The following is a 115343-nucleotide window of genomic DNA, read 5'->3' as shown; positions in this document are numbered from 1 at the left end:
TGATTGAAGGTGGCCCTTCGAAAAGTTATAACAAAACGAAAGCATTTATGGTTTCTGAATCTCAAGCATGGTTTGCTCTAATGGACAAGCTAGCTGATATGATCATTGTTTATATAAAAGCACAAGTCAAAGCCGGAGCTAAAATGATACAAATTTTTGACTCTTGGGTTGGAGCTTTAAACGTAGCAGATTATCGTATTTTCATTAAACCAGTAATGACACGTATTTTCAATGAGCTTCGTGAGACAGGTGTTCCTTTAATAACGTTTGGTGTTGGAGCTAGTCACTTAGCAATGGAATGGCATGATTTGTCGGTGGATGTAGTCGGAATCGACTGGCGTTTATCTATTGAGGAAGCGCGTGCTAAAGGATTAACAAAAACGCTTATGGGGAACCTAGATCCTTCTTATCTGATTGGTAATTGGGAAGAAATCGAAAAACGTGCAAAAGTTATTGTAGAACAAGGAGTAGCAAATCCAGGACATATCTTTAATCTTGGACATGGTGTATTTCCAGAGGTAGATCCGGACACGCTGAAGCGCTTAACGACTTTAGTACATGAATATAGTAAAGAATTGATTGCAGCAAAATCTAACTAAACTATCTTGAGGTGATACGAATGAAAAAAACAATGGGATTACTAGTAATGGCATATGGAACACCATATGAGGAAGCAGATATAGAACGCTACTATACACATATCCGTCATGGACGTAAACCAAGTGAAGAGCAATTGGCCGATTTAACTGGTCGCTACAAAGCAATCGGAGGAATTTCTCCACTTGCTAAAATTACAGAAAACCAAGCGAAAGGTCTTTGTAAACGTTTAAATGAAATTCAAGATGAAATTGAATTTAAATTATACATTGGATTAAAGCATATTGAACCTTACTTAGAAGATGCAGTGGCTGAAATGCACAAAGACGGTATTACAGAAGCAGTTTCCATGGTATTGGCTCCTCACTTCTCAACATTCTCGATTAAATCGTATAACGGTCGAATTAAAGAAGAGGCAGAAAAACTTGGCAACTTAAAAATTACATCCGTTGAAAGCTGGTATGACGAGCCTAAATTCATTCAATATTGGACCGAAAAAGTTGGCGAAGCATTTGCGGCGATGTCTGAAGAGCAACGTGAGAAAGCTTGCTTAATCGTTTCAGCGCATTCTCTACCAGAAAAAATTAAAGAGCTAGGCGATCCATACCCAGAACAATTGAAAGAAACTGCTGACTTAATCGCAAAAGCAGCTGGCGTGAAAAACTATGCTGTTGGCTGGCAAAGTGCGGGACAAACTCCAGAACCATGGATTGGTCCAGATGTACAAGACTTAACACGTGAATTACATGAAGAAAAAGGCTTCACAACATTCGTTTACACTCCAGTTGGATTTGTAGCAGAGCACTTAGAAGTGCTATACGATAATGACTACGAATGTAAAGTAGTTTGTGACGAAATCGGCGCAACCTATGTTCGTCCAGCTATGCCAAATGCACAACCTCTTTTCATCGATGCAATGGCAGACGTCGTATTAAAACACTTAAAAGCTTAATCATAGAAAGCAAACCTCTAGCATAGTTCTCGCTAGAGGTTTTTTTATTGTTCGAAAAAAAGTATCTCAGAAAATCTCTAGGAATCTCAGAAAATTCCTGGAGTATCTCAGAAAATCTTGGAGTATCTCAGAAAATCTCGGAGTATCTCAGAAAACCTCGAGTATCTCAGAAAATCTCTGGGAATCTCAGAAAATCCCGGGTGTATTTCAGAAAATCTCGAGGGATCTCAGAAAATCGCGTGAGTATCTCAGAAAATCTATGAGTATCTCAGAAAATCTTGGGGTATCTCAGAAAATCCCAATTTTCTTCCGATATACTGTTTTTCTTCCTTGATTGATGCTCTGTAAATTGCACTTCTTCAACATATAGTATGCTTCATGTGAAGAAGATAAACCGAAAAAGTCTTTGCATTCGGCAGTGGTGATAGAATCTTTGATTAATAAAAAATAATCATCCATATTATGTGCAATAGGATTACGATCAACAGCTTTACAATTGGTGCATTTCCATGTTTTATTAGTTATTTTACATAAGGATTTCCCACAGTTTTTGCATAGCAATCCTCTAATGAGAGTTCCAGGATGTATATTCCATCTTTCACAAAGAGGTTTTTGTTGAAAGGTACTACTGCGTCTCAATTGAATTGTCTTTATCATTTCCTCAAATCGAGAAGTGTTTATGTGGTCCTCTTTATTATTAAGATTTTGAATATAAAGAGGAAGATTTTTACGAAAGAAAATCGGCTCGTCTGGGGGTACATTTTCTAATATGACACGATTAGAAGAATAAACAATTGCTTTAAATATAGGGAGAGGCAATTGCATTTGCCCAATAGCGTGTATATGTCTATTGATTTGCGTGATTGGGCATTCGAAGGGTGTTCTTACTCCATCCAGGTTCCGTATAACCTGTCCTTTATGTGGTTGAAAAGTAATCGTTCCAACCATATTTTTCACTTCAATAATGAGTAAGTATTTTTTGGTAACAATAAGCGTATCTAACTGAATGTAAAGATAATCATGGATTTTCAACTGAAGGTCAGTAAAAATGTACAGGTCTTTTGGGAAACTTACTTCCAAAATACTGCGGTCTACTAGTTGTTCTCCAGCAAAACCTGCTTCTATTTTATTTAATTGTTCACATATTTCATTTGTCTTTGGATGTGAGGTGTGAAGTCTAATGAGAAGTCGATTTGATGCTATGTGGGATTGCGGAGGATTTCGAGAAATAATTGTTATCAGCCCCTTTTCATAATTCTAACAGAGGGATAAATTATCTCCTAATTGCGACTATTCCATTTTTGATTGATTTTTCGATGTATTTCAATCTTTTTTCACAGATTTCGGCTAGAATGGTTAAAAAGGAGGCGAATTCTTGAGAAAAATAATAGGTTTATTCTTTTTATGTGGAATGCTGTCAGCCTGTTCAGATAAAACATTTCCACCCATTGATTCGTCTACGGATTTTGTAGCAAGCTTAAACACATTGGAGCCATCCATTCAATTTATTTCAAAAAATCTAAAATTAATAGAAACTTGGGAGTTGGATAAGCCATATACGGGATTTACACATGTCTCAGATGATTACATATTTTTGTATGGTTACACATTAGAAGAAGCAGAACTTTTTCAAATTTCTACGGGAAAACTTATTGCAACTTACCCTGTCCATGAAGGAGCTACCTTTGCATATGCAGTTAAAGAAACTATATATGTTGCAAATGGGAAGGAAAATACGGTTACTTCATATGATGTAAAAGGGAGTGAAATTGCTAAAGCTGATACTGGTCGATATCCGATGTCGATGATTGCAGATCATAACAATTTGTACGTTATTAATTTCAAAGACACGATATTGTCTGTCTACAATATAAATGATTTAAAATTAGTTACTACTTGGGAAATACCTACATCCTCCCACGGTCTACATTTGGTTGATAACGAGCTTTGGGTTGGTGGACATGGTGCAGGAAGCCAGGCAAATAAAGTTATTAGCAAGTACAATATACAGAGCGGAGAACTGCAGGGAGAAATGGAAGCACCAATGATGCCTATAGATTTTGCGGATGCGTCTGATGGATTCGTTTATGCTGTTAGTCATGGTAATAATTATGTTTATAAATTCACTAAAGGAGGAGAACTGGTTTCTTCAATTAAAGTTGGAGCCAATCCTTTCTCCATTACATCTTTTGGCGAAAGCCTTGTAGTAGCAGGTTATGACGATCATCAAGTTTACTTCTTACAAAATGGAGAAGTAATAAAGAAGGTTTCAGTTGGTAAAGGGCCTTTTCAACTGATTAAGAGGGAGGCAAGTAAATGACGACTATATTAGTTGTAGATGACGAACAGGATATGCGAAAACTAGTTGAAATGCATTTACAAAAGGCTGGCCTCCAAGTAATCCAAGCTGAAAACGGGAATCAAGCAATCGAACTTCTACAAAGTACAGAAATCGATCTTATTCTCTTAGATGTTATGATGCCTGAAAAGGATGGGTTTGCTGTTTGTGAAGAGATTCGTCAGTTTTCTGAAGTTCCTATTATTTTCTTAACAGCGCTTGATGCAAAGAGCGATTTAGTAAAAGGACTACAGCTTGGTGGAGATGATTATGTTGTAAAGCCATTCACGGCAATGGAGTTAACTGCTAGAATCAATGCAATACTTAGAAGAACTGGATATTCCTCGAATAATGATATTATAACAAAGGGAATATTAGTAAATGACATTGTGGGGAGACAACTCAAGAGAGATGGTTTTAAAATTGTCCTTACTTTGAAAGAATATGAACTCATCTATTTATTCATGGAGAATGAAGGAAAAGTTTTCTCTAGGGAGCAGTTGCTAGAATTGCTTTGGGGTATACAGTATGAAGGTGGTACACGCACTGTTGATACGCATATAAAAACGCTTCGTCTGAAACTCGGTGAAGTTGCTGGGAAATACATTGATACAGTTTGGGGAATAGGATATCGTTTTGAGGTTAAAGAATGAAAAAGTTATCCTTTAAAATTTGGATGCTGTTGCTTGTCTTTATTGCTACTACCATTGTTTTCTTAGTCGTATTTACAAATTTTTTATATGAGGAGCTGTATGTGCAATATACGGAGAACTCTATGAAAGAGGTTGCAGAAAATTTACATCGTACATATGATGGTGGAGTTGTCTCAGACGAATTTATTAAACAAACAGAAGAGTATAATCGTTTTTCGAATATAGAAGCTTTTACTGTTCGAAATCCGAGGGAATTGAGTGCATGCGTTCCTTTCGATATCGATTATGAAAGTTTAATAGGAGCAGAGGAAAGAGCAGAACTGCTTGCCGGTAATTCAGTTACGAAAAGAGGGTTTGAAAGTAGATTTGATCGAGAAGTTGTATCGGTTATTTACCCTCTTGTCGATGAAAATCGGTTAGAAGGAATTATTTATTTATATGTACCATTAACAAAAATAACCGAAATGGCTTCTAAAGATGTTGTCTTTTTAATTGGGATTGTTTCTTTACTGTTAATAGGAATGGCTTATATTAGCCTAAAAAGTCTACAGAAAGTGTTAACACCATTGGCAAGGTTAAAAGAAGCAGCTCTTTCGATGGCAGGCGGAAATTATACTACTCGAGTGAATGTGGAGTCTCAAGATGAGATTGGTGAGCTCGCTCAAACCTTTAACCAAATGGCAGCTTCTATACAGGAGGAAGATGAAAAAAAACGAGATTTCCTTTCAATTGTTTCGCATGAATTAAGAACACCAATTAGTTATATAAAAGGTTATGGAGAGGCTTTTGAACAAAAGCTTATACCAGAAGAGAAACAAGAAGAAATTTATAAACTAATCGTTCGAGAGGCAGATCGCATGCAAAAGTTAACGAATGATTTGCTAACCGTTGCTAGAGCAGAAAACGATGAAGATGTCGAGACTGGACCGATTGTTTTAGCGGAAGCCATTCGTGAAGTAATTCAGCTCGTACAATCTAACGCTTATGAAAAAGAAATATCATTTATTGTAACGGTTGATGAAGATACCATATTAAATGTGGATGAACCGAAAACAAAGCAAATATTGATAAATGTTTTGGAAAATGCGATTCACTATTCGCCAAACCGGTCCAGTATAAGCATTAGCAATAAAACGACAAAAAAGGATACGACAATTGAAATAAAGGATGAAGGATGTGGTATGGAAAAAGAGCATTTAGCTCATATTACGGAGCGTTTTTACCGCGTGAATAAAGCAAGAAGTCGTTCAGACGGGGGCACAGGATTAGGACTTTCCATTGCCTCCCAATTAGTTGCTATTCAAAAAGGAAAGCTAGAATTTACTAGTGAAGTTGGAAAAGGAACGACTGTATACATTACATTACCTATTTGGGAGGATTCATTCGAATGAAAAATATTTTAGCTATACTTGCATTAGTAACTTTAACGTTAGTAGGTTGTTCTTCTAAAGATACAACACATGACGAAGGTTCACATAATGAAGGTACTTTAGAAGAGGTTGTAGTAGATATTCAAACAGAAGAGACATTACCTGTTGGAGAGGAAATCACACTTTCAGCAAAAGTTACTCAAGGCGAGGAAGCTGTTAACGATGCGGATAAAGTGGAGTTTGAAGTATGGGAGTCTGGGATGCGCGACCAAAGTGAAATGTTAGAAGGTACTTTCACGAAAGACGGTGTTTACGAAGCTAATTATACTTTTGATCATGATGGTGTCTATTATATGTTTGCCCATACAACAGCACGTGGCCTTCATGTTATGCCGAAACAAGAATTAAAGGTCGGAAATCCTGACATGAGTAAAGTGAAACCAGACGACAGTGATGATTCTATGCATCACGAATAAATACTTGCTAAAAAAACAAAATGAGTGTATTATATTGACTAGATGACCGATTTGGTTTTCTAGTCATTTTTTTCTTTAGGGGTGAAATCGATGGATCGGAAGCAGGAAATACTAACAGCAGCAACGAAATCTTTTTCGCTTTTCGGTTATAAAGCTACAACAATGGATCAAATCGCCAAAATTGCAAACGTTGGGAAAGGAACTATTTATACATTTTTCGAAAACAAAGAAGTCCTTTTTCAAGAAATTGTCCTTCAAATGATAGCTGAAATGAAACATGAGGCTACGAAAGCGATTAAAGAGGATGGTTCGTTTCAGAAAAATGCTCACGCGGCATTGATGAAGATGTTGGAGTTTAGAGAAACACATCAGCTATTTGTAAAAATAATAGATGAAGAAAAAGAATTACGAACACCTACCGTTCAACAAGTAGTCCAACAAGTGGAACAAGCAATAGTTTCGTTTGTGAAAGAAAAGATTGATAAATATATAGAAAGAGGAGAAATTCGACAAGTTAATAGTGAACTTGTAGCATATTTACTATTAAAAACGTATCTTGCTCTAGTGAATGATTGGAACATAACTCATGACCAATCTTTATCGGAAGATGAAATTTCAACTATTATTCAAGATACTTTCTTTCGTAGTCTCTTAAATTGAGACTCCTTTTTTTGAAGAAAAATGACTGAATGAACATTTTAGTCAATTAGTTTTGGAGGGAAAAAAATGATAAAAGCAGAATGGAAAGCAATCTTTAAAAACCGGAAAGTATTGGTTTCAATTATTGCGGTGTTATTTATACCAGTTTTGTATGCGGGCATGTTTTTATGGGCATTTTGGGATCCTTATGCAAAATTGAGCGATCTACCAGTGGCTATTATCAATAGCGATGAAGGGGTAGATTATAACGGGACGAAACTGGCTCTAGGAGAAACATTAACGGATAAACTGATAGATAGTGAACAATTTAATTTTGAATCTGTCTCCAAGAAGGAAGCAGAACAAGGATTATTAGATCAAGATTATTATTTACTAATTGAAATACCAAGTAATTTTTCACAGCATGCAACAACATTATTAGAGGAACAACCAGAAAAAATGGTTATTACGTATAAAGCGAATGAAGGATATAACTTTTTAGCATCACAAATTGGTAACTCTGCAATGGAACAAATTCGTGCACAAGTGAATGAAGAAGTTACGACTACTTATGCGGAGCAACTTTTTTCTTCTATTAACAAACTTGGTGATGGATTCGCTGAAGCATCAGACGGTGCAGGTCAAATAAAAGACGGTGCATCTGAACTTAACGATGGAGCAAGTGATTTAAAAGGTTATTTAGAGCAACTTGCAAGCAGTACAATAGAGCTTCGTGACGGAACTACTACAGTTAATTCAGGAATACAAACTGCTGCCGAAGGTTCTACCCAATTAAATACTGGTCTCTCTCAATTGTCTGATGGCTCAACACAACTTACAGATGGGGCAAGTCAAGCTGCAACAGGAGCTGGGTCATTACAAACAGGTATTCAGCAGTACACAGAAGGAGTAGCAAAGCTAAATGAAAGTTATCAATTATTAAGTGAGAAAGACAAAACTTTGTTAGCATCATTAGCCCAACTACAAAATAGTTCTGCAAATTTAAATGATAGTGCTACCCAATTAGCACAAGGGTCGACAAATGTAACAGCTGGGATACAAGCATTATCCAAACAACTGGAACAACTAAGTGCCGCATTACCAGAAGAACAGGCAACTGCATTAAAGGAATCACTGAAACAGCTGGAGACTGGTAGTTCAACTGTATCAGCAGGGTTAGAAAAATTAACTAGTGGTACAGCCGCTTTGGAGAGTGGAACAGCTAAAGTGCATGATGGAGCTGAACAACTAAGTGCTGGTTATTCACAGGCACAACAAGGTATATCAAAACTAAATGATTCTTCTTCTGCATTAGTAGAAGGCTCAACTAGTCTATCCACAGGTACAAGTACGTTAGCAGCAAAAATGAAAGAGCTTCAATCCGGAATACAACAAGCTTATACTGGTTCAAATAGTTTGGTTAGTGGCTTAAATCAATTAGCAGCTGGGTCCACACAACTACAAACTGGAACCGGAACACTTGCAGAAAAATCTGGTGAACTAGCAGCTGGCTCTACAAAACTAGCAGATGGAACAAAAGCTTTGGTAGATGGTACAAATACACTGCAATCTAGCCTTAAAGACGCTAGTAAAGAAGTGGGAGACGTAAGTGCCACAGATGATACATTCAATATGGTTGCCGCTCCTGTTGAAGTAAAAACAGAAGAAGTGAATGCAGTTCCAAACTATGGAACAGGATTTACACCATATTTCTTATCACTTGGTTTATTTGTTGGTGCGTTACTAATCTCCATTGTATTCCCATTCGTACAACCTGCTATTACGCCTTCTAGTGGAGCGAAATGGTTTACAAGTAAGGTTACCGTTCTTGCCGCTGTTGGAATTATCCAATCGCTTATTGTTGTTCTAATTGCATTATTTGCATTAAAACTAGAAACTCAAAGCATAGGGATGTTCATTTTAACTGCAATCATCACTAGCTTTACTTTCTTAGCGATGATTCAATTGTTCGTTTCTGTATTCAGTGATCCAGGAAGATTTTTAGCGATAATTGTGTTAATTCTTCAGTTAACAACAAGCGCTGGAACATTCCCATTAGAGTTACTTCCTGAGCCATTACAATTTTTCAACAAATTATTACCAATGACTTATTCAGTTCAAGCATTTAAAGCGTCTATTTCTTCAGGCGATGTTAGTCAAATTTGGTTTAATAATAGTGTGTTAATTGGTTTCATGGTTGCTTGCTTGGCATTAACATTTGGTTATTTCATGTTATTGTTTTCAAAACGACATTCCAAACAAACAGCTAAAGCATAATATTCAATGCCTATCCAACATAAGGATAGGTATTTTTTATATATGATAAATATCTGAAGCTTACCCCTCGCTTTTTGACCGAACCCCATTGATTTCCGTTCCAGACAGACGCTTTCCGCCGGCATGGCTTCAGCCGCTTCCCTCGCTAAGCTCAGTCCAGGGTCTTCAGCTCATGTTATTCCGGCTGGAGTAGCCGCCTTCCACTTCAATCAACTATTATCCGCTTTTCAATAAAAAAACATTATGCCATTAATTGAGTTTTTATCACTTAGATTTTTACAATTAGTATTTATAGAAAATCGTTGGAAAAGGCGACAATCTTGCGGGAATAGCGTTTGTCGAAGACCCCGCATTGAGGGGAAGGCAATCTAAGTTCGCCGCATCCTGCTCCTGCGCAAAGTTCGCCACATCCTGCTCCTGCGCAAAGCTCGTCGCAAAAGAACTTTTGCGGCAACGATTGCATGACCAACATCGTGTTGGCCTAGGAGGCTAAGACAACGCCCGCGGAAAGGAAGCCGTTTCAACGATTTTCTTATTTTTTGCACGAAAAAAAGCCAGCTAGAATGGGGAATAATCTAGCTGGCATTTCAAAAAAATTAAATGGAATTACAATTATCACATTGATTACCATAGCACTCATGCTGCTCTTCAATTGTTTCACCGCATGTAGCACATTTTTTCTCAGGCAGGTTACGGAAAAATTCAATTACGTTTTCTAACATAGTTGTTCCACCTCCATCTGTTATATAACTGTTTAAGTTAAATTGATTGTAATATAACACGGAATCATTTGTCAACACATTCTGCAGTTTTTTGTTAAAATAGGTCTAAAGGAGAGATGATCATGTATTTTATTGATAATAAAGGAATAACAGACCCACGAATTAACCTTGCAATTGAAGAGTATGCTTTAAAAACAATGGATGTTGAAAAGGATTCTTTTCTTCTGTTTTACATAAATCAGCCTTCCATTATCATTGGGAGAAATCAAAATACAGTGGAAGAAATTAATACAGACTTTGTAGAGAAAAATGGAATTATACCTGTTCGCAGACTTTCGGGTGGAGGTGCAGTGTATCATGACCTAGGGAATCTAAACTATAGTTTTTTAACAAAAGATGACGGGGATAGCTTCCGCAATTTTAAAAAATTTACACAACCAGTTATAGATGCACTTGGTAAAATGGGTGTGACTGCTGAGCTTTCTGGAAGAAATGATATTTTGGCAGAAGGAAAAAAAATATCTGGTAATGCACAATATTCTACGCGTGGAAGAATGTTCAGCCATGGTACTTTAATGTTCGATACAGAAATTGATGCAGTTGTATCTGCGTTAAAGGTAAGTAAAGAAAAAATTGAGTCTAAAGGAATCAAATCAATTCGTAGCCGCGTAACAAACATTTCTGATTTAATGGAAAACACGATGACAATTGAACAGTTTCGCTCAGAAATTCTTGCCTCTATTTTTGGTGGAGCAGAGAATGTACAATATTGGGAACTTACAGAAGAAGATTGGAAAAACATTCATAAGCTTTCAGAAGAACGCTATCAACAATGGGATTGGAATTACGGTAAATCACCTAAATTTAATATAAAACACTCCCACCGTTTCCCAACAGGAGGAGTCGACGTTCGATTAGAAGTAAATAAAGGTATTATGGAAGAAGTGAAAATCTATGGTGATTTCTTTGGTGTCGGTGATATGGAAGAAGTAGAAAAACTATTAGTCGGTAAACTATATAGTAAACAAGCTATAGAAGAGGCACTTGAACCAATCGACGTTCCAAAGTACTTTGGCGGTATTTCAAAAGAAGAATTAGTACAGCTTATCTATTAATAATATTTGAAGAGTCTAACATATTAAGTATGTTAGGCTTTTTTACATTTTAAAATTGGCTTACTTCATCATATGAAAGATAACTACACTAATCTATGGCATTCGCACTGGCAACGCAAACGCATTAATTTTTTTAATTAGTATTTATTGAAAGTCGTTGAAAAAGGCGACACTCCTGCGGGAATAGCGTTAGCCGAAGACCCCGCAATTGAGGGGAAGGCAATCTAAGTTCGCAGCATCCTGCTCCTGCGCAAAGCTCGTCGCAAAAGAACTTTTGCGGCAACGATTGCATGACCAACATCGTGTTGGCCAAGGAGGCTAAGGCAACGCCCGCGGAAAGGGAGCCGTTTCAATGATTTTCTTATTTATCGGACAACATTATTTAGTAAAGTCAAATTCTATAACTGTTAAAAACCATCATTTTTAGTTATCAGAGCATACATTTTAAATTGGAATTTATACAATTTAATTACAGTCTAGTCTTCAAGCTCGCTGTCGCTTTTCTTTATGATATGATAGAGGGAGATTGCTTGTTGAGGAGGATTCAAGTGACGGAACATCGTGTTTTAGTAGTAGAGGATGATCGTAAAATCGCTGCATTACTTGCAGATACTTTACGTAAATATCATTATGAGGTACATACCATTCAAGATTTCGACAACATTATCGAGGAGTTTCAAATTTTTGATCCTCATCTTATATTATTAGACGTAAATTTACCTTCATATGATGGGTATTATTGGTGCCGACAGCTTCGCCAATATACAACTTGCCCGATAATTTTTGTTTCCGCAAGATCAGGGGAAATGGATCAAGTGTTTGCACTTGAAAATGGAGGAGATGATTTTATAACGAAACCTTTTCATTATGAAATCGTCCTTGCGAAAATACGTAGTCATTTAAGAAGAACTTATGGTGAATATGCAGCGAAGCAGGAAGAGCGAATTGTAAAAGTAGGAAAGTTGCAGCTATTTTTAGAAAGAATGGAATTGCATACTCCTTCTGAAGAAATACCTTTGCAAAAGAAGGAATGTACGATATTAGATTTGCTTATGAGAAGTTATCCAAAACTTGTAACAAGAGAAAAATTGCTTGAGGATTTATGGGATGACCAATCGTTTGTTGATGAAAACACCTTAAATGTTAATATGACTCGAGTTCGGAAAAAGCTTGCTGATTACAAGGTAACATCGACAATTGAAACGGTTCGAGGAGCGGGCTATCGATTGATAGTTAGTCCGGAGGAATCTTAAGATGTTTCGTTTATTTATGCGTGAACATTTAATCTTTCTAATCTTTCAGTTTTTATTAGTATTATTTATTATGCTCTTATATTGGCTAGATGGCTTTCGTAACGTAGATACAGCAATCTATTCAATTGTTATTAGTAGTATATTGACGATTACCTTTTTAGGGACATTATTTGTTAAAAAATATTCTTTTTATAAAAAGATTCTTTCTGTACCAACAAAGATTGAGGTTGTACTCCAAAAAGAAGCCCAATCCCCAGAGATTAAACAGGTGGAATTGTATTTGCAGCATATTTACCGATTGTATCAAAAAGAAGTGCAACTATTATATGCAAGGCAAAATAGGCATTTGCAATTTATGAATAGTTGGGTTCATCAGATGAAAACTCCTATTTCTGTTTTAGAACTTATGATACAGGAAAAAGAAGTGATAGATTCATTAAGTGTGTCGGAAGAAACAGATCGACTAAAAAGAGGGTTAGAGGCTGTTTTGATGAATGCAAGGCTTGATACTTTCGAAGAGGATATGCAAATAGAACAAGTTGATTTAAAACAATTAGTTACGCAAGTTGTGACAGAGAATAAACGCTTATTCATTGGTAATCATGTGTTTCCTGTCATTTCAATTGAGGAAAATTGTATGATTACGACGGATAGAAAATGGATTCATTTTGTTATTGCTCAGTTTTTGACGAACGCAGTGAAGTATACATTTGAGAAAAATAAGAAGGTATATTTTGAAACGACCAAAAAAGACCATAAGATTATATTCTCCGTTCGGGATGAAGGGATTGGAATACCGGCTTCAGATATAAAAAGGGTGACAAAAGCATTTTTTACTGGAGAAAATGGGAGAAAAACAGGCGAATCTACTGGAATGGGCTTATACTTGGCCCAAGAAATTTGCAATCGTTTAGGGCATGAAATGATAATATCTACTGCAGTAGGAGAAGGAACGACTGTCTCTATCATGTTTAAACAGCAGGAACAAGAAGAACGGAGCGAGAATGATGTCGATATTATTACTGGAAGAAGTGACGAAAGTCTATGAAGGAAAGGTAGCCCATCTTGCTATCAATCAATTGAGTTTTGAAGTAGAAAAAGGAGAATTCCTTGCCGTAATGGGCCCTTCTGGTAGTGGGAAAACTACATTGCTGAATATTATCTCTACAATCGACCGTCCAACTTCAGGAAACATTTTAATCGATGGAACAGATCCTCTTCAACTTGCAAAGAATGATTTATCACTATTTAGAAGAAGACAGCTTGGTTTTGTATTTCAAGACTTTAATTTGCTTCCAGCATTAACAGTGGAAGAAAATATGGTTTTACCTTTAACGCTTGACGGACAACCTGTTGAAGTGATGAAACAGAGGGTAGAGGAAATTGCGAAGCATTTAGACTTATCAGCGATATTAGAAAAAAGACCAACCGAAATTTCAGGAGGACAAGCTCAGAGAACTGCTATTGGACGTGCTCTCATACATGAACCTGGCATCATCCTAGCAGATGAGCCGACTGGAAATTTAGATTCAAAATCAGCAAAGGACGTACTGGAAATACTCACACAAGTAAATAAAAAAAGTAAAACAACGATTATCATGGTAACACATGATCCAATAGCAGCAAGTTATTGTGATCGTGTTTTATTTATAAAAGACGGAGAATATTTTAACGAAATATATAAAGATGACCGAAGACAAACATTTTTCCAGCGCATACTAAATATTTTGTCTTTATTGGGTGGAAATGTAAATGACCTTTCAACAATTCGCTTATCATAATGTAATTCGAAATAGTCGTGTGTATGCTGCCTTCTTTATGGCAAGTATTTTCTCCGTAATGGTGTTTTTTATTTATTCCATGTTGATGTTTCATCCGAATATTGAGGATAAATTCTTAAGAGATATTGCATTTGGTGGAATGCTTATTGCAGAAATTATCCTCATTATTTTTACATTGTTCTTTTTGTTTTATTCGATGAGTGCCTTCCTACAGGCTAGATCTAAAGAGTTCGGGCTATTATTAAATTTAGGTATGGAAAAATCACAATTAAATCGTTTGGTTTTCTTAGAAACAATGATTCTAGGAGCTATATCTATAACGGTGGGGATTTTTTGGGGTTTTGCCTTTTCTAAGTTTTTCTTTATGGTTATTCGAGAATTGTTTCTTTTAGATAGTCTACCTCTTTATTTATCTTGGAAGCCATTTACGCTAACAATCGTTGTTTTTTTATCCTTATTTATCATTATTTCGATCAGCGGTGTTGTTTTCATTCGTAAAAAAGAAATTATTCAATTGCTTAAAGGATATTGGAAAGCTGATGAGCAAGTAGCGTATGCAAAGTGGAAAGCGATTTTGGGATTAGTTTTGCTGCTTACTGCCTATAGTCTAGTTCTACTTTCTCTCTTTAAGATGACCTTTTGGATTACGTTTGTCATCATTATCCTTGCAATTGTAGGTACTTACTTGTTTTTCACTGATAGTATGTTGTATATAATAAACCAAATTCGCAAAAGAAAATCCTTTTACTGGCGTCCTTTTCATTTAATTGTTTTTGCGGATGGATCGATTAAAATTCGAGAAAATGCACGTATGTTTTTTGTCGTAACAATCGTATCAACTATCGCTTTTTTGTCAGTGGGAGTTGTTACATCTTTTACTTCCTTTACTGCACAATATCGTGAATTAAATCCGATTAGTATTTTTTACTCCAGTGATTGGGATAATCCTTTTGAGAAAGAACATATTATGAAGCTATCCCAAGAGCTTCAAAGAGAAAATTTATCGTATGAGCTAGTGAAATTTAATGTAAAAGAGCAAACTTCTTCCAGTTCACAAGAAGTAGTGAATGTGATAAAAGAATCAGAAGTAAATAGCTTGGCGCTTTCATTAAAAATACCTTTAGTTGATTTGACTCAAGGGGAAGCGATATTAGTACCAAACACTCAGGAGGACATAGGAAATCTTAGCCCCCAAGAGGAACAAACTGTGTTAGAAGAGAGCAGTGTACCTATTCATATAATAGGGGAATTCGAACATTATATATTCCCTTCATTAGCAATCAATCAGCGAACAATAATTATCAGCGATGAAGATTTTCAGTTAGTGACAGAGCCTCTGTCCGGCTATGGACTGAAAGAATCTAGGACAACCTTTTATGCCTTTCATGTTCCAGAATGGCTAAGAACAAAGGAAGTAGGAGCAGATATTGATAGAATAATGGTGGAGTCAATGGGTACTTCAAAGGTAAATCCAAATCCATTTTATTTTGTTAATCCAGGTTTAAATTATTCCATCATTCGTGCAACATTTTCATTGTTACTGTTTACGGGATTACTTGTAGCAGCAGTATTGTTACTTGCAGCAGGAAGCTTTGTGTATTTTAAATTATATACCGATTTAGAGAGAGATAAGAAACAGTATGAAGTCCTTCGAAGAATGGGTGTAACCGATCATGAACTAGTAAAAATCGTTAATAGACAGTTGATTCCACAATTCTTTTTACCTTGGGGACTCGCCATGGTGCATAGTACATTTTCGTTTATTTACCTACAGGCAGTTTGGGTAGATTTAGCAGCAGTTTCTATCGCGAAAGAAATGCTTTTCGTTTTAGTCGCATTCACTGTGATCCAAGTAGCTTATTTTTACTTAATTCGATGGAGATATATTGCCCATATTCAAGCATATTGACCAGAAAGCATCATGCTACTATGATGCTTTTTTTATATTTGTTGTTCTTTAATTTTTATTGAATTATCAAAACTTTTTTTATATAATAAATTAAGGGATAATGAATGAATATTCATTCAAATTAATGAGGGGGACGAGAATATGAGTTTAGTTTCACGTGTTCAACAAATTGCTACACAGCATCCTGAAAAAATTGCGTATCATTTTATGGGGTCTGATACGACTTATGCGGAATTTGAACATTCGATAGAACGATTTGCTACTGCACTCCGCTCACTAGGAATTGAAAAAGGAGATCATGTTGGTTTTTTACTTGGAAACTCACCACATTTTCTCATTTCTCTTTATGCTACGATGCGGTTAGGGGCAACTGCGGTACCAATCAATCCTATTTATACGCCTGATGAAATCAGTTATATTGTCAAAAATAGTGATGCAAAAGCAATTATTGCATTAGATGCATTACTCCCTTTAGTTGAAAGAGCAGCAGGTATTTTTACTTCTGTTGAAAATTATGTTATTTGTGAGACTCAAGCGGACACAGTAGAGAAACTAGCTACATTACCGGATTCTTTAAAAGCAAAAGTGAAATCGTTTTCATTTTTAATTAAGTCTACTACACCTTATGTTACACCTGTAGAAGTTTCAGAAGAGGATACTGCTGTAATTTTATATACTTCAGGGACAACTGGTCATCCAAAAGGGGCAATGCTTACATATAAAAATATTTATTCTAATGCACGAGATGTAGCGGAGTATTTAAGTATTAATACGGATGACCGTGTCATTACAACTCTTCCTGTATTCCATGTATTTGCGCTTACAGTTGTCGTTAATGCTCCATTATTAGTTGGAGCAACATTATTATTAGTACCTAAATTTAGTCCACAAGATGTATTTAAAATTGCCAAAGAGCATAAGGCAACAATCTTTGCTGGAGTTCCGACAATGTTCAATTTCTTGTATCAATATCCAGAAGGAGATGTAGAAGATTTTTCAACGATTCGTTTAGCAATTTCTGGTGGTTCTTCATTACCAGTTGCATTACTACACAACTTCGAGGAAAAATTTAACGTACGTATTTCAGAAGGCTACGGATTATCGGAGGCTTCCCCAGTAACATGCTTCAATCCGATTGACCGTGAACGTAAACCAGGATCCATTGGAACAAATATTGTCAATGTGGAGAATAAAGTAGTAAACGAGCTTGGAGAAGAGGTACCTGTTGGAGAAGTAGGTGAACTAATCGTTAGAGGTCCAAACGTTATGAAGGGCTATTATAAAATGCCTGAAGAAACGGAAAACGCTATTCGAAATGGTTGGTTGTATACAGGAGACCTTGCAAGACAAGACGAGGAAGGTTACTTCTACATTGTCGATCGTAAGAAAGATATGATTATAGTAGGAGGATACAATGTTTACCCACGTGAAGTGGAGGAAGTTTTGTTTGGACATCCAGGTATTGTGGAAGCTGCTGTAGTTGGTATTCCTGACCTTAACTTTGGGGAAGAGGTATTGGCATTTGTTGTGAAAAAAGATACGTCTTTAACTGAAGAGCAGCTATATGAATATTGTACTGAAAAGCTTGCGAAGTACAAAATACCTAAGAAGTTTGAGTTTTTAGAGGAACTTCCAAAAAATACGACAGGTAAAATATTACGTCGTTCATTAAAAGAACAAACTGTTCAATAGAATAATTAACTGCTCCTTTTATAAGGTGCAGTTTTTTTATATGATTAAGAAGGGAAATGATTTCGAGTGTCGAAATAAATGAGAAGAGTAAGAAATTGAAAGTGGGGATATAGAGATGGCAAAAAGAAAGTTAGAAGCAAAGGATTTATTTAAACTTCATTCTATAACAAGTCCAGTACTATCACCTAGTGGGAAAGAAGCGGTATTTATACGGACACAAATGGATGAAAAGGACAATAAATATTATGCTCATTTATATCATTTAAATTTAAACACAGAAGAAATTACTCAGTGGACACATAAGAAAGAACGAGTATCCTCCCCTAAGTGGTCTAGGGACGGAAAGTATATTGCTTTCTTATCTAATCGGGAAGAAAAGAGTCAAATTTATATTCTACCTTCTTCTGGAGGAGAAGCGAAGCAACTTACAACTATGGAAAAAGGAATTTCTAGCTATCTATGGTCACCATGTGGAAAGAAAATATGGTTCACAGCTCCTTTAAAAGAAGGGAAATCATGGACAGATGAACCAGAAAAGGATGAAAAAAAGCTACCAGAGGCGTATGTAGTAGATAAAATGAAATACCATGCAGATGGTGCTGGACTATTGCCAGTAGATGTTTACAAACAAATTGGCTCAATCGACATAGAGACTGCTGAAATTACTCCATTCACGGAAGGCAACTATCAATATAATTTGCAGGCGCTTTCTCATGATGGGAAGAAGCTTGTTATAGGTGTGAATCGGGAGGAAAATCAAGATTTTTCATTTACCCAACCAATGTATCTTGTCGATATTGATACGAAGGAAGAAACAGAAATAATAAATGAGGATGGTTATTTTGGAGGTGCCTCATTTTCAAAGGATGACCAGTATATTGCATTTGTTGGTATGCCTCGTACTTACCAAAATGCAACCCATGCAGAAGTATATGTATATGAAGTAAATTCTGGCATACGACAAATAATAACTGAAGGCTTTGATGCACCAGTTGGCGACTATGCGGCTGCAGACTTCCAACAAGGGGCAAGTGCACCAGATGTAGTATGGACAGATGACAATCACTTGTACTTCCAAGTGTCCACAATGGGAGATATACGTCTTTATTTTGCATCTTTAGAAGGTGAATTGTATCCTGCTACAGGAGAAGATGAGCATGTGTATGGGTATGATGTAGATACAACAGGGACGTTTGCGCTAGTTACAGTTAGCAACCCAATATTTCCCGGGGAATTATTTAGACAGAATTTGGCGACTGGTGAAAGAAAAGTACTTACACAATTTAACAAGGATTATCTAAATGACGTGGAACTTGTCGAACCAGAGGCTATTGTCTTTAAGGGAGCAAAAGATTGGGATGTGCACGGATGGTTGATGAAGCCAGTAGGATATGAAGAAGGCAATAAGTATCCACTTATTGTAGAAATACATGGTGGACCTCATGCGATGTATGGCAACACGTTCTTTCACGAGCTGCAGTTGTTAGCAGCAGAAGGATATGGAGTGTTATATGTAAATCCTCGCGGAAGTCATAGTTATAGTCAAAACTTCGTAGACGCAGTTCGTGGTGACTATGGTGGTGGAGACTATGAGGATATCATGTCGGGACTTGATTATGTATTAAAGGAAAATGACTGGATAGATGATTCACGACTTGGCGTTACCGGAGGAAGCTATGGTGGATTTATGACGAATTGGATAGTAGGACATACGAATCGCTTTAAAGCTGCGGTTACTCAACGTTCCATTTCGAATTGGGTAAGCTTTTTTGGGGTATCAGATATCGGTTATTACTTTACTCCATGGCAAATAGGTGCAGATATGACAGATATCGATAAGCTATGGGATGCATCTCCATTGAAATATGCCGCTAATGTGGAAACTCCATTACTTATATTGCACAGTGAAAATGACTACCGTTGCCCAATTGAACAAGGACAGCAATTGTATATAACACTAAAGGCAATGGGAAAAGAAACGAGCTTTGTCCGCTTCCCAAAAGCGGATCATAATCTATCCAGAGTTGGCTTGCCTAATTTAAGATTGACTCGATTGGAACAAATTACAGGATGGTTCAAGAAATATATATAAGAATAGAGAAAAGCCCTTCATTTACTGTGTAGAAAAATGAAGGGCTTTTTGATAATCGGATAATAACTACTCAGAATCGGATAATAACTACTCAGAATCGGATAATCCATATTTATACCCTGACTGAAATTTGACCATTCTAGATAAGAACAATCAAATAAATTATCATTCAAGTTATCTCTTATCAAATCCATTTTTAAAATACATAAACACCAATCCTATAATCCATATAGGTCCAACAATTAATGCAATTCGTGTTTCTGGGAAGTATGCCATCAGTCCGAGCACTAACACTAAAAATGCAAGCGCTATATAAGAACCAAAAGGAAAGAATATTGCTTTATACGTTAATCTAGAAACCTCTCCTTTAGAAAGGGTTTTACGGAATTTTAATTGGGATAACAAAATAATTCCCCATGTCCAAACAGCTCCGAATGTTGAAATACTTGTGACCCAAATAAACACTTTCTCAGGCACAAGGTAGTTCAGTATGACACCTACTAATAGTAAGGTTGCGGAGAATATGATTGCCTTAGAAGGAACACCATTCCTACTAATCTTTTTAAATGAAGCTGACGCTTGCCTTTGTTCTGCTAAGTTAAACAACATGCGTCCTGTACTAAAGATTCCGCTATTACAACTAGAAAGTGCGGCAGTTAATACAACGAAATTTATAATGCCTGCTGCCGGTCCTATGCCGATTTGTTCAAACATTAACACAAATGGACTTCCATTACTGCCTATTTCATCCCATGGATAAATGGACATAATGACAAATAAAGCACCAACATAGAACAATAAAATACGCCAAAAAACCGTATCAATCGCTCGAGGAATGACTGTTTTCGGATTTTTTGCTTCTCCAGCAGTAACCCCAATCATTTCCACACCTAAGTATGCAAACATGACCATTTGTAAAGACATAAAGATACCAGTGATCCCATTCGGTGCAAATCCACCATGCGACCATAAGTTACTAATACCAACAGCAACTCCACCATTACCAATTCCAAAAATAATCACACCTAGTCCCACAAAAATCATAGCAAGGATTGCCACAATTTTTATAAGGGCGAACCAAAACTCGAATTCACCATAAGCTTTTACGGTGATTAAATTTACCATCGTCATGATAACGAGTGCTGCTAATGCCCAAATCCAGCTTGGTGTGTCCGGATACCACATTTGCATATAAACACCAACAGCAGTAATCTCTGCCATACATGTTACAACCCATAAAAACCAATAATTCCATCCGGTAATATAACCTGCAAGCGGTCCTAAATAATCCTTTGCATACCTACTAAAAGAGCCTGCAACCGGATTATGCACAGCCATCTCACCGAGGGCACGCATAATTATTAAGATAGCGATTCCACCAACTATGTATGAAATAAGAATTGCTGGTCCTGCCAATTTGATAGCAGTAGCCGAACCTAAAAATAATCCTACTCCAATTGCTGCACCTAACGACATTAAGGTGATATGACGTTGTTCTAATCCACGTTGTAATTTCTGATTGTCACCCAATGGTATGTCACTCCTTTGAATAGATTACTTATGTTATATAACACTAACCATAATAAAGCATTGAGAGAGAACAGTCTATATTATTTGAAATGTGGTAAAATTATGTATATGTATTGGATGAGGTGATGAAATTGAAACAGGTGACTATTCGACCTATAGTTGAGAATGAATTATCTAAATTATGGGAACTAAGTGCGAAAGAAGAGGCGCCAGAATGGAAAAAGTGGGATGCTCCTTACTTTCCATATGAACCAAAAACATTTGAACAGTTTTTAGAGAAAAAACATCATTATATAAATCAGGAAGACTTTTGGGGAATCTATGTAGATGATTTACTAGTAGGATCTTTATGCTACTATTGGGAGCATGAAGAATCTCTTTGGCTTGAAATGGGAATTGTTATCTATGACCCTATCTACTGGAATGGTGGTATTGGTACAGAAGCTTTGCGATTGTGGACCACCCATTTATTTCGTGAATTACCCCTCGTGCGCGTGGGCTATACGACTTGGTCGGGCAACGAGCGGATGATTAAAGTTGGAGAGAAGCTAGGAATGACAATGGAAGCACGTCTTCGTAAATGCCGTTTTTATAATGGAGTTTACTATGATTCTATTAGAATGGGAATATTAAGAGATGAATGGGAAAAAGAGTATGACAGCTTTGCTTGAAATTAAAAATATAACTAAAAATTATTGGGACATGAAAGAGACAAAGTGCCGCCTTCATTTATTTGAGAATATGACCGTAGTTCTTCAAAAGGCGGAGCGTATTGCTTTACTAGGTAAATCAGGAGAAGGGAAAAGTACACTACTACGGACACTTGCTTTATTTGAAACACTTGATAAAGGTGAAATTTATTTTAAAGGTGATTCAGCAAAAGAACTGGATACACGGCAATGGCGTATGAATATAGCATATGTTGCTCAGCAATCAATCATGCTCCCAGGAACAATCGAGGATAATTTGAAAACTGTTAGCAAGTTGCATAATATTCCATTTGATGAAGGACTAGCAAAAAAATACATGAAGGATATAGGACTTGAGCATTTAATGTGGAACAAAAAAGCAAAGGATTTATCTGGTGGAGAGAAACAAAGGGTAGCCTTGGTGCGAACATTATTATTAAATCCACCAATCCTTCTATTGGATGAAATCACTGCCTCACTTGATCAGCAAAGTAAAGAATACGTAGAGCTGCTTTTGGAACACATACATAAAGAAAAAGGAACATCATTTATTTGGATAACGCATGATCTTGAACAAGCTAAGAAAATCAGTGACCGAGTTTGGTATATGGAGAATGGTAGATTGGCAATTGACTCTCGTACAGAAGACTTTTTTGAAAGTCATCATACTCAAGTAATTCCTGATCAGGTGATGTTATGAGTTTTGTTGCACTCAGCTTCACGTTATTATTCGTTGTTATTACCATGCTCTTATCCGTTTGGCAAAAGCTCGATCTTGAAAAAGATATTGCAGTTGGTACTATTCGCGCGGCTATTCAGCTTCTAGCAGTAGGGTATGTACTGCAATTTGTGTTTCAATCAGAAAATATCCTCATTATTGTATTAATTATTTGCATCATGATTATAGTTGCAGCTAGTAATGCCGCCAAACGTGCTAAAGGTATGACAGGGGTCTTTTGGAGAATTATTATTTCCATAGCAACGATGGAAGTTTTAATGATGGGACTATTACTTGGATTGCAAATAATTGAAGCAACCCCTCAGTACATTATTCCTCTTAGTGGAATGACAATTGGAAATGCTATGGTTGCGTGTGGATTATTTTTAACGCAATTAAAACGAGAAACAGAAAGCTCCAAAGGTGAAATTGAAACTCTTCTCTCCTTAGGTGCCACAAGTCGACAGGCTGTACAGGAAGTACTAAAACGTTCCGTGAAATTTAGTATGATTCCTACAATTGATGCGATGAAAACTGTAGGGCTTGTGCAGCTACCTGGAATGATGACAGGAATGATTATAGCAGGTGCGGACCCAGTGGAGGCTGTACGATATCAGATATTGATAGTCTTTGTTTTTACAAGCTCCTCTGCAATTACGAGTATGATGTTAAGTATGCTTTGTTATAAACATTTATTTACAAAGGATTTGCAATTGAAGGATTGGAGAGAATAATGTGAAGCCGATAGTCATTGAACAAGCTCCTACTCGAGTAACAGTTAAATATGATCCGACGCCTTTTCATCTACCGAAAAGCATCCAAGAGCGACATCAGTTATTTTGGGAACAGCTAAAAAAGAATAACAAACAGTTTCGGAATGGAGAAGTATTCACCATTACTGATATAAATAAAACTAGTGATGAACTTCAAATAAAAGTTGTAAAAACAGACTACAAACATTTTTTATATACACTTCATCACGCAGATTGTACATACCCTTGTAGAGTCATTTTTACATGTATGGCGGTTATTACGAATGATCATCACATTGCTTTTGGTCGAATGAATCAACATACATCGACTCCGGGAAGATTACAATTTACAGGTGGAGGACTGGACGAGACTGACTTAGATGGCTTTGTATTTAATTTGGAGAGAAGTATAGCAAAAGAGTTAGAAGAAGAAATGGGATTACGTGTTGATTCTCCATTTTCCAAATCATTCAAACCTAAGTTTATTAAGAATAAGGGGACATATGATTTTTGGGCTATTATGTTCGAGTTGAAAGTGGATTATTCTATGAAGGAGCTTCAAGCCTTATTTCAACATCATAATGAAAGTCTTCTAGAAAAAGGCGAGCAACCAGAGTTTGATGAGTTTTTATTTATCAATTTAAATAAAGAGAGCGTGCAGTCCTTTATTCAGAACGATCCATCTTTAAAGGAAGATTATTTAGGGCCTATTTTGTTAAAGTACATTGAAGATTAGATTATCAGGAGAACCCGCAAAAACCCCAGAGAGATTAATTTCTCACTGGGGTTTTTTGTGGGATTTTTAGCAGCCATTGGACCGCTTCCAACAAATTTTGTGCAATATGATCTGGTTCTATATCTTTCCAGATCTCTCGATGTTGATGTAAGGAGCTTTTTCCCCAACCAGTTAGGACTAATATTTTCAACGCACCAACAGCATGAGCAGCTAGCATATCTGTTGATCCAACATCCCCGATTACGACACAATTTTTTAGCTCTAAATTATGTTTCCTAGCGGCTTCTATTAACATACCAGGTTTAGGTTTATGACACATACAAGCATCGTCTTCACTATGTGGACAAATAAATGCATCATGGAAGCCGAATGAAAGGAACTCCTCTTGAAACTCTGTGATTGATGCTTCTTTTCTGCTAATTCTATGTTGATTTGTGAATGCAAACATTCGAATGCCACGCTCTTTCAGTAGTTTAAATGCATCGTTACTGAATTCATAAGGCTTAAAATGCTTTGGATGAATAAAATGACCAGTGCCACCAATTGTTCCATCTCGATCAATGAATATTGCTTCTATGTTTTTTATTTGATCCATTGTTCGATAATGGTTACTTTTTTATTAGTTGCATCTAATTTTATATTTCTTCCAATGGGCATCGTGAGCATGGGATGAGTATGGCAACAATCAAATTCAGTAAGAATAGGGATGGACGGTTGTCCAATTGTTTCTAGTAAGATATCAGATGGTGTTCTTCCCGTTCCTTGATTATCAAACAGCTCGTGTTTTCCTAAAATGATTCCACCTACACGATCAAATACACCGTTCAGTTTTAACAGGTTAAAATTCTTTTCCACAACGGAAGCTGTTTTCATCGTGTCCTCTATTAAGAGAATATCTCCTTCTTTAATCTCAGGCATATAGGGGCTTCCCCAAAAACCATACATAGCATTTAAATTACCACCAATTAATCTTCCTTGTGCAGAACCTCCATTTAAGCAAACCCACTCATTGCTTCTGTTTTCTTTTTCTTCTGTTTTCTCCTCCCAATTAAGTGGCTCATCTGTCCAATAAGGAGGAGTTGGAATAGTAAACGGAGTTTGCTGTTGTTCGATTAACATTTCATTGAAATAATCGAATGTATAGTGCACAAAAGGCTCAAATTCTCCAAAAGAAGGGACCAAAGCTGGACCGTAAAAAGTTGGAACTCCAGTTTGTGCATAAATTCCTAACAAAATAGCAGTTGCATCGGAGTAGCCAATCATTATTTTAGGATTCTTCTTAAATGCTTCATAGTCGATATAAGGCAAAATTGCATTCGAATTAGTTCCACCAATTGTTGACATAATACATTTGACGTTCGGGTCGCGAATGAGTTCATTCAATTCATTTGCCCGTTCCAGTATACTTCCAGAACGATAATAATCACGCTTGCCAGTTAGATTCCCTTCAACAATCTGTAACCCTTTGGATTCTAAAAAAGACTTTGCTCTTTTATATCTCTTAGGGGATGAATAAGTGATAGGAGAAGATGGTGAATAGATCCCAATCTTGTCTCCTTGCTTTAGTCGGTTTAATAGTGTCATAAAATATATTCTCCTCGATTAATTTATGTAATAGTTAAGAAAAATGTAAAGAGGTAAGTATTTACAATTATAGCTTAATTAAGATAAAGTGAAAATATAATATTCTGAAAGATTATATTTATGATGAAGAGTATTATAGAAAAAAGTTGGGGGCAAGAAAATGTTGATAAAAGAACAGACAGAGTTGTTATGTAAAGATGGATATTATATTAGTACCAATAAAACTTTGTTGGATGTGGAAGTCATCTATAATTTTCTTAGTAAAGAATCTTATTGGCTTGAAGGTACGTCAAAAGCATTGGTTATAGCATCTATCGAAAATTCAACTATCTGTTATGGTATTTATGATGGAGATCCTACTAAGGGGACACCAAAGCAAATTGGTTTCGCTCGTGTCTTAACTGACCTTGTTAGATACTCTTGGCTAGCAGATGTATTTATTCTTCCTGAATTTAGAGGAAAGGGTCTAAGTAAATGGTTGATGACCGTGATCACGGAGAATACAAAATTAAAAGGAACGAATTTTCACTTAGGCACTAGAGATGCTCATTCCCTGTATGCACAATTTGGTTTTAAGCCTTTAGAGCGAACTGAAAACAGTATGGCAAGACCACTTGATTGGGATGCTATAAATTCAATATATAAGGTAGATATATAAAAAAGAAAGAAGTAACTGCACCGCATGCTGTTTATTAAGAGCGGAGGGGTTACTTCTTTTTATGTGCTAATTCATATTTTATGCGCATTTTCCAAGTGCTGAAGTTTGAAACTAAATAATAAATACTTAAGTAAATCAAACTAAAACTAGTTACTTCTACTAAAAAACGAAGTAAGGTGAGCATACTGAAATTGTCCATTAATTTATACTGAAAAAAATTCATTTTAAAAATTGTATTATCTGCAATTATCTTAGTAAGAATGTAAGAAAAAAATGCTTTCCAAAATGTCATCTATCCACCTCCGTAGTAGGTATTTATTATCTCACATTTCCAAATATTATGCGATAATAATAGTTAAGCATAGATGCAAGACATTTTAACGGCTTCTTATATAATGAAGGTAGATTTTCTAATGGAAAGGAATCCGAATAAGATGCAGCTTGTTATAACTTTTAGTATTTTAACGATTAGTATCGTTTTATTTATTAGTAATCGAGTACGTGCAGATTTAGTAGCACTGCTGGCATTATTAGCATTTGTCATAACCGGCGTTTTGGAACCAACAGAAGCCCTTGCCGGTTTTTCTAATTCGGTTGTTATTATGATTGCTGGATTGTTTGTAGTTGGGGCAGGGCTGCTAAGTACAGGTCTTGCGAATACAGCTGGAAACTTGCTACTAAGATTGTCGGGAAAAAGTGAAAAAAAGTTATTCGTATTATTACTAATCATTACAGGTAGCGTTGGGGCGTTCATGAGTAATACAGGAACGGTTGCTTTAATGCTTCCGATTGTTATTAGTATAGCAATTAGTATTAATAGCAGCCCTTCCAAGTATTTAATTCCACTTTCTTATATTAGTAGTCTGTCTGGTCTGTTAACTCTTATTGCGACACCTGCTAATTTGCTTATTAGTCAAGTACTTGTTGACAATGGCTATGAGAAGCTAGGATTCTTTGAAATTACTCCTGTAGGCATTATTGCTATTATAGTTGGGATTCTATATTTCGTCGTTGCACGAAATATTGTACTTCCAAATGGTAAAAATAAAAAAGCGATAAAAGATGAGCATAAGCTTTCACCAAAGCAATTGGCGATTGATTATGAACTCGGTGGTAATTTGCATCGCCTTAAAGTACCAGATGATTCACCAATGATAGGGAAGCAACTTGCACAATTAAAGATTCCGGCTAAGTATCATCTAGTTATTTTGAAAATTGATCGTAAATCGACGGAAGGTATTCATATTTTACCTATTACATATCAAGAAATGGCTGGACCGACGAGCATAATACAGGCAAAGGATATTTTATATATTCAAGGCTCTTTTGATAGCATAGAGAAACTCGCCGAAGATTATTTGTTAATAATTGATGCAGAGGAATCTGAAGCAGATGTACTTGTAACAAAACAATTAGGAATTGCTGAGGTGCTCTTAACTCCTCATTCTAGTTTAATAAATGAGACTGTAGGCAGCATTGGCTTCCGTGAAAAATATAATTTAAATATTTTAGGTATTAATCGAAAAGGAGAGTATGTACTAAGTAATATGGCGGGCGTTCGCCTTCGTTTCGGAGATGCTCTTTTAGTACAAGGAGCATGGGAAGAAATTGAATTACTCTCAAGAGCGATGCAGGATGTTGTAGTTGTTGGACAACCGAAAGAACATGCTAGTACGGCTGCTGCAAGTGGTAAAGCTCCAATTGCAGGGGCAATTATGTTGTTCATGATCGTATTAATGATTTTAGAAGTTTTTCCAGCTGTTATTTCTGTATTGATTGGTGCTGTACTTATGATTATTACAGGTTGTCTTCGAAATATGGATGATGCTTATGGAAAAATGAACTGGGAAAGTATTGTTTTGATTGCAGCAATGCTTCCAATGGCAACAGCTCTTGAAAAAACAGGTGGAATGGTTATACTTTCAAAAGGAATTATCGATCTTCTAGGTGGATTTGGAGCAATGGGAGTTTTGGCAGGCATTTATTTTATTACGATGTTATTTGGTCAATTTATTAGTAACACCGCAACGGCCGTTTTATTTGCGCCGATTGCAATGAGTGCAGCTATTACGATGGATGCAAATCCATATACGTTCTTAATCGCAATTGCAGTTTCTTCCAGCATGGCTTTTGCGACACCTGTTGCATCTCCGACAAATGCTTTAGTAATGACAGCGGGGGGATATAAGTTTATGAACTTTGTGAAAGCTGGTATTCCTCTACAAATTGTTATGTTTATTGTAATGATGATTGTCATTCCAATTTTCTTCCCGTTGTGATAAATAATGAAGGGTCTTTCGTTTTAGGGGAGGCTCTTTTTTATTTGACATTTTTACTCAATATGATATAACTATAAATGTTAGGCCTAAAGCAAAGTAATCAACTAGGAATAATATATTTTATAAAGGGGCTAGATGATGGGAAGAGAATTTGTCGATATCTTTGATGGATGGGCACACTCTTATGACGCTTCGGTTTCTGGTGAAGATCCAGAATATCGTGATGTATTTGAAGGATATGAAACTATTTTAAGAGAAGTTGCAAATCGTGTTTCTGGGACAGTGGTCGAATTTGGAACCGGTACTGGTAATTTAACAGCAAAGCTAATAGAGGAAGGAATTTCGGTTATTGGTATCGAACCTAATACGAAGATGCGAGAATTAACTGCAAAACGATTTCCCTCTATTAAGGTCATAGATGGAGATTTACTTCAATTTAATAGTGAAAGTGAACGTATAGATGCAATTGTCAGCACGTATGTATTTCATCATTTAACGGATGAGGAAAAGGGAGTAGCTTTAAAGAAATATGCAGAGCTTCTTTCAAAAGAGGGAAAGATTGTTTTTGCTGATACTGTTTTTATTACTGAAGAAGCTAAACAAGACCAAATTGAAAAGGAAAGAAACCGTGGTTTTAATAATGTGGCAGACGATTTAGAACGAGAATATTATACTACGATTCCAATACTAACAAAATTGTTTGAAGAAGCTGGATTTCAAGTTAGTTTCACAAAAATGAATGATTATGTTTGGTTGATGGATGCGACTAAAAGATAAGGAGCTAGTTCATATGAAAAAAATGAATGTAGAAAGTTTTAATTTAGATCACACAAAAGTAGCAGCACCATTTGTACGTTTAGCAGGTACTAAAACGGGAGTTCATGGTGATGAAATTTTAAAATACGATATTCGTTTTAAACAACCAAATAAAGAACATATGAAGATGCCAGGATTGCATTCCTTAGAGCATTTAATGGCAGAAAATATCCGAAATCATACAGAACAAGTAGTAGATATTAGTCCAATGGGATGTCAAACTGGGTTTTATTTATCTGTTATTAATCATGATAACTATGATGAAATTTTAGAAATTATTGAAAAGACGTTGAAGGATGTATTGGAAGCGACTGAAGTCCCAGCATGTAATGAAGTTCAATGTGGTTGGGCAGCAAGCCATAGTTTAGAAGGGGCAAAAGAAATTGCTTCTGAGATGCTTGCTAAAAAAGATGAATGGCGACAAATTTATAAAGAGGAAGCGTAATGAAAGTATTTAGTAGTGTTCATGAATTGATAGGCAATACACCGGTTGTAGAAATAAAACATATTCCTATTCCAAATAATTGCCGGATTTTTGCAAAGCTTGAATATTTAAATCCAGGAGGAAGTGTAAAGGATCGTCTCGGTGTTTCGTTGATTGAAGATGCGGAGCAATCAGGAAAACTTTTGCCAGGGGGAACTATTATTGAGCCAACTGCAGGAAATACGGGAATTGGAATTGCACTTGCTGCAGTAGGAAAAGGGTACAAAGTTATCTTTGTTGTCCCTGAAAAATTTAGTGTTGAAAAACAAACACTGATGCGTGCGCTTGGTGCAGAGATTATAAATACAGATACTGCGCTTGGAATGAAAGGTGCTATTGATAAAGCAAGCGAATTAGTAAATAAGATTCCGAATGCTTTTTCACCATCTCAATTTTCAAACCCAGCTAATCCTGCTACGTATACAAAAACACTTGGTCCTGAAATATGGCGTGATTTAGATGGTCAAATTGATGTATTTGTCGCTGGTGCAGGTTCAGGTGGAACGTTTATGGGAACATCAAATTTTTTAAAGTCGCAAAAAGCTGACATTAAAACAGTAATTGTGGAGCCGGAGGGTTCCATATTAAACGGTGGAGAAGCAGGAACCCATTTGACCGAAGGAATCGGAATGGAATTTTTACCGAACTTTATGGACCGTTCGTTTTTTGATGCAATACACACGGTTAGTGACCAAAATGCATTTAACCAATTGCAGGCGTTGTCCAAAGAAGAGGGACTTTTAGTAGGGAGCTCTTCAGGAGCAGCTTTTTATGCTGCACTTAAGGAAGCAGAAGTTACGAAACAAGGAAGTCATATTGTCACGATTTTTCCTGATTCTAGTGAACGCTATTTAAGTCAGAGAGTATACGAATTGTTCAAGGAGGAGAAATAATAGATGCGCGCAAAAACGAAGCTTATTCATGCTGGAATTGTTGGGGACGAAGCAACTGGAGCAGTGTCCACACCAATTTACCAAGTGAGTACCTACAAACAAGAGGCAGTTGGAAAATTTAAAGGGTATGAATATTCACGTACAGGTAACCCTACTCGACATGCTCTAGAGGTCTTAATCAGTGATTTAGAGAGTGGCGTTGCAGGATTCGCTTTTGCTTCTGGTATGGCTGCTACAAGCTCTGTTATGATGCTTTTCAGTAAAGGTGATCACGTTATTTTAACAGATGATGTATACGGTGGTACATACCGTGTCATTTCTAAAGTATTGAACCGTTTCGGAATCGAGGCAACTTTTGTAGATACAAGTGATATATCCAAAGTGGAAGCAGCAATTTTAGAAAATACAAAAGCTATTTTCCTAGAAACACCAACTAATCCTTTATTGAAAATTACAGATATTGAAGCAATTGCTAAGCTTGCAAAGGACAAAGGATTGCTCACTATTGTGGATAACACATTTATGACACCTTATTTCCAACAACCAATTGAGCTTGGTGCAGACATTGTTGTGCATAGTGCAACGAAATATATTTGTGGACATAGTGATGTTGTAGCTGGGCTAGTTGTAGTAAATTCTGAGCAGCTTGCTACTGATTTGCACTTTGTACAAAATTCAGTAGGGGCAGTACTAGGGCCACAAGACTCCTGGTTATTAATGCGTGGTATTAAAACGCTTGGTCTTCGGATGGAAGAACATCACTTGAATGCTCAGCGAATTGCAGAGTTTTTAAATAATCACGATGGTGTTAAAAAGGTATATTATCCTGGTTTAGTGAACCATACTGGGCACGAACTGATGAAGAAGCAAACAACTGGCTTCGGAGGGATGATTTCTTTTGATGTGGGTAGTGGAGAAAAAGCAGATGAGTTATTAGCGAAGCTTCGTTACTTTACATTAGCAGAAAGCTTAGGAGCAGTAGAAAGCCTGATTTCTGTTCCAGCAAGAATGACCCATGCATCGATTCCATCTGAACGACGTCAAGAATTAGGCATTACGGACGGCCTCGTTAGAATTTCTGTAGGGATTGAAGATGTAGAAGACTTGTTAGAAGATTTAACACAAGCATTAGCGTAATGATTATATTGTATTGGTACACCACTTAATAGTGGTGTACTTTTTTTATGTCCTGGTAATGAGATAGTTGGAAAAACAACAACTTAGTTGGAAAATTTAAAGGGTTAGTTGGAAAAAACAACAATTTAGTTGGAATATAGAGAGTTCAAGTTGGAAAAACATATATTTTAGCATCGTATTGTAACTAATTTATTTCTGAAAACGACTTATAGATAAACGGTGGCAAGGAGAATCAGATGAAAAAAATATGCATATTGCTTATCTGCAGTCTTATTATGGTATCTTGTAATTCTATTTCACAGCCTTTTTCGCATACTATTATTGACTGGGTTGATTTTGTAAAGATTAATGGCAAGGAATATGAAGCACTTTATAGTGTAATTATTGCCGATCCAAAAAATATAGGGGAAAAAATAGGAGAAGTAAAATTTAAAGTTTCCGATAATATTTCGAACCCTAGTTATCGTACGAAAGATGGAGATGCTGCATTTTGGAATAAGGGAACTGAAATATTTAGTGTGATAGACAGAGAGGACCTTATCGCTATTCAGGATAAAAATAGTATAAATGGTTACAGGATTTATTATTCACGTTCAGAGGATAGTAATTTTAATTATCATTACAAAGATATAAATTTAGAATCCATCAATAAAATTGAATTATACGAAGGTAATAATCCAATACTCATTAATAGTTTAGAAGATGAGACAGAAATAAATGATTTATTATCTATTCTAAATGAAGGTACAGTAAGTGCCTCATTTTCACCAAACACAACTCACGGAGATCCAGCAACCTATCAAATAGTTCTTTACGGTGAGGAAGAAATTGGATATTACTATTCATTATTTTTTGACGGCAATGTTTGGTTTTGGCATCCTTGGGATACATCTATAGTTTCCAATGAGATAGAGCTTTATTTTAAATGAGTACCGATTTAGGTGCTCTCTTTTTATTGAAATAGAAAAGGAAAAAATACTATTTTAGAGAATAAATTATAGTTAGAGGAGTGGAAATCATGAGCAAGCATTTATTATCAGTATCAATTGTTTTATTGAGTATAGCCATTTGTTTCTTAGCATATCAAATTGGAAATACCCACACTCCTAACGAGGTGAGTGAACCAGTACATAATATTGAAATTTCTGAGAGGGGATTACTTACATCAGAAGAAGTAGCAGTATATTTAAGTATGGATGTAGAGCAGTTTAAGAAATTAATAAAGCAGCAAAACTTGAAAAGAGCGCAACTTTCGAGCTACGATACGTATACTTTTATTCCTTATATTCAAATGAATGGAGAACAGTATTTCACTAAACAACAAGTAGATGAATGGATAAATTACAACATAATGAATGGAGAAAATATTCATTTTTGAGAGAAATATTGGCTTTTCGTTGCTATCGGACTTTCATGAGTTTAACTCAGGAAATAGAAATAACGAAAAAAAGGGAAATAAGGTATCTATGATGACCTATTCCCTTTTACTATCAAAAACTTTTATGGATATTCAGCAATTAAACATGTTTTACCAAAAAAATGCTGAAGCAAGTACGACTCCGGTAATAGCACCTAGAGCGATACCAAATCCAAACCCAAATCCTTCTCCAAAAAATCCTAATCCATAGCCACCCAAATTGTCATCAGGTCGTATCCAGACCGTATTTCTACTTACTCTCGTTACTTCTCCCACATGAACACTACCATCTCGGCAAGTAATTCGCACCCTTTTTCCATAATATCTACAACAAAGATTGAAAACATCAGAATTGTTCATTTTTCTCCTCCTCTCATAACAAAATTTACATACAAGTATGTTCTATAATTTATGCCATTGATAATGTTACATAATAGACAAGTGTCTATAGAAGGAAGAGAGATCGCTTAGTAATTTCATGTTCTATAAAACAATAAGAGAACTCAAAACATATGATATAAGACAAATAAATAAAAAGGATGAGATAATATACATGCCGGTTATTCAAACACAGAATTGGCTTAATAAATTTGTGGATGTATGTGAGGAGCGGTCTGGAAAAGGTTCATCATACATCCAACAAGAGATAATTTGTAATCCTATCATGAAATTACTTCCTACAATAAGTCCAGAAGTATGGCAATATGAACTCTTAAGACATGGATTGTTTGAGCCTAATGAGTGGATGAACATTGAAAACACAGTAAAAGAATTGGAAGCACAGAACGTATGGGAAATTGTAAAGCAAGAATATCAATTTCTAAAAAAATTATGGAATGGTCCAAAGGTTTCCATCTATATTTTTCCTATAAAAAGAGCAAGTCTAAAATCAGGAGAACAAATACCTAAAAAAAATGGTGTAGCATATAAAGGATTATTGTTTTTATTTATGTCTACTGAGCTTTCAAAAGAAGAAATAAAAGCATTATTTGCGCATGAGTATAACCATGCTTGTAGACTAAACTTTTTAGATTTGACTCCTGATAAAATTCCTTTGAAGGATTCTCTGATCATTGAGGGATTAGGGGAGTATGCAGTTAAAGATCTATATGGTGAGCAGTGGCTAGCTCCTTGGACTAATCTGTATTCACCTGAAGAGGTTATGGATTTATGGAAAAGCCAGTTTGTACCTTCGTTAAATGTTAGAGGGCTAAAAAATCATCAGCTTTTCTTATACGGTAAAGCAAGAAGCCGATTTCCTAAATGGATTGGATATTATTTAGGTTATCAAATTGTCGATACATTTCAAAAGATGCAAGGTCCTTTTCAAAAAAACGAGTTATATACAAAGTCATCCAAAGAAATAATAGCTGGTTCAAAATTTCCGATTTAACAGGGTGTTATAGGAAGTTATGTTTCTAATCTAATTAAACAAGAAATTACGAAAGCTGACATATAAATGCACGAAAGCCGAGAATATGAGGGTTTTGAAGTAAAAACTGGTTATGTTCATCCCATAAATCAAAGAAATCTGTATTTATGTTAGCTGATTGATTAATGTCATCTATTTCACTTTGAATCAGACCCGAGGGGGTATTGATAATATTAATTTGAGTGAATCCAGCTTGCTGCAAATGAGCGATCCACTCAGCTTCATTTAAAATTGTATAGATGCCATATAGGCTGCATATTCTTTCTTGCAATTCTTCTGATAAACACTGCTCAGCTGTCATTTCAATCAAAATCAACTTCCCCTCACTTTTTAAAACTCTTGAAATTTCATTTAACGTCTTTGTTATGTCAGTAAAAACGATAACAGATTCGGCTATAATTAAATCAAAGGAGTCATCCACAAAATCCAAGTTTTGTGCGTCTCCTTTCCTTACTTTTAATTTGTTTTCGTTTGAAATGAATCGCTCCCTAGCTTTTTCTATCATAATGGGGTGATTATCTATCGCAGTCACGTTACAATCAAATTTTTTTGCTATATAAGCTGCAGTTTGTCCCGTTCCACAACCTATATCAAGAACAGATCCAGTTGGAAGAATATTCTCATCTTCCAATATAGATTGGGTTAAAGCAAAACCTCCTGGATGCGCACCACCAATTCCAAAATAAGCTAATAAATCTAAATAAGCATTAGACATAAGACATCCTCCTATTTATTAATATATCTAGTGTATGCTTTCAATCTATTAAGTACCTGTATAGCTGGTACTGATGTGCTTTTAATGAACTTAACAACTTTGCTTCTATCTTCTCTACTTTTTATTGGATTTTAAAAGGGAAAAATACTAGTTTTGTAGAATATTTGTTGAAAGGGTTTGGATACAAGGGAGAAAATGCTAAATAAAAAATATTTTTTTGGAAGGGAAGTTATATGAGACAATTAAATGAGAAAATTGATTTTCGAGCATATGTAGAAGATGATTTTGAAAGTATTCATCTATTAAATATACAGGAAGAATGGAATAATCTTGTTGCTAAAAAGGAAGATACAAAAAATGCATGGAGTCATTCAAATGTAGCATTTGTTGCATCTGCCAATGGTCGTATAATTGGCTATATAAGAGGAATAACAGATGGTTATATTTCACTTTTAGTTTGTGAATTAGTAATTGATCAAAATTACCGTGGATTAGGAATTGGAACAGATTTATTAAAATATGTACATAATCTTTTTCCAAAAACACGAATGGAGTTACTTGCTTCTAGTTCCTCCCGCACATTTTATGAGGGTCAAGATTTTAGGAATTTCTACGGGTATCGAAAAACGTTCGAAGAATGGTGATATTTTTATATGAGAGAAAAGAGAAAAAAGAGTGAGGTTGGTTTATTTAAAAGCATTATGATTGAGATTAGAGATTCCATATTATTTGAAGTAATTTGGAACATAATCGCCTTCTTACCTAGAGTGATGTTTAGATTATGGAAGAATTTTTATTAGTAGTATTCGATTTCTTAAATATATAATTTAAAGGAGAAAACATATGAAAAAATTAATAGAAAAAAATGAGTATGCACCATATTATTCACCTTATGTGGATTTAGTTTCAGAAGGGAATATTATTGAAATTTTAGAGAAACAAATAGAAGAAACTAGTACCTTTTTAAAAAATATTTCTGATCAACAAGCTCTATTCCGATATGCTCCTGAGAAATGGAGTATAAAAGAAGTGATTGGACATATGGCAGATACAGAGCGAATAATGGCATATAGACTTCTTTCCTTTGCACGAGGTGAAACCAACTCTCTACCTGGTTTTAGTGAAATGGAATATGTTCAACATGCATTTTTTGATAAGCAGTCAATCGATGATCTTATCGAAAATTTGATAGTAGTCCGCCAATCAACTATCCAACTTGTTAAGAGTCTATCTAATGCAGAGTTACAACGTCGTGGGATAGCAAATAATCATGAAATAACAGTTCGGGCTCTTATTGTCATTATCGCAGGGCACGAACTTCATCATGGAAACATATTAAATGAACGATACATTAGTTCCGATTCCTATCCAAGAAAATAGTAACTATTGGGTTGGTAGTAAATGAAAGGTTGTTTTTGTATAAATGGATATATTAATTGAGTTATTAAAAGAGAAAGATGCTGAAGATTTATTAAAATTTGAACTTGAAAACAGAGCTTTTTTCGAAGAGATGGTACCTTCTCGTGGCGATGATTATTATAATCCTCAGATATTTAAAGAAAGACATAAAGATTTATTAGAAGAACAGGAACAAGGGGTTTCTTATTTTTATTTAATAAAGAATCTGGAGGGTTCTATTCTTGGTAGGATAAATTTAGTGGATATCGATAAATCACTCAAAGAGGCTTATCTCGGTTATCGAGTGGGACGAGTAAACACTGGAAAAGGTATTGCCAACAAAGCATTGAAATTATTAATAGATAGTTTGAAGGAAAAAAACATCAAAACAATTATAGCTAAGACTACTACTAATAACATAGCATCCCAAAGAGTTTTAGAGAAAAATGGATTTCTGGAATTTGTGAATGAAGAGCATGAAAAACAAGATGACAAATTAAAATTTCTCTATTATTCTTGGACAATTAATAAAGAGCGTTCATACTAAAGGAACGATTTTTTTTACTAATCTATTTTCAACTGAATTTAAAAATAAAAAGTGTCTTTTTCTACAAATAGTGTAGAAAGAGACACTTTTTATTTTGGTAATTTAAGTTTCTTGAACTATTTAATTATATGCAAACAGAAGTCTAAATCTGCTTGTAAGTGTGTTTCCATCAGTTTTTTAGCTTTTTCTCCATCTCTTGATTTGATAGCTTCATAAATTTCCTCGTGTTCATCGATAAGATGTGGTCTTTTATAAAGAACTACCGTTTTTCGAAACAGATAAATAATTGATTTCATTCGGTCGATTGTTTCTATCATAAGTGAGTTACCACTTGCTCTTACAATTATCTCGTGAAAAAGCTCATTTGCCTCCATAATCTCTTCTGTTTTTCCTTCTCTTCCAATTTTAATGCAGCTTGAAAGAGCTTGTAGATCATCTTCTGGTAAATACATTGCTGCTGATTTTGCAGAGAATCCTTCGAGCAGTATTCTTACTTGAAATAAGTTGCGTAAGTCTTTCTCCGTCGGTTGTACGACTTTTTTATTCACGATAAGGCCTTCATTGCTTAGTTGACGAAGAGACTCTCGAATTGGTGTACGGCTAATTCCTAATTCTGCTGCAAGTTTTTCTTCTACAACTTTTGTTCCACCTGGTAAATCACCATTTAAGATTCGGTCCCGAATAACTTCGTATGCTTGTTGATAGGCAGAGCGAGAATTTGTATTGTGTTGGTTCATATTTTTCACTCCTAATTGTTTCAACCTAATACTATAAACTTATCAAAAAGTGATTAATAAAGAAAGGTTAGTTATTAGTATCACCTAATTTGTATACAAGTATGATTAAAATGTATACAAAAATTAAATTATGGTATACAATAACTTTTGTGCAGTTCTTTTGCAAACGGTTTCATTTTACAACAATTGATAGCATTGATAGAGCAATAAAGGGAATATTAATCGAATTAGGAGGAATTTACATGGGTAAAAAAGTTGGTTTTATTGGTTTAGGAATAATGGGTAAACCTATGGCGTTAAACTTGTTAGCAAAAGGATACGAGTTAATCGTAAACGACTTAAATAAAGAAGCGGTACAGACATTAGTAAATGCTGGGGCGACATTTGGAGAATCAGCGAAAGTAATCGGAGAAAATAGTGATGTAATTATTACTATGCTACCTGCTTCACATCATGTGAAACAAGTAGTTTTAGGTGAAAATGGAGTGCTTAGTGGAGCGAAAAAAGGTTCGGTCATAATGGATATGAGTTCTATTTCACCAGTTGTATCTAAAGAAATTGCTGCTGAAGCAGAACAAAAAGGAGTAGAAATGATTGACGCTCCTGTTAGTGGTGGGGAACCAAAAGCAATTGACGGAACGCTTGCAATTATGGTCGGTGGTAAAGAAGAAGTGTTTGAACAAGTAAAAGATATTTTACATGCTATGGGTGCAGAAGTGACTTTAGTTGGAAGTAATGGTAGTGGGACAACTGCTAAATTGGCTAACCAAGTAATCGTTAACTTAAATATTGCTGCTATGTCAGAAGCTTTAGTTTTAGCTTCAAAAGCAGGAATAGATGTTGAAAAAATGTACCAAGCGATTCGTGGAGGTCTTGCAGGAAGTTCGGTACTAGATGCTAAAGTTCCATTAATCTTAGATCGCAATTTTGTTGCAGGTGGAAGAATAGACATTAACATGAAGGATATAACGAATGTTATGGAAACAGCGCATAATTTGGATGTTCCAATGCCATTATCTAGCCAGTTGCTTGAAATTTTCCATGCGTTAAAAGCAGATGGAAAAGCTGCGGATGATCACGGTGGAATCGTTCAATATTATGAAAAACTTGCAAATATCCAAGTAGGGAGAGTTTAAGAAATGACCACAATCGATAGCACTCAAAAGCGATTGGCTCAAGAGGTCCTAGGTAACATAAAGGAAGTAAATGCATCAGCAGTTAAAGAAATGCTTATAAATGGACTTCGTGATTTAAATAAAAAAATTATTGTGTTAGATGATGATCCAACAGGAGTTCAAACCGTACATGGTATTTCAGTATATACCGATTGGTCAGTTGAAAGTATTGAAAAAGGTTTTCTAGAAGAAAATTCGATGTTTTTCTTATTAACTAATTCTAGAGGTTTTACTGCAGCTGAATCAGATAAAGCACATACAGAAATTGCTAACAATATTGTGCAAGTAGCAAAGAAAGTGGACAAGGAGTTTATCGTAATCAGCCGTGGAGATTCCACACTGAGAGGTCATTACCCGCTAGAAACGGAAGTCTTAAAATCGACAATCGAGGCATCATCAGACATTCACTATGATGGGGAAGTGATTCTACCGTTTTTTAAAGAAGGCGGACGTTTCACAGTAGACAATATACATTACGTACAGTATGAAGAGAGCTTAGTGCCCGCTGGAGAAACTGAGTTTGCAAAAGACAGAACATTCGGCTATACCAAATCTCATCTAGGAGAATGGGTGGAAGAAAAAACAGAAGGTCGGTTTAAGTCTGTTAATGCAACCTATATATCATTAAATAGCCTACGTGCCCTTGATATAGATGGAATTACAGAGCAATTGCTTCAAGTGAGTGATTTCAATAAAGTTGTCGTCAATGCAGTAGATTACGTGGATGTAGAAATTTTTGTTGTTGCACTTGTGAAAGCGATGAAAGCAGGAAAACAATTCTTGTTCCGAAGCGCTGCTGCACTTACAAAAGTAATTGGCGGAGTGAGCGATAAAGCACTTTTAACGAGAAAAGAATTGATTCGTGAAGAAACAAATCACGGTGGGTTGATCTTAGTAGGTTCACACGTTAAGAAAACAACAGAACAACTAGAACAATTAAAATTAAAAACAAGTGATTTTATTGAATTTATTGAATTCGATAGTCATCTCGTTTTACAACCGGACCAGTTCCAAACGGAAATTGACCGTGTAATTGAAACGGCAGAAAGTCTGATCCGTGAAGGTAAAACAGTTGCTATTTATACTAGACGTGAAAGATTAGATCTTGGTGAAGGCAAAAAAGAAGAAGAGTTAAAACTATCTGTCAGAATATCAGATGCTGTAACAAGCTTTGTTCAAAGACTTAGTGTTCGTCCAAACTACATTGTTGCCAAAGGTGGAATTACTTCTAGTGATATTGGAACAAAAGGTCTTGAAGTAAAAAGAGCAACTGTAGCAGGGCAAATTCAACCAGGAATTCCTGTATGGATCACTGGAGAAGAAAGTAAATTCCCGGGTATCGCATACATTATTTTCCCAGGTAATGTAGGAGCAGTTACAACTCTAAAAGATACAGTTGACATCTTAAACAAATAAGTAGTGTTCATCTATAAAAAGGGGATATCTAATAATGTTGGTAAATACAAAAAAGATATTAAAAGACGCGCAGCGTGGAAAATACGCTGTCGCTGCCTTTAATGTATACAACCTAGAGACGGTTCAAGCTGCAATACATGTAGCAGAACAAGAAAATCAACCAGTTATTATTGCACTAGGAGAACGTTATTTTTCGACTGTAGATGTAGAAGGATTTTCTGCACTTGTCAGAGCAATAGCTGAAAAATCTTCTATTCCAGTTGCGCTACATCTGGATCATGCCTATGAAAAAGAATCCATTATACGTGCAATACGTTGTGGCTTTACTTCTGTCATGTTTGACGGTTCAGCATATGAGATAGATGAAAATGTACGCCGCACAAAAGAAATTGTAGAAATAGCCCATATGGCAGGTGTATCAGTAGAGGCAGAAATAGGTTCGTTGGCAAAAGGTGATTTCTCCGATGAAGAAGAAGGAGACGGAACGTTAACTGACCCTAAAGCTGCAAAAGAATTTGTAGATGCAACCGGAGTTGACTTTTTGGCTGCTGCTATTGGAACCGTACATGGTATGTATAAAGGAGAGCCGAAAATCGATCTTCCCCTTTTAGAGAGAATTCAACAGGCAGTAGAAGTTCCTCTAGTATTACATGGTGGCTCAGGAACTCCAAATGAAGTTATTAAGCAAGCAATCCAACTTGGTATTTGCAAAGTCAACGTGAATACAGAAGTTTCCATGGCTGCTGTTTCATTACTTAAAGACTATTTTGAAACGCAACATATTGCTCACCTTTCCACTGTTATGGCAGATATGCAACAAGCGATGGAATCTGTCATGACTAAATTCGTTCAAGTATTTGCAAATAAAGAAATTAGTTAAAACAGACACAAAATTCCTAAACGAAAAGAGGATTAAAAATGCCGATAGTATCTATATGTATAGGGGTAGCCTTATTACTTCTATTAATGATTGTTTTTAAATTAAATGCTTTTATCTCGTTAATTCTAGTAGCTCTTGTAGTAGGTATTTTAGAAGGAATGTCGCCACTTGATGCAATGACATCTGTTCAAGGTGGATTAGGTGGTACGCTTGGTAGTTTGACGATGATCATCATTTTTGGAGCAATCCTTGGTAAATTGATGACAGATTCAGGTGGAGCGCAACGTATTGCAACAACACTTATAAAATCATTTGGGAAAAAGAGAGTTCAATTAGCAGCTGTTCTAACAGCTTCTGTAGTTGGGATTGCCTTGTTTTTCGAAACAGGGGTAGTAGTATTAATTCCTTTAGTATTTACCATTGCAACTGCAGCAGGAGTTCCAGTGTTATACATTGGTATGCCTGTAATAGCTGCCCTCATCACGATGCATGGATTTGTACCTCCTCATCCTGGACCAACAGCTGTTGCTAGTGTATTCGATGCAAATATCGGGAAAACCTTATTGTATGGTATCGTAATTGCTATTCCTGCAATTATTATTGCTGGACCACTATATACGAAACTGTTTAAGAAAGATTTCTTAGAAGTAGACATACCAAAAGGATTATTTAATCCAAAGGAATTTACGGAAGATGAAATGCCTGGTTTTGTAACAAGTCTTTTAACATCACTTATGCCGGTAATTTTAATCGCTTCTCAAGTAATTGTTGAAATTGTAGCTCCAGATTCAGCAGTTATGCCGTTCTTTGATTTCATTGGTAACGCAAATGTAGCTTTATTGCTTTCTGTCATTCTTGCATTCTTTACTTTCGGTCTAAACCGAGGTAAAACAATGAAAGATGTCATGAATTCTGTTGGAGAAGCAGTAAACGGAATTGCAATGATTCTATTAATTATCGCTGCTGGTGGTGCTTTTAAACAAGTACTGATTGATAGTCATATCGACCAATACATTGCAGATATCATGGCGGATTCAACTCTTTCTCCATTACTTTTAACTTGGTTAATAGCAGCAATATTACGTGTAGCAGTTGGTTCCGCTACAGTGGCTGGTATGACAGCAGCAGGTATCGCAGCACCTTTAGTAGGAATGACTGGTGTAAGCCCTGAGTTAATGGTATTAGCTGCCGGTGCAGGAAGTGTTACATTCTCTCATGTTAATGATGCTGGATTCTGGATATACAAAGAATACTTTAATTTATCAATCGGTAAAACAATTAAAACATGGTCTATCATGGTTACAATTATTTCATTAGTTGGCCTTGCCGGTGTTTTAGTTATTAATGCGATTATTTCATAAGAAATTGAAAAGCGTATCTTTTTACAAATGGAAATTTTGTAGAAAGATACGCTTTTTTTTGTATAAATATACGATATACTATCAATATTGACAAAAAAGGTAGGCGAATTTATATGCAAAGGTATTTAGGTGAAATATTGCTAGTGATTACAGCAATTATTTGGGGAAGTGGATTTGTTGCAAGTGCTGTTTCATTAGAATATTACACACCTTATCAAATTTTAGCAGGAAGGTTTATGATTGGCGCTATTTTATTAATTATTCTCTTTCACAAAAAGTTAAAGAAACTAAATAAAAGTTCACTTATTAAGGGAGCAATATTGGGGGTATTTCTGTACCTGGCATTTGCTCTTCAAACGGTAGGACTTCAATATACAACCCCATCTAAAAATGCATTTTTAACTGCAGTAAATGTTGTATTTGTACCCTTCATAGGATTTCTCTTTTATAAGAGAAAAATCGATATGTTTGAATTGATTGGTGCAGTTATGGCCGTAATTGGAGTGGCGGTACTGTCTCTTAAAATATCAACGGAGATTAACATAGGAGATTTGCTCACTTTATGCTGTGCAGTCGGATTTGCATTTCATATCTTTTATACTGCTCGATTTGTAAAAACAGAAGATCCAGTTGTTATCACGATTGTACAAATGATGGTAGCTGCACTCATTGGATGGATTGTTGTAATCTTTAGAGGAGAAACTTCATTTTCTTTGGAAACTGAAGGAGTTATGAATCTTCTTTACCTTGGTGTTTTTTCTACAACAATCGCTTACTTAATGCAAACAGTTGCACAGAAATACATATCAGAAACAAAGGCTGCCATAATACTATCTACAGAGTCTTTTTGGGGCATGGTATTTTCAGTAATTATTTTAAGTGAAGTAATGACCCTAAAAATGATAATTGGAGCTATTCTCATTCTTCTAGCTATTATCATATCTGAAACAAAATTTAGCTTTCTAAAAAAGAAAGTGGAAGAATTGACTTAAAATAAACAAAAGCGTTTTTATAATATAGAGACGCTCATAATTGTAGATTTTTATTTTTGACCCGATAATTTTCGTTCCAGGCGGACGCGTTCCGCCGGCATGGCTTCAGCCGCTTCCCTTGCTCCTGCGCAAGCTCGTCGCAAAAAAAACGTTGCTCCTGCGCAAGCTCGTCGCAAAAATTAATTTCGCTACGCTCAGTCTAGGGTCTTCAGCTCATGCATCTGCCGCTTCGCTTTCGATGCAGAAAACATTTGCTATTCCGGCTGGAGTCGCCGCCATCCACTCTAATCAACTATTATCCGCTTTTCAATCAAAAAACATGCCATTTAATAGAGCAAGCTTTTATAACTGAAGTTTTTTCAATTAGTATTTATAGAAAATCGTTGAAAAAGGCGACACTCCTGCGGGAATAGCGTTAGCCGAAGACCCCGCAGCGCAGCGAGGAGGCTAAGGCAACGCCAGCGGAAAGGGAGCCGTTTCAACGATTTTCTTATTTATCGGAAGACATTATTTAGTAGTCCAAGCTCCTCGGCGCTCACCCACAGAAAACGAGCGGTAAGCTTTGGAAAACCTGATCGATTCTATATAAAAATAACTCGAGTTTGACTACAGTCTGAAGCGTTTCTAATTAATATAGAGCACTTTTATTCTTTCTTATTTAACTGGAACCCAAATTTCATTGTATGTTTCTGTTTTATAGATATTTGTATCCAAATAAACTTCAAATGGTTTTATGGAAGACAGTTCATATGGATTGGATGGAAACCATTCCGAAAATATTCGTTCCCATGTATTTGCGATTGCAGATGGAAAAGGTCCTTGAACTTCAAAAACAACCCATTTTGAGGCAGGGAAGTCAATGCGCTGAAAGTCAGTTGAATTAGTACCATCATATTCTGCTGCAACATAATAATTCATCCTATTTTTCTCTCTACTTACCTCTGCCCAAATGCCTAATAACCCATTTATGTCTCCACTTTTTAAATCTAATAATTGATTTAGGGTTCCATCCTGTTGAATCTCATTCCAAAATGTTTGAAACGCTTCTATTCCACCGTTTTCTACATCGTACGGAAATTCTCTATTAACTCCAATAACTTGGAAAGCCTCTCTCTCCACAAGACGATATTGCATTGGTTTAGCTCCTCCTTTAATTTAATTTCTCCCGTTAAATCTTCTTCATACAAATTATATTTCAACATTGCTACTCATTCAATGAATAAAAGGGGAATGAACAACAATTGAAGAATTAACATGAAGAGAGAGACATAATTAGACTCTAAAAGCTAAGAAAGGCGAATGTGCATGATTCACATTGTAAATGGGGATGTAGTAGGAAATAAGATTAAAGATATAGAAGGAGAAATTATCGTTTGGAGAGAAATGTATGATTTCGGTCCATTAAGTTTAGAATGGACAAAAGAGGAGCAATTAAAGAGACGTGCTGCTTTTTTTGAACAAAGACTGGAGATTCCAGCAAAACTGTTTATTTCCAATTGTATTAAACAAAATAATTTATTGAATAATATATCAACGAAGGATGAGGTTGTACTGTGGTTCGAGCATGATAGATATGATCAAACCATGCTTATGTATTTATTAACAGAACTATCTTCCTTAGGTATTAAAAATCTATCTATGGTTAGTATTAATCAGTATACTGGAATTCATCCTTTCCATGGATTAGGTCAGTTGTCTTCGGAGCAATTAATAGCTTTAGTAGATGATAAAAAGGAACTTTCAAACGATGAAATTCATGAAGCTATATCTGGATGGATTGCATATAATTCTAAAGATGAAGACGATTATAAAAAATGGATACAAAACACATCTCATTTTCTTCCTTTTCTACTTCCATTTTTTCAAGGGCATAAAAGCTATTTTCCTTCGTTAAAAACAGGTTTAAATGAAGTTGAGTACTTATCACTAAGTTTAATTAATAATGGAATTTGCCAATTCTTCGAGTTGTTTAATGAGGTAACGAAGAAAAGAGTAAATGATGGGTTAAGTGATTTGCATTTATCAGCCATTTTAATGGAATTAATGAAAGGAAAGAAACCCTTAATTACGTCTAATCGACCTTTACCAAATTATTCTGATCCTATTTCAAATGCTAAGATTGACATAACGTGGGAAAACAAAATCGAATCGATCTTGTAGGAATTGATTGGTGGATTGGCGGTGTTCATTTTTATAAGATAGTTAAATAAAAAGAAACATTAAATCGATTTCTAACATGTTGGAAATCGTTTTTTTTTCTTTTTTTTTTAAACAAATTTATATTGTTTTGTATTAATGCTTGTTAATAGTGAAAGATAAGAAAGAATCTTAGCTATAAACGATCATTTATCGTGGCTAACATTCATTTAAATTTTGAGGAGGTGTGAATCTGTGAAAACAATTCATCGAATTGCTTTAGTGCTCGTAATAATTGGTGCAATTAACTGGGGATTGATCGGATTTTTTGAATACGATTTAGTTGCTTCCATTTTTGGTGGACAAACGGAAGCCATGTCTCGAGTAATTTATGCTCTTGTAGGTATAAGTGGACTAATTTGTATCCCGCTTTTATTTGAAGCACACAAAGAAGTAGGAGCAGAACGAAGTAGGACTTCAGGCTATAATAATTTAAAGTACGAGACAGAATTTAGTGATGAGACAGACTTTACAGATATTCGAGAATACAATAAGAATAATTCGGATAACAATAACAGTAACAACAAACAAGTTTAGCTTGTTTCGTTGGAGGCATTTCATCATTATTTTGTCTGCTAAAAAACTGACGGCCTATATTGGCTCGTCAGTTTTTTTTCGCAATGTCAGTACTCCGCATTAATGGACAATTATCGAGTGACAGTTTTAATTCCGCAGTTTATACCAAAAAAAGGCTGGCATAATATACTTCATAACCAGTCCAGCTTGCTGATTAGATCAATTTTGCTTTATCGCAAAGATGTTATAATTACTACTGTTCCTTATCATTTTAAAAAGTAATAGAGTTAGAGCCCATCCTTTTTAAGATGGGCTCCTTTTATTTATATTATATTGTATTGTTAAAAAAGGTATGGAACAAATTCGCATATGATGTTTAGCAGTTAGCTGATGATCTTTTTTTTCTTCTATTATAAATTGCTCTTGTAAAGGAAGTCTAAAAACGTTTTGGCGAAACGCTAAGTAAATTCCTGCATCTGAACCGTTTGCTCCTTTACTCGTTAATACTAGTTTTTCTCCATTTTGGTTCAATTCTAGTATTCCAATCATCGATGACCAAGGAAGAGGAAGGGCAATATTCATATAATATTTATCATTACGTTGATGAGAAGAGTAGAGTGCGACAAAGATTACTTCTTTACCTATTTTTCGAAGCCATGCTCTCGTATTTTTCCTACCATCTTCTACAGCTATAATTTCGCCAGTCATTTCCATTTGTGTATTAGTATATGGAAGATTTAGCTGTTGAACGTTTCTACTAAAAAATCTATATATAGCGGCAAAGGGCTTAAACCAATTGTGCCAGTTTACTTCTGAATATAGTCGAAATTGGTTTGTATTTTCATAGAAATCGATTATTGTTGCGGATAGAAAACTCTTTTCTAAGTATATTCCCATATCATCCACAAGACCTTTATAGGATTCCTTACCTAAATGCTTATATAAAATCTTTTCTCCAATTACATATTTCCCCCGAATACTACTGATAGGGAATTTCGACTTAATCTCTTTGGTTTTTGGGGTAAGTATTGACCAGCCAACAACCCCACATAATGCGAACAAAATTGAATTGAAAAATCCATGAAACTTCAACATAAAATCGATACTTAGAGCAAAAACTCCAAATACATTACCGATAGCATATAATAAGGAAAAAATAATTGTAATGCCTAATGCTCCGAATGATGTTAGCACCAATGTTTTTTGCAGTTTATTAGGAAAATCTGATTTAATGACTAAAACTATAAGCCCATATATTCCAAAAATATATAGGAGTACTGAAGCTAGTTCTAACCAAGGGGAGAAAGTGATTCCAAGTGCAACGACAATCGGAGAAATTAAAATAACGCTACAAATAATATTGTAAGTTTTTCTTTTAGATAAACGACCAAGAAAACCTACGAAAATAGGTAGCAAGAAGGAAGAATAGTGAAAGTGAATTGCTGTCAGCCACGTTAAAATAGGAGAGAATCCCGTATCAATTTCTGCGACAGAAGCAAAAAACCACATCCCACCAATGAATAAATACATCATTCCTGCATCGATTGAAAATTCTTCTAAATGGTCAAATCCACGTTGAATAAATCGGTGGAGCCCATATATAGCAACGACTAAAGTAAATAATAAATAGATACCTGCAAGAAGTATGTCCCATTCAGTAGTAGTCGTTGTTTGTAGGATGAAAATAGATGCAAAGGCTGGTATTGCAAAAAAATAATACAGTCTATTTTCTTTTTTCAATATTAATTGTAGAGTGATTGGTACAAATATTAGTTGTGCAACGGTTAACATTAAAAAATACCAAGGAGTTACATTGAAAATGACGACTACTAAAAATCCAATGGTATGTAAAAGAGCAATTCGCTTAAAAGTCATTTGTTTGAAATTCTCCTTCATATTCAAATAAAGTGCCGATTAACGGGTTTTTTATTAGGACATGTATAGAATAAACGTCTCTTTCTTCTATATAATATTCAGTTACATGGACCACACCTTGAAAAATTCTTGGCAGTGGTACTTCTATATTCCCTATAACAATTCGCTGTTCTCGTGATTCAATTAGCATCCGTCCCTCTTCAGTAACAAAGAAAACCAGATCGGAGTAAAATATGCTTGGTTCTCCTAAGTAATCTTTTACGCTATTACTGGCAGGATCTAGGCTCATAAGCGCATTAAAATATCTTTTTTTATTTTTGAAATAAAAAATTCTCTCCCAGTGCACCTGATTCTCTTTGTTCGGTCCGATTAAACTTGTATTTACAATAGTAAAAGGAATATCCGATCCATGTTCGGGGAATAAAAACTTCCATCTTGTCGCTAATAAGAAAAATGGGTACATCCATTTTGGTCCACGGCTGATTTTTTTCATAACACCAGTTGCTTTAAACTTACTATCAACGGGTAGCTTATATCGTTTTTGAAGCATTGGATGAAGTTTATTAAATTGATCGCCAAGTATGTGTTTATAGATAGTCATTCAAATGCTCCTTATCTAACTCGTTTGCAATTTTTAGCTGACGGTATATCTTTGCTTATGAAAAATCCAACTAAGGAAAGAATAAATAATGACATGTTAAAAGTTAACGGGTTGAATGGATGATATAAAGTAGTTGGATCTGCGAGAATTGCTGAGAACGTTAACAGAGGAAATAAGACTAACTGTAACCCTAGTAATTTTCTTTTATTTTTGTAGAGTAACCAAGTAAGACCGAAAACAACTTCCAAAAACCCCACTGATGAGACGATAAAAGAGGCAGAGATTGTTGTAAAAGAAAGTAGGCTACTTGTCATCAAGATTTCATCCGGGTGCTTGTATATTAACTTTGGTACTAAACCTTGATATAGCCATATAAAGGAGAACAAAAATGTAATCATCCAATGGCTAAAAAAATGTTTGTATTGTGAGGATGGAGACTCTCCTTTTTCAAGCCATCTTTTTAATACATCGAAACTTAGTGCAGTTGCCCATCCGATTAGGGGCCGGAAAATTAGAAAATCAAAATAGCGGCCGAAGATGCCAAAATTCGTTTTATAATCGTATTGTGTAAGAAATCGAATAGAATCTTGTTCCGGAGCATACTTCCAGTAACCTTTTCCCTCTCGAATAATAGAAATAGCTTGATCCGTTCCAAAGTGTAAGGAGGATGTACGTGATTCATCTCTTGCATGAAAAGTGCCAACACTTTTTCCCCATCCAGCAATGTTCAAACCAAATCCAATATTTGTTTTATAGTGGAAATGTTGAGGCTCACTTTCTTCTTTTGGTAAATAGGTGATAGAGGTAAATCGCAAATCCCATTGCTCGTGTAGCTCAGGTTTCTGTGTAGCATTCCATAACTTTTCCATCTCTGAATTAATAGGTATTTCAACATAAATTGGTTTACTCTTCATTTCATTCACCTCCCATAAAGCTTATCATAAGATAAAGGACTTTTCGCTAGTATTGCAGAATAGATATGAAAGTTGGAGGGATAATTTTGAAACGTGTAGATGTAGCTTCAGCCTTAATCCATGATGAGAATGGGTACATATTATTAGTGAAGAATAGGAAAGGTGACTCGTTTTATTGGGGGCTTCCAGGAGGGGCAGTAGAAGAAAATTAAACACTCGAGAAAGCGGTTATCCGTGAAGTAAGGGAGGAAACGGGTTATAAGATAAAAATTACTGGTTTAAATTCCATCCGAGAAGTGTTGTTTTCGGATAGAGGTCATCACGCGTTAATCATTACTTTTAATGCAAAAATTATCGATGGTCAAATAAATATCAACGACCCGGATAATGACATTGTTGAAGCTAGATGGGTAGATTATGGAACTGCAAAAGAACTAATGCCATTTTTATTTGAAAGCTTAAGAATTGAATCAAATGATAATAAGTCACTTGCATTTTATGAATTTGAAGGAGTTCGATAATAACAAAACGAAGAGCAAAAGGGATTAATGGGGGTAAAAATGAATCAAACTATTAACTATAAATTTTGGACTGTTTGTATGATACAAGATAACGATAAAGTGCTCCTATAGGCAACATGATCATTTTAAAGGTTTTATTCCTCCTGGTGGTAAAGTAGATTTTCCAGAGAGTTTTGTGGAATCAGCAATTAGAGAGGTAAAAGAAGAAACCGGCCTAGAGGTTAGCAATCTTATTTTTAAAGGTATCTATGAATATGTAAATCCAGAAAAAAACGATCGATATATTATTTTTAATTACTTAACGAAAGAATTTAAAGGAGATTTATTAAATGAATCGCCTGAAGGAAAACCGATTTGGGTACCTATCAAAGAAATAGATTCACTTCCAATACAGAAATCGATTCGCAGAAGGATTCCTCTGTTTTTTAAAGAAGGGACATTTGAAATTCAGGTGACTTGGGATAATGAAAAGAATGTTGAAGGAGAAGTAGTGATTAGAGAAACTTGATCTTTTTTTAAAAATAGAATCTTGGAGGCGAATGGATGGAGCAAAAAATAGTTAGTCACAAAAATCAGGTGGGGTGGAACCAATCTGCTTATCAAGCATGGACGAATCGCCACGGATCACCTAAAGAATTTGCAAAGAAGCTAAGGGAAAATCCCACTAGTGCTGTTTCCCACTATTTAAATTTCATGGGGAATGTAAAAGGTAAAAGGATTGCCAATTTTTTAGGATCAAAAGGAAATAAAGCAGTTTCTTTTGCGTTGTTAGGAGCCGAGGTTTTAGTAGTAGATATTTCAGAAGATAATAAGAAATATGCGATCGAATTAGCAGAAGAGGCAAAAGTAAAGATAAAGTACATAGTTTCGGATATTCTAGAAGTTCCCGATGAGGCGGAACTAAATGAGTTTGACTTTGTTCTGTTAGAATTAGGGGTACTTCATTACTTTGTGGATTTATCCCCATTATTTAAAGTGGTTTTCGATTCACTTAAGCAAGGTGGACAATTTATTTTAAGGGATTATCATCCTTTCGTTTCTAAGCTAGTGCATGTAGAAGAAGGAGAGATGCTTGCAAGTGGCGATTATTTTAGTAAGGGAGTAGTGGAAGAAGATGTAGCCTATAGTATTTTACTACCGGAAGAAGAACGATTTTCTTTAAAGAAAGTTAATATTCGAAGATGGACTTTAGGGGAAATTGTCACTTCTATTTCGAAAGCAGGTCTTAACATCAGCTATCTAGAGGAAGAACCTGGAGTTAGTTGGGCATTTCCATCTGGTTCACCAGAAGGAATAGAAAACAAAATGCCCGGATTATATACGTTAATAGCTAAGAAAGGATGAAAGTATTTTTTCATCCTTCTTTTATTTTTAGATTATCTATTTTCATTATATAAAACCCACTCCACGCAAATACTATAGATGCGAGGTAAAAAATACTTCCAATAGTAAGAAAGTCAACTAAATATCCTGTAACAATAACCGCAAAAGCTGCACCAACCGAAGTCCAAATGTGGTAGAGACCAATTTCCTTACCAGCAGTCTCCTTCTTAACCGTACGTGCTAGTACTGTTTTTTCACTGTTTTTCTGTATCGCACCTAATAAACCCATTACAATTTGAAGTATATATACATGCCAAATTTCATAAGCAAGCGGAATAATGAGTAATAGGAGTGCCATTCCCCATGAATAAATGACTAAGAGAGATTGGTCTCCTGTCCTATCTGCAAATTTACCAATAACTGAATAGCTCAATGCAGCCGTAAGAGCAAATAACCCGTATGCCCAACCAAACTGTGAATAACTATTTCCAACATTTTTTAATAGCAGCACGTAAAATGGAAATATCATACTGGCAGACATACCTATTACGCCTTGATAGATTATAAATCTTCTGTATTTCATTTATAATACTCCTCATAGAAAAGATTCAGAAATCGTTTTTCAGGATCATATTTTTCTTTCAGTTCAAAAAATTCTTCCGCTCTCGGGTAGGCTATTTCTAATTGTGATTTTGTAGGGAAGTTATAGTATGGAAGATAATAGGTTCCGTCGTGTTCTAATGTAATATCAATCATTTTCTGTATGACCTGATCCACTTCTTCGATACTTTCTTCGTTCGTCTCTTGATTGATAAGTAATACAAGTGCAAACATATCTTCTTTTGCATAAGACATGATTGCCTCATCATTTTGCTTCACATATCGTATAGTGATATTCAGTAAGTTGATATTCTTTTCCTTTTGAAGCATTTCTCTTAAGTCATCAATATAGGAAGTGAATTCATCTACCGGTACAAAATATTCTTGTAGTAATTCCGTTTTGCTAGCACTGTCATATTCCATAAAAGTCGATTCCGAACGCATGACATTATTTCTTGAAATATAGGAACCATCAATTCGATTATTATATTCTTTTTGAGTCTTCCAAAACATATTTTTTCCATGCGTATTTATCCGAGAGAGACCAAGAAGTAACTTTGGAATAGCAATGATTCTCTCGCGTTTTAAGGTAGTATGATTGCTTAATAGTGATTGGTCTTCGGCTAAGTAATAATTAGTTACATACATTTCTGATAAAAAGCTATCAGGTGCAACTGAAATTCTCGCCAAATGCATTTTTACTGAATCACCTTTAACATGGGTTGTGAAATAAGTACTGTATTCATCATAGGTTAGTGATTTTGATTGAACTTTATAGAGTTTATCATCCGTCAATTGCAAAGTTACATCGAGAATTACACCGAATAATCCATATCCACCATTCACTAACTGGAACAGTTCTGTATTTTCTTCTCGACTTACTTGTATGATTTTTCCTTGTGAAGTGAGTAATCTAAATGATTCTACTGTTTCAATTAAAGAAGTATATTGAATGTCACGACCGTGGACATTTACACTTAATGAACCGCCGACAGTGAAAATATTTTGAGATTGGCTTACCTTTAATGCAAGCCCATAAGGGTTAATATAGGATTGGATATCGGCCCATGTTACCCCGCTTTGTACAGTGATGAGTTTATTCTTTGTATCTAAGTCAAGAATTTTATTATAGCTTTTCATATCGAGTAGGATACCATCGGGATAAAGCGTTTGCCCGCCTTGACTATGTTGCATTCCTGCTATGGATATTGGAATATCTTTTTCATTTGCTTCTTCTATAATATTAACAATATTTTCTTCCCTATCACTTGATTTTATTGCCTTCATTTTGACAGGTAATAGACGTCCGTGATCTTTCACGACTGGTTCGGCAAGCTTTGCTTGAAAGAGTATGAGGGAACAAACAAGTAACAAAATATAAAAAATTACGAAATATTGTCTCTTATAAATTTTTCTCTCCTCCTATATCAAGTGAAACCGAGCTATACATTTTATAATGGTTTGGAATTGCCACATAAAAAGGAGAGAAAAACCAAGATGATTGGCATTTCTCTCAATCGTATTACTTTCCTTTAAAAATAGGTTTTCGTTTTTCACTGAATGCGTTTAATGCTTCTATTCTATCTTCTGTTGGAATGGTAATTTCGTAAGCTTTGCGTTCGATACTTAATCCAGTATGTAAATCGACATTCATGCCGTGTTTGATAGCAAATTTGGCTTGTTGTAGCGCAATTGGGCCATTTACTAGCATTAGTGTTGCGAAGCTTTCGGTTTCTGCGATTAATGTTTCACGTGAAGTAACTTTAGTTACTAAGCCGTATGCTAATGCTTCTTCTGCTTTTACTCTTTTTGCTGTAAGGATAAGTTCCAACGCTTTCGCTTCTCCAATAAGACGTGGTAGACGTTGTGTACCACCAGCGCCAGGAATAATGGCTAAGCTTGTTTCCGTTAATCCTAGTTGAATGTCATTCGCTGCTATCCGGAAATCACATGCAAGAGCAAGCTCTGTTCCACCCCCAAAAGCATAGCCGTTTAGCATTGCGATGGTAGGTTGTGGAAGATTTTCAATTGCTGAAAAAACTTCTCCAATTTTTAATATATTTCGTTTTACTTGTTGGTCAGTCAATGTTTTTCGTTCTTTTAAATCCGCCCCAACACTAAAAGATTTCTCCCCAGCACCTGTAAAAATCACTACACGCACATCTGGATTTATACGAATAGTTTCAGTGATTTCTCCAAGCTCTTGAAGCATATCGTAATTAAATGCATTCAGAGCATCTGGTCTATTAAGTGTCACATAAGCAATATTTCCATGTTCTTCATAATGAATAGATTCCATTTTCTCTCCCCCAAAAATATTTTTTTCTCCCATACAAAACATATCATTTTACTATTGGTCTGTCATCTTTAGTAGATAGTTTCAAATATAGGTCGATTTTCCTTTTTTGATTTGATACAATTATGTTATTGAAATTCGAAAGATTAGAGGAATTTACATGGACATTTTTGTTGCAAGACAACCGATTTTTAATAAAAATGAACATATTTTCGCATATGAATTGTTGTATCGTAATGGACATGATAATTCCTTTCCACTAATAGATGGAGAAACAGCTACTTTAGAAGTACTCGTGCACTCCTTTTTGACGATTGGTATTAATGAACTAGCTGGAGAAAAACTATGTTTTATTAATTTCACTGAAAACCTACTAGTAAAGGATATTTTCGCAAAATTTCCAGGGAATAGAATAGTAGTAGAAATTCTAGAGGATATACCAATAACCTCTGCTTTAATTCAAAAAATTAAAGAGATTAAGTCTTTGGGCTTTTTAATTGCATTAGATGATTTTGTTCTCCAAAAAAATATAACGGTATATGATGAGTTATTTTCACTCGTTAACTTCATTAAAGTTGATTTTCTTTCAAGCACCGTGGCGGAAAGACAAGCAATCGAACGAATTGTAAAAAAGAATTATCCACATATTGTTCTACTTGCCGAAAAAGTTGAGACCCGCGAACAGTTTTATGAGGCAAAAGCTGCTGGTTATGGGTTATTTCAAGGTTATTTCTTTGCTAAGCCTGAAATTATTAAAGGTACGGAAATTCCAGCCAATTTAGTACAGTACTTTCGGATTATTAGTCTTCTACGTGACAAATCTTCTTCTATTGAAGAGGTAGCAGAAGAAATTGAACGAGATGTCTCACTTTCGTTTAAAGTATTGAAGTTGATCAATTCCCCTGCAGTACGATTAAAATCTAAGATTCGCTCGATAAAGCAAGGTGTAGTTATGCTTGGCTTGGAGGAATTAAATCATTGGTTATATGTTCTTTTACTTCATGAATCTAAAGCGAATTATTCGGGTGACGGAATGGCTCTAATCGAGGCTTCCTTATTCCGTGCGAAGTTTTGTGAGTTACTTGCAAAAACTAAAGTCAAAAAAAATGCGTCAGAGTATTTTTTAGTTGGCATGTTCTCTTTAATCGATACTTTACTTCATCAATCGATGAACCAATTGCTTCAGGATTTACCACTTTCTGATGAAGTAGCGGCAACACTTTCAGGTAACCTCACTGAAATGACTCCATATTTAGAGGTGGCAATTGCCTGTGATGAGGTTCGATGGGACGATATGTTAGAGGGTGTAACGATTCTAAATATCGATCACGATACTTTGAATGACATCTATATAGAAGCTCGTCGTTGGGCTGCTGAAATATTAAATTAACTACCATTCTTAGAGAATGGTAGTTTTTTTGAGCGAATGTATTTTATTCATTAAATTGGAAAAAATATTTTTTATAGATTATTGCATTTTATATTAAAAGTTGTACAATAATATAGGAACAAACGTTCTTATTAGAAGGAGGATATGATATGCCACTAATACCGGATGAATCGTTGCCATACTTAGAAAACATGATCTATCTTCCGATGGTTTTAACCATTTTGGAAAAGGATCGAACCATTTTTGAAAAAGGCCCTTTTAAGCTAAAACGACCTTATATATCTATGGTGGAGAAAGCCGTAAAGCAAGCCCAAAAAGAATTAAAAGAGACACATATTTATATGAAACGACATAGTATGAAAGTTCTTCGTGGTGAAGGTGATGATATGTTCACGGAGTATGTATTTTTTCATGGTGGTTATGAAGAACATCGTAGGTACTTAAACGTTCGCCTTCGAAATAGAGTAGAAGAACTCATTTCTATTTATTTTGAGCTTGTAGAAAAATCTTGTTGAACTTTAAAATTTATTAGAAGAAGATTGGTTTCTGGTCGATAAAAATCCCTCATATGAGAGGTGACTCATTCTTTTTAAAAAATGTGTATTTAGCAAATTGGCGAAACCGAATTGTTTGCTTAAAGTATTTGCCGACGTTTCAACAGTAATTGTTTGCCCATTTGTTAATAAAACCTTACACACCCCTTCACTTGCATGGAAACCATCAATCGCTTTAAGTGAAAACCAAACATTTAAATCTGATTTTGGTGAAAGTAAAGGTATTAATATACATGGATTTCCATAGTCATGTGCGATAATTATAGGAAGTTTAAGGTAATTTCCGAGTGTTTCTCTGGAAAGGTTTTTTGCTTGTTGAAATGAGGAGCCATAGTAGGCACATGATTGCCTTACTATATCGTAAGGCTTTTTACCTACTAACATAGTTTCCCCTGAAATATTAGTAACTTTTGTATAAACTTTGTTGTTTATTCGGACTGGCTGTAGAACTGCAGTTTCAAATGAAACGAGGAAGGATTTATCTTTTATTATTTTCATCGTATTTTCCACTCCTTAGTAGTTTATACATCAATTATAGTTAAATATGGAAATAAAGCAATCAAATATAACGAATTTTCTAAAATTTTGAATTAATCTTAAAATCATAATTTTCGCAAAATGATTGCATCTCTTCTTTTACTTTTATATAATGGAAAAAAGACATCGGGGTGATCAGAGATGGACAAACAATATTCATACGCAGATTTCTTAAAAGCAATGGGGCAAACAGGAAAAGAAAGTTCTGCAGAAAAATTGTTAAACGAAATTTATCTTGATATGTTTTTGAACATAATTCACCGGGAACAAAGTAGTTATAGATTATTGCAGTTAATTGATGATGCCTTAGACCAAAAAGATAAGCATGCATTCATAGAGTATACGAATGCATTACAACAATTACAAAGTATAAAGTAGACTGAAAGCCGCTTATGCAGAGCGGCTTTCTTTATGTTTAAAATTGTTTTAAAATTCGATTTATTTCTACAAAAAGTTCTTGTAAACTTATTTAGTAAGTAAGTGATGCCTCCACAATATTTACCGGGATCAGGATCTTCTGCTGATTGGTTTATTCAACAAACCAAAATGCCTGGAATCACATTAGAAATATCACCGTATATAGGAGAGAAGCCAGTGCCGCTTGAAAAATGGGAAGCTATCTGGAGACAAAATAATAAAGTAGGTTTGTATCTAGCCTTAGAGGCATCAAAAAGATGACAGCACAAACCTAGTGAGACCGCTTGTTTTAAGCGGTTTTTCTTATTTGTGAAAAAACATACGTTCGTTTTATTCGTTTTCAAAAAGATAGTATGTTAAACTGAAAATATTCAAGTTATGGGAGGCTATCATATGGATCAAATATTCGATTTGCAAGCTCCGTATAAGCCAGCGGGGGATCAAATAGAAGCAATAAAAAAATTAGTAGAAGGGGTTCAGGAAGGAGATAAACATCAAACGTTACTTGGTGCAACAGGGACAGGAAAGACGTTTACTATTTCAAATGTAATTCAACAGATTAATAAACCAACTTTGGTAATGGCACATAATAAAACCCTTGCCGGACAGCTTTATAGTGAGTTTAAAGAGTTCTTTCCTAACAATGCAGTGGAATACTTCGTTAGTTATTATGATTATTTTCAACCTGAGGCGTATGTGCCCCAAACAGATACGTATATTGAAAAAGATTCGAGCATAAACGAAGAAATTGACAAGCTTCGTCACTCGGCAACATCTTCCTTATTCGAAAGAAAAGATGTCATCATTATTGCATCTGTTTCATGTATTTATGGTCTCGGTAATCCTGAAGAATATAAAGAAATGGTCGTATCACTGCGATCAGGAATGGAAATTGAGCGAAATCAGTTGCTTCGAAAGTTAGTGGACATTCAATATGAAAGAAACGATATTAATTTCACGCGAGGTACATTCCGTGTTCGTGGAGATGTAGTAGAAATCTTCCCAGCTTCAAGAGATGAAAGATGTCTAAGAGTAGAGTTTTTTGGAGATGAAATAGACCGAATTCGAGAAGTAGATGCATTAACGGGAGAAATTTTAGCAGAACGAGATCACGTAGCTATATTTCCAGCATCTCACTTCGTTACACGTGAGGAAAAAATGCGTCTTGCCATTGAAAATATTGAAAAAGAATTAGAAGAACAACTTAAACTATTACGTAGTGAAGATAAATTATTGGAGGCACAAAGATTAGAGCAACGCACTAATTACGATTTGGAAATGATGAGAGAAATGGGATTTTGCTCTGGAATTGAAAACTATTCACGACATCTTACATTACGTGAAGCAGGAGCTACCCCATACACGCTATTAGATTATTTTCCAAAAGATTTTTTACTCGTTGTGGATGAAAGTCATGTTTCATTACCTCAAGTAAGAGGAATGTTTAATGGTGACCAAGCAAGAAAATCGGTGCTTGTTAATTATGGTTTCCGATTACCTTCTGCTTTAGACAACCGTCCTCTTACTTTTAAAGAATTCGAAGATCATGTAAATCAAGCTATATATGTATCTGCAACACCTGGACCATATGAAATTGAACATACCCCTGAAATGGTTGAACAAATTATTCGACCAACCGGACTACTAGATCCAGTCATAACCGTTAAACCAATAGAAGGTCAAATAGATGACTTAATCAATGAGATCCATGAGCGTTCCGCGAAAAATGAACGGGTGTTAATTACTACATTAACAAAGAAAATGTCAGAGGATTTAACAGATTATTTGAAAGAGATAGGGATAAAAGTACAATACCTACACTCAGAAGTGAAAACATTGGAGCGAATTGAAATTATACGTGAGCTTCGTTTAGGGACATATGATGTTTTAATAGGAATAAACTTGCTTCGAGAAGGTCTTGATATTCCCGAAGTATCTCTTGTGGCAATTTTAGATGCTGATAAGGAAGGATTTTTGCGATCCGAACGTTCTTTAATTCAAACGATTGGAAGAGCTGCCCGAAATTCAAATGGTGAAGTAATTATGTACGCGGATAAAATGACAGATTCTATGAAAAAAGCAATCGATGAAACAAAACGCCGTAGAACAATTCAAATGGAATACAATGAAAAACACGGCATTACACCGAAAACGATTGAGAAAAAAGTTCGCGAAGTTATTCGAGCATCTCAAGTTGCCGAAGAAGAGGGAACTTATGCGCAAAAGTTAACAAGTGGAAAAGCGTTAACAAAAGAAGAGAAAGAAAAACTATTGGCAAATCTCGAAAAAGAAATGAAGGATGCAGCCAAAGCGCTTAACTTCGAACGTGCCGCAGAATTACGTGATGCAATCCTCGAACTAAAGCTGGAAGGATGAAGAGTGTGAGAAACCAAGAAATTATTATACAAGGTGCCAGAGCAAATAACTTAAAAAATATAAGTCTAAAAATTCCGAGAGATAAGCTTGTTGTAATGACAGGCTTGTCTGGCTCCGGAAAGTCCTCTTTAGCATTCGATACGATTTATGCGGAAGGTCAAAGACGTTATGTAGAGTCACTATCTGCATATGCACGCCAGTTTTTAGGCCAAATGGATAAACCAGATGTAGACGTGATAGAGGGACTATCACCAGCTATTTCAATAGATCAGAAGACAACAAGTAAAAACCCACGATCTACCGTTGCTACTGTTACAGAAATATATGATTATATGCGACTATTGTATGCTCGTGTGGGAAAGCCAATCTGTCCTAACCATGGAATAGAAATTAGTTCCCAAACGATTGAACAAATGGTCGATCGTCTGAGCGAATACCCGGAAAAAACACGTATGCAAGTATTGGCTCCAATTGTATCTGGCAGAAAAGGTACGCATGTAAAACTGTTGGAGGATATGAAAAAACAAGGTTATGTACGGGTGAGAATAGATGGAGAGTTAATCGATTTAGATGATGACATTAATTTAGATAAAAATAAAAAGCATAATATTGAAGTTGTAATCGACCGTATCGTAATGAAAGAAGGCGTTGCTGCTCGCTTGAGTGATTCGCTTGAATCAGCCCTTCGATTGGCTGACGGTAGAGTACTGATTGATGTGATGGAGCACGAGGAAGTATTATTTAGTGAGCACCATGCATGTCCAATCTGTGGATTTTCAATTGGCGAGTTAGAGCCTCGTATGTTTTCATTCAACAATCCTTTTGGGGCATGTCCTGACTGTGATGGTTTAGGGACAAAATTGGAAGTGGATCCTGATTTAGTAGTACCCGATAAAAGTCTCACATTAAGCGAGGGGGCTATCGTTGCTTGGCAGCCGACGAGTTCACAGTACTACCCAAAATTATTGGAAGCGGTATGTAAACATTACAAAATTAAAATGAATGTACCGGTAGAAAAATTACCGATAGACCAGTGGAATAAAATAATGTACGGCTCTGGTACAGATAAAATTCGTTTTCGATATGAAAATGAATTTGGACAAGTGAGAGACAGTTCGATTCAATTTGAAGGTGTCTTGGCTAATATTGAAAGACGTTACAAGGATACATCTTCTGACTATATTCGAGAGCAAATGGAAAAGTACATGGGACAACATGATTGTCCTACATGTAAGGGATATCGTTTAAAGGAAGAAACGCTTGCTGTAAAAGTGAATTCCTTACATATCGGTCAACTAACAGAGTTTTCTATTGAAGAAGCAAACAAATTTTTCAACGAGTTAACTTTATCTGAAAAGGATATGCAAATTGCGAAATTAGTCTTAAGAGAAATTAATGAGCGTCTAGGATTTCTAGAAAATGTAGGACTCGATTATTTAACATTAAATCGCGCATCAGGTACATTATCTGGTGGAGAAGCACAACGAATTCGTCTTGCAACACAAATAGGATCTAGACTAACAGGAGTTTTATATATATTGGATGAGCCTTCTATTGGTTTGCATCAGCGAGATAACGACCGCTTAATAGAGACATTAAAAAATATGCGTGATATTGGTAATACGCTTATTGTAGTTGAGCATGACGAAGATACTATGATGGCTGCTGATTATTTAATCGATGTTGGTCCTGGCGCTGGAATCCATGGTGGAGAAATAGTAGCCGCAGGAACACCAGAACAAGTAATGAAAAACAATAAATCACTAACAGGTCAATATTTAAGTGGGAAGAAATTTATCCCTTTACCAACAGAAAGAAGAAAGCCAGATGGACGATACATCAAAATTAAAGGCGCTTCTGAAAATAACTTAAAAAATGTAAATGTGGATATTCCATTAGGCGTATTTGTAGCTGTAACAGGCGTATCAGGTTCAGGAAAAAGTACGCTAGTGAATGAAATTCTTTATAAATCATTAGCGCAAAAGATTAATCGCTCCAAAGTGAAGCCAGGGGCTAATAAGAGTATAGAAGGAATTGAACAATTGGAGAAAGTGATTGATATTGATCAGTCGCCAATCGGACGTACACCAAGGTCAAATCCTGCTACTTATACTGGGGTATTTGATGATATGCGAGATTTATATGCAGCTACTAATGAAGCGAAAGTTAGAGGATATAAAAAAGGTAGATTTAGTTTTAACGTAAAAGGTGGACGTTGTGAAGCCTGTCGTGGAGACGGAATTATCAAGATTGAAATGCACTTTTTACCTGATGTATATGTACCTTGTGAGGTATGTCATGGAAAACGCTATAACCGTGAAACATTAGAAGTACATTACAAAGGGAAAAATATAGCAGATGTATTGGAAATGACAGTAGAAGATGCTTTAGCATTTTTTGAAAATCATCCAAAGATTAGCCGTAAGCTACGTACCATTGTAGACGTAGGCCTTGGTTATATGAAATTAGGTCAACCAGCAACAACATTATCCGGTGGAGAAGCACAACGAGTAAAGCTTGCTTCCGAATTGCATAAACGGTCCAACGGAAAGTCGTTTTATATATTGGATGAACCTACGACTGGGTTACATATCGATGATATCGCCCATCTTCTAGAGGTCCTTCAACGTTTAGTAGAAAATGGTGATACTGTACTTCTTATTGAACATAATTTGGATGTTATTAAAACTGCAGACTATATGATTGATATAGGACCAGAAGGTGGAGATAAAGGAGGGACTATAATAGGTGTTGGTACTCCAGAAAAAATTGCGGAAACTAAAGGATCCTACACAGGTAAATATTTAAAGACAATCTTGGAACGTGATCGAAAAAGAATGGATGAAGTAGTATCCAAGGCATCTAAAAAGAAAAAAGAGACTGTTAAATCCAATTGAAACCTTTTTTTCCCTGAATCGTATTAGGTAGAGTACAGACTTTTAACTTAAAAGGAGGCCATTCACAATGCAAGAAGAACGTAAACGTATTTTAGATATGGTTGAAAATGGTACTATCACTGCCCAGGAAGCTTTAGGGCTTTTAGAGGTACTTGGCAAACAATCAGCTCCAGAAGTAAAAGCAGAATCTCAACATCAGGGTTATGAACATAGTAGATCGCAGCAAAAACAACAAAATACCGATTTCTTTGAAGATTTAAAGAGAGATTTTAACTTAATGGGAGAACGTTTCATGCAGTTCATGCAAGGAACAGTTGAAAAAATTAAAGATATTGATTTTGAAATGCCTTTCGGTGAACCTGTTGTATTTCAAGAAAAATTAGTGCTTGAACAAGCTCAGTTCGATGATATATCCATTGATATTGCGAATGGTAAAATCGATATTTACCCAACAGAAGAAGAAACTACACATGCGGACGTGACCGTTAAGTCTTATAAGAACTCTTCAGAGGAAGAAGCCAAAAATCGTTTTCAGAACGATTTTCTGTTTAAGACAGAAGGAAATAAATTACGTATATATAGTGATATGAAAACGACTTCTGTTCAAATTTCCTTATTTGTACCTAAAAAAACTTACAATGATATTTCGGCACGTTTATTTAATGGAGAATTTAGTGCGAAGAGTCTTGAAGTAAAAACACTTAAAGTGAAAACGACTAACGGAAAAGTAAATCTTGACGCTATACAGATTGGTAAAGCAGATATTGAAACAGTAAATGGTTCCGTACAAGTTCAAAACATCGAGGGTGAATCAGTAGAGGTCGAAACAATAAATGGCCGTATTTATGTAGACGGAAAATTGAAGGAGCTCGAAGGTTCTTCTGTCAGTGGACATGTTATTTTAACAACGAAGGATAAGGATGCACGTAAAATCGAAGGTTCTGCAGTTGCAGGTACTGTCGAATTATATGTTAGAAAAGATGTGTCTTTAAAAGGAGAAGTTACTTCTCAATTAGGAAAAATAGATGTCCAACTTTTAGATGTGACGCAATTGAACCAATCAGAGCAATTGTTAAATAAGAAAGTTGGTTTTACGAAAATAGTAGACTCCGAAGCAGATCCGCTCAGAGTATATGGAGATGCAAAAACAGGAACAATCCTTGTACGCTATACAGTAGAAGGTGAATAAAAGAAAAAGCTGACAGAAGAATTCATTTCTTCCGTCAGCTTTTTTTTGCTTATAATCTGTCTTGTTTTAGTACCGTGATATAAGTAGACAAAAGGTAGTTGGTTAATTGGTATAGTTTAGTATTTTGATTTTTTGTCCATTTTATTGGTTTGGAGAAGCATCCGCTCAACTCCTACGGGAAAAGCGAGTCAATCGAGACCATGAAGTAGCGTAGCGATGGCACTGAAAAAGTCTATAGAATTTGACGTTACTAGTCGTCCGATAAATAAGAATATAGTTGAAACGGCTCCCTTTCCGCGGGAGTTACCTTAGCCTCCAAGGCCAACACGATGTTGGTCATGCAATCGTTGCCGCAGGAGTGTCGCCTTTTTCAACGATTTTCTATAAATACTAATTGAAAGAACATAAGTGATAAAAACTTGCTCTATTAATGGCATGATGGTTTTCTAATTGAAGTGCGGATAATAGATAATTGGAGTGGAAGGCGGCGACTCCAGCCGGAATAGCAAATGTATTCTGCACCGAAAGCAAAGCGTCAGGTGCATGAGCTGAAGACCCTGGACTGAGCGTAGCGAAATTAATTTTTGCGACGAGCTTGCGCAGGAGCAAGGGAAGCGGCTGAAGCCATGCCGGCGGAACGCGTCCACCTGGAACGGATATGAACGGGTCCAAAATAAGAATCGAATATGTGAACAACTTGTCGTTTACATACTTTTATGAAATCACATTGAGGAACTTTATTTCCAACGAAGAATTGCATAGGCGATTGCTTTTGCGCAAAGTATTCTATATGTCCTAGATTGAAGTAAGGCTGCTTCTATTTTATTTGTCATAAAACCACATTCGATTAATACTGCTGGCATTTTTGTATCGCGTAGTACTGCAAAATCAGCTTGTTTTACTCCACGGTTTTTACCTTTTGTAATAGAACATAAAGCCTCCTGAATAGACTTTGCGAGTAACTTAGATTGTGCGGAAGCTTTTGAATACGTAAATGTTTCAATGCCGCTTGTGTTATTCCATGTAGATCCAAACGCATTAGCATGTATAGAAATAAATGCGTCCACTCCCAGTTTATTGGCAAGTGTTGTCCTTTCATAAAGGGGAATATCTAAATTACCAGGATGACTTACTAAAACAATCACCCCACAATTCTTTAATTCATCCTTTAAGAACCCTACAACTGCATTATTAAATTCGAATTCCTTCATTTTCCCATCTGGTGTGCGTTTTCCGAGTGTTTCTGGCCCATGTCCTGCATCTAGCATGATTTTTAACATTAAAATGTCTCCCTTCTTTTAATAAATAGAAGATGAAAAGATAAATGGATACTATTAAATAGAGTAATCATGCTAAAATAAGAACTATGTGAGAAATAGTAGCGAGAAAGGGGACTCAATATATGCCACATGTGACGACAAAGGACGTAAAAGAAAAGTTTAACCTCACATTAATTAGTGGAGAAGAAGGTATGGGGCGGCATATTGCATTAAGTGATATATCAAGACCTGGAATTGAAATAGCAGGTTATTTTACACATTACCCATCTAATCGCGTTCAACTATTAGGAAAAACAGAAGTTTCCTTTTTTCAGTTATTAGAACCAAATGAAAAAGAAGAGCGTATGAGGAAACTTTGTGCTCCTGATACACCTGCAATCATCGTTTCACATGGTATGGAAGTTCCCGAAGAATTAATAGTAGCTTCCAATAAAAATTCTGTTCCTGTACTAACGACTAGTATGGCGACAACTCGATTTTCGAGTATACTTACTAACTTCTTAGAAAGCATGCTTGCACCAACTACAGCAGTTCACGGCGTATTAGTTGATATATACGGAGTCGGCGTGTTGATCACTGGTAAAAGTGGTGTTGGGAAAAGTGAGACAGCACTTGAGCTTGTGAAGAGAGGGCACCGATTAGTTGCGGATGATTGTGTGGAAATTAGACAAGAAAGTGAAGATACGCTAGTTGGTAGTGCACCAAAATTAATTGAGCATCTTCTAGAAATACGAGGTATAGGCATTATTGATATTATGACTATGTTCGGGGCTAGTGCAATTCGTACATATAAACGTATTACATTAGTAATTGAATTAGATTTATGGGATGCTGAAAAAACGTATGAGCGACTTGGACTTGAAGAAGACAAAATGGAAATATTTGATACAGCTATTACAAAGCTGACCGTACCAGTTCGACCAGGTCGAAACTTGGCAGTAATAATTGAAGTAGCGGCGATGAACCACCGTTTAAAACGAATGGGTGTCAATGCTGCAGAAGATTTTGCGAAACGATTAGATGATGTAATTAGCCAAAATGGAGAAAATGAATATTAATTAAACGATTGAAAGGAGTTTCATATGAATTTATTACAAGCTATTGATCCAGTAGCTTTTTCACTCGGACCGTTGGAAGTAAGATGGTACGGAGTGATTATTGCATTGGGAATTATACTAGCGTTTATAGTAGCACAGCGTGAAATGGTGAAGCGTGGTTTTCATCCAGAGTACTTAACGGATTTATTGATTTGGGCTGTACCTTTAGCAATTGTGGGGGCAAGAATATACTATGTAATATTTAAATGGGATTTTTATAGTCAAAATCCAGAAAAAATCATTCAAATTTGGAATGGTGGTATAGCAATTCATGGCGCTTTAATTGCTTCTTTTTTAACTGCTTATTTTTTTACGAAAAAAAGAGGCACCTCTTTTTGGAAGCTTACAGACGTTGTAGCTCCTAGTTTATTAATAGGTCAAGCAGTTGGACGTTGGGGTAACTTTATGAATCAAGAGGCACATGGAGGAGAAGTAACAAGAACATTTTTAGAAAACTTGATGCTACCTAACTGGATAATAGAGCAAATGTACATAGATGGTAAATATTATCATCCGACATTTTTATATGAATCCGTCTGGAACATTATAGGAGTTATTATATTAATTTCACTTCGCAAAGTAAATTTACGTCGTGGAGAAATATTCTTATTATATATCATCTGGTATTCTGTAGGTCGTTTCTTTATTGAGGGTATGAGAACGGATAGCCTTTATTTAATTGGAGATTTGAGAACTGCTCAAGTCGTTTCACTACTAGGTATTATCATAGCATTAATTTTACTTGTTTATAGAAGAATTACTGTTAAGCCTGTGGTGCATTATTTAGATAAGTAAGGAAAGAAGGAAGAGGATTGGAAACTTTAAAAAGGGGTTTTTTAGCTGGGCTTAAAACTACTTGGACTTTGAGTAAAATAATATTTCCTATCACATTATTTGTAGTCATATTGCAATACACACCTATTTTCCCTTGGATTATCCAGGTTATTTCTCCATTTATGGAGCTTATTGGTTTACGAGGAGAGGCAGCAATCCCTTTAGTTTTGGGAAATGGTCTTAATCTATATGCTGCAATTGGTGGGATTCTTTCATTAGAACTTACTGTAAAAGAAGTATTTATATTAGCCACAATGCTTTCTTTCTCCCACAATATTTTTATCGAAACGGGTGTAGCTCTTCGGGTGGGAGTAAAGCTGTGGATTGTATTAGTTGTTCGATTTGGATTAGCGATTCTCTCTGCTGTCATTATTAATTTGGTATGGCAGGGAGGCGGAGAAATCGCTAAATATGGCATAACAACTGCTACTCAGCAAATACCAGATGGCTGGTTAGAAATAGTGATTTTAGGTATACAAAAAGCGACTTTTGGTGTCTTACAATTGGCGATAATTGTCATACCGTTAATGGTTATTATTCAGTTTTTAAAGGAAAAGGGTTATTTACAAAAATTCTCAGAAGTGATAGGTCCTTTCACAAAAATAATTGGCTTAAAACCAAATGCCTCACTAACTTTAGTTATTGGATTAGTTATGGGATTAGCAATTGGAGCAGGTGTAATGATTCAAGCTGTAAAAGAAGATGGTGTAAGTAAAAAAGATGCAACAATTGCATTTATCTTCTTAGTTGCTTGTCATGCTGTGATTGAGGATACATTAATCTTTATTCCTTTAGGAATTCCGATACTACCATTATTTTTGTTTCGAATTATGACAGCATTTGTCTTGACGATCATTGTTGCATACTTATGGAATAAGGCGGAGCAGACAAAACAAAAGGAAGTGGCAACACCATCATGAGAAGTCCTTATAAAGCCTTACTATTCGATTTTGATGGAACACTACTAAATACAAATGAACTTATCATAGAAACTTTTTTACATGTTTTAGGAGATAAATTTCCTGGGAAATATAATAGAGATAGTGTTTTGCCTTTTTTAGGGCCACCTTTAGCAGAAACTTTTAATACAATTGACCCTAATTTAACGGAAGCACTTGTTGAAGCGTACAGATCATGGAATATACAAATGCATGATCAAATGGCTGTTCCTTTTGATGGAGTTGTAGATACACTATATAAGTTGAAAGAGAAAGGTTACAAATTAGCTGTCGTGTCGACAAAAAGACGAGTTATGATAGATAAAGGCATTAAGCTGATGCAATGTGAAAATCTATTCGACACAATTGTAGGTATAGATGATGTTAAACAGCCAAAACCAGATCCTGAACCAATTGAACTGGCCCTTAAGAGACTAAATGTAAAAAAAGAGGATGCACTGATGATTGGTGACAATTTACATGACATAGTTGGAGGACAGAGGGCTGGAGTTGATACTGCAGCAGTTGCATGGTCCTTAAAAGGAGAAGCCTTTTTAGCTACTTTTCTACCTACCTATATGTTACATCATATAAATGATTTGCTTATAATTGCAAAGGGGCAAACAGTATGAGAAAGACTGAAAGGTATCCTGTGAGTGGAGCAAATTCCTTGTGGCATGTGTACGATACTGTCCCATTTTGGAAAGTTGTTAAAAATTTTATTTTTATCCAAGCAGCTAGGTATTCACCATTTTTAAGTTGGAAAAACTTCTTTTATCGCACTTTTTTAAAGATGAAAGTTGGTAATGAAACATCTTTTGCATTAATGGTTATGGTAGATGTAATGTTTCCGGAGCGAATTAAAGTTGGTGATAACTCTATCATTGGGTATAATACGACGATTTTAGCACATGAATATTTAATAGACGAATATCGTATTGGTGATGTTAATATTGGCAATCGAGTGTTGATTGGTGCCAATTCGACGATTTTGCCTGGTGTGACAATTGGTGATGATGCCATCGTATCGGCTGCGACGCTTGTAAATAGTGATGTGCCAGAAGGTTGCTTTGTTGGAGGAAATCCTATGCGGATTATTTATACAAAAGAAGAAATGTTGGAACGCAATAGATGATATAGAAAAGCTATTCTAATTAGACAGTAAGCTCTAGTTGAATGGCTTTTTTTTATATATAAAAAGGCTCTCGTATGTTGACGAAAGGATAAAAATAAGATAAAATTTAAAATAATTTATCGTATTAGTACTCTAGTGTATTAAAGTGAATTTAGGAGTGAACTACATGAGTAAGATTCAAATGTTTGAGAAACCTTTAGGGATGAGAGATTCATTTCCTGAAGTGAATGAACAAAAAGAATATATACGGTCAACTGCGAGAGATTTTATACGAAACAAAGGATATGACTTTATAAAAACGCCATCAGTGGAGTATTTTGAGACGATAGGAAGAGCATCTGCCATTGATGAATCCTCTCTTTTTAAATTAGTAGACAATCAAGGGGAAATGCTTGTATTACGGCCAGATATGACGACTCCGATTGCGAGAATCGCGGCTGCTAAACTATTAAAGGAAAAAAATCCACTACGATTGGCTTACTATGCTAATGTATTTCGCGCTCAACAAAGAGAAGGTGGTAGACCTGCAGAATTTGAACAATTAGGGCTTGAGTTAATCGGTGATTTTAGTGCATATGGAGATAGCGAAATCATACATACAGCAGTTGAACTTGTGAAAGAACTTGGTGTGGAGAGCTTTCGTATTACTATTGGACACGCAGGATTGTTAACTGCAATTTTAAGGAATAATACTCATACAGACAAACAAGTAGATTCCTTGCGACAACTATTAGTTGAAAAGAATTTTGTAGGCTTTGAACAAAAGTTAGAGGAGCTAGAGTTACAACAAATACAAAAAGTGAATCTTACGAACTTGATTGAGTATACGGTCGAATCTAAAGCATTAGAGGAGTTTCGACAATTTTTAACAAATGATCAACAGTACTTGATGGATCAAGTAGATCAACTTCGAGATTTACTAGAATTACAATTATGCGACACTTCCATTGCATCCTTTGATTTTACACTAGCAAGTCACATGAGTTATTACACGGGTATGCTTTTTGAGATTCATGCTGCAGGAAGTGGCTTTCCTATTGGTAATGGTGGAAGATACGATGCATTATTTAATCTTTTTAATGAAAAAGTTGGTGCTACTGGGTTTGGGATTAGAGTAGATAGACTTTTAGAGGTACTGCCTAGAAATGAGCTTAAAGAAAAGCATACGTTGATCTTATTTCAAGAGGGACTTTATAGAAAAGCTAGTGAACTTGCAGAAGAAAGAAGAAAAAAAGCAGAAAGAGTAACGCTTCAATATATGGCAAGTGTAAATGATATAGATGCCTATAAAAAGACATTTGATGATGTTATTACTGTCTCAGAAGGTGGTTCTTTACGTGAATGATTTAACAATTGCAATGCCAAAAGGACGCATATTTGAAGAAGCATATAAATTATTTGTAGAAGCAGGATTCAATTTACCGAAAGAAATAAATGATTCTAGAAAGTTGATCGTAGAAGCGCCTAAGGAAAATATAAAATTTATATTAGCAAAACCAATGGATGTCCCGGTTTATGTGGAGCATGGGGTTGCAGACATCGGAATTGCTGGAAAAGATGTACTATTAGAACAACAACGAGATGTCCACGAATTGCTTGATTTATATATAAGTAATTGCTATATAGCAACTGCAGGACTTCCTAGCACTCATATGAACGAGATTGCTCCGAGAGTAGCCACGAAATACCCAACAATAGCAACGAACTTTTATAAAGAAAAAGGGGAGCAAGTGGAAATTATTGAGCTTAATGGTTCTATTGAGTTAGCTCCAATGATAGGTTTAGCAGATCGAATTGTGGATATAGTATCTACTGGTCAAACGTTAAAAGAAAATGGGCTCGTAGAATATGAAAAAATTGTCGACATCTCTTCTCGATTAATTGTTAATCCCGTTAGCTATCGAGTAAAACGGGAAAGAATTAAAGAGTTCGTTGCACAATTAAAAAATGAATTAAATAAAAGGTAGGGAATGTTATGCAAATAGCAAAGCTTTCGAATACAATTTCGCTACAACGATCAGTGGAACAGGCGAATGCAGATCATGTAACTACAGTTCGTGAAGTAATTGAACAGGTCCGGAAGAATGGAGACAAAGCTCTATTTAACTATACCGAGAAATGGGACGGGGCAAAGCTTACGAACCTAAGAGTAACTGAAGAAGAGGTTGAGGAAGCGTTTGCTAGTTTTGATTCTCAGTTAATAACAGATTTAGAGGAAGCAGCAGTAAATATTCGTGCCTTCCATTTGCAACAAGTCCGTCAAAATATTGACTTTCCGTTAGAGAAGAAATCTTATATACAATATAAAATTACACCATTAGATGCAGTTGGATTATATGTACCTGGTGGAACTGCTGCTTATCCATCATCTGTTTTAATGAATGCGATACCAGCGATTGTTGCAGGAGTCAAACGAGTGGTAATCGTTTCACCGCCATCAAAAGAAGGGAAGCTTCCTGCTTCTGTACTAGTTGCTGCAAAGATAGCTGGGATAAAGGAAATATATAAGGTCGGTGGAGCTCAAGCAATTGCTGCTCTTGCATATGGAACGGAAAGCATCCAAGCGGTAGATAAAATTACTGGCCCAGGGAACAGTTATGTTGCACTTGCAAAAAGAGAAGTATTCGGAAAAGTAGCGATTGATATGATTGCAGGACCGAGTGAAATAGCGATTATTGCCGATGAGACAGCTTTTGCAGATGAAGTAGCTTCTGATTTGTTAGCACAAGCGGAGCATGACCGATTTGCCAGTGCGGTTTTAGTTACAACTAGTGAAAAACTTGCAAGAGAAGTGGCGGATGAAGTAGAAATACAGTTAAAACAATTACCTCGAGAAGAAATTGCAAGAGCGTCTATCGAAAATTTTGGTCGTATATATATTGCAGAATCATTGGCTCAGGCGGTAGATGCTGTTAACGAGCTTGCTCCGGAGCATTTAGAAATAATGACGCAACATCCAGAAGCTATAAGTGACCAAATTAAGCATGCTGGTGCAATATTTGTTGGAAGATTTAGTAGTGAGCCCGTTGGTGATTATTTTGTCGGAACGAACCATGTACTTCCTACTAATAGTACTGCGAGATTCTCTAGTGGGCTATGCGTAGATGATTTTATTAAGAAAACAAGCGTTGTATATTATTCAGAGGAAATGTGGCAGGAGCAATACCCTAAAATTGCTCGTTTAGCAAGACTGGAGCAATTGGAAGGTCATGCACGATCGGTAGAATCAAGAAGTTGGAAAAAGGGGGATTCAAATTGACGAATAATAGAATTGCTAAAATTGAGCGAATGACGAATGAAACAAAAGTTTTTGTTGAAATAGATTTAGATGGAGAAGGAAAAGCAGTAATTGATACTGGTGTTCCTTTTATGGATCATATGCTTGATTTGTTTACAAAACACGGGCTATTCAATACAACTATAAAAGCGATTGGCGATACACATATTGATGATCACCATACGACAGAGGATATTGGAATTGTACTGGGCCAGGCGGTAAAAGAAGCATTAGGTGATAAAAAAAGTATTAAACGATACGGAAATGCTTTTGTTCCAATGGATGATGCTTTGGCACAAGTAGTAATTGATATCTCCAACCGTCCGCATTTAGAATTCCGTGCACAATTCCCAACACAAAAAGTCGGAAATTTTGATACAGAGCTTGTGCATGAGTTCTTATGGAAGTTTGCATTGGAAGCACGTATGAATGTCCATGTCATTGTCCACTATGGTGCAAATACTCATCATATAATTGAAGCAATCTTTAAAGCACTAGCTCGTGCCATTGACGACGCAATCACAAAGGATGAGCGTGTAAAAGGCGTTCCTTCCACAAAAGGATTACTTACATAAGAATAGCGCAAGGCGCCTAAAAAGGAGATATGAGCATGACATCCATTCAAGTGTACCCAGCGATTGATATGAAAGGCGGAAAATGTGTCCGCTTATATCAAGGGGATTATGAGCAAGAAACTATATATGGAGATTCTCCATTCGATATGGCTAAAAATTTTGCAGACGAAGGAGCAAGCTGGATTCATCTGGTAGATTTAGATGGTGCGAAGGATGGCGAAAAGATACATGCTAATGAAGTCATTCGGATTGCAAAAGAACTCCCTGTGAGTGTTCAAATTGGCGGAGGGATTCGATCGAAAGAGGATGTTCAATTTTATTTAGAAAAAGGGGTTAACCGTGTCATTATTGGTAGTCTAGCGATTGCACAACCTGAACTAGTAGCGGAATTACTGGAAGAATTCGGTGGAGACAGAATTGTAATAGGCTTAGATGCAAAAGATGGAATGGTAGCAACACACGGATGGCTAGAAACCTCTTCTAAATCTGCTGTGGAAGTAGGACAGTATTTTGCTTCTAAAGGGGCTAAACATGTGATTTTCACTGATATTGCAACAGATGGAACACTTCTAGGACCAAATTTAGCTGCAAACAAAGAGCTTGCACAGGCAACAGGTCTTTCAGTAATTGTTTCGGGAGGTATAAGTTCGCTTAAAGATCTTGGAGAAGTCGCAATGCTTGCAAAAGATACAACCGTGAGCGGGGTCATTACAGGTAAAGCGTTATACAATAATCGCTTTACTCTAACGGAAGCATTGCAGGAGGTTACAAAGTGGTAAAGAAAATTATTCCTTGTCTAGATGTGAAAGATGGACGAGTTGTCAAAGGCATTCAATTTGTTCAATTAAGAGATGCAGGAGATCCTGTAGAGCTAGCAGCTTTTTATGATAAGGAAGGGGCAGATGAGCTAGTATTTCTAGATATTTCTGCTTCTGTTGAAGGACGCGAAACAATGATTGATGTCGTGAAAAAAACGGCTTCTCAAATTTCTATTCCCTTAATTGTTGGAGGGGGAATAAGAACGGTAGAAAATATGAAGCAATTAGTAGAGGCTGGAGCAAGTAAAATTTCCATTAACTCTGCCGCAATTAGCAATCCATCTGTAATTACAGAGGGGGCAAAAACATTTGGTTCCAATAAAATCATTGTAGCGATCGATGTAAAATGGTCTGATGCCGATCAAGAGTGGTTTGTATACACTCACGGGGGTCAACAGAAAACAGATTGGAACGCAGTAGACTGGGCCAAAGAAGTAGAACAACGTGGAGCAGGAGAAATTTTACTTACGAGTATGGATCGTGATGGAGAAAAGGATGGATATGATATTGCCATCACAAAGCTTGTGAAGGATGCTGTATCGATTCCTGTCATTGCTAGCGGTGGAGCTGGGAATGTGGAACATATATTAGCAGCGTTTAAAGAAGCAAATGCTGATGCTGCACTAGCAGCTTCCATCTTTCATTTTAAAGAAACTAGTGTACGAGAAGTAAAAAACTACGTTCGTGAAAGAGGAGTAGATGTAAAATGACAAACTTAACATTTGATGAAAAGGGTCTTATTCCAGTTATTGTTCAACATGCTATTACAAGAGAAGTTTTAACCCTTGCTTATATGAATGAAGAGGCATATTCAAAAACAGTGGAAACAAAGGAAACTTGGTTCTTTAGTAGAAGTAGACAAGAATTATGGCATAAAGGGGAAACTTCCGGTAATACGCAACAAGTTGTTTCTATTCGTTCGGATTGCGATTCAGATGCTTTAGTAGTAGAAGTGTTGCCTAATGGTCCTGCTTGTCATACTGGAGAAAATACTTGCTTCCATAATACTTTAGAAAAACCGGACGATACGGTTGGATACAATGTCATTACATCCTTAATTGATATCATTGCGGAAAGAGAACAAACGATGCCAGAGGGTGCATACACTACTTATTTATTTGAAAAAGGCGTAGATAAAATTTGTAAAAAGGTTGGAGAAGAATCTTCGGAAGTCATCATTGCGTCCAAAAACAATGATGCAGAGGAATTAAAGTGGGAAGCTGCAGATCTTCTTTATCACTTACTTGTTTTATTACAAAATCAAAAAGTGAGCTTCTACGATTTACTACAAGTGCTACAAAAGAGACATGAGAGTAAGAAACAAAAGTAACCAGATGTTTACAAACGCTCACATTCTTCGTTACGTTCACATACATGTTAGCTCATTTAACTAAACATTCCATTCGCTTCTAGTGCAGGTTCTGGTTCACACGAGGTAAATCATGACCGGGATGACGCTTATGATAATATCTACGAAATTCATCAAGTAGTAGTTTTTGTAATTAATATAAAACACATAAATAATAGATGTTTATGATATACTGAGGGATATACTAATAAGGGACGTTATATACGTTCCTTATTATTTTTCGGAGGATTATCTTGAATAAAAAACGTAAAAAGGATTTAAAAGAAAATATTATTTCGTTTTTGCCAACTGGCGATTACTACTATAAAAAAGCATTAGGTGAACTTCAAAAAGAACAATATAATAAAGCACATAAATATTTGAAAAGAGCAGTTGAGTTAAGTCCAAATGACGCATCTATATTATTGCAATACGCAATACTACAAATGGAATTAGACAATTTCGATAAGGCACATGAACTTTTAAGAGAAGCTAATGTGCTTAACCCAACAGAGCCAGAAATTGTCTTTCTCCTTGCAGAAGTAAATGCCCATTTAGGAAACTTTGTGGATGCAAATCGTTTTGCTAGAGAATATTTAGAAATGGATATTCAAGGTGAATATACAGAAGAAGCAATGGAGATTGTGGATTTTACGGAACAAGATAACTTAGAGCTACTAGATGTCGACAGTCCTTCTAGTGAAGCACTTTTTCAACAAGAAAAATCCCGCCGATTGATGGAAGAAGGAAAGTTTAATGAAGCGGTAGAATTACTTGAATCGATTATTACCGATAATCCAGAGTTTTGGGCAGCGTATAATAATTTAGCATTAGCTTATTTTTATATTGGGGAAGAGGAACAAGCAAAAGCTTTGCTCCATCAGGTATTAACTGAAAATAGAGGGAATATTCATGCGCTTTGTAACTTGGCAGTTATCCATTATTATGAAAAAAATACGGAGGAATTAGAAGGAATTACAAGTATTCTTTCGAAAATAAATCCTTATTTTGTGGAGCATCGATATAAGCTAGGGGCTACTTTTGCGTTAATCGGAAAGTATGACGAAGCTTATAAATGGTTAAGAAGTTTACAGCGTAAGGGTTTCGAAGGAGATCCAGGGTTTTATTTTTGGCTTTCGCATTCTGCATATTTTGCTGGACATGAGGAAGTTGCCCGAAATGCATGGAAAGCCTTACTAAAGTTAGATCCAGAAAAAGCAGGATTTGAACCTTGGTTGCCTCAGATGAAGGATATAAATAGTGATGGTTCAGAACATCAAAGAGAATTTATTTTGGAAAAACTTCAAAATAAACATGTAAGTGAACGCATTTTTGGTTTTTATCTACTGGGAAAATCAAAGCATCGCCAAGAAATAATATCTCATCCCCAATGGATTAAAGTAGAAGAATTGACGACGATGGAAAAATTGTTCTTGGCACAATCATTAGGACATTCTTTTGATGAAAAATCGGTTGCTGAAAAAGCATTTATGCGAGCGATTGCTGCAACTGATTTATTGTATGAAAAATATAAACCTCTTACTCAGACTGCTACGTACATATTTCAAATGTGGTTCGTGTTAGTTGAACGAGCTCTTGAAAAAGGTTATGGGTTTAAAAACCCTAAAGCGTTGGCAGCTGCAACGGAATATATGTTTGAATCTTCACGTTCTAAAAATGTGACAAAAAAGTATTATGCTGATCAGTATGGAATAACAACTAACACACTAACAAAGTATGTGAATGAATTAATGCAATTTCTACCGCTTTTTGATGCTTAAGCAAAAAAGTTGAAGTAAGTTGAGAATTCCTTTAGATTGAGTGTTAGTAGAATTGTAGGGGGAATTAGCAATGACGGAAGAAAAAATTTATGACGTAATAATAATCGGAGCTGGACCTGCCGGAATGACTGCTGCAGTTTATACATCACGCGCAAATCTGTCGACATTAATGATTGAACGTGGAATACCAGGTGGACAAATGGCGAATACAGAAGAAGTCGAAAACTATCCAGGTTTTGAAACTATTTTGGGACCAGAGCTTTCGACAAAAATGTTTGAGCATGCAAAAAAATTCGGAGCAGAGTATGCATACGGTGATGTTGCAGAAATAATCGATGGTAATGAATACAAAACTGTTAAAGTTAGTGGAAAAGAATATAAAGCATTAGCAGTAATTATTTCTTCTGGTGCTGAATATAAGAAAATGGGTATTCCAGGAGAAACTGAACTTGGTGGACGTGGAGTAAGTTATTGTGCAGTATGTGATGGCGCATTCTTTAAAGGGAAAAACCTAGTTGTTGTAGGCGGTGGAGATTCTGCTGTTGAAGAAGGGGCATTTTTAACTAAATTTGCCGAAAAAGTAACAATAGTTCACCGTCGCGATGAGCTACGTGCACAAAAAATCTTACAGGATCGTGCTTTTGCAAATGAGAAGATTGATTTTATTTGGAATACGACTCTAAAAGAGATTCATGGAAAAGATGGCAAAGTAGCAAGTGTAACTTTAGTTTCGACTGTTGATGGTTCTGAAAGAGAATTTGAAACCGATGGGGTTTTTGTTTATGTAGGAATGTTACCATTAACGAAACCATTTAATAATCTAGGGGTTTTAAATGAAAATGGTTATATCGTGACAAATGAAAAGATGGAAACATCTATTCCAGGTATTTTCGGAGCAGGGGATGTACGTGAAAAAATGCTTCGCCAAATTGTCACGGCAACAGGAGATGGAAGTATCGCTGCTCAGTCCGCACAACATTATATCGAGAATCTAAAAGATAAGAATGTTACAAATGCTTAATTTAAATTAATCTTATTTTAATTCGTTTGTAACCTTCTTGAAACACATCAAGTGTATAGTAAGAAATATAAATTGACCCCCTTTTTATATAGAAATTATTGGACAGGCTGTTTCTCGATTTTAATCGATGAAGCAGCCTCTTTTTTTGTTTTTCATGTATAATATAAAGTAATTAAGTATTTATTGGTTTGGAGTGATTAATACGTGCAACGAATCGCAAATCTACTCGTATATAAAAATGGGCAAGTTCTTTTATTAAAAAAGCCTAGAAGGAACTGGTATGTTGCTCCGGGAGGTAAAATGGAGTCAGGTGAATCCATTCTTAGTGCCGCCGTCCGAGAGTATACAGAAGAAACGAATACTACTCCAATCCATCCGCATTTAAAAGGTATTTATACAATGGTGATTGAAGAGGATGGAGAACAAATCGATGAATGGATGCTCTTCACCTTTATTGCAAGAGACTTAGAAGGAACACCTTATAAAGAAACAAAAGAAGGTGTTCTCGAATGGCATCCAGTAGAAGATTTACAAGTATTGCCTATGGCGGAAGGAGATCGTACAAATCTACTTTTTGCTGTTAAAGAACACGGAGTTCAATATGGAACATTTGTGTACACGCCAGAATTTACCCTACTAAAAGAAACGATTCAGCAATCATCGGAGGGAGAAGTAAATAATGGATAGTCAACAAAAGCTTGAAACAGAAGTAGTTATTATTACCGGTATGTCTGGAGCGGGGAAGACAGTAGCAATTCAAAGCTTTGAGGATCTTGGCTATTATTGTATCGATAATTTACCTCCTGAACTTTTAGGCACATTCATTAATCTAATGATGGATTCGAATAAACAGCCTCGCAATATTGCTGCCGTGATGGATTTGCGTGGGGGAGAAATGTTTAATACTTTAGCTGATTCGATTAACAGCTTACAAGAAGCAACGTCTGTAACTCCTAAAGTATTATTTTTAGATGCGCAAGATGAAGTATTAGTTAGAAGATATAAAGAAACGAGAAGATCTCATCCTCTAGCGAACTCTGGGCTTCCTTTAGATGGTATTAAAAAAGAAAGAGAATTACTTTCTGATTTAAAAGGAAGAGCACAATTCATTTATAATACTTCAAAAATGAAACCACGAGAGCTACGTGAAAAAATACAAGATGAATTCTCACCAAAAGGAAGCAATGTTTTTACAGTCAATGTTATGTCATTTGGCTTTAAACATGGGCTTCCTATCGATGCGGATTTAGTATTTGATGTACGTTTTTTACCAAATCCATACTATATTGAAGAGTTGCGTTTAAAATCGGGACTGGATGAAGAAGTATCTGGTTACGTACTAAAGTGGGTAGATACAAAAACGTTAATTGAAAAGTTAACAGATTTGTTTCAATTCATGATTCCCCAATATAAACGAGAAGGCAAAACTCAGCTTGTAATTGCTTTCGGATGTACTGGAGGCCAGCATCGCTCCGTAACACTTGCTGAATATTTTGGGAAACTTTTAAAAGCAGATGACAAAACAATCATAACGCATAGAGATGTTACAATAAGAAAGGAATGAAGTAATGGATCGTACGAAACACCATAAAAAGAAAATAGTAATTATTGGTGGTGGTACGGGATTATCTACTTTACTTCGTGGTTTGAAGAAATTCCCGCTCGATATTACTGCAATTGTCACTGTGGCAGATGATGGAGGAAGTTCTGGGCGCTTACGGGATAATTATGATATTCCACCACCCGGTGATGTTCGAAATGTATTAGCTGCACTTTCAGATGTAGAGCCATTAGTAGAGGAAATGTTTCAGTATCGTTTTTCCGACTCAAGCGAATTAGAAGGTCATTCGTTAGGGAACTTAATGCTTGCGGCCTTAACTTCCATTACAGGAGACTTTGCAAATGCTATTCGAGAAATGAGTCATGTTTTAAAAGTACACGGCAAGGTTCTTCCAGCTGCCAATCAAATTGTTACACTTCATGCAGAATTTGAAGATAAAACCATCATTAGTGGGGAATCTAAAATTCCACATTATGGACATAAGATTGAGAGAGTATTTATTACACCTTCCGAGGTGAAACCGTTACCGGAAACAATTAAAACTATTTTAGAGGCAGATATCATTGCTATAGGACCCGGTAGTTTATATACAAGTATTCTTCCTAATTTATTAGTAAAGGATATAAAGAATGCAATTATTCAATCTAAAGCAAAGAAAGTATACATTTGTAATTTGATGACGCAGGCAGGGGAAACGAGTAATTATTCGGCTTCTGATCACGTGCAAGCACTTATTGATCATGTAGGAGAAAATTTTTTAGATACTGTATTAATTAGCAAGGAAGAAATTCCTGAAAATGTACAGTTTTTATATAAGCAAGAAAAAGCATCACCCGTGAAAATAGATGTAGAAAAGTTAGAAACATTAGACATAGACATCGTAAAAAAAGATATTTCAGTTGTGTATGATGGAGCAGTTCGTCATGATGCGATGGAAGTAGCAAAATGGCTAGTAGAATATGCTGGTTAATCTAAAATCACCACCAATAAGTCACTAGCAAGAAAGGGGGAAACGGTTATGTCGTTTGCTTCTGAAACAAAAAAAGAGATGACCCAGGAAGAGTCAAAGCCTTGTTGTTCAAAGGCTGAACTTTCTGCGCTTATTCGAATGAACGGTTCTTTATCGTTTAGCAATAAAATGCTAAGTTTGGACGTCCAAACTGAAAACGCAGCAATTGCTAGAAGACTATATACATTGATAAAATCATTATATCCCTATCAAGTAGAATTACTTGTTCGTAAAAAAATGAGATTGAAAAAGAACAATGTATATATATGTCGTGTCCGTGAAGGGGCAAAGAACTTACTAGAGGACTTAAAAATTTTGAAAGAGAATTTTCAATTTGAGTATTCTATTTCAAAGGAACTGGTTAAAAAGAATTGCTGTAAGCGAGCTTATCTTAGAGGAGCTTTCTTAGCGGGTGGTTCTGTTAACAATCCAGAAACGTCTTCTTATCATTTGGAGATTTATTCATTATATAAAACACATAGTGATGCGTTAGTCGAACTAATGAATGAATTTGAGCTAAATGCAAAAACAATTGAACGGAAAAAAGGCTATATTGCTTATTTAAAGGAAGCAGAAAAAATTTCTGATTTCTTTAGCATTGCTGGCGCACATAATGCATTGTTAAAATTTGAGGATGTACGCATCATCCGAGATATGCGAAACAGTGTAAATCGTTTAGTTAACTGCGAAACAGCTAACCTCAATAAAACAATCAGTGCTGCAATTAGACAAGTTGAAAACATCCGATTTATTGAAAATACAATTGGATTAGATCAATTACCTGATAAATTAAGAGAGATTGCAAGGTTGCGTGTTGAATACCAAGATGTTACATTGAAAGAATTAGGTGAAATGGTTTCCACTGGAAATGTGAGTAAATCAGGAATAAATCATCGTTTGCGTAAAATAGATGAAATTGCAGACGCACTTCGTAGAGGCGAGACAATTTAGGGAAATGGAGCGTAGAAAAATGACAGAAAAACAAGTCGAAGTCAAATTACCAGCCGGACTACAAGCGAGACAGGCAGCTTTATTTGTCCAAGAGGCTAATCGTTATATTGCAGATGTTTATTTAGAAAAAGATGCGAAGAAAGTAAATGCAAAAAGTATCATGGGAATTATGAGCCTAGCTATCAGTAAAGGAATCACCGTAACATTGAGTGCAGATGGTTCGGACGAGGAAGAAGCAGTAGAAGCATTAGCAAAATTTATTTCTCATGAAAATTAAAAAAAAGAGCGCCCAACTAGTCAGCTAAGACGAAAAGGCGGTCTTTTTATTTAGGCTCTTTATTATAGTGGATATGCTAAGAGACCTTTACATGGGCTCACTGTGTTTGTGACCGGATAAAGTTATTTCTGACCGGATAGTTATAAATGTGTCTGGATAAAAGAATTACTGACCGTATAAAATATTTTCTGTCCACATAAAAAGTTTTCTGACCAATGAGATGTTTCACACATCGTAATCTAAAAAAAGAGCGGAGGGGTTGACCAAAGTCATTTCCCTCCACTCTTTAAAGATTCTTAATCACTTAAGAATTTCTGATTATGCTTTTTTCATTTCGCTACGGTCGATAATATGGTCGATTAAACCATATTCTTTTGCACGTTCAGCAGTCATGAAATTATCACGATCTGTGTCTCTAGCGATTACTTCAATAGGTTGACCAGTGCGTTCAGAAATAATATTGTTTAATTTATCACGTAAAAATAAAATACGTTTTGCAGCAATTTCAATTTCCGTTGCTTGCCCTTGAGCGCCACCAAGTGGTTGGTGAATCATTACTTCTGCGTTAGGAAGTGCATAGCGTTTTCCTTTTGCTCCAGCTGTAAGAAGGAAAGCACCCATGGAAGCAGCCATACCGATGCAGATTGTTTGTACATCTGGTTTGATGAACTGCATTGTATCATAGATGGCCATACCAGCAGTAATACTTCCGCCTGGGCTATTAATATAGATGGAAATATCTTTATCTGGATCTTCTGCTTCTAAGAATAATAGTTGGGCAACAATGGAGTTAGCCACGTTATCATCGATACCGCTTCCAAGCATAATAATACGGTCTTTTAATAATCGGGAGTAGATGTCATATGCACGTTCTCCACGATTTGTTTGTTCAATAACTGTAGGAATTAAATTCATCCTGATTGCCTCCTTCAAAGGTGGTTTGATTATTTGATTACTGAGAAAAGTTCCCTCAGCTGTAACTTTATCATACACATTAAGGTCAAGGAAGGTCAAATATTAAGCATTGAAATGATAGCTTGAATTATTTGCGTTCCATTTGTATAATAGAAAAGTCGCTTGCCCTCGTAGTTTAATGGATATGACACAAGATTCCGGTTCTTGGGATGGGGGTTCGATTCCCTCCGAGGGCGTATTTTAGTTTTTTCAAAACACTCTAAGACGTTGGTAACACAACATTTTAGAGTGTTTTTTTATTATAATTGCATCATCGGTGTTCCACTTTTCCTGCTAGAGCCACCGCCTTCCGCTCCTATTCCACAGTAGTACTCTTTAAAGATATGCTAACCTCAGAAGCTAAATACTTTTTCCTCACTTTTAGTACAACTCACTATTTGTATTACGTACAAAGTCTATCCAAATAATTCCTGCTTCAATCGGAATTCATGCTAACTCTTAAGTAAACATTAACCGTTCGGAAGGTGGGAACAATCTATTTATTTTTATTTGGAACCTATTTACAATTCAACCGTATTAGTTATTAGTAGAAGATTTGTAAATTTCGACCTTTGGGTTTTAATAAAGAGTTCTTGCAGTTTTTTTATAGCATACAAGAATATAAATGGCGTAAAGGAGGTGTCGGAGAAATGTTATGGCTACTTGTTTTAGGGATCGCTGGATTGTTTATTCTAATCGGTTTCGGATACGACTATTTCATTCGGAAAGACTTTAGTGAATTCAATACACCAGAAGTAAACCAAAATGTAGAAAATGCGAAAAGAGATGCAAAAACGGTGGAAAGTGCAAGTTTTAACGGATTCGGTGGTTAGCAACTTCTGATAGAAGTTACTCTGGATAACATTGTATTGTTCAATAGGCTTTTTAAAGGATACCATTTAAAACACTCTACACATAGCTTTATATGTGTAGAGTGTCTTATTATTCATTGTTCCGTCTATTATAAGAAACGCTGTAAGCTTCATGACGGAAGTGTAAGATTGGATCATTGGTTAGTTCAATGCCTTTTCCAACAATCGTCGGATCGAATAATAATTCTTCCTTCGGTTGAAGGGCTTTTAATAATGTAAGTTTTCCAACTACAATTTTTTCTCTATCATCTGGCCATGGATCGGTAGGATCATCGGTAGGGTCGCTATCTAATCCTAATCGAATAACTAAATTAAATGAAACTGGGCCATTTGCCAATCGAGCGTTGAGATCCTCGCTAAGATAGTTTGGTGAAGATTTACTCACATCCAAATTAGAGGAGCTTTCTGCTAGTTTTACAGGTTGCCACTCGTATTTGATTGCTTGCTTTTTACCATCTTTATTAACAAAGTAAAAGGCATGTATAGGGTAATAGTTCAAGAGTGCATAACTTGTTGGTGGTTGCTTCATTTGTTCTTTAAGCGCGGCGAAAATGTTTTTTCTATCGGGATATTTTTTTAAGATATTTACTATACCTAATCCTAAATCTACCTTATCTAGACCTGTTTTGTCGGCAGTTAGTGTTTTTAGCATGTCTAAAAATGTTTCAGGACTCTTTGTTACAAACATGGGGACTGTCGTGCTGACTAAATGACTTTTTTTACCATCTGGTAAGTGGAAGTGGACAGACATACCTTTAGCAGGTGAAAGGAAATCAGCTGCTGATGGATTTGGAGGACTATTTGAGAACCGAACAGTCACAGGGATTTCTTCGTTTTGAAGATGCTCAGCAATCGTAAAAGGTTTTGCGTTTCCTGTTGGTTTAAAAATGGCCTCGTAATATATTCCTTTTGCATGGGCACGACGAGATCCGGGAAACCTACCTTCTATGTTTTCTAGTGCATCGACTGCTTCAGTTGGCAAAGTGCTATGTTGCTCATTAGATGTATTCATCTGAATCACCCCATTAAATAAACTTTATTTATCATTACCACTCATGGATAAAATTAAACAAAAGCAGTACTAACATTCTTGTTTCTAGCGAATAGCATGGGATGTTTTAGATTTTAGAATTTAAGGTAGATTAAGACTATACGCAAATTAGAGGTGAATGAATATGAAAAAATTATTAGGTCCAATTGTTATAATTGTGGTGATTATTGCACTTTTTGCAGCCATTTTAATACCAAGTTATAACGGTTTTGTTAACGGAGAAGAAGATGTGAATAAAGCATACGCGCAAATTGAGAATCAATTACAACGACGTATGGATTTGATACCAAACTTAGTGAACACAGTTAAAGGTTTTGCTGCACATGAAGAAGAAGTGCTTGGCAATATAGCAGATGCACGTTCTAGATTGGCTGGAGCGAATACTCCAGAAGAACAAGCGGAAGCGAATAATGAGTTATCAGGTGCTTTGAGTAGATTATTAGTTGTTGTAGAAAATTACCCGGAACTAAAAGCGGATGCTAATTTCCGTCAACTAATGGATGAGCTTGCAGGAACTGAAAATCGTTTATCTGTAGCACGTGAAGATTATAATGCAGTAGTTTCGGATTACAATAAAAAAGTAAAGAGAATGCCAGGAAGTATCGTTGCTTCAATATTTGGATTTGATGAGAAAGAGTACTTTGAAGCAGACGCAGCAGCTCAGGACGCTCCGAACGTTGACTTTGAAGGAGATGGCGAGTAATGGTAAAAGTTGCGCGAATGCTCATCGTTGCGCTACTTTTATGTCTTAGTTTACCAATAGTAACTGTAGCGGCATCTAATATTCCTGAACCAATTCCAGGTGAATTGTATGTTCAGGACTACGAAAATTATTTATCTGATACGACAGAGCAACAGATTGAAGAGTTAGGAGTTAATTTAGAAAATGCTACAGGCTCACAAATTGTTGTGATGATTATCAACTCCTTAAATGGTCAAGATGTGAACCAATTTAGTGTAGATGTGATTCGAGAATTCGGTATTGGTGATAAAGAAAAGAACAATGGTGTTCTACTTGTAATTGAAACAGATCCCGATAAGGTTGGAGATAGAGAAGTATATATTGCAGTTGGTCAAGGACTTGAAGGTGCACTACCCGATGGAAAAATAGGACGGATTATTGATGAATATACAATGCCTTATTTAAATCAAGGTTCTGTAGATGATGCGGTACTTTCAACTTATCAAGTTCTCTACAATGAGGTTGCAACTGAATATGGTTGGGACGGAGAATTGGTAGAACCTAAGAACCCGGCTAATACAGATGAAGGGTTTTCCTTTACAACGATTATTGCAATAATAATTGTAATTTATATTATCTTCTCTATTATGAATGGAGGCGGTAGAGGTGGTCCTGGTGGACGTCGTCGTTCTCGATCCATAATGTTCGGACCTGGAAGCTTCGGAGGTGGCTTTGGCGGTGGTAGAAGCTCTGGTGGAGGTTTCGGTGGATTCGGAGGAGGAAGCGCTGGAGGCGGCGGTGCAGGACGTAAATGGTGATGGTCTAGTTGATAAATGCTAATTATGTAAGTAATATTATAATTAATCGAACGCTCAATTATATTTGAGCGTTCTCTTTTTTCAAGGAGGCAATGTAAGTGAAAGTTTATTTATATACAAGACCAGGATGCCATTTGTGCGATGATGCCAGATTAATGTTAAAGCTTGTACAAGAGGACGTTTCTTTTGAAATGAGTGAAGTGAATATAGAAGAAGACGATGAGTTACATGAAAAATATATGCTTATGATCCCAGTAGTTGTATTTGAGGATGAAATTATTCAATATGGAAAGGTAGATTACGCTACGATACTGGAAGCATTACTATAAGTATGCTTCCGTACTTTTGCTTCCCACAGTAAATAATAGTTATTAGCTATATTTTCTCTTTAATCGCAACATTCCTATGACTATTCGCTACATTTATATGATTACCCGCTACTTACTTTGATTTGTCGCACGTAAGAAGGGAAGCTACACATTAATATGCAGAATCTCATCTATTTCTTTGAATCTCCCTTTGTCTTCCGAAATAATGCACAAATAATTGCCAAGTTGAATATTATATTGTAAGATTAATTTATTGAATCACTTTTTTTTTAAGTAACTGGGACATTTTTTGTGGTAGTGGGACAAAAATGTCACATTAGGTTAGGAAGTGAAATATGGACCCTTTGCTCACAGCTCAATTAAAGCTAATTCCTGAAATGAGTGATTTGTTACAAAAGAGATATCAAATACTGCAAATGATTCAAATCTCTAAAGGGATTGGACGTCGTGTTTTAGGAGAACAACTAGGTTTATCAGAAAGAGATACACGAAAAGAACTAGATGCTTTAAGGATGCAAAACTTAATTGAGGTTTCACGAGAAGGAGCAGCAATTACTCCAACCGGAACCCAAGTACTACTAGATTTAAAAGAAGTTGTTCGAGAATGGTCAGGTAGATTAACGCTTGAACAAACACTTTTAAAATATTTACACATTAAAGAAGTGATAATTGTACCTGGAAATGTAGATACTAACAAAAATGCAGAAATGCTATTGTCACAAGAAGCAGCAAAGTATTTGGAGAGTATTTTAAACGATGACAAAATAATCGCTGTTACTGGCGGTTCTACCATTGCATCAATTTCCAACTTCGTACATGAAACATCCCGATGGAAAAACTTGATGTTTATAGCTGCAAGAGGCGGTGTTGGAAAAGATGTCTCATTACAAGCTAATACGATTGCCTCTCTTTTCTCCGATAAAATGAAAGGAAATTATCGTACATTGTATATGCCGGATAGTTTAAGTGAAGAGGCATACACTACGATGAAGAAAGAACCATTTATACAAGAAATGATGGACCTATATGAAAGAACAAATATTATTATTCATGGTATAGGTGATGCAGCTGAAATGGCTCGAAGAAGAAATTCTACTGAAGCTGAGATAGAGCGTTTAAAAGAGATTGGTTCTGTCAGTGAAGCATTTGGATATTATTTTAATGAACAAGGCGAAGCTGTACATCGAATTAGAACGATTGGAATCCAATTAAAACAATTAATAAATATAGAGTATTTGCTTGCAGTTGCAGGTGGTGCCAAAAAAGCAAAAGCACTTTTATCTTATTTTAAACAAGCACCGTCACAAACTGTGTTAGTGACGGATGAGGGTGCAGCAAACGAAATGATGAAAATAATCTCACAAACAAACTAGGAGGAAAATAAAATGACAGTAAAAATAGCTATTAACGGGTTTGGACGAATTGGACGTAAAGTTTTTAGAGAAGCGTTAGAAGAGAAAGATCTTGAAGTGGTTGCAATCAATGATTTAACAGATGCTGCAATGCTTGCACATTTGTTAAAATATGATTCTGTACATGGAATTTTTGATGCGGAAGTTACTTCTGAAGGCGATTACTTAATCGTTAATGGAAAAAACATTCGTGTATTCGCAGAAAAAGATCCTTCTGCACTTCCTTGGAAAGAGCAACAAGTGGACATTGTTATTGAATGTACAGGTATTTTTAGTACTACTGAAAAAGCTGGGAAGCATATTGAAGCTGGAGCTAAAAAAGTTATTTTATCTGCACCAGCAAAAGATAATATGCCTACATTCGTTATGGGTGTTAACGCGGATAAATATAACCCAGAAACAGATCATGTCGTATCAAATGCTTCTTGTACGACAAACTGTCTAGCTCCTGTAGCAAAAGTGTTACAAGATCAATTTGGTATTAAACGTGGAATGATGACGACAGTTCACTCATACACAAATGATCAACGTATTTTGGATTTACCACATAGTGATTATCGTCGTGCTCGTGCAGCAGCAGAATCGATGATTCCTACAACTACTGGGGCAGCATCAGCAGTTGCAAAAGTACTTCCTGAACTAAAAGGTAAATTAGATGGTATGGCTGTTCGTGTGCCTACTCCAAATGTTTCCTTAGTAGACTTTGTAGCAGAATTAGAAAAAGATGTAACAGTAGAACAAATTAATACTGCATTAAAAGAAGCTTCGGAAAATGAGTTAAAAGGAATACTAGCTTACAACGAGCTACCTCTTGTTTCTATCGACTATAATGGAAATACTTCTTCCTCTACAGTTGATGGACTCTCAACGATGGTACTTGGAGACAATCTTATTAAAGTAATCTCTTGGTATGACAATGAATCAGGATACTCAGCACGTTGTATCGATCTAGCTCTTCTTATGATGAAAAAAGGACTATAATACGCCGAATTGTATTGAATTTGTAAATAGCGTTTATGTTTAATAACCTCTATAATGGAAGAGGGTAAAAGGAGCAAGGGTTACCCTTCGCTCCTTATTTTTTTATAAAAGATTGACAGTAATAAGTTCTATAAAGTACTGTCCAGACTTCAGGCGCCAGCCGCTTGTCGCGGCTAAGCGGGCGACTTACTCATTTCTCATTATATTAGGGGGCTTTTCTCATGAATGAAAAACAAACAATGAAAGACGTTTCTTTACAAGGTAAGAGAGTATTTTGCCGAGTAGACTTTAACGTACCTATGGAAGATGGAAAGATTACGGACGATACACGTATTCGAGCAGCACTACCAACGATAAACTATTTAATCGAGCAAGGTGCGAAAGTAATTTTGGCGAGCCATATGGGACGCCCAAAAGGGGAAGTAAAAGAAGAACTTCGTTTGACAAAAGTGGGAGAGCACTTATCTAAAGTATTAAATAAGCAAGTTAAAAAATTGGATGAATCGATCGGGTCTTCCGTAGAACAAGCTGTTTCCCAAATGAATAATGGAGATGTACTATTACTTGAAAATGTGCGTTTCCATTCAGGGGAAGAAAAAAATGATGCTGAACTTGCTAAAGCATTTGCATCTTTAGCAGACGTATATGTTAATGATGCATTTGGTGCAGCTCATCGTGCTCATGCTACAACAGAAGGTATTGCTAAGCTTTTACCAGCTGTTTCTGGATTATTAATGGAAAAAGAACTAGATGTTTTAGGTAAAGCTTTATCGAATCCAGAAAGACCATTTACAGCAATCATTGGTGGAGCAAAAGTAAAAGATAAAATTGGTGTTATCGACCATTTATTAGACAAAGTAGATAATATTTTAATCGGTGGTGGATTATCGTATACTTTCTCAAAAGCTCAAGGGCATGATATCGGGAAGTCTCTTGTAGAGGAAGATAAAATCGAACTTGCACAGTCTTTTATTGAGAAAGCGAAAGAAAAAGGTGTAGCTTTCTATTTACCAATTGATGCAGTTGTGGCAGATGAGTTTTCAAAGGATGCGAACACGAAAGTGGTAGATATTGATCAAATCCCTTCTGATTGGATGGGGCTTGATATTGGACCGAAAACTGCAGCACTTTATTCCGATGTCATTAAGGATAGCAAGCTGATTATTTGGAACGGACCAATGGGTGTATTTGAAATGGATGCTTTTGCAGAAGGAACAAAGGGTGTTGCTAATGCTATGGCTGACACTACTGGGTACACAATAATCGGTGGTGGAGATTCTGCAGCAGCAGTAGAAAAATTCGAAGTTGCGGATAAAATGGATCATATTTCGACTGGTGGCGGAGCTTCCTTAGAGTTTATGGAAGGTAAGGATTTGCCAGGAGTTTCTGCTTTAAACGATAAGTAATGGAGGAGAAGTCATATGCGTAAACCTGTAATAGCAGGGAATTGGAAAATGTATAAAACCCTCACGGAGGCAAAAGATTTCGTAGAACTGTTAAAAGTAAGACAAGTAGATAGTAGCAAAGTCGAAACAATTATTTGCGCTCCTGCTTTGTTTTTAGACCAACTTGTCTATGATGCAAAAGATTCTTTTATTTCCATAGGAGCACAAAATATGCACGAGGAAAAAGAAGGAGCTTTTACAGGGGAAGTAAGTGGTCCTCAGCTAAAAGATTTAGGCGTGAGCTATGTGGTCATTGGACATTCTGAAAGACGCCAATATTTTAATGAAACAGATGACTCTGTTAATAAAAAAGTAAAAGCCGCATTTGAAAATGATTTAACTCCTATTATTTGTGTAGGAGAAACGTTAGAACAACGTGAACAAAATGAGACGGAAACTATTGTTTCCAATCAAGTAATGGCAGCATTAGAAGGTCTTTCAGAAGAAAATGTGAAAAATTCGATCATTGCATATGAACCAATTTGGGCTATTGGGACTGGTAAAACTGCTACTGCTGATGATGCAAATGATGTATGCCAAGCAATTCGTGAAACGGTGCTTGATAGTTTTGGTGAGGAAGTTGCCAGCAGCTTGCGTATTCAATATGGTGGAAGTGTGAAGCCAGAAAATATAGAAGAATTGCTATCCAAAGAACATATCGACGGAGCATTAGTTGGCGGAGCGAGCTTACAAGTAGACTCATTCGTTAAACTTTTGGAGGCTGGAGAAAATGTCTAAGAGTCCAGTTGCTTTATTTATTTTAGATGGATTTGGATTGCGCCATGAATCATACGGAAACGCAGTAGCGCAAGCAAGTAAACCAAACTTTGACCGTTATTGGGCTGATTATCCTAATGCTACTTTAACTGCGTCTGGTGAAGCTGTTGGATTACCAGATGGGCAAATGGGAAACTCAGAAGTAGGGCATCTAAATATAGGTGCAGGAAGAATTGTATACCAAAATTTGACTCGAATTCATAAATCGATTCGTGATGGTGAGTTCTTTGTTGAACCAAAACTTCTTGGTGCTATTGAACATGTTAAACAAACTGGTGGGAAGCTACACTTGATGGGTTTACTTTCAGATGGTGGTGTTCATAGTCATTACTCTCATTTATTTGCTTTATTGAAATTAGCTAAATCTCAAGGATTACAAGACGTATTTGTCCATGGGTTCTTAGATGGACGAGATGTTGGTCCTCGAACAGCGATTGGTTATGTAGAGGAAGCCGAAAAACAAATGAAAGAAATAGGTGTAGGTAAGTTTGCTTCAATAAGTGGTCGTTATTATGCAATGGATAGAGATCGACGCTGGGAACGAGTGGACTTGGCTTATAGAGTGCTTGTAGATGGTGTCGGAAGAACTGCTGAATCAGCAACGGAAGGCATATTAAAATCTTATGAAGAAGATATCGTAGATGAATTTGTCGTACCATTTGTTATTGAAGCGGATGCCAAGCCTGCTACTACGATCGACTCTGGGGATGCGGTAATCTTCTTTAATTTCCGTCCAGACAGAGCAATTCAACTTTCTATGGCATTAAATACGCCATCATTTGATAGTTTACAATTAAGTGAAAAACATCCGACGAACTTAAAGTTTGTGACATTCACACATTATAGTGATGATGTTGTTTCAGATGTAGTATTTGAAAAAGAAAACTTATTTAATACTGTTGGAGAGGTACTTTCCAATTATGATAAAACACAGCTGCGAATTGCAGAGACAGAAAAGTATCCTCATGTAACATTCTTTATGAGTGGTGGACGTGAAGATACGTTTCCAGGAGAAAAAAGAATTTTAATAAGTTCTCCAAAGGTCGCTACATACGATTTAAAGCCGGAAATGAGTGCGTATGAAGTTACGGATGCACTGTTAGCTGAAATTGCAGATGATAACTTTGATGCAATCATTTTAAACTTCGCTAATCCAGACATGGTAGGACATAGTGGTATGTTAGAGCCAACGATCAAAGCGATTGAAGCAGTAGATACTTGTCTTGGTAAAGTAGTGGATGCCATTTTAGCAAAAGGTGGCCAAGCAATCATTACTGCAGACCATGGAAATTCGGATGAAGTCACTACTCTTGAAGGTCAGCCGATGACTGCACATACAACAAATCCTGTGCCTGTCATTGTGACGAAAAAAGATATTACGCTCCGAAGTAACGGAATTTTAGCCGATTTGGCACCAACCATGTTACACTTATTAGGGATAGAAGCACCGCCTGAAATGACAGGTAAAACACTAATCGAAACGGAGAGTTAAAAATGCCAATTATTACACAAATTCAAGCTCGTGAAGTATTAGATTCACGTGGGAACCCAACAGTAGAAGTAGAGGTTTTTACAGAAAGCGGTGCATATGGTCGTGCCATCGTTCCATCTGGTGCATCTACTGGTGAATATGAAGCAGTAGAACTTCGTGATGGTGACAAAGCAAGATACCTAGGTAAAGGTGTTTTAAAAGCAGTAGAAAATGTTAATAACATTATCGCAGCTGAATTGGAAGAAAACTTCACAGTTTTAGACCAAGTATCCATTGACCAAGCAATGATCGAATTAGATGGTACAGAAAACAAAGCAAATCTAGGTGCAAACGCAATTCTAGGAGTTTCCATCGCAGTTGCACACGCAGCAGCAGATTATTTAGATATTCCTCTTTATCAATATTTAGGAGGATTTAATGCAAAACAACTACCAGTTCCAATGATGAACATTTTAAATGGTGGGGAACATGCTGATAACAACGTAGATATTCAAGAGTTTATGGTAATGCCAGTTGGAGCAGAAACTTTCCGTCACGCACTTCGTATGGGTACTGAAATTTTCCACAGCTTGAAAGCAGTGTTAAAAGAAGCTGGTTTAAACACAGCTGTTGGAGATGAAGGTGGATTTGCACCGAACTTAAAATCAAATGAAGAAGCTCTTTCTACGATTATGACTGCAATCGAAAAAGCAGGTTACAAACCAGGCGAAGAAGTACTTCTAGCTATGGACGTAGCATCTTCAGAGTTATTCAATAAAGAAGATGGTAAATACCATTTATCAGGTGAAGGTGTTGTAAAAACTTCAGAAGAAATGGTTGCTTGGTATGAAGAGCTTTGTGAAAAATACCCAATTATCTCTATTGAAGACGGATTAGATGAAAACGACTGGGCTGGACATAAATTGCTTACAGATCTTTTAGGTAAAAAAGTTCAATTAGTTGGAGACGATCTATTCGTAACAAATACGAAGAAATTGGCTGAAGGAATTGAGCAAGGAGTAGGTAACTCTATTCTTGTAAAAGTGAACCAAATCGGTACGCTAACAGAAACATTTGAAGCAATCGAAATGGCAAAACGTGCTGGATATACAGCAGTTATCTCTCACCGTTCTGGTGAATCAGAAGACGTGACAATTGCGGACATCGCAGTTGCAACAAACGCTGGTCAAATCAAAACAGGTGCACCTTCTCGTTCGGATCGTGTAGCAAAATACAACCAATTACTACGTATTGAGGATTCATTGTATGAAACAGCTCAATACTTAGGTAAAAAAACATTCTATAACTTAAAATAATTAGTTTTAGCATCACTTTTTACAACTGAAATTATTTAGTTGGAATCTAGAAGTTTTTAGTTGGAAAAAAGACTATTTTAGTTGGAATTTAAGAGCATTTAGTTAGAAAATTCACTACTTTAGTTGGAATATTAGAGGAGCGGGAAGTGACACAGTCACTTTTCGCTTCTTTTTTGTAGACAAATTTATTATTAAATAATATAAAATCAGGTTTTCCGAAGCTTACCGCTCGCTTTCCGCGGGCGAGCGCCGAGCCGCTTCGTCGCTACGCTCCTGCAGGGTCTCGTCTGTCTCGCTTTCCCGCAGGAGTCGAGCGGACGCTTCTCCAAAAATCGTCATGATATTTGTACTGGCAGTGGACTGAACTATAATTATATAAAACTAATCTAAAAAGCTCCTTAACGATTGTTAAGGAGCTTTTACTTTAAAAGAGATATGGTCCAATCAAAAGAAATAATATTGCGAGATTCATAAATGTCGTATATAAAACAAATAGATTGAACGTTTCTTCGGACACTTTGTAACGAACAAGGAACAAAGGAATGGTTGATAGAATCATAACAAGCAACAAGAGTACTATAAAATGCCAACCTTCCGTTATGAAAGGAATGTTATGAAGGATGGATTGAATAGTTGTAAATTTAAATAAGGAAATCGATTGCATACTAAAAAGTGCGATAAGATGAATGGTAAAAGCAATTTTATATGATTGCTCCGGTTTAAATTTACCTAGTAAAAATAAACTACCATACGTTATGATAAATGTTAGAAAAATCCATACAAACGAAAACATTGCAAGTAAAAATCCATGAAATAGATTACTTAACAACGTATAAAAAGCGGCTTTATAATCTCCTTCCATGATATTATTAGTTTCTAGTTTTTTGGTTTCATCTGAGGATGAATATTCTAGAATGCGACTGGCACCTTTCATTTTTAAATAGGCAACCGTTTCCTCGTTTAATAGAAAAGAACGTTCATAACGGTTTCCTACTTTAGTAACAGCATTTGCTTGGATGGTAGTATCTACTAAATCACCAACAAATATTTTGTTGACCTTCCCGAGAGAGGGGTCATACAATGAAGCAGAAAATGTAATAATCGGTGCTTGTTCACCTTGATATATCATAGGAGACTGAATATCGCTTAATGAGCTATTTGTTTCATTTTCCACAAAGGACAGTTTATCGAAGATCGGTGATTGATGATTACTTAGATCAAATTGTGCTAATTCAATATTTTTTGTACTAGAGCCACCAGCTAATACTTTTTTATCAAGCGCAATAGCATAACTCTTATCTATTAATTGAAAAATTTGCATAGATAAAAGGTTTTCTTGTCCACTAATAGTAAAAGTAAAGAGTTCAGAAAGCTCGTTGGAGAGACTATACAAAGTATAAAGTTTATCTTGCTTATTTTCAGTTACAACAAAGATTTGATCTTCTAGAATTTTAACAAAATTCACAGGCTCATCAGCTCTAAAACGTTGCTCTTCTTTAGTAAAAGGACTTTCTAAAATTACTATATCTTTATTCTCCGTCCAATACACGAGTGAATCTACTGTCTTTGTGAAGTTAGCAACGTCTGAAGCGATAACTTTTTCTCCTGAAGTTGTATTAGTATGAATAAGCGAATTTTCTTTTATATAGTAGGAGTCTGTTCCATCACTCCAACTATTTTTGTATGTATTAAGCGAATCAATCGTACGATTTCTTTTACACTCTAACTCCTTGTCACACGACAAAACCTCTAGTTTTTTGAAGTCAAGCATGCTAATGGTGTATCCGTTCTCTTCTTGAACACTTTGAAGTTTAGCAAAGTTACCTTCTATCGTTTCTAACTGAAATGATCTACTCCATTGTTCGGAGGGAGGATGAGTTTGTTCTTGTAGAGTTTCCCAATAAAGTAACCCTGTTATGCATACTATAATAAGTATACTAAGTCCTATTAATTTGTATTTCACGATGTACCTTCCTTTTGCTATTATTTTATGAGTTTACTAATTTACTTAATTCTCTATAGGTTGTGAATTTCCTTTTTTTACTTTTTTTATGAATTGTAATCGATTGACTGTCATTGCTAAATTTTTAGATATATAATGAACCAGTTTATACTATACTGTTTTGTCGATAGACTGTTGTAAGTTCTAGTTTTTTTTGGTAAAATTAATATTGTTGTGAACGTTCTTATCAGGAGGTGGAATAAATGCATGCGTTTTTAATGATTTTACTAGTCATCGTATCGCTCGCATTAATCGTTGTTGTGTTGTTACAATCAGGGAAAAGTGCTGGTCTATCAGGAGCCATCTCTGGTGGGGCTGAACAACTATTTGGAAAACAAAAAGCTCGAGGCATGGACCTTGTATTACATAGAGTGACGATTGTACTTGCAGTATTATTTTTTATTTTAACTATTGCTGTTACTAAATTTTAAAACAGATCGCCTGACCGACTTCTGATTGGTTAGGCGTTTTCTTTTAAAAATTTTTACATACATATTAAGCTTATATATAGTAATGTCTGGCTGCCGGACTTTTCCGTTATGAATGAAAGCAGTTAGAGGCATACTGTATTTTATATTGGAGGTATTTTTTTATGCGAATCACAACGCCTAAACCTTTTTTCTTTGAAGCTGGTAAACGAGCAGTGCTTCTACTACATGGATTTACAGGAAACTCATCGGATGTACGAATGCTTGGACGATTTCTAGAGAAAAATGGATATACATCATTAGCGCCACATTATAAAGGACATGGTGTACCACCTGAAGAACTCTTGGAAACAGGTCCTACTGATTGGTGGAAAGACGTCATGATGGCTTATGATCGTTTAAAAGCAGCAGGCTATGAGGAAATTGCAGTTGCAGGTCTATCTCTTGGAGGCGTATTTTCATTGAAATTGGGGTATACAGTTCCTGTGAAAGGAATTGTAACGATGTGTTCCCCAATGTCCATGAAAACAACCGACATTATGTTCGAGGGTGTATTGAAATACGCAAGAGAATATAAAAAGTATGAAGGAAAAACCGAGGAAGAAATCGAAAAAGAAGTAGAAGCAATACGCGAAACACCAATGGAAACATTATCAGAGTTGAGAGAATTTGTTTACAATGTACGTGATCACGTTGATCATATTTATGCTCCGCTCCTTGTTACACAAGGTAAAAAGGATACGGTCATTGATGTGAATTCGGCTACAATCATTTATGAAGAAGCAGAATCAATCGAAAAAAATCTAAATTGGTATGAAAATTCTGGTCATGTCATTACACTTGGTCCAGAAAAGGAACAATTACATGAAGATATATTAAACTTTTTAGAGTCACTTGATTGGAATGTGTAAAACGAACCAAAAGTGCACACGCTGAAAAAGGAGGGATGTAACATGGAAAATTTAAAAGATACGCTACTTGAATTAATGAGAGCAGATGAATATAAACCACTAACAATTAAAGAAATTGAGGAGCATTTCGGTTATAGCCATTCGGAGGAATTTAAAGAACTGGTTAAAACACTTGTTCAAATGGAAGAAAAGGGCTTAGTTGTCCGTTCAAGATCAAACCGATATGGTGTACCTGCACGTATGAACTTAGTAGTTGGAAAATTCATAGGGCACGCGAAAGGCTTTGGTTTTGTTGCACCAGAAGAGGATGGCATGGATGATATTTTCATTCCACCAACTGAAGTAAATGGGGCAGTGAATGGGGATACAGTACTTGTTCGTGTATCCCGTGAAACTTCTGGAGATCGAAGAGAAGGCTCGATTATTAAAATTACGCAAAGAGGAATTTCTAAGATCGTTGGTACTTTCCAAGACAATAAAGGCTTTGGATTTGTTATTGCAGACGATAAAAAAGTTCCAATGGATGTCTTTGTTGCAAAAGGTGATACACTCGGAGCAATTGAAGGGCATAAGGTTGTTGTAGAAATTACGGATTGGCCTAGCGATAGAAAATCGGCAACTGGTATTGTCACGCAAATTTTAGGGCACAAAAACGATCCAGGAGTAGATATTTTATCTATTATTTATAAACATGGAATTACGATTGATTTTCCTCAGGAAGTAATCGATCAAGCGGAAGCAGTTCCTTCCGAAATCGATGAAAAAGATTTAGAAAATCGTAGAGACCTACGAAATGAAGTGATTGTTACAATTGATGGTGCTGATGCGAAAGATTTAGATGATGCTGTGACGGTTACAAAATTACCAGACGGCACTTATAAACTAGGGGTTCATATAGCGGATGTTAGTCATTATGTGACAGAAGGTTCACCTCTTGACCGTGAAGCATATGATCGTGGAACAAGTGTTTACTTAACAGATCGCGTTATACCTATGATTCCACATCGCCTATCGAATGGTATATGTTCGTTAAATCCACAAGTGGACCGGCTAACATTATCATGTGAAATGATGATTGATGGATCAGGAATGGTCACATCACATGAGATATTCCAAAGCGTTATTCGTACAACAGAAAGAATGACGTACTCGGATGTATATAAAATCTTGGAAGAAAAAGATGCGGCTTTAATCGAAAGATACGAGCCGCTTGTACCGATGTTCGAAACGATGGCAGAGTTAGCAGCTGTCCTTAGACAGAAGCGTGAAGATCGTGGAGCAATTGACTTCGATTTTCCAGAAGCAAAAATTTTGGTGGATGAAGATGGTTGGCCAACGAATGTGGCTATTCGCGAAAGAACAGTTGCAGAGCGTCTGATCGAAGAATTCATGCTTGCTGCCAATGAGACAATCGCAGAACATTTTAAATGGATGGATGTACCGTTCATTTACCGAATCCACGAAGATCCAAAACCAGAAAAGCTTCAACGCTTTTTCGAGTTTTTAACGAACTTTGGACTTGTAGTAAAAGGAACAGGAAACAATATTCATCCGAAGGCATTACAGGAAATTATCGAGTCCATTGAAGGAATGCCGGAAGAACCAGTTATTTCGACAATGCTTTTAAGATCGTTACAACAAGCAAAATATTATGCAGAATGTCTAGGACATTTTGGTTTATCAACGGAGTATTATACACACTTTACATCACCAATCCGTCGTTATCCCGATTTAATCGTTCACCGATTAATCCGTACTTATTTAGTAGAAGGAGATGTATCTCAACCTACAATCAACCATTGGGGAGCAATAATGGATGATATCGCTGAACATACTTCTAAGCGTGAAAGACGTGCAGTTGATGCAGAACGCGATACCGATTCATTGAAGAAAGCTCAATATATGGCGGACAAAATCGGTGAAGAATTTGAAGGTATCGTAAGTTCTATTACAAACTTTGGTATGTTCATCGAGCTTCCTAATACAATAGAAGGTCTTGTGCATGTGACGAACATGACAGACGACTATTACCGATTCGACGATCGTCAAATGATGATGATTGGGGAACGTGCAGGGAAGCAATTCCGCATCGGGGATGAAGTTACTGTACGAGTTGCCGATGTAAAAGTGGAAGAATCATCCGTAGACTTTGAAATCGTCGGAATGAAAAAAGCATTCCACCGAACTCGAAAAGAAACACCAAAAGTTATACACGCAAAGAAAAAAGAAGGTTCTGGCAATCAAAGAAAAGGGTCTTCTCAACCAGGTCCGAAAAAAGAAGTAAAACAGAAAAAGAAATTCTACGAATCCGTAGCTAAAAATTCTCAAAAACGTAAACGATCAAAGAAAAAATAAGGAGCGAGAAATCGCTCCTTCAGACTGTAGAAATAGGATAGAGCAGGTTTTCCGAAGCTTATCGCTCGCTTTCCGCGGGCGAGCGCCGAGCCTCCTCCTTCGTGCGGGGTCTCGTCTGTCTCGCTTTCCCGCAGGAGTCTCATGCGTCGCGCTAAATTCTCTTAAATGAAATAAAGTAAATAGTTTGTACAAAAATTTCGAGTTTTTCCACTCAAGAGGATTAATCTTTAGTTAATAGATAAAAGTTAAAAATAATGAATGAGAACTATTAGCTAACTTCCTTTTGTCTACAACTGAAGGAGAGAAATCGCTTTTGTCCTACTTTTAAAGAGGTGAATGAGATGGCAAAAAAGAATGACGATAAAGTCCTTGCACAAAACAAAAAAGCCGGCCATGATTATTTTATAGAAGAAACAATCGAAGCAGGCATTGTATTGCAAGGTACAGAGATTAAATCGATTCGTAACGGTAAAGTACAATTAAAGGATTCCTTTGTACGTATTCGAAATAACGAAGCATGGATTTCCAATATGCATATTAGTCCTTATGAACAAGGAAATCGATTCAATCATGATCCTTTACGTTCCAGAAAACTACTTTTACATAAAAAACAGATTAGCAGCTTAATTGGTGAAACGAAAAGAGAAGGGTTCACGATTGTTCCGCTAAAAATGTATATCAAAAATGGTTATGCAAAAGTATTAATCGGAATCGGTAAAGGAAAGAAAGATTACGATAAACGTGATGTGCTGAAGAAGAAGGAAGCAAAACGAGAGATTGAAAGAGCATTCAAGGCTCGTAACCAGTAAGCGATTATCCAATACTGGTAAGATGTCTCACTTGAATTTTGACCTAATTTGATGTATAGTAGGCTATGTAACGAAGCTTACATTATTCCATAAACGGGGACGTTATGGATTCGACAGGGATAGTCTGAGCTTGAGTTGCGCGTCGGAGGCTCGGCTCCGTAAAAACGGACCTTATAATAACAGGCAAAACAAACAACAACTTAGCATTCGCAGCGTAAGCTCGGATCTGCTCTATTTATCCATCGCCCATGTGGCTAGGTAGAGCTCAACTTTAGTGGGATACGGTTGGCAGTGCCACTTGAGCTGTCAGCAAGAGATTTCCAAGTTAGCGTACAGGACGCCCGCTTATCGGCATAATGCTACGCGAAACTTTAAATAGGTAAGATACACGCGTAGAAGCTTAAGTGTTAGAGTTTCTGGACGCGGGTTCAAATCCCGCCGTCTCCATATTACAATTTCATTGAGTTTCATTGAACGTCAAAATCCTTGTTATATAAGGGTTTTGGCGTTTTTGCTAATTCATATAATTTCATTGAGTATCAAACATCCATGGTCAAAACCATGGTCAAAAACTTTTACAGTCTCATAAAGTTTTCTAACTTATTAATTGCTTCATCTTTTGCATTTTCGGATACGTGAGCATAGATGTTCAAGGTGGTCTGTACATCAGAATGACCAAGACGATCTTGGATTTGCTTAATACTAATTCCGCCCACCTCAAAGAGAAGTGACGTGTGCGTGTGACGAAATCCATGGGTTGTTATTTTTGGAAGATTATATTTCGTTAAGACATGTTCAAGCCATTTTCTTGTTTTAGTTGGTTGTAAAAACTCATTAGCTTCGTTGCTGAAAACAAGTTGAATTGGTTTTGATGTATTAAAGCCAAGAGTAAGGTAGTCTTCTCGCTGTTGTTTTTTCCACTTCTTTAAAATTGCCATTGTTCTTTGATCCATCTTTATTGTTCGAGCAATACTTGTCTTCGTGGTTTTAACGTACAATGCATTGTTTTTACCCCTTGCAATCGCCTTATTAATACGAATCTCATTTGTTGAGAAGTTTATGTCTCGCCAAGTTAAAGCAAGTGCTTCACCTTTTCTCATGCCAGAGTAAGCCAGAAGTTGGAATAATACAAAGGCTTTAAAGTTACTTTCTTGCTCCATACATCTAAGGAATTCGTTGAGTTGTTCTTTAGTGTAAAAGTTTTCATGTTCTTCTTCATCTTCAATGTTAATCTTTTTCAATATCTTTGGCATTTCTACTAATTTGAAAGGATTTGTATTAATATACCCACGCTTAATTGCAAAATCGATTACCTTTGAAGCGTAGGATTTGACAGTACGAAACTTTTTTAACTTATCCGCCCATTGATCCACATGTTTTTGACATACTTCCACGTTCATTTTATCTATCTTATAATCTCCAAGGACAGGCAAAATGTGGTTTCGAAAAATACCAGATGTTTTAACAAATGTACTTTCTTCGACGGTTTTCTCGTATTGAATTATCCATAAGTTGTATATATCTGAATACTTTTCTACATGTTGTTTTCTAAATTCACGCTTGCTAATTTGAAGTTTGAGTTCAGATAATGCCAGATTTGCTTCTTTTTTCGTTTTAAAGCCACGGCGAGTAGTATATGTTTCTTTAGCTGTTAATGGATCAGTACCCACGTATACTTTAAACATGTAGCATTTTTCACCGTTCTTTTTTGTGTACGCTTTAATAGCGGTATTCCTCGTTTTAGTCATTTTTTCCTTTTCCTCCTGATTTCTTACGGAGACAAGAATTAGAGGATAGTTGTTGCATATTTTATGTAAGCAACATATTTATCATATATGATTAAAGCGACGATAAACAAGTATTACAGTTTTATTACGAGGATTTTAATACATATACTACAGAGCAACATAAAAGTGAATTTTATGATGTTAAGCCATTTTCGCCGACGTCTAATAGAAGATGAAAAAAATAGGACTGCACTTGTGCAGTCCTATTTCTTTGGATTATATTTAACGCAACTTTCCACAATACTCTATATACCACATTGAGTACTATTCATGCATGCTCAATCACTTATTTACATTGCCATAAACATTTCAAATTTATTAACCGTATCGCTTTTTGCTTGTTCTGATACGTGAGCGTAGACGTTTAAAGTCGTATGTGCATCACGATGACCGAGGCGGTCTGAAACTTCTTTCAGTCTTACGTTTGCCTCTAAGAGAAGTGAGCAATGTGTGTGTCTAAATCCATGGGTTGTTATATCAGAAAGTTTATATTTAGTTAGAACACTTTTTAGCCATTTATTTGTCACGGTTGGCTGTAAGAATTCATTTTTCATATTACTAAAAACAAGTTGGTTCGATTGCATCGTATTGTACCCTAAGATTAGATGATTTTGTCTTTGTTGCTTCTTCCATTCCTTCAAAATTGATGTTGTGGTTGAGTCTATTTTAATAGTTCGGGGATTTCCTGTCTTTGTGGGTTTAATATACAGTTTATTTTCTTTACCTCTTCCAAGGGCTTTATTTATACGAATTTCATTTATATTAAAATCTATATCCTTCCAAGTTAAGGCAAGAGCTTCGCTTTTACGCATACCACTGTATGCTAATAAATGAAATAATGTGTATGCTTTAGTATTCGATTCCTGTTTCATACACTGTAAAAAAGTAATCAACTGTTCTTTAGTGTAAGATTTTTTAGATTCATCACCATATTGAGTCGATTTTGAACTACTGGGAACCTCCACTAATGCAAATGGATTTGTTTGTATATAGCCAATCTTAATTGCAAAATCAAGAACTTTTGAAGCGTATGACTTTACAATACGGGCCTTCTTTAGCTTATTAGCCCATTCATTTACGTGTTTTTGACATACACTAAAATTCATTTTTGTAATTCTATAATTACCAACTGCAGGTAATATATGATTGCGGAAAATGCCAGTAGTTTTAACAAATGTACTTTCCTCTACGTTTCTTTCATATTGTTTAATCCATAGATCGTAAACTTCTTGATAAGTTTCAACTTGTTGTCTATGATATGTGCCATTTTGAATTTCAAATTTCATTTGAGTTAATGCACGTTTAGCTTCAGGTAGTGTCTTAAAGCGACGAGTAGTAGATTTTGGATTCCCTGTTAATGGATCAATGCCAAGATAAATTTTGAACATATATTGTTTCTTACCATTTTTTGTGTAATATTCTTTAATTGTTGTTGTTTTAGATTTACTCATATCATTGTCCTCCTAATTTGTTTGTGTAGAAGAAGAGGTTAAAGTTGCTAAGTCAACCTCTTACTCTTTCACCGCTTGTTATTGTATGGATTTTAATAGCTATGAAGATTTAAAAAGCTATCAATTGCAGATTTGGATACACGTTTTACGCCATCGATTTCACAAACCTTCAATCCCATTCCACGAAACTTAATGAATGTGTTGTAGGATACGCCTGCGTACGATGCTCCTTCTTTTAAACTCATCCATTGCGACGTTTTGTGTTGATATTCTTTTACAGCTTGTTCCAGTGTAGTAATAATTACGTTTTTCAACTCTACTTCAAGAGATGTTGAGTTGAAAGAGTTTAGGGTTTGTTCCATATATATATATCTCCTTGATGAATTGTTTGTTGTTTTGAAGTTTATTAGGATATTAGATAAGTGAAAATGTCGTGCATAAAGACACTTTCTTGAAGTGTAAATAAGGGGTTTTAGAAGATAGGGAATATTGAATAGTAAGATGTTGGGGTTGTTATCGAATGATTGTTTAGATTTGTACCGATTGATACTTTTCGAAGTTCAAGTAAAGTAAGAAATTAGAACGGGGTAGATTTTTTTCAATTTTAAAGCGACAGTTTAGTCGTTCCTACATTCATTAAGAGTCATCTCCTTAGTTTTATAGTGGATTTTTTGGGTAATGAAGGTTTTGAATTCTTCAACATTTTTAATATATTAAAAATGTGAAATTATTTCAATAGGTTAGTGGTTCCAGCTTTTTATATAACAAATGAGAAATTTTAAAACTGTTATATAATAAAATGATGTTATAGAGATAACGATATCAATCGAGTAAATAGAGTGAATTTGGAAGGAACCATTTTATAGACCTGCAGTTTTAGCCGAGGAAATAATATATAAATTGTTTTGAATCTTTCCGACGATACCATAAAACCCTTCGTTGCCATGTAAGTTCCCCCTCCTTACTATCTTTTATTGATCAGTAACTATCTATCGATTGGAAATGTCCACTTTTAAGGTGAATAGTAGAATAGTAGTTATATTTAATTGCATTTCATATCATAACTGAGGTGAGGAATTTGGAGACAAAAAATACGATAAGCTGGGATGAAATTTCAGATTTAGTTGAAGAACTTTTAGAGGAAATTGGTTGGTCAGATGATATGAAAATTCTTTGGGCTGAAAAGTCATGGATCGGCATCGAAAGTAATGGACTTGCAGACTACAGAAATGAACTTGAAAGGTGTAAAGTATACATCCGTCTAATTTCGATGGTTGTTTTGTACGGTGAGTTTTTTTCTATAACTACCGAAGAAACATTTAGTACAAATTTTCATAGTTGGATGGACAGAATCGAACTAAGCCCCATCCGAATTGGTCAATTAGTTGGATCCTCGTTCGACCTGGAAGAATATGATGAATATGATTTAATAGATTCTGCAATTGCTGAATTAGTAGATCAAACAACAAAAGAAGTTTTGAGATCAATTAGTAAAGAATTCGGTGGTATTAATAAATTATTTGTAGGTCTATGGTTGACGTATAAGAATCTTGAAGAGTACTTTGATGAAGAAGACGATAAAGAATCTCAATCAGCAGTAGATGATTTGATAGGGTATGAAGCACTAATAAGTAATAATGCTGATTTTGTGTTAAATCACGAGATATCGCTCAGTAAAACGGAAGCATACGCATGGTTGACTTCATTGTAATTATTATTACGAGGGTTTGGTTGATAGAAGCAAAAGCATATGTTCGGGAAATGTGGTCAAAAATACATGCCAAAGATTAAGTAAGAGTTGATGAAAGTTTGATGAAAGAATTACCCTTACGATTACAGGATAAAAGAATGTAATAAATACCAGAACCGAGATACATACCATTGAATTGGTACGCTATCTCGGTTTTGTATTACTCAATTAAAAGTCACCGTTTATAGTACATAATCCATTTCAGTCATTGAAAATTGTTAAGACCATTCCTATATTAAAAGGGAATATCTAAATGATCTGCTCACATCTTTTAAAAGGAAAATAATAGCTTTAAATTAATCAGAAAAGAATAACTAAAAAGGAAGATTAAAATGTCATTTAGATTGGAAGAAGAACTTGTAGAAGAATTATTTGAATCAGTAGATATTGCAAGAAGATTGAAGGAAAAGAGAAAGAACGAAAAAATTAATCAAGAGGAGATGGCAAACCTTTTATATAACTTATCATAAATATAGAAATTATGAGAAATGCATAGAGATACCCCCTCTGAATGTATTAAAAGAAATGTTTTACATTTTAAATATTTCGTTCGAAGATTATTTAAGTGCTGAATTCCTTTAAAAGCCTGAAAGAGAGCCTGAAAGGGGCAAAACAGGGAAGAACTTAAAAACAGGAATACATAGTAGAGGGTAAGGTAGTAGGTTTTAGGTGTCCTTATCCATTAAAATCATTAAAATGGATGGTTGAAATAAGATGGTCTGTTAAAGAAAGTGTTTCTTTATATTTACTCACTACCTAAAAATTGCAGAAGAAACAGAAAAACATAAAAATGCAGAAGTGAAAAAAAGAAGCGAAGAAGAACAAAGAGTCAGCTTAAAGGAACAACACGATAAGGAATACTCACGTACCCAAGAATTAATAAAGAAATCAAAGGCTTATTCTATTCGCAATTAGTCAAAAACTATGTTGTGTCTGAGTTAGATGAAAACTCAGATGAATATAATTGGGCTATGAAAAAATCAAATTAGATTAAGGATTCTGATACGTACTCAGATTCTATATTATCAGCTACAGATAAAGATAGATTAATTAGTTGTAATATTCCGTTTTCCCAAAAAAATTAAGTATGGATTAAGTATCTATTGTACAATAAGAATGGTGGAATATTTTGAATTTTAAAGAAAAAGAACCAACAATAAAAATAGTTAAGGGATAGCTAACTGAAGTCCTCTATATATGGGGGCTAAAGAAATGGAGAATAAGATAATAGTTGGAAGAAGGGGTTAGTCGATGCTACCGTTAAATCAAATATTCTCAAAGAATTTTGAAGAAGAAAAGTATTGGATAGGGTTAGAAGTTCATTATTACAAAATTAATGATCAATGGAAGGATGTCTATAAACCGAAACTTGAAAAAGCATTATTATCTATGACATTACCCCAGTTAAAGGAACTGTGTGGTATTTGTAATATAGATTATGTAGAAAATAAAGAGGAAGTAGTAAATAAGATTAATAGCAATGAAGATATCTCAAAGTTGCTGTATTATTTAAAAGAATTTCAAAGCAAGAAGAAAAAAGCAATAAACGAGCTATACGAATGGTTATTTTTAAATTCAGAAACAAGATATGATTTATCATCAATTAATAAGCTATTACATTTTTATTTAGTAAATAAATCTTTACTATTTGATGTATTTACTCTCTATAAATGGGGGACAAAAGCATCTGGTAATAAGTATTTAACAAAAAAGAAATTAAAACCAAAAGATTTGATTGAAATAGAATCTAATAATCAATTTCTTGAAAAAATTACCGATACAATGCATTTGAAATCAAAATCGCATCATTATAAAGTTGTTTCAACAGCAACAAATTCTGCTCACAAGATAATAGTTCTCATTTATAAACAAATGGCTGACATATTACTTGCAGATTTTGATGGTAATAAAAGTAATAAAAAAGTGTCGGAAATAATGTTCGAAATAGACTTGGATGATAAATCTATTTCCATTAAATCAGGCAATAAAACAGATGAAGAATCATTAATAGAGTATTTTGATTCCAACTTTAACACGGATCTACAAAAATATAAAATGGAAACCTTTACTGAATTCTCAAAGAAAAAGTTTGAGCAATTACTCACCTCTCCAGAGATATCAGAAGGTTTAGATTATAAAGCATTTATTTCAAGTATTACTTTCTATTCAAGTTCATTATGGAAATCACCAGCTCTTACGTTCGACTTAAAGGATGATGATGTTTGGCCTGCTGTAGTTGAGGCTAATAAATCAGGAGTAATTAGACCAACAAGTTTAAAAGATATAAGATTTATAAAACTTACCTACAATGACTTTTCATCTAAAAGAATATATTCCAAAATGGAACCAAACGGTGATATTACATTCCGTTTACAAGATGCGAATTTGACAAAACAACAGATACAACAAACTAATGACATTTTTGAAATGCTATTAGGACTCCCAATCAACCAACCTATAAGTAATAAGGATTTTACGGAAGGGACAGCAGACAAAGTTGATTTTATCTTAAAACGCTGTAATCCAGAGGAACTTGGTTCTACTAAGGAGTTATTTGATGAATTAATGGAAAAAGGTTTAATTAACCAAAACAGTATTTCAGGTTATTCTTGTGCAAACGAAGACTGCCAGGCTTTCTATGATCAATTGCCTCAAAACGATTGTGAGGTTTGTGGTGATGAAAACTTTTTTGAGATTCAAAGAACCAAATATGATTTGAATTTCAATAAGGTTAAAAAATTTACAAAGAAGCAACTTAATGCCTGGGCTAATGATAGGGGATATAACTTATTGAATCCAACAACATTAACTCTATATGATAAAAAATATGAAATGTTTAACTTTGAGAAGGAGTACCATTCCATTCAAGTATTAGTAACAAGTGAAATACTACCTGGCAGAACATTGAAAAGATTTAGGAAGCTATTAACTCCAACTATTGTAATATATGTGGGATATCATGAATTTGATTTTATAAATCACAATAGTGACAGCATTTATCCAATGAATTTTGGACAAATATATTCATACGAAGGTGATGAATTGTATGACCGTTTGGATAAAATTATTGATATTCTTGATTCAAGATCATTGACGATTGTTACCCAAGCATCCTCTATGGCTTATGAATCACTAATTAAATTAAGCGAGGCAGAGGATTTAGGAGAATATAATGATCGGGAATTTGAAGATGATGTGTATGCGATAGTTAAGGATATTTTTCCAAATGCTGATAAATGGGGAAGGGAAATGAGTGGTGAAAGAGTTCCAGAAGGACTCTTTTCATTGCAGTATAATACACAAATAGGAATGACTAACCAAGAATTCAGGCGAATTTACTCATTTGATTGTAAATTGACTGCTAAGGAAAAGGGATATGATTTAGGTATTTCAGAGAAGAGAAAGGCTTGGGATTATATTGACGAACTTCATAATATAAGGGATATTACGAAATACAGTGATAGAAATGAGGTATCTGGTCATATATTTATAACAAATAAATATAAAGAAAATCAGATTGATGAAATGCGTGAATTCTTTAATGAAAAAATGAGTGGTAAAGCATCCACAATGCCAATTTTTATTGAAGTTGATCAAATAATTTTGATTCATAAATTATTTAGGCTGAATTATAAAGATATTTTAATTAGAAGAAATACTTTCTATGAAGAAATGAATAATCTCTTAATACAAGAAGACGGAATTATTAAAGAGACTGATATTTGTAGATGTTTTGAAGAGGTGTTGGAACAGGAACCAGAACAAAGACATCTTGATATGCATAGAGTGCGAAAGAATATAAAAAAAGGTGGGAAAGTAGGGAGAACCTAATGGAAGACAATTACATTAGGGTGAAGGAAGACGTTCTGATAGATTATGTCATAGATAATCTATCAATTTTAAAAGTTCAAATTTTAAAGGAATACCAGTATAGTTATAAAGTTAAATTTTGTGATAGTTTGACCGTAGGTATTCTTTTTGAAAAAAGTAGGTGTAAGATTTTTTATTGTGACATAGAAAACGGAGAACTAATCAATGTATTCATAAAAACGTACAATGAATTCATTTCTGATGCAATTATTAATAAATTTAAAGAATTGAATCTTCCTGTCTACATGCAAAGATTTCAAAAGTTTAATAATGAAATGGTACGTGAATTAATTATCGACTTACTCTTACTTGGGAAATTCGAATTGAAATTTAATCCTTTTTTCAATGAGGTTGAATGCTACTGGAAGAAAGGAAATATTAGCTTTTTAATTAGTCCAGAAAGTAACGAGCTATATAATGTATTGTAAATAAAGTAAATTCCTCATAAATTTAGACGCATTGTTTTATTTTCAATGCGTCATTTTTTATATTTAATAATAGTAAAAGGTTAATAAAAGTTAATCATTTTTGATAAATTAATTGAAGTTCTTAATGAAATGTATAGCAATATGATAAACAGTTTTAATAATAGAATAGTTGAATAAGATTATCAATTGATGTTCTTTTCTTTTGTTATTAAACTCTCCAAAATAGAGGGAAAGGAAGATAGGAGTAAGAGAGAAAAAGGAATAAATGGGGAGGAAAAGGAAGGAAAAACATTCGAAACAACGTTCGAAATTCATTCCTAAATCCTTGATCCTTACCCACCTTTTACGGAAAAACCGAGTTCCATAGGCTTGGGGGAAGGATTGGAGAGAATGAGTTGAGAAGAAGCGGGGAAGAAGCGATTAAAAGTAAGGATATTAATTGATAAGGGTTTGATGGAACATGATAATTAGTATTGAGGCTTCGTCAAAAATTATTGTGATTTATAAAGTTGAAACGTTCGGAAAGAGTTTTTCCGAACGTTTCCATAAAACGATAGTAAGAAGTTCTAATTATTGATCAAAAACGGAATTTTTTCTAACAAGTTTTCTTCTGGTATTTGTGGTTTTAAACTTATTAAGAGATGTTTTCTATCAAAATCTTTTTTTAATAAATGTGCATCATACTTAAATCCGCATTTCATCTTATATGAAAAAATTGATGCCCAATCTTTTGCGATATAACCTATTTGATTATTATCATCGGTTGCAACTTGAATAGCAAATGGATCATATGGATTATTTGGTTCTCGAATTAATCTTAAATGATCCCCTTCATTTAATTCATTAATAAATTTCATTCTATTCCCGAAAGATAATCCAATAACTGGCAATTTAAATGCTTCAGATTGCATATGAGAAGGCTCCCAGTTATTTATTTTTTCTTTGAAGTTCATATCTAATATAGAGTAAAAATCTGAATCAATAATTACTTTTTCCTCTACCATTGGTTGTCTAAGGAATGTTGAGACTTTTTTTACACTTTTATTATCCCAGAAGCCCTTAACTTCAATTATGTAGGTCTTCCCATCTTTTTTGACTCTAAAATCAGGTATATATGACCCGATTTCAGTTGAAATATATGAATTCTCGTACTCCCACTCTAAATTTTTTTCTTTTAGTAATCTCGCAATATTTGCTTCCCAGGATGATTTAAAACCTTTTCCAAGGTCTTTTCGAAGTCCTCCAGAAGCCCTTGAATAATCTCCGAAATCATCTGATTGTATTGGAAAACTTCTATATAACCCAATATTATAATTTCTATTCATATTCACTTTTGTACGATAATTATGAAAGCCTACACGTATTCCCGAATCTTCTGCTGTAGTCCAAACTCTTCTAACTGGATTAAGTTCTAATGAATATTGATCAGGAAATTCTAAGTAAACTATATAAATCGTAATTAATCTTCCATCTGGTAACTCTCTTTGATGTTTTATGTGATTTAATCCCTCGTATTTTAAAATTTCTTCAAACTTTATTTCTGATAGACTATTGACAATAATAAAATATTTCTCAACAGGTTCTTCAATTAACAAAAGATCATGAATTGTAAATAAGTCTGGGTAGTTCTCTAAATAGTATTTTATGCAATACCAAGCGTTTCCTTTTGTGCAATACGAATAGTATTCATGTGCCTTGATTCCTAAAACTAAATCTTTTTGAAATGATGTAATCTTCTCTAAATGGACAAGTTCATTCAATTCTTCTTTTAATATTTTTCCATAATCCGTGTTGTCATACACCTCAAGTTCTTTTAAGTTGTCTTTAAAAAGTAAATAGGGCTTATCTATAAAATTATCCATATCTTAAAACTCCATTCTATATCAATCTTAAGAAGACACTAAATTACTCATTGCGTCAAAAAATTATTACTTTCCGATATTTTCCTCACCTCAAATTTCTCTCTCTGTTTTAAGAATATTATAACACTTTAAATATTGTAAGATGTTGTAAAATTTAAAGTCTATATTATTATTAATATATTAATTAATCAGGTATTTATAATCAACAATGTGTGAGTGGAAGGATAGAGATAAAGTATGCAGTGAATAGAAAAAGAATAGTAACCAAGCATTAGGTTAATATGGAATGAAGAGGTTCTTCAGGATCCGTTATATAACAAAATGAGGTTATAAAGATAACGGTATCAATCGTGTAAATAGAGTTTTGAATTTGGAAGTCACCATTCAAATAGGTGACTTTTTTTGTATGTTGTTAAGACCGCATGTGATTATTTTATTTTTAAAATCATAGCTTTACAGGGTGTAAATCTCTTTTAAAGATACTAAAACATTATAGAACCAAAACCTCGTAGTAGAATACTTGACTTGCTTGTACAATAGCACTATAAAATCGCTCAAAATGCGGTTGAAAGGAAAAATAAATATGGGTGGTTCGGGAAAAAATCCATATGTAAAGTTGGCTCCTTCTTATACAAAAAACCTGATGAATAAAGGGATTTACCGATATAAAGGGTCATCTCATTGGCTTCCCGTAACCATGGATATTAGAACACAAAGGAGGAAAAATAGTATGCTTCATACAGCACACTTTTATTTAGATATAACAGGAGAGGAGTTGTATTTTCTTGAAAATCATTTAGGAGTTTCATATGAGAACATTGGTAGTAAAGCTAATGAATATGTGGATGGTATCACAACTTGGGTAACAAAAAAGTACGGGACAAGATTACACTTCAATGTTGATTTCATTAAGTTATTAGGAAAGCCAAAGATTATTGAATCAGACTATTTGGAAGTAGAGAAAAAATTGAAAAGTTATTTATTATATTTGTTTTTGAATCAAGGGTATTACGATAGAGTAGTCCTAATCCGAATTGATTATCGATTGGATGTACGGTTACCTGAAAACAAACGTAAAGCAATTATGTTCCTGTATAAAAAGACAGCAGAGAAGCATCGATATCAGAAGAAGTTTGACCAACATGAAACAACTATATACTTTAACTCGAAAAGCATTCAAGGAACTTGCTACGATAAAGAGGCGGAGGTTCATGCAAAGGGGAGAGAGATGGAAGAATATGAGAAGGACATTCTAAGATTCGAAGTACGATTACAAAATCGACACTTGAAATATATGAAGTATAGACAAGGAAAAGAAAAATGGTTAGAAGAGTATTTTCAACAAGCATTGTACGAAAAATATATGAAACAGTATCTTGGAGTATTAGTTTTTGGTGGGGATTATTACAAAATAAGTGGTGCAAGAAAGATAGTTAATGAAAGTAATCTGGAAGAAAAAGAACAAAAACAAATACTCGACTTCCTTCGTTATGTTTCACGATATGGCATTGAAAAGGCAAAAGAAAAGAATACACGTTACTACTTCAACAAACTCCTCAATCAACTGAAAAACCTGAATATCAACCCAATTCTTATCCCAAGAGACAGAAAAGATTTCGCTTCTTTTATTAAAAACCCCTTTAATATTTGACAATAGTCAAAATAAACCCCCAGTTTCCTACTATTTAACGCATTCATTCCTAAATATTTGTTACAATAATGATTAAGAAGAATAATAGTTTGGAGGGTTAGGTTTGGCGAAAAAACTTTCAGAACGTGATATATGTACAAAATTTATTACCCCCACTCTGATAAATGCAGGGTGGGATTTACATAAGCAGATACGAGAAGAAGTAACTTTTACAGCAGGGCGTATTGTAGTAAAGGGTAAAAAGCACGTCAGAAGGAAAAGTAAACGTGCCGATTACATTCTTTTTCATAAACCAAACCTACCCTTAGCCATAGTTGAGGCAAAAGACGGAGAGCATTCCGTCGGCAGCGGAATGCAACAGGGTTTGGAATATGCTGAAGCACTGGATATCCCTTTTGTGTTTAGTAGCAACGGTAAAGGCTTTTTGTTTCACGATAGGACAGGAATCAGTCAACCGATGGAGCAAGTGCTTACCTTGGAGCAATTTCCTACTCCACAAAGGTTATGGAGTATGTACAAACAGTGGAAAGGGATCGATGATAAAGCAGAAAAGGTTATCACACAGGACTACTTTACGGATTTAAGCGGTAAAACTCCGAGATATTATCAAAGAATATCCATCAATCGAACGGTTGAAGCAATTGCAAAAGGACAAGATCGGGTACTCCTCGTTTCCGCTACGGGAACAGGTAAGACAATGATAGCATTTCAGATAATTTGGAGGCTATGGAAGTCTCGAATGAAGAAGAGAATACTCTTTCTTGCTGACCGAAACATATTGGTAGACCAAACAATGGCGAATGATTTCAAGCACTTTGGTGATAAAATGACGAAGATAAAGAATCGAAAGGTTGATAAATCTTATGAAATTTTCCTTTCTTTGTATCAAGCAGTTACTGGTACGGATGATTTAAAGAATATATATAAGGAATTCTCACCTGACTTTTTCGATCTCATTGTAATTGATGAAGCCCATCGGGGTAGTGCAAAGGAAGATAGTGCATGGCGTGATATTCTTGAATATTTCAGTTCAGCTACTCAAATAGGTCTTACTGCAACACCAAGGGAAACAAAGGAAGTTTCCAATATTGATTATTTTGGAGAACCTATTTACACTTATAGCTTGAAACAGGGCATTGACGATGGTTTCCTTGCCCCTTACCGTGTTATTCGTTACACAATAGATAGGGATGTAGATGGATGGAGACCATCGAAGGGACAGCTTGATAAATACGGTAATAAAATTGAAGACCGAATTTATAATGCAAAAGACTTTGACCGTAATTTGGTACTTGAACAACGGCATTTAGAAGTAGCAAAAAAGATGACTGAATATATGAAGAAAACAGATCGCTTTCAAAAGACCATTATCTTTTGTGTAAACATTAAACATGCAGAAAGTATGCGTGAAGCACTTGTAAATGAAAATTGGGATTTAGTGAAAGAAAATCATAAATACATCATGCAAATTACAGGAGATAATGACGAAGGGAAAGCAGAATTGGATAATTTCATTGATCCAATTAGTAAATATCCCGTTATTGCTGTTACTTCGAAACTTATGACAACAGGTGTTGATGCACAAACGTGTAAATTGATAGTGCTTGATAGTAAC

The 115343-nt window shown here is 35.5% G+C and carries 110 protein-coding genes, 1 tRNA gene, 1 other RNA gene and 3 pseudogenes (2 of these 115 cut by a window edge); 91 read left to right on the top strand and 24 right to left on the bottom strand.

The features are described 5' to 3' along the window. Together hemE and hemH are read left to right on the top strand one after the other, a co-directional pair. On the top strand, positions 1 to 599 hold the 3' portion of the coding sequence (hemE, locus tag P2Q73_RS01880; protein WP_053588347.1) for a uroporphyrinogen decarboxylase. The gene continues 454 nt to the left of window position 1, outside the view; 599 of the gene's 1053 nt are visible here — the last part of the coding sequence; the start codon falls outside the window, past its left edge; its stop codon occupies positions 597 to 599. A gap of 20 nt (positions 600 to 619) precedes the next feature. Beyond that, a complete protein-coding gene (hemH, locus tag P2Q73_RS01875; protein WP_275783318.1) occupies positions 620 to 1549 on the top strand; it encodes a ferrochelatase in 930 nt (309 codons plus the stop codon). A 288-nt stretch (positions 1550 to 1837) separates the two neighbouring features. Here the strand turns inward: hemH and P2Q73_RS01870 are convergent, their stop codons facing one another. Beyond that, entirely contained in the window at positions 1838 to 2674 is an 837-nt protein-coding gene (locus P2Q73_RS01870) for a nuclease-related domain-containing protein (RefSeq protein ID WP_275783461.1), read from the bottom strand. Between the two features lie 250 nt (positions 2675 to 2924). On the opposite strand from P2Q73_RS01870, the gene P2Q73_RS01865 reads away from it, so the two are divergent. The 6 genes from P2Q73_RS01865 (at position 2925) to P2Q73_RS01840 (ending at position 9302) form a co-directional block, all read left to right on the top strand. Beyond that, positions 2925 to 3869, top strand: coding sequence for a YncE family protein (locus P2Q73_RS01865; protein WP_275783315.1), 945 nt, complete (start codon positions 2925 to 2927; stop codon positions 3867 to 3869). Next, positions 3866 to 4540 carry a response regulator transcription factor gene (locus tag P2Q73_RS01860; protein ID WP_053588351.1) on the top strand — a complete coding sequence of 225 codons (675 nt, stop codon included), beginning with the start codon at positions 3866 to 3868 and terminating at the stop codon, positions 4538 to 4540. The genes P2Q73_RS01865 and P2Q73_RS01860 overlap by 4 nt, the downstream gene beginning before the upstream one ends. Beyond that, the gene (locus P2Q73_RS01855) at positions 4537 to 5931 is read left to right on the top strand and encodes a sensor histidine kinase (protein WP_275783313.1); all 1395 of its coding nucleotides are present in this window, start codon (positions 4537 to 4539) and stop codon (positions 5929 to 5931) included. Before P2Q73_RS01860 ends, P2Q73_RS01855 begins: the two co-directional genes overlap by 4 nt. Further along, on the top strand, positions 5928 to 6386 hold the full coding sequence (locus P2Q73_RS01850; protein WP_056832468.1) for a FixH family protein: 459 nt from the start codon (positions 5928 to 5930) through the stop codon (positions 6384 to 6386). The genes P2Q73_RS01855 and P2Q73_RS01850 overlap by 4 nt, the downstream gene beginning before the upstream one ends. A 90-nt stretch (positions 6387 to 6476) precedes the next feature. Continuing rightward, positions 6477 to 7046, top strand: coding sequence for a TetR/AcrR family transcriptional regulator (locus P2Q73_RS01845; RefSeq protein ID WP_275783308.1), 570 nt, complete (start codon positions 6477 to 6479; stop codon positions 7044 to 7046). Positions 7047 to 7112: 66 nt separating this feature from the next. Then, positions 7113 to 9302 (top strand): YhgE/Pip domain-containing protein, encoded by a 2190-nt coding sequence (locus tag P2Q73_RS01840; protein WP_275783305.1) that lies wholly within the window; start codon positions 7113 to 7115, stop codon positions 9300 to 9302. Between the two features lie 596 nt (positions 9303 to 9898). Here P2Q73_RS01840 and yhfH read toward each other — a convergent pair. Next, positions 9899 to 10024, bottom strand: a complete 126-nt coding sequence (yhfH, locus tag P2Q73_RS01835) for a protein YhfH (RefSeq protein ID WP_082355136.1) — start codon at positions 10022 to 10024, stop codon at positions 9899 to 9901. A gap of 122 nt (positions 10025 to 10146) precedes the next feature. Between yhfH and lplA the strand changes: the two genes are divergently transcribed. From lplA to P2Q73_RS01800, 7 genes are all read left to right on the top strand, one after another. Beyond that, positions 10147 to 11139 carry a lipoate--protein ligase gene (gene lplA / locus P2Q73_RS01830; RefSeq protein ID WP_056832474.1) on the top strand — a complete coding sequence of 331 codons (993 nt, stop codon included), beginning with the start codon at positions 10147 to 10149 and terminating at the stop codon, positions 11137 to 11139. A 548-nt stretch (positions 11140 to 11687) separates the two neighbouring features. Beyond that, positions 11688 to 12392 (top strand): response regulator transcription factor, encoded by a 705-nt coding sequence (locus P2Q73_RS01825; protein WP_053588357.1) that lies wholly within the window; start codon positions 11688 to 11690, stop codon positions 12390 to 12392. 1 nt (position 12393) lies between these two features. Next, positions 12394 to 13440 (top strand): sensor histidine kinase, encoded by a 1047-nt coding sequence (locus P2Q73_RS01820; protein WP_056832476.1) that lies wholly within the window; start codon positions 12394 to 12396, stop codon positions 13438 to 13440. Then, entirely contained in the window at positions 13400 to 14173 is a 774-nt protein-coding gene (locus P2Q73_RS01815; protein ID WP_056832478.1) for an ABC transporter ATP-binding protein, read from the top strand. The genes P2Q73_RS01820 and P2Q73_RS01815 overlap by 41 nt, the downstream gene beginning before the upstream one ends. Continuing rightward, positions 14145 to 16082, top strand: a complete 1938-nt coding sequence (locus P2Q73_RS01810; protein ID WP_275783298.1) for an ABC transporter permease — start codon at positions 14145 to 14147, stop codon at positions 16080 to 16082. Before P2Q73_RS01815 ends, P2Q73_RS01810 begins: the two co-directional genes overlap by 29 nt. Positions 16083 to 16223: 141 nt before the next feature. Next, entirely contained in the window at positions 16224 to 17774 is a 1551-nt protein-coding gene (locus P2Q73_RS01805; RefSeq protein WP_275783295.1) for a fatty acid--CoA ligase family protein, read from the top strand. A 115-nt stretch (positions 17775 to 17889) separates the two neighbouring features. Next, positions 17890 to 19866 carry a S9 family peptidase gene (locus P2Q73_RS01800; RefSeq protein ID WP_275783292.1) on the top strand — a complete coding sequence of 659 codons (1977 nt, stop codon included), beginning with the start codon at positions 17890 to 17892 and terminating at the stop codon, positions 19864 to 19866. A gap of 174 nt (positions 19867 to 20040) precedes the next feature. On the opposite strand, the gene P2Q73_RS01795 is transcribed toward P2Q73_RS01800, so the two are convergent. Then, a complete protein-coding gene (locus P2Q73_RS01795) occupies positions 20041 to 21396 on the bottom strand; it encodes an amino acid permease (protein WP_082461072.1) in 1356 nt (451 codons plus the stop codon). Between the two features lie 125 nt (positions 21397 to 21521). Here P2Q73_RS01795 and P2Q73_RS01790 point away from each other — a divergent pair, with 125 nt between their 5' ends. From P2Q73_RS01790 to P2Q73_RS01775, 4 genes are read left to right on the top strand one after another with little or no spacing between them, the layout of a single operon-like run. Then, a complete protein-coding gene (locus tag P2Q73_RS01790; protein ID WP_481747130.1) occupies positions 21522 to 22067 on the top strand; it encodes a GNAT family N-acetyltransferase in 546 nt (181 codons plus the stop codon). Continuing rightward, positions 22051 to 22785 (top strand): ABC transporter ATP-binding protein, encoded by a 735-nt coding sequence (locus tag P2Q73_RS01785; RefSeq protein WP_275783284.1) that lies wholly within the window; start codon positions 22051 to 22053, stop codon positions 22783 to 22785. The genes P2Q73_RS01790 and P2Q73_RS01785 overlap by 17 nt, the downstream gene beginning before the upstream one ends. After that, positions 22782 to 23537 (top strand): ABC transporter permease, encoded by a 756-nt coding sequence (locus tag P2Q73_RS01780; RefSeq protein ID WP_053588366.1) that lies wholly within the window; start codon positions 22782 to 22784, stop codon positions 23535 to 23537. The genes P2Q73_RS01785 and P2Q73_RS01780 overlap by 4 nt, the downstream gene beginning before the upstream one ends. A 1-nt stretch (position 23538) precedes the next feature. Next, positions 23539 to 24291 (top strand): NUDIX hydrolase, encoded by a 753-nt coding sequence (locus P2Q73_RS01775; protein ID WP_275783280.1) that lies wholly within the window; start codon positions 23539 to 23541, stop codon positions 24289 to 24291. A 34-nt stretch (positions 24292 to 24325) separates the two neighbouring features. Here P2Q73_RS01775 and P2Q73_RS01770 read toward each other — a convergent pair whose 3' ends face one another. Both P2Q73_RS01770 and P2Q73_RS01765 read right to left on the bottom strand, forming a co-directional pair. Next, positions 24326 to 24886 carry an HAD-IIIA family hydrolase gene (locus tag P2Q73_RS01770; RefSeq protein WP_275783277.1) on the bottom strand — a complete coding sequence of 187 codons (561 nt, stop codon included), beginning with the start codon at positions 24884 to 24886 and terminating at the stop codon, positions 24326 to 24328. Beyond that, on the bottom strand, positions 24874 to 25875 hold the full coding sequence (locus P2Q73_RS01765) for a S66 family peptidase (protein WP_275783274.1): 1002 nt from the start codon (positions 25873 to 25875) through the stop codon (positions 24874 to 24876). The genes P2Q73_RS01770 and P2Q73_RS01765 overlap by 13 nt, the downstream gene beginning before the upstream one ends. A gap of 163 nt (positions 25876 to 26038) precedes the next feature. Between P2Q73_RS01765 and P2Q73_RS01760 the strand changes: the two genes are divergently transcribed. From P2Q73_RS01760 to P2Q73_RS01725, 8 genes are all read left to right on the top strand, one after another. Continuing rightward, positions 26039 to 26533, top strand: coding sequence for a GNAT family N-acetyltransferase (locus tag P2Q73_RS01760; RefSeq protein WP_275783271.1), 495 nt, complete (start codon positions 26039 to 26041; stop codon positions 26531 to 26533). A 434-nt stretch (positions 26534 to 26967) separates the two neighbouring features. Then, positions 26968 to 28812, top strand: coding sequence for an SLC13 family permease (locus P2Q73_RS01755; RefSeq protein WP_275783459.1), 1845 nt, complete (start codon positions 26968 to 26970; stop codon positions 28810 to 28812). 138 nt (positions 28813 to 28950) lie between these two features. After that, positions 28951 to 29589 (top strand): class I SAM-dependent DNA methyltransferase, encoded by a 639-nt coding sequence (locus tag P2Q73_RS01750; protein ID WP_056832501.1) that lies wholly within the window; start codon positions 28951 to 28953, stop codon positions 29587 to 29589. A 13-nt stretch (positions 29590 to 29602) separates the two neighbouring features. Continuing rightward, positions 29603 to 30073 (top strand): S-ribosylhomocysteine lyase, encoded by a 471-nt coding sequence (locus tag P2Q73_RS01745; protein ID WP_275783268.1) that lies wholly within the window; start codon positions 29603 to 29605, stop codon positions 30071 to 30073. Next, the gene (gene cysK / locus P2Q73_RS01740) at positions 30073 to 31005 is read left to right on the top strand and encodes a cysteine synthase A (protein ID WP_275783265.1); all 933 of its coding nucleotides are present in this window, start codon (positions 30073 to 30075) and stop codon (positions 31003 to 31005) included. The genes P2Q73_RS01745 and cysK overlap by 1 nt, the downstream gene beginning before the upstream one ends. A gap of 3 nt (positions 31006 to 31008) precedes the next feature. Next, positions 31009 to 32142 (top strand): bifunctional cystathionine gamma-lyase/homocysteine desulfhydrase, encoded by a 1134-nt coding sequence (locus P2Q73_RS01735; protein WP_275783263.1) that lies wholly within the window; start codon positions 31009 to 31011, stop codon positions 32140 to 32142. A gap of 236 nt (positions 32143 to 32378) precedes the next feature. Continuing rightward, positions 32379 to 33071, top strand: coding sequence for a hypothetical protein (locus P2Q73_RS01730; protein WP_275783260.1), 693 nt, complete (start codon positions 32379 to 32381; stop codon positions 33069 to 33071). An 89-nt stretch (positions 33072 to 33160) separates the two neighbouring features. Then, complete coding sequence (locus P2Q73_RS01725; protein ID WP_275783257.1) at positions 33161 to 33520, top strand: hypothetical protein; 360 nt, start codon at positions 33161 to 33163, stop codon at positions 33518 to 33520. Between the two features lie 150 nt (positions 33521 to 33670). On the opposite strand, the gene P2Q73_RS01720 is transcribed toward P2Q73_RS01725, so the two are convergent. Beyond that, positions 33671 to 33919, bottom strand: a complete 249-nt coding sequence (locus P2Q73_RS01720; RefSeq protein ID WP_053588377.1) for a hypothetical protein — start codon at positions 33917 to 33919, stop codon at positions 33671 to 33673. Positions 33920 to 34112: 193 nt separating this feature from the next. Between P2Q73_RS01720 and P2Q73_RS01715 the strand changes: the two genes are divergently transcribed. Continuing rightward, the gene (locus tag P2Q73_RS01715) at positions 34113 to 34952 is read left to right on the top strand and encodes a DUF2268 domain-containing putative Zn-dependent protease (RefSeq protein WP_275783254.1); all 840 of its coding nucleotides are present in this window, start codon (positions 34113 to 34115) and stop codon (positions 34950 to 34952) included. 46 nt (positions 34953 to 34998) lie between these two features. On the opposite strand, the gene P2Q73_RS01710 is transcribed toward P2Q73_RS01715, so the two are convergent. Beyond that, positions 34999 to 35706: a class I SAM-dependent methyltransferase gene (locus tag P2Q73_RS01710; RefSeq protein WP_275783251.1), complete on the bottom strand. Its 708-nt coding sequence runs from the start codon at positions 35704 to 35706 to the stop codon at positions 34999 to 35001. A gap of 233 nt (positions 35707 to 35939) precedes the next feature. Between P2Q73_RS01710 and P2Q73_RS01705 the strand changes: the two genes are divergently transcribed. The 3 genes from P2Q73_RS01705 (at position 35940) to P2Q73_RS01695 (ending at position 37651) form a co-directional block, all read left to right on the top strand. Beyond that, positions 35940 to 36350 (top strand): GNAT family N-acetyltransferase, encoded by a 411-nt coding sequence (locus P2Q73_RS01705; protein ID WP_275783248.1) that lies wholly within the window; start codon positions 35940 to 35942, stop codon positions 36348 to 36350. A 199-nt stretch (positions 36351 to 36549) separates the two neighbouring features. Then, the gene (locus tag P2Q73_RS01700; RefSeq protein ID WP_275783245.1) at positions 36550 to 37086 is read left to right on the top strand and encodes a DinB family protein; all 537 of its coding nucleotides are present in this window, start codon (positions 36550 to 36552) and stop codon (positions 37084 to 37086) included. 43 nt (positions 37087 to 37129) lie between these two features. Continuing rightward, positions 37130 to 37651: a GNAT family N-acetyltransferase gene (locus P2Q73_RS01695; protein WP_275783242.1), complete on the top strand. Its 522-nt coding sequence runs from the start codon at positions 37130 to 37132 to the stop codon at positions 37649 to 37651. 116 nt (positions 37652 to 37767) lie between these two features. Here P2Q73_RS01695 and P2Q73_RS01690 read toward each other — a convergent pair whose 3' ends face one another. Continuing rightward, on the bottom strand, positions 37768 to 38388 hold the full coding sequence (locus P2Q73_RS01690) for a GntR family transcriptional regulator (RefSeq protein ID WP_275783240.1): 621 nt from the start codon (positions 38386 to 38388) through the stop codon (positions 37768 to 37770). A gap of 242 nt (positions 38389 to 38630) precedes the next feature. Between P2Q73_RS01690 and garR the strand changes: the two genes are divergently transcribed. From garR to P2Q73_RS01665, 5 genes are all read left to right on the top strand, one after another. After that, a complete protein-coding gene (garR, locus tag P2Q73_RS01685; protein ID WP_053588384.1) occupies positions 38631 to 39524 on the top strand; it encodes a 2-hydroxy-3-oxopropionate reductase in 894 nt (297 codons plus the stop codon). A gap of 3 nt (positions 39525 to 39527) precedes the next feature. Beyond that, entirely contained in the window at positions 39528 to 40979 is a 1452-nt protein-coding gene (locus P2Q73_RS01680) for a four-carbon acid sugar kinase family protein (protein WP_275783237.1), read from the top strand. A gap of 34 nt (positions 40980 to 41013) precedes the next feature. Then, complete coding sequence (locus P2Q73_RS01675) at positions 41014 to 41859, top strand: class II fructose-bisphosphate aldolase (RefSeq protein ID WP_275783234.1); 846 nt, start codon at positions 41014 to 41016, stop codon at positions 41857 to 41859. Between the two features lie 38 nt (positions 41860 to 41897). Further along, entirely contained in the window at positions 41898 to 43220 is a 1323-nt protein-coding gene (locus tag P2Q73_RS01670) for a gluconate:H+ symporter (protein ID WP_053588387.1), read from the top strand. A 113-nt stretch (positions 43221 to 43333) separates the two neighbouring features. After that, complete coding sequence (locus P2Q73_RS01665; RefSeq protein ID WP_275783231.1) at positions 43334 to 44212, top strand: DMT family transporter; 879 nt, start codon at positions 43334 to 43336, stop codon at positions 44210 to 44212. A 654-nt stretch (positions 44213 to 44866) separates the two neighbouring features. On the opposite strand, the gene P2Q73_RS01660 is transcribed toward P2Q73_RS01665, so the two are convergent. Next, the gene (locus P2Q73_RS01660) at positions 44867 to 45346 is read right to left on the bottom strand and encodes a GyrI-like domain-containing protein (protein WP_056832538.1); all 480 of its coding nucleotides are present in this window, start codon (positions 45344 to 45346) and stop codon (positions 44867 to 44869) included. A gap of 171 nt (positions 45347 to 45517) precedes the next feature. Between P2Q73_RS01660 and P2Q73_RS01655 the strand changes: the two genes are divergently transcribed. The 3 genes and pseudogenes from P2Q73_RS01655 to P2Q73_RS20365 form a co-directional block, all read left to right on the top strand. After that, a complete protein-coding gene (locus tag P2Q73_RS01655) occupies positions 45518 to 46372 on the top strand; it encodes a DUF1835 domain-containing protein (protein ID WP_275783225.1) in 855 nt (284 codons plus the stop codon). 231 nt (positions 46373 to 46603) lie between these two features. Then, positions 46604 to 46945: a DUF378 domain-containing protein gene (locus tag P2Q73_RS01650; protein WP_275783221.1), complete on the top strand. Its 342-nt coding sequence runs from the start codon at positions 46604 to 46606 to the stop codon at positions 46943 to 46945. Between the two features lie 87 nt (positions 46946 to 47032). Next, positions 47033 to 47206, top strand: a pseudogene (locus P2Q73_RS20365) (amino acid permease); the annotation flags it as partial. Positions 47207 to 47227: 21 nt separating this feature from the next. On the opposite strand, the gene P2Q73_RS01645 reads toward P2Q73_RS20365, so the two are convergent. The 3 genes from P2Q73_RS01645 to P2Q73_RS01635 are packed head-to-tail and all read right to left on the bottom strand — an operon-like array spanning position 47228 to position 50314. Next, complete coding sequence (locus P2Q73_RS01645; protein WP_275783218.1) at positions 47228 to 48799, bottom strand: YndJ family protein; 1572 nt, start codon at positions 48797 to 48799, stop codon at positions 47228 to 47230. Further along, the gene (locus P2Q73_RS01640; RefSeq protein ID WP_275783216.1) at positions 48789 to 49400 is read right to left on the bottom strand and encodes a DUF4166 domain-containing protein; all 612 of its coding nucleotides are present in this window, start codon (positions 49398 to 49400) and stop codon (positions 48789 to 48791) included. Before P2Q73_RS01640 ends, P2Q73_RS01645 begins: the two co-directional genes overlap by 11 nt. An 11-nt stretch (positions 49401 to 49411) precedes the next feature. Then, on the bottom strand, positions 49412 to 50314 hold the full coding sequence (locus P2Q73_RS01635) for a DoxX-like family protein (RefSeq protein ID WP_275783213.1): 903 nt from the start codon (positions 50312 to 50314) through the stop codon (positions 49412 to 49414). An 86-nt stretch (positions 50315 to 50400) separates the two neighbouring features. Between P2Q73_RS01635 and P2Q73_RS20315 the strand changes: the two genes are divergently transcribed. The 4 genes and pseudogenes from P2Q73_RS20315 to P2Q73_RS01620 all read left to right on the top strand — a co-directional run bounded on the left by P2Q73_RS20315 (position 50401) and on the right by P2Q73_RS01620 (position 52179). After that, complete coding sequence (locus P2Q73_RS20315) at positions 50401 to 50526, top strand: NUDIX hydrolase (RefSeq protein ID WP_345798821.1); 126 nt, start codon at positions 50401 to 50403, stop codon at positions 50524 to 50526. Positions 50527 to 50538: 12 nt separating this feature from the next. Further along, a pseudogene (locus P2Q73_RS01630) lies at positions 50539 to 50835 on the top strand (NUDIX hydrolase); the annotation flags it as partial. A gap of 39 nt (positions 50836 to 50874) precedes the next feature. Further along, positions 50875 to 51343, top strand: a pseudogene (locus P2Q73_RS01625) (NUDIX domain-containing protein). 35 nt (positions 51344 to 51378) lie between these two features. Further along, entirely contained in the window at positions 51379 to 52179 is an 801-nt protein-coding gene (locus P2Q73_RS01620) for a class I SAM-dependent methyltransferase (protein ID WP_275783210.1), read from the top strand. Positions 52180 to 52189: 10 nt separating this feature from the next. On the opposite strand, the gene P2Q73_RS01615 is transcribed toward P2Q73_RS01620, so the two are convergent. From P2Q73_RS01615 to P2Q73_RS01605, 3 genes are all read right to left on the bottom strand, one after another. Beyond that, the gene (locus P2Q73_RS01615) at positions 52190 to 52741 is read right to left on the bottom strand and encodes an MFS transporter (RefSeq protein ID WP_053588398.1); all 552 of its coding nucleotides are present in this window, start codon (positions 52739 to 52741) and stop codon (positions 52190 to 52192) included. Beyond that, positions 52738 to 54168, bottom strand: coding sequence for an FAD-binding oxidoreductase (locus P2Q73_RS01610; protein ID WP_275783456.1), 1431 nt, complete (start codon positions 54166 to 54168; stop codon positions 52738 to 52740). Before P2Q73_RS01610 ends, P2Q73_RS01615 begins: the two co-directional genes overlap by 4 nt. Before the next feature lie 112 nt (positions 54169 to 54280). Then, positions 54281 to 55057, bottom strand: coding sequence for an enoyl-CoA hydratase-related protein (locus tag P2Q73_RS01605; protein WP_275783208.1), 777 nt, complete (start codon positions 55055 to 55057; stop codon positions 54281 to 54283). A gap of 157 nt (positions 55058 to 55214) precedes the next feature. On the opposite strand from P2Q73_RS01605, the gene P2Q73_RS01600 reads away from it, so the two are divergent. After that, positions 55215 to 56444 (top strand): EAL and HDOD domain-containing protein, encoded by a 1230-nt coding sequence (locus tag P2Q73_RS01600; protein WP_275783205.1) that lies wholly within the window; start codon positions 55215 to 55217, stop codon positions 56442 to 56444. 149 nt (positions 56445 to 56593) lie between these two features. Further along, the gene (locus tag P2Q73_RS01595) at positions 56594 to 56959 is read left to right on the top strand and encodes a YhjD family protein (protein ID WP_053588402.1); all 366 of its coding nucleotides are present in this window, start codon (positions 56594 to 56596) and stop codon (positions 56957 to 56959) included. A gap of 3 nt (positions 56960 to 56962) precedes the next feature. Here P2Q73_RS01595 and P2Q73_RS01590 read toward each other — a convergent pair whose 3' ends face one another. Then, complete coding sequence (locus tag P2Q73_RS01590) at positions 56963 to 57496, bottom strand: competence protein ComK (protein ID WP_053588403.1); 534 nt, start codon at positions 57494 to 57496, stop codon at positions 56963 to 56965. Positions 57497 to 57676: 180 nt separating this feature from the next. Between P2Q73_RS01590 and P2Q73_RS01585 the strand changes: the two genes are divergently transcribed. The 5 genes from P2Q73_RS01585 (at position 57677) to P2Q73_RS01565 (ending at position 64414) form a co-directional block, all read left to right on the top strand. Next, positions 57677 to 57913, top strand: a complete 237-nt coding sequence (locus P2Q73_RS01585; protein WP_053588404.1) for an IDEAL domain-containing protein — start codon at positions 57677 to 57679, stop codon at positions 57911 to 57913. Positions 57914 to 58018: 105 nt separating this feature from the next. Then, positions 58019 to 58213 (top strand): peptidase M14, encoded by a 195-nt coding sequence (locus tag P2Q73_RS01580; protein ID WP_275783199.1) that lies wholly within the window; start codon positions 58019 to 58021, stop codon positions 58211 to 58213. A gap of 132 nt (positions 58214 to 58345) precedes the next feature. After that, positions 58346 to 60328, top strand: coding sequence for an excinuclease ABC subunit UvrB (gene uvrB / locus P2Q73_RS01575; protein ID WP_053588406.1), 1983 nt, complete (start codon positions 58346 to 58348; stop codon positions 60326 to 60328). Positions 60329 to 60333: 5 nt separating this feature from the next. Continuing rightward, positions 60334 to 63225 carry an excinuclease ABC subunit UvrA gene (gene uvrA / locus P2Q73_RS01570; RefSeq protein ID WP_056832565.1) on the top strand — a complete coding sequence of 964 codons (2892 nt, stop codon included), beginning with the start codon at positions 60334 to 60336 and terminating at the stop codon, positions 63223 to 63225. A 67-nt stretch (positions 63226 to 63292) separates the two neighbouring features. Next, on the top strand, positions 63293 to 64414 hold the full coding sequence (locus P2Q73_RS01565) for a DUF4097 family beta strand repeat-containing protein (RefSeq protein WP_275783194.1): 1122 nt from the start codon (positions 63293 to 63295) through the stop codon (positions 64412 to 64414). A 737-nt stretch (positions 64415 to 65151) separates the two neighbouring features. Here the strand turns inward: P2Q73_RS01565 and P2Q73_RS01560 are convergent. Further along, positions 65152 to 65694 carry an N-acetylmuramoyl-L-alanine amidase family protein gene (locus P2Q73_RS01560; protein WP_275783191.1) on the bottom strand — a complete coding sequence of 181 codons (543 nt, stop codon included), beginning with the start codon at positions 65692 to 65694 and terminating at the stop codon, positions 65152 to 65154. Positions 65695 to 65816: 122 nt separating this feature from the next. Between P2Q73_RS01560 and hprK the strand changes: the two genes are divergently transcribed. From hprK to P2Q73_RS01465, 19 genes are all read left to right on the top strand, one after another. Next, entirely contained in the window at positions 65817 to 66752 is a 936-nt protein-coding gene (gene hprK, locus P2Q73_RS01555) for an HPr(Ser) kinase/phosphatase (protein ID WP_275783188.1), read from the top strand. Positions 66753 to 66776: 24 nt separating this feature from the next. Further along, the gene (gene lgt, locus P2Q73_RS01550; RefSeq protein WP_056832571.1) at positions 66777 to 67586 is read left to right on the top strand and encodes a prolipoprotein diacylglyceryl transferase; all 810 of its coding nucleotides are present in this window, start codon (positions 66777 to 66779) and stop codon (positions 67584 to 67586) included. A gap of 17 nt (positions 67587 to 67603) precedes the next feature. Beyond that, on the top strand, positions 67604 to 68545 hold the full coding sequence (locus P2Q73_RS01545; RefSeq protein WP_275783183.1) for a nucleoside recognition domain-containing protein: 942 nt from the start codon (positions 67604 to 67606) through the stop codon (positions 68543 to 68545). Further along, positions 68542 to 69195 carry a pyrophosphatase PpaX gene (gene ppaX, locus P2Q73_RS01540; protein WP_275783180.1) on the top strand — a complete coding sequence of 218 codons (654 nt, stop codon included), beginning with the start codon at positions 68542 to 68544 and terminating at the stop codon, positions 69193 to 69195. The genes P2Q73_RS01545 and ppaX overlap by 4 nt, the downstream gene beginning before the upstream one ends. Next, on the top strand, positions 69192 to 69698 hold the full coding sequence (locus tag P2Q73_RS01535) for an acyltransferase (protein ID WP_275783178.1): 507 nt from the start codon (positions 69192 to 69194) through the stop codon (positions 69696 to 69698). The genes ppaX and P2Q73_RS01535 overlap by 4 nt, the downstream gene beginning before the upstream one ends. 166 nt (positions 69699 to 69864) lie before the next feature. Next, the gene (locus tag P2Q73_RS01530) at positions 69865 to 71043 is read left to right on the top strand and encodes an ATP phosphoribosyltransferase regulatory subunit (RefSeq protein WP_275783176.1); all 1179 of its coding nucleotides are present in this window, start codon (positions 69865 to 69867) and stop codon (positions 71041 to 71043) included. Continuing rightward, a complete protein-coding gene (gene hisG, locus P2Q73_RS01525) occupies positions 71036 to 71665 on the top strand; it encodes an ATP phosphoribosyltransferase (RefSeq protein ID WP_275783173.1) in 630 nt (209 codons plus the stop codon). Before P2Q73_RS01530 ends, hisG begins: the two co-directional genes overlap by 8 nt. 8 nt (positions 71666 to 71673) lie before the next feature. Further along, entirely contained in the window at positions 71674 to 72957 is a 1284-nt protein-coding gene (gene hisD, locus P2Q73_RS01520; protein WP_275783170.1) for a histidinol dehydrogenase, read from the top strand. After that, positions 72954 to 73550, top strand: coding sequence for an imidazoleglycerol-phosphate dehydratase HisB (gene hisB / locus P2Q73_RS01515; protein WP_275783167.1), 597 nt, complete (start codon positions 72954 to 72956; stop codon positions 73548 to 73550). The genes hisD and hisB overlap by 4 nt, the downstream gene beginning before the upstream one ends. Positions 73551 to 73585: 35 nt before the next feature. After that, entirely contained in the window at positions 73586 to 74329 is a 744-nt protein-coding gene (gene hisA / locus P2Q73_RS01510; protein WP_275783165.1) for a 1-(5-phosphoribosyl)-5-[(5-phosphoribosylamino)methylideneamino]imidazole-4-carboxamide isomerase, read from the top strand. Continuing rightward, positions 74323 to 75078 carry an imidazole glycerol phosphate synthase subunit HisF gene (gene hisF / locus P2Q73_RS01505; RefSeq protein WP_275783162.1) on the top strand — a complete coding sequence of 252 codons (756 nt, stop codon included), beginning with the start codon at positions 74323 to 74325 and terminating at the stop codon, positions 75076 to 75078. Before hisA ends, hisF begins: the two co-directional genes overlap by 7 nt. Further along, entirely contained in the window at positions 75075 to 75698 is a 624-nt protein-coding gene (gene hisIE / locus P2Q73_RS01500) for a bifunctional phosphoribosyl-AMP cyclohydrolase/phosphoribosyl-ATP diphosphatase HisIE (RefSeq protein WP_275783160.1), read from the top strand. Before hisF ends, hisIE begins: the two co-directional genes overlap by 4 nt. Before the next feature lie 272 nt (positions 75699 to 75970). After that, on the top strand, positions 75971 to 77497 hold the full coding sequence (locus P2Q73_RS01495; protein WP_275783158.1) for a tetratricopeptide repeat protein: 1527 nt from the start codon (positions 75971 to 75973) through the stop codon (positions 77495 to 77497). A gap of 70 nt (positions 77498 to 77567) precedes the next feature. Next, on the top strand, positions 77568 to 78518 hold the full coding sequence (trxB, locus tag P2Q73_RS01490; protein WP_275783156.1) for a thioredoxin-disulfide reductase: 951 nt from the start codon (positions 77568 to 77570) through the stop codon (positions 78516 to 78518). A 204-nt stretch (positions 78519 to 78722) separates the two neighbouring features. Next, positions 78723 to 79205, top strand: coding sequence for an 8-oxo-dGTP diphosphatase (locus P2Q73_RS01485; RefSeq protein ID WP_275783153.1), 483 nt, complete (start codon positions 78723 to 78725; stop codon positions 79203 to 79205). Then, positions 79198 to 80082, top strand: a complete 885-nt coding sequence (gene rapZ / locus P2Q73_RS01480) for an RNase adapter RapZ (protein WP_053588424.1) — start codon at positions 79198 to 79200, stop codon at positions 80080 to 80082. The genes P2Q73_RS01485 and rapZ overlap by 8 nt, the downstream gene beginning before the upstream one ends. Positions 80083 to 80086: 4 nt before the next feature. Then, positions 80087 to 81049 carry a gluconeogenesis factor YvcK family protein gene (locus tag P2Q73_RS01475; protein ID WP_275783148.1) on the top strand — a complete coding sequence of 321 codons (963 nt, stop codon included), beginning with the start codon at positions 80087 to 80089 and terminating at the stop codon, positions 81047 to 81049. 48 nt (positions 81050 to 81097) lie between these two features. After that, positions 81098 to 82039: a DNA-binding protein WhiA gene (gene whiA, locus P2Q73_RS01470; protein ID WP_053588426.1), complete on the top strand. Its 942-nt coding sequence runs from the start codon at positions 81098 to 81100 to the stop codon at positions 82037 to 82039. Positions 82040 to 82058: 19 nt separating this feature from the next. Further along, positions 82059 to 82316 (top strand): HPr family phosphocarrier protein, encoded by a 258-nt coding sequence (locus tag P2Q73_RS01465; protein ID WP_053588427.1) that lies wholly within the window; start codon positions 82059 to 82061, stop codon positions 82314 to 82316. Positions 82317 to 82634: 318 nt separating this feature from the next. Here P2Q73_RS01465 and clpP read toward each other — a convergent pair whose 3' ends face one another. After that, positions 82635 to 83231: an ATP-dependent Clp endopeptidase proteolytic subunit ClpP gene (gene clpP, locus P2Q73_RS01460; RefSeq protein ID WP_053588428.1), complete on the bottom strand. Its 597-nt coding sequence runs from the start codon at positions 83229 to 83231 to the stop codon at positions 82635 to 82637. Between the two features lie 164 nt (positions 83232 to 83395). On the opposite strand from clpP, the gene P2Q73_RS01455 reads away from it, so the two are divergent. Both P2Q73_RS01455 and P2Q73_RS01450 read left to right on the top strand, forming a co-directional pair. Next, positions 83396 to 83467: transfer RNA gene (locus tag P2Q73_RS01455), tRNA-Arg, on the top strand. Between the two features lie 453 nt (positions 83468 to 83920). Then, positions 83921 to 84103 (top strand): hypothetical protein, encoded by a 183-nt coding sequence (locus P2Q73_RS01450; protein ID WP_275783142.1) that lies wholly within the window; start codon positions 83921 to 83923, stop codon positions 84101 to 84103. Positions 84104 to 84212: 109 nt separating this feature from the next. Here P2Q73_RS01450 and P2Q73_RS01445 read toward each other — a convergent pair whose 3' ends face one another. After that, positions 84213 to 85154, bottom strand: coding sequence for a catalase (locus P2Q73_RS01445; RefSeq protein WP_275783140.1), 942 nt, complete (start codon positions 85152 to 85154; stop codon positions 84213 to 84215). 163 nt (positions 85155 to 85317) lie between these two features. Here P2Q73_RS01445 and P2Q73_RS01440 point away from each other — a divergent pair, with 163 nt between their 5' ends. The 9 genes from P2Q73_RS01440 (at position 85318) to eno (ending at position 94424) form a co-directional block, all read left to right on the top strand. Beyond that, positions 85318 to 85896, top strand: coding sequence for a LemA family protein (locus tag P2Q73_RS01440; RefSeq protein WP_275783137.1), 579 nt, complete (start codon positions 85318 to 85320; stop codon positions 85894 to 85896). Next, positions 85896 to 86693 carry a TPM domain-containing protein gene (locus tag P2Q73_RS01435; RefSeq protein ID WP_275783134.1) on the top strand — a complete coding sequence of 266 codons (798 nt, stop codon included), beginning with the start codon at positions 85896 to 85898 and terminating at the stop codon, positions 86691 to 86693. Before P2Q73_RS01440 ends, P2Q73_RS01435 begins: the two co-directional genes overlap by 1 nt. A gap of 98 nt (positions 86694 to 86791) precedes the next feature. Next, a complete protein-coding gene (locus tag P2Q73_RS01430; protein WP_275783131.1) occupies positions 86792 to 87022 on the top strand; it encodes a glutaredoxin family protein in 231 nt (76 codons plus the stop codon). A 335-nt stretch (positions 87023 to 87357) separates the two neighbouring features. Beyond that, on the top strand, positions 87358 to 88395 hold the full coding sequence (locus P2Q73_RS01425) for a sugar-binding transcriptional regulator (protein WP_275783128.1): 1038 nt from the start codon (positions 87358 to 87360) through the stop codon (positions 88393 to 88395). 12 nt (positions 88396 to 88407) lie between these two features. Beyond that, positions 88408 to 89415, top strand: a complete 1008-nt coding sequence (gene gap, locus P2Q73_RS01420; protein WP_053588434.1) for a type I glyceraldehyde-3-phosphate dehydrogenase — start codon at positions 88408 to 88410, stop codon at positions 89413 to 89415. A 221-nt stretch (positions 89416 to 89636) separates the two neighbouring features. Continuing rightward, complete coding sequence (locus P2Q73_RS01415) at positions 89637 to 90821, top strand: phosphoglycerate kinase (protein ID WP_275783123.1); 1185 nt, start codon at positions 89637 to 89639, stop codon at positions 90819 to 90821. A 15-nt stretch (positions 90822 to 90836) separates the two neighbouring features. Beyond that, entirely contained in the window at positions 90837 to 91598 is a 762-nt protein-coding gene (tpiA, locus tag P2Q73_RS01410; RefSeq protein ID WP_275783121.1) for a triose-phosphate isomerase, read from the top strand. After that, positions 91591 to 93129: a 2,3-bisphosphoglycerate-independent phosphoglycerate mutase gene (gpmI, locus tag P2Q73_RS01405; protein WP_275783119.1), complete on the top strand. Its 1539-nt coding sequence runs from the start codon at positions 91591 to 91593 to the stop codon at positions 93127 to 93129. The genes tpiA and gpmI overlap by 8 nt, the downstream gene beginning before the upstream one ends. Before the next feature lie 2 nt (positions 93130 to 93131). Beyond that, positions 93132 to 94424: a phosphopyruvate hydratase gene (gene eno / locus P2Q73_RS01400; RefSeq protein ID WP_275783117.1), complete on the top strand. Its 1293-nt coding sequence runs from the start codon at positions 93132 to 93134 to the stop codon at positions 94422 to 94424. 424 nt (positions 94425 to 94848) lie between these two features. Here the strand turns inward: eno and P2Q73_RS01395 are convergent, their stop codons facing one another. Next, a complete protein-coding gene (locus tag P2Q73_RS01395) occupies positions 94849 to 96387 on the bottom strand; it encodes a hypothetical protein (protein ID WP_275783114.1) in 1539 nt (512 codons plus the stop codon). A 242-nt stretch (positions 96388 to 96629) separates the two neighbouring features. On the opposite strand from P2Q73_RS01395, the gene secG reads away from it, so the two are divergent. The 5 genes from secG to ssrA all read left to right on the top strand — a co-directional run bounded on the left by secG (position 96630) and on the right by ssrA (position 101379). Next, positions 96630 to 96857 carry a preprotein translocase subunit SecG gene (secG, locus tag P2Q73_RS01390; protein WP_053588441.1) on the top strand — a complete coding sequence of 76 codons (228 nt, stop codon included), beginning with the start codon at positions 96630 to 96632 and terminating at the stop codon, positions 96855 to 96857. A gap of 161 nt (positions 96858 to 97018) precedes the next feature. Then, positions 97019 to 97765, top strand: coding sequence for an alpha/beta hydrolase (locus P2Q73_RS01385; protein ID WP_275783110.1), 747 nt, complete (start codon positions 97019 to 97021; stop codon positions 97763 to 97765). A 42-nt stretch (positions 97766 to 97807) separates the two neighbouring features. Beyond that, positions 97808 to 100120: a ribonuclease R gene (rnr, locus tag P2Q73_RS01380; RefSeq protein ID WP_275783107.1), complete on the top strand. Its 2313-nt coding sequence runs from the start codon at positions 97808 to 97810 to the stop codon at positions 100118 to 100120. Positions 100121 to 100461: 341 nt separating this feature from the next. Continuing rightward, positions 100462 to 100929, top strand: a complete 468-nt coding sequence (gene smpB, locus P2Q73_RS01375; RefSeq protein WP_053588444.1) for an SsrA-binding protein SmpB — start codon at positions 100462 to 100464, stop codon at positions 100927 to 100929. 95 nt (positions 100930 to 101024) lie between these two features. Beyond that, positions 101025 to 101379: a transfer-messenger RNA gene (gene ssrA, locus P2Q73_RS01370) on the top strand. 125 nt (positions 101380 to 101504) lie between these two features. On the opposite strand, the gene P2Q73_RS01365 is transcribed toward ssrA, so the two are convergent. The 3 genes from P2Q73_RS01365 to P2Q73_RS01355 form a co-directional block, all read right to left on the bottom strand. Next, entirely contained in the window at positions 101505 to 102677 is a 1173-nt protein-coding gene (locus tag P2Q73_RS01365) for a site-specific integrase (RefSeq protein WP_275783103.1), read from the bottom strand. A gap of 329 nt (positions 102678 to 103006) precedes the next feature. Then, positions 103007 to 104167, bottom strand: coding sequence for a tyrosine-type recombinase/integrase (locus tag P2Q73_RS01360; RefSeq protein WP_275783100.1), 1161 nt, complete (start codon positions 104165 to 104167; stop codon positions 103007 to 103009). Between the two features lie 92 nt (positions 104168 to 104259). Then, on the bottom strand, positions 104260 to 104529 hold the full coding sequence (locus P2Q73_RS01355) for a DNA-binding protein (protein WP_275783097.1): 270 nt from the start codon (positions 104527 to 104529) through the stop codon (positions 104260 to 104262). A 716-nt stretch (positions 104530 to 105245) separates the two neighbouring features. Here P2Q73_RS01355 and P2Q73_RS01350 point away from each other — a divergent pair. From P2Q73_RS01350 to P2Q73_RS01335, 4 genes are all read left to right on the top strand, one after another. Further along, positions 105246 to 105878 (top strand): hypothetical protein, encoded by a 633-nt coding sequence (locus P2Q73_RS01350; RefSeq protein WP_275783095.1) that lies wholly within the window; start codon positions 105246 to 105248, stop codon positions 105876 to 105878. A gap of 371 nt (positions 105879 to 106249) precedes the next feature. Next, positions 106250 to 106387 carry a hypothetical protein gene (locus P2Q73_RS01345; protein ID WP_275783093.1) on the top strand — a complete coding sequence of 46 codons (138 nt, stop codon included), beginning with the start codon at positions 106250 to 106252 and terminating at the stop codon, positions 106385 to 106387. 781 nt (positions 106388 to 107168) lie between these two features. Further along, entirely contained in the window at positions 107169 to 109748 is a 2580-nt protein-coding gene (locus P2Q73_RS01340; RefSeq protein WP_275783090.1) for a hypothetical protein, read from the top strand. Continuing rightward, a complete protein-coding gene (locus P2Q73_RS01335; protein ID WP_275783087.1) occupies positions 109748 to 110215 on the top strand; it encodes a hypothetical protein in 468 nt (155 codons plus the stop codon). Before P2Q73_RS01340 ends, P2Q73_RS01335 begins: the two co-directional genes overlap by 1 nt. A gap of 566 nt (positions 110216 to 110781) precedes the next feature. Here the strand turns inward: P2Q73_RS01335 and P2Q73_RS01330 are convergent. Continuing rightward, positions 110782 to 112077: an HIRAN domain-containing protein gene (locus P2Q73_RS01330; RefSeq protein WP_275783084.1), complete on the bottom strand. Its 1296-nt coding sequence runs from the start codon at positions 112075 to 112077 to the stop codon at positions 110782 to 110784. Between the two features lie 730 nt (positions 112078 to 112807). Here P2Q73_RS01330 and P2Q73_RS01325 point away from each other — a divergent pair. Beyond that, positions 112808 to 113728, top strand: a complete 921-nt coding sequence (locus P2Q73_RS01325; RefSeq protein ID WP_275783081.1) for a phage/plasmid replication domain-containing protein — start codon at positions 112808 to 112810, stop codon at positions 113726 to 113728. A gap of 103 nt (positions 113729 to 113831) precedes the next feature. Beyond that, positions 113832 to 115343, top strand: the 5' portion of a protein-coding gene (gene hsdR / locus P2Q73_RS01320) for an EcoAI/FtnUII family type I restriction enzme subunit R (RefSeq protein ID WP_275783078.1). 870 nt of this gene lie beyond the right edge of the window; the window shows 1512 of its 2382 coding nt (coding positions 1-1512); it begins with the start codon at positions 113832 to 113834; its stop codon lies beyond the right edge, outside the window.

It is taken from the genome of Bacillus sp. Cr_A10 (genome assembly GCF_029222665.1).
GTDB lineage: Bacteria > Bacillota > Bacilli > Bacillales_A > Planococcaceae > Psychrobacillus.
The sequence above is the reverse complement of the archived record's forward strand: the minus strand, read 5'-3'. Positions and strand labels throughout refer to the sequence as shown.

Coding starts and splice junctions, on each gene's coding strand:
- hemH (WP_275783318.1), top strand. CDS start 620: ATGAAAAAAACAATGGGATTACTAGTAATGGCATATGGAACACCATAT.
- P2Q73_RS01860 (WP_053588351.1), top strand. CDS start 3,866: ATGACGACTATATTAGTTGTAGATGACGAACAGGATATGCGAAAACTA.
- P2Q73_RS01855 (WP_275783313.1), top strand. CDS start 4,537: ATGAAAAAGTTATCCTTTAAAATTTGGATGCTGTTGCTTGTCTTTATT.
- P2Q73_RS01850 (WP_056832468.1), top strand. CDS start 5,928: ATGAAAAATATTTTAGCTATACTTGCATTAGTAACTTTAACGTTAGTA.
- P2Q73_RS01845 (WP_275783308.1), top strand. CDS start 6,477: ATGGATCGGAAGCAGGAAATACTAACAGCAGCAACGAAATCTTTTTCG.
- P2Q73_RS01840 (WP_275783305.1), top strand. CDS start 7,113: ATGATAAAAGCAGAATGGAAAGCAATCTTTAAAAACCGGAAAGTATTG.
- yhfH (WP_082355136.1), bottom strand. CDS start 10,024: ATGTTAGAAAACGTAATTGAATTTTTCCGTAACCTGCCTGAGAAAAAA.
- lplA (WP_056832474.1), top strand. CDS start 10,147: ATGTATTTTATTGATAATAAAGGAATAACAGACCCACGAATTAACCTT.
- P2Q73_RS01820 (WP_056832476.1), top strand. CDS start 12,394: ATGTTTCGTTTATTTATGCGTGAACATTTAATCTTTCTAATCTTTCAG.
- P2Q73_RS01815 (WP_056832478.1), top strand. CDS start 13,400: ATGTCGATATTATTACTGGAAGAAGTGACGAAAGTCTATGAAGGAAAG.
- P2Q73_RS01810 (WP_275783298.1), top strand. CDS start 14,145: ATGACCTTTCAACAATTCGCTTATCATAATGTAATTCGAAATAGTCGT.
- P2Q73_RS01805 (WP_275783295.1), top strand. CDS start 16,224: ATGAGTTTAGTTTCACGTGTTCAACAAATTGCTACACAGCATCCTGAA.
- P2Q73_RS01800 (WP_275783292.1), top strand. CDS start 17,890: ATGGCAAAAAGAAAGTTAGAAGCAAAGGATTTATTTAAACTTCATTCT.
- P2Q73_RS01790 (WP_481747130.1), top strand. CDS start 21,522: ATGAAATTGAAACAGGTGACTATTCGACCTATAGTTGAGAATGAATTA.
- P2Q73_RS01785 (WP_275783284.1), top strand. CDS start 22,051: ATGACAGCTTTGCTTGAAATTAAAAATATAACTAAAAATTATTGGGAC.
- P2Q73_RS01780 (WP_053588366.1), top strand. CDS start 22,782: ATGAGTTTTGTTGCACTCAGCTTCACGTTATTATTCGTTGTTATTACC.
- P2Q73_RS01770 (WP_275783277.1), bottom strand. CDS start 24,886: ATGGATCAAATAAAAAACATAGAAGCAATATTCATTGATCGAGATGGA.
- P2Q73_RS01765 (WP_275783274.1), bottom strand. CDS start 25,875: ATGACACTATTAAACCGACTAAAGCAAGGAGACAAGATTGGGATCTAT.
- P2Q73_RS01755 (WP_275783459.1), top strand. CDS start 26,968: ATGCAGCTTGTTATAACTTTTAGTATTTTAACGATTAGTATCGTTTTA.
- P2Q73_RS01750 (WP_056832501.1), top strand. CDS start 28,951: ATGGGAAGAGAATTTGTCGATATCTTTGATGGATGGGCACACTCTTAT.
- P2Q73_RS01745 (WP_275783268.1), top strand. CDS start 29,603: ATGAAAAAAATGAATGTAGAAAGTTTTAATTTAGATCACACAAAAGTA.
- cysK (WP_275783265.1), top strand. CDS start 30,073: ATGAAAGTATTTAGTAGTGTTCATGAATTGATAGGCAATACACCGGTT.
- P2Q73_RS01735 (WP_275783263.1), top strand. CDS start 31,009: ATGCGCGCAAAAACGAAGCTTATTCATGCTGGAATTGTTGGGGACGAA.
- P2Q73_RS01730 (WP_275783260.1), top strand. CDS start 32,379: ATGAAAAAAATATGCATATTGCTTATCTGCAGTCTTATTATGGTATCT.
- P2Q73_RS01725 (WP_275783257.1), top strand. CDS start 33,161: ATGAGCAAGCATTTATTATCAGTATCAATTGTTTTATTGAGTATAGCC.
- P2Q73_RS01720 (WP_053588377.1), bottom strand. CDS start 33,919: ATGAACAATTCTGATGTTTTCAATCTTTGTTGTAGATATTATGGAAAA.
- P2Q73_RS01715 (WP_275783254.1), top strand. CDS start 34,113: ATGCCGGTTATTCAAACACAGAATTGGCTTAATAAATTTGTGGATGTA.
- P2Q73_RS01710 (WP_275783251.1), bottom strand. CDS start 35,706: ATGTCTAATGCTTATTTAGATTTATTAGCTTATTTTGGAATTGGTGGT.
- P2Q73_RS01705 (WP_275783248.1), top strand. CDS start 35,940: ATGAGACAATTAAATGAGAAAATTGATTTTCGAGCATATGTAGAAGAT.
- P2Q73_RS01700 (WP_275783245.1), top strand. CDS start 36,550: ATGAAAAAATTAATAGAAAAAAATGAGTATGCACCATATTATTCACCT.
- P2Q73_RS01695 (WP_275783242.1), top strand. CDS start 37,130: ATGGATATATTAATTGAGTTATTAAAAGAGAAAGATGCTGAAGATTTA.
- P2Q73_RS01690 (WP_275783240.1), bottom strand. CDS start 38,388: ATGAACCAACACAATACAAATTCTCGCTCTGCCTATCAACAAGCATAC.
- garR (WP_053588384.1), top strand. CDS start 38,631: ATGGGTAAAAAAGTTGGTTTTATTGGTTTAGGAATAATGGGTAAACCT.
- P2Q73_RS01680 (WP_275783237.1), top strand. CDS start 39,528: ATGACCACAATCGATAGCACTCAAAAGCGATTGGCTCAAGAGGTCCTA.
- P2Q73_RS01675 (WP_275783234.1), top strand. CDS start 41,014: ATGTTGGTAAATACAAAAAAGATATTAAAAGACGCGCAGCGTGGAAAA.
- P2Q73_RS01670 (WP_053588387.1), top strand. CDS start 41,898: ATGCCGATAGTATCTATATGTATAGGGGTAGCCTTATTACTTCTATTA.
- P2Q73_RS01665 (WP_275783231.1), top strand. CDS start 43,334: ATGCAAAGGTATTTAGGTGAAATATTGCTAGTGATTACAGCAATTATT.
- P2Q73_RS01660 (WP_056832538.1), bottom strand. CDS start 45,346: ATGCAATATCGTCTTGTGGAGAGAGAGGCTTTCCAAGTTATTGGAGTT.
- P2Q73_RS01655 (WP_275783225.1), top strand. CDS start 45,518: ATGATTCACATTGTAAATGGGGATGTAGTAGGAAATAAGATTAAAGAT.
- P2Q73_RS01645 (WP_275783218.1), bottom strand. CDS start 48,799: ATGACTTTTAAGCGAATTGCTCTTTTACATACCATTGGATTTTTAGTA.
- P2Q73_RS01640 (WP_275783216.1), bottom strand. CDS start 49,400: ATGACTATCTATAAACACATACTTGGCGATCAATTTAATAAACTTCAT.
- P2Q73_RS01635 (WP_275783213.1), bottom strand. CDS start 50,314: ATGAAGAGTAAACCAATTTATGTTGAAATACCTATTAATTCAGAGATG.
- P2Q73_RS01620 (WP_275783210.1), top strand. CDS start 51,379: ATGGAGCAAAAAATAGTTAGTCACAAAAATCAGGTGGGGTGGAACCAA.
- P2Q73_RS01615 (WP_053588398.1), bottom strand. CDS start 52,741: ATGAAATACAGAAGATTTATAATCTATCAAGGCGTAATAGGTATGTCT.
- P2Q73_RS01605 (WP_275783208.1), bottom strand. CDS start 55,057: ATGGAATCTATTCATTATGAAGAACATGGAAATATTGCTTATGTGACA.
- P2Q73_RS01600 (WP_275783205.1), top strand. CDS start 55,215: ATGGACATTTTTGTTGCAAGACAACCGATTTTTAATAAAAATGAACAT.
- P2Q73_RS01595 (WP_053588402.1), top strand. CDS start 56,594: ATGCCACTAATACCGGATGAATCGTTGCCATACTTAGAAAACATGATC.
- P2Q73_RS01590 (WP_053588403.1), bottom strand. CDS start 57,496: ATGAAAATAATAAAAGATAAATCCTTCCTCGTTTCATTTGAAACTGCA.
- P2Q73_RS01585 (WP_053588404.1), top strand. CDS start 57,677: ATGGACAAACAATATTCATACGCAGATTTCTTAAAAGCAATGGGGCAA.
- P2Q73_RS01580 (WP_275783199.1), top strand. CDS start 58,019: ATGCCTCCACAATATTTACCGGGATCAGGATCTTCTGCTGATTGGTTT.
- uvrB (WP_053588406.1), top strand. CDS start 58,346: ATGGATCAAATATTCGATTTGCAAGCTCCGTATAAGCCAGCGGGGGAT.
- P2Q73_RS01565 (WP_275783194.1), top strand. CDS start 63,293: ATGCAAGAAGAACGTAAACGTATTTTAGATATGGTTGAAAATGGTACT.
- P2Q73_RS01560 (WP_275783191.1), bottom strand. CDS start 65,694: ATGTTAAAAATCATGCTAGATGCAGGACATGGGCCAGAAACACTCGGA.
- hprK (WP_275783188.1), top strand. CDS start 65,817: ATGCCACATGTGACGACAAAGGACGTAAAAGAAAAGTTTAACCTCACA.
- lgt (WP_056832571.1), top strand. CDS start 66,777: ATGAATTTATTACAAGCTATTGATCCAGTAGCTTTTTCACTCGGACCG.
- ppaX (WP_275783180.1), top strand. CDS start 68,542: ATGAGAAGTCCTTATAAAGCCTTACTATTCGATTTTGATGGAACACTA.
- P2Q73_RS01535 (WP_275783178.1), top strand. CDS start 69,192: ATGAGAAAGACTGAAAGGTATCCTGTGAGTGGAGCAAATTCCTTGTGG.
- P2Q73_RS01530 (WP_275783176.1), top strand. CDS start 69,865: ATGAGTAAGATTCAAATGTTTGAGAAACCTTTAGGGATGAGAGATTCA.
- hisD (WP_275783170.1), top strand. CDS start 71,674: ATGCAAATAGCAAAGCTTTCGAATACAATTTCGCTACAACGATCAGTG.
- hisA (WP_275783165.1), top strand. CDS start 73,586: ATGACATCCATTCAAGTGTACCCAGCGATTGATATGAAAGGCGGAAAA.
- hisIE (WP_275783160.1), top strand. CDS start 75,075: ATGACAAACTTAACATTTGATGAAAAGGGTCTTATTCCAGTTATTGTT.
- trxB (WP_275783156.1), top strand. CDS start 77,568: ATGACGGAAGAAAAAATTTATGACGTAATAATAATCGGAGCTGGACCT.
- rapZ (WP_053588424.1), top strand. CDS start 79,198: ATGGATAGTCAACAAAAGCTTGAAACAGAAGTAGTTATTATTACCGGT.
- P2Q73_RS01475 (WP_275783148.1), top strand. CDS start 80,087: ATGGATCGTACGAAACACCATAAAAAGAAAATAGTAATTATTGGTGGT.
- whiA (WP_053588426.1), top strand. CDS start 81,098: ATGTCGTTTGCTTCTGAAACAAAAAAAGAGATGACCCAGGAAGAGTCA.
- P2Q73_RS01465 (WP_053588427.1), top strand. CDS start 82,059: ATGACAGAAAAACAAGTCGAAGTCAAATTACCAGCCGGACTACAAGCG.
- clpP (WP_053588428.1), bottom strand. CDS start 83,231: ATGAATTTAATTCCTACAGTTATTGAACAAACAAATCGTGGAGAACGT.
- P2Q73_RS01450 (WP_275783142.1), top strand. CDS start 83,921: ATGTTATGGCTACTTGTTTTAGGGATCGCTGGATTGTTTATTCTAATC.
- P2Q73_RS01445 (WP_275783140.1), bottom strand. CDS start 85,154: ATGAATACATCTAATGAGCAACATAGCACTTTGCCAACTGAAGCAGTC.
- P2Q73_RS01440 (WP_275783137.1), top strand. CDS start 85,318: ATGAAAAAATTATTAGGTCCAATTGTTATAATTGTGGTGATTATTGCA.
- P2Q73_RS01435 (WP_275783134.1), top strand. CDS start 85,896: ATGGTAAAAGTTGCGCGAATGCTCATCGTTGCGCTACTTTTATGTCTT.
- P2Q73_RS01425 (WP_275783128.1), top strand. CDS start 87,358: ATGGACCCTTTGCTCACAGCTCAATTAAAGCTAATTCCTGAAATGAGT.
- gap (WP_053588434.1), top strand. CDS start 88,408: ATGACAGTAAAAATAGCTATTAACGGGTTTGGACGAATTGGACGTAAA.
- P2Q73_RS01415 (WP_275783123.1), top strand. CDS start 89,637: ATGAATGAAAAACAAACAATGAAAGACGTTTCTTTACAAGGTAAGAGA.
- tpiA (WP_275783121.1), top strand. CDS start 90,837: ATGCGTAAACCTGTAATAGCAGGGAATTGGAAAATGTATAAAACCCTC.
- gpmI (WP_275783119.1), top strand. CDS start 91,591: ATGTCTAAGAGTCCAGTTGCTTTATTTATTTTAGATGGATTTGGATTG.
- eno (WP_275783117.1), top strand. CDS start 93,132: ATGCCAATTATTACACAAATTCAAGCTCGTGAAGTATTAGATTCACGT.
- secG (WP_053588441.1), top strand. CDS start 96,630: ATGCATGCGTTTTTAATGATTTTACTAGTCATCGTATCGCTCGCATTA.
- P2Q73_RS01385 (WP_275783110.1), top strand. CDS start 97,019: ATGCGAATCACAACGCCTAAACCTTTTTTCTTTGAAGCTGGTAAACGA.
- rnr (WP_275783107.1), top strand. CDS start 97,808: ATGGAAAATTTAAAAGATACGCTACTTGAATTAATGAGAGCAGATGAA.
- smpB (WP_053588444.1), top strand. CDS start 100,462: ATGGCAAAAAAGAATGACGATAAAGTCCTTGCACAAAACAAAAAAGCC.
- P2Q73_RS01365 (WP_275783103.1), bottom strand. CDS start 102,677: ATGACTAAAACGAGGAATACCGCTATTAAAGCGTACACAAAAAAGAAC.
- P2Q73_RS01360 (WP_275783100.1), bottom strand. CDS start 104,167: ATGAGTAAATCTAAAACAACAACAATTAAAGAATATTACACAAAAAAT.
- P2Q73_RS01355 (WP_275783097.1), bottom strand. CDS start 104,529: ATGGAACAAACCCTAAACTCTTTCAACTCAACATCTCTTGAAGTAGAG.
- P2Q73_RS01345 (WP_275783093.1), top strand. CDS start 106,250: ATGTCATTTAGATTGGAAGAAGAACTTGTAGAAGAATTATTTGAATCA.
- P2Q73_RS01340 (WP_275783090.1), top strand. CDS start 107,169: ATGCTACCGTTAAATCAAATATTCTCAAAGAATTTTGAAGAAGAAAAG.
- P2Q73_RS01335 (WP_275783087.1), top strand. CDS start 109,748: ATGGAAGACAATTACATTAGGGTGAAGGAAGACGTTCTGATAGATTAT.
- P2Q73_RS01330 (WP_275783084.1), bottom strand. CDS start 112,077: ATGGATAATTTTATAGATAAGCCCTATTTACTTTTTAAAGACAACTTA.
- P2Q73_RS01325 (WP_275783081.1), top strand. CDS start 112,808: ATGCTTCATACAGCACACTTTTATTTAGATATAACAGGAGAGGAGTTG.